This is a genomic window from Paenibacillus sp. VCA1 (assembly GCF_031583795.1).
GTDB lineage: Bacteria > Bacillota > Bacilli > Paenibacillales > Paenibacillaceae > Paenibacillus_AQ > Paenibacillus_AQ albilobatus.
Map to the genome: position 1 here is coordinate 461,372 of NZ_JAVLSX010000003.1, position 115,343 is coordinate 576,714.

The 115,343-nt window shown below is 49.1% G+C and carries 96 protein-coding genes, 1 tRNA gene and 2 pseudogenes (2 of these 99 running past the window's edge); 20 read left to right on the forward strand and 79 right to left on the reverse strand.

Features of this window, described 5'->3' with window-relative positions; all coding sequences use genetic code 11:
* A protein-coding gene (locus tag RJP21_RS08640) for an alpha/beta hydrolase (RefSeq protein ID WP_310858930.1) crosses the window boundary here: on the forward strand, positions 1–152 show its final stretch. The gene continues 742 nt to the left of window position 1, outside the view; the window shows 152 of its 894 coding nt (coding positions 743–894); its start codon lies off the left edge, out of view; it ends in the stop codon at positions 150–152.
* A 267-nt stretch (positions 153–419) separates the two neighbouring features.
* Here RJP21_RS08640 and RJP21_RS08645 read toward each other — a convergent pair whose 3' ends face one another.
* Positions 420–1,439, reverse strand: coding sequence for a DUF3231 family protein (locus RJP21_RS08645; protein ID WP_310858931.1), 1,020 nt, complete (start codon positions 1,437–1,439; stop codon positions 420–422).
* Between the two features lie 365 nt (positions 1,440–1,804).
* Here RJP21_RS08645 and RJP21_RS08650 point away from each other — a divergent pair, with 365 nt between their 5' ends.
* Both RJP21_RS08650 and RJP21_RS08655 read left to right on the forward strand, forming a co-directional pair.
* A complete protein-coding gene (locus RJP21_RS08650) occupies positions 1,805–2,623 on the forward strand; it encodes a helix-turn-helix transcriptional regulator (protein ID WP_310858932.1) in 819 nt (272 codons plus the stop codon).
* Positions 2,624–2,725: 102 nt separating this feature from the next.
* Positions 2,726–3,679, forward strand: coding sequence for an aldo/keto reductase (locus RJP21_RS08655; protein ID WP_310859009.1), 954 nt, complete (start codon positions 2,726–2,728; stop codon positions 3,677–3,679).
* A 155-nt stretch (positions 3,680–3,834) separates the two neighbouring features.
* Here RJP21_RS08655 and RJP21_RS08660 read toward each other — a convergent pair whose 3' ends face one another.
* Positions 3,835–4,446 (reverse strand): TetR/AcrR family transcriptional regulator, encoded by a 612-nt coding sequence (locus RJP21_RS08660; protein ID WP_310858933.1) that lies wholly within the window; start codon positions 4,444–4,446, stop codon positions 3,835–3,837.
* A 150-nt stretch (positions 4,447–4,596) separates the two neighbouring features.
* Between RJP21_RS08660 and RJP21_RS08665 the strand changes: the two genes are divergently transcribed.
* Positions 4,597–5,889 carry an FAD-dependent oxidoreductase gene (locus RJP21_RS08665; RefSeq protein ID WP_310858934.1) on the forward strand — a complete coding sequence of 431 codons (1,293 nt, stop codon included), beginning with the start codon at positions 4,597–4,599 and terminating at the stop codon, positions 5,887–5,889.
* Positions 5,890–6,103: 214 nt separating this feature from the next.
* Here the strand turns inward: RJP21_RS08665 and RJP21_RS08670 are convergent, their stop codons facing one another.
* Both RJP21_RS08670 and RJP21_RS08675 read right to left on the reverse strand, forming a co-directional pair.
* On the reverse strand, positions 6,104–8,230 hold the full coding sequence (locus RJP21_RS08670) for a bifunctional metallophosphatase/5'-nucleotidase (RefSeq protein WP_310858935.1): 2,127 nt from the start codon (positions 8,228–8,230) through the stop codon (positions 6,104–6,106).
* Between the two features lie 271 nt (positions 8,231–8,501).
* Positions 8,502–9,527, reverse strand: coding sequence for a 2,3-butanediol dehydrogenase (locus RJP21_RS08675; RefSeq protein ID WP_310858936.1), 1,026 nt, complete (start codon positions 9,525–9,527; stop codon positions 8,502–8,504).
* Positions 9,528–9,706: 179 nt separating this feature from the next.
* Here RJP21_RS08675 and RJP21_RS08680 point away from each other — a divergent pair, with 179 nt between their 5' ends.
* Positions 9,707–10,261: a TetR/AcrR family transcriptional regulator gene (locus RJP21_RS08680; protein ID WP_310858937.1), complete on the forward strand. Its 555-nt coding sequence runs from the start codon at positions 9,707–9,709 to the stop codon at positions 10,259–10,261.
* 421 nt (positions 10,262–10,682) lie between these two features.
* On the opposite strand, the gene RJP21_RS08685 is transcribed toward RJP21_RS08680, so the two are convergent.
* From RJP21_RS08685 to RJP21_RS08700, 4 genes are all read right to left on the reverse strand, one after another.
* On the reverse strand, positions 10,683–11,717 hold the full coding sequence (locus tag RJP21_RS08685; protein ID WP_310858938.1) for a zinc-binding alcohol dehydrogenase family protein: 1,035 nt from the start codon (positions 11,715–11,717) through the stop codon (positions 10,683–10,685).
* Between the two features lie 58 nt (positions 11,718–11,775).
* Positions 11,776–12,486 (reverse strand): SDR family oxidoreductase, encoded by a 711-nt coding sequence (locus RJP21_RS08690; protein ID WP_310858939.1) that lies wholly within the window; start codon positions 12,484–12,486, stop codon positions 11,776–11,778.
* A 157-nt stretch (positions 12,487–12,643) separates the two neighbouring features.
* Positions 12,644–13,222 (reverse strand): TetR/AcrR family transcriptional regulator, encoded by a 579-nt coding sequence (locus RJP21_RS08695; RefSeq protein WP_310858940.1) that lies wholly within the window; start codon positions 13,220–13,222, stop codon positions 12,644–12,646.
* Positions 13,223–13,683: 461 nt separating this feature from the next.
* A complete protein-coding gene (locus RJP21_RS08700) occupies positions 13,684–14,274 on the reverse strand; it encodes a TetR/AcrR family transcriptional regulator (RefSeq protein ID WP_310858941.1) in 591 nt (196 codons plus the stop codon).
* A gap of 227 nt (positions 14,275–14,501) precedes the next feature.
* Here RJP21_RS08700 and RJP21_RS31255 point away from each other — a divergent pair.
* A pseudogene (locus RJP21_RS31255) lies at positions 14,502–14,654 on the forward strand (nitroreductase family protein); the annotation flags it as partial.
* 39 nt (positions 14,655–14,693) lie between these two features.
* On the forward strand, positions 14,694–15,866 hold the full coding sequence (locus tag RJP21_RS08710) for an MFS transporter (RefSeq protein WP_310858942.1): 1,173 nt from the start codon (positions 14,694–14,696) through the stop codon (positions 15,864–15,866).
* A gap of 169 nt (positions 15,867–16,035) precedes the next feature.
* On the opposite strand, the gene RJP21_RS08715 is transcribed toward RJP21_RS08710, so the two are convergent.
* From RJP21_RS08715 to RJP21_RS08755, 9 genes and pseudogenes are all read right to left on the reverse strand, one after another.
* Complete coding sequence (locus RJP21_RS08715) at positions 16,036–17,229, reverse strand: winged helix-turn-helix domain-containing protein (RefSeq protein ID WP_310858943.1); 1,194 nt, start codon at positions 17,227–17,229, stop codon at positions 16,036–16,038.
* Positions 17,230–17,427: 198 nt separating this feature from the next.
* Positions 17,428–17,896, reverse strand: a pseudogene (locus RJP21_RS08720) (DinB family protein).
* Positions 17,897–18,501: 605 nt separating this feature from the next.
* Positions 18,502–18,792, reverse strand: coding sequence for a hypothetical protein (locus tag RJP21_RS08725; RefSeq protein WP_310858945.1), 291 nt, complete (start codon positions 18,790–18,792; stop codon positions 18,502–18,504).
* A gap of 94 nt (positions 18,793–18,886) precedes the next feature.
* Positions 18,887–19,498, reverse strand: coding sequence for a hypothetical protein (locus tag RJP21_RS08730; RefSeq protein WP_310858946.1), 612 nt, complete (start codon positions 19,496–19,498; stop codon positions 18,887–18,889).
* Positions 19,485–20,297: a hypothetical protein gene (locus RJP21_RS08735; RefSeq protein ID WP_310858947.1), complete on the reverse strand. Its 813-nt coding sequence runs from the start codon at positions 20,295–20,297 to the stop codon at positions 19,485–19,487. Before RJP21_RS08735 ends, RJP21_RS08730 begins: the two co-directional genes overlap by 14 nt.
* A gap of 492 nt (positions 20,298–20,789) precedes the next feature.
* Entirely contained in the window at positions 20,790–21,227 is a 438-nt protein-coding gene (locus RJP21_RS08740) for a hypothetical protein (RefSeq protein ID WP_310858948.1), read from the reverse strand.
* Between the two features lie 980 nt (positions 21,228–22,207).
* The gene (locus RJP21_RS08745) at positions 22,208–23,107 is read right to left on the reverse strand and encodes an SDR family oxidoreductase (protein WP_310858949.1); all 900 of its coding nucleotides are present in this window, start codon (positions 23,105–23,107) and stop codon (positions 22,208–22,210) included.
* Between the two features lie 153 nt (positions 23,108–23,260).
* Positions 23,261–24,214: an AraC family transcriptional regulator gene (locus RJP21_RS08750; RefSeq protein ID WP_310858950.1), complete on the reverse strand. Its 954-nt coding sequence runs from the start codon at positions 24,212–24,214 to the stop codon at positions 23,261–23,263.
* Positions 24,215–24,325: 111 nt separating this feature from the next.
* Positions 24,326–25,126: an SDR family NAD(P)-dependent oxidoreductase gene (locus RJP21_RS08755; RefSeq protein WP_310858951.1), complete on the reverse strand. Its 801-nt coding sequence runs from the start codon at positions 25,124–25,126 to the stop codon at positions 24,326–24,328.
* 82 nt (positions 25,127–25,208) lie between these two features.
* Between RJP21_RS08755 and RJP21_RS08760 the strand changes: the two genes are divergently transcribed.
* Positions 25,209–25,493 (forward strand): helix-turn-helix domain-containing protein, encoded by a 285-nt coding sequence (locus RJP21_RS08760; RefSeq protein WP_310858952.1) that lies wholly within the window; start codon positions 25,209–25,211, stop codon positions 25,491–25,493.
* Between the two features lie 99 nt (positions 25,494–25,592).
* On the opposite strand, the gene RJP21_RS08765 is transcribed toward RJP21_RS08760, so the two are convergent.
* Entirely contained in the window at positions 25,593–26,450 is an 858-nt protein-coding gene (locus RJP21_RS08765; protein WP_310858953.1) for an SDR family oxidoreductase, read from the reverse strand.
* Between the two features lie 187 nt (positions 26,451–26,637).
* Between RJP21_RS08765 and RJP21_RS08770 the strand changes: the two genes are divergently transcribed.
* The gene (locus RJP21_RS08770; RefSeq protein WP_310858954.1) at positions 26,638–27,231 is read left to right on the forward strand and encodes a TetR/AcrR family transcriptional regulator; all 594 of its coding nucleotides are present in this window, start codon (positions 26,638–26,640) and stop codon (positions 27,229–27,231) included.
* Positions 27,232–27,622: 391 nt separating this feature from the next.
* Here the strand turns inward: RJP21_RS08770 and RJP21_RS08775 are convergent, their stop codons facing one another.
* The 6 genes from RJP21_RS08775 to RJP21_RS08800 all read right to left on the reverse strand — a co-directional run bounded on the left by RJP21_RS08775 (position 27,623) and on the right by RJP21_RS08800 (position 32,202).
* Positions 27,623–27,913 carry a YfzA family protein gene (locus tag RJP21_RS08775; protein WP_310858955.1) on the reverse strand — a complete coding sequence of 97 codons (291 nt, stop codon included), beginning with the start codon at positions 27,911–27,913 and terminating at the stop codon, positions 27,623–27,625.
* Positions 27,914–28,152: 239 nt separating this feature from the next.
* Complete coding sequence (locus RJP21_RS08780) at positions 28,153–28,614, reverse strand: DinB family protein (RefSeq protein ID WP_310859011.1); 462 nt, start codon at positions 28,612–28,614, stop codon at positions 28,153–28,155.
* A gap of 685 nt (positions 28,615–29,299) precedes the next feature.
* The gene (locus RJP21_RS08785) at positions 29,300–29,614 is read right to left on the reverse strand and encodes a hypothetical protein (protein ID WP_310858956.1); all 315 of its coding nucleotides are present in this window, start codon (positions 29,612–29,614) and stop codon (positions 29,300–29,302) included.
* 352 nt (positions 29,615–29,966) lie between these two features.
* Entirely contained in the window at positions 29,967–30,446 is a 480-nt protein-coding gene (gene rlmH, locus RJP21_RS08790; RefSeq protein ID WP_160043024.1) for a 23S rRNA (pseudouridine(1915)-N(3))-methyltransferase RlmH, read from the reverse strand.
* Between the two features lie 129 nt (positions 30,447–30,575).
* On the reverse strand, positions 30,576–30,743 hold the full coding sequence (locus RJP21_RS08795; protein ID WP_160043025.1) for a CxxH/CxxC protein: 168 nt from the start codon (positions 30,741–30,743) through the stop codon (positions 30,576–30,578).
* A 214-nt stretch (positions 30,744–30,957) separates the two neighbouring features.
* Positions 30,958–32,202: a S1C family serine protease gene (locus RJP21_RS08800; RefSeq protein ID WP_310858957.1), complete on the reverse strand. Its 1,245-nt coding sequence runs from the start codon at positions 32,200–32,202 to the stop codon at positions 30,958–30,960.
* Between the two features lie 747 nt (positions 32,203–32,949).
* Here RJP21_RS08800 and RJP21_RS08805 point away from each other — a divergent pair.
* Positions 32,950–33,159 (forward strand): hypothetical protein, encoded by a 210-nt coding sequence (locus RJP21_RS08805; RefSeq protein ID WP_201452173.1) that lies wholly within the window; start codon positions 32,950–32,952, stop codon positions 33,157–33,159.
* On the opposite strand, the gene RJP21_RS08810 is transcribed toward RJP21_RS08805, so the two are convergent.
* The 38 genes from RJP21_RS08810 to rpsF all read right to left on the reverse strand — a co-directional run bounded on the left by RJP21_RS08810 (position 33,128) and on the right by rpsF (position 85,744).
* Positions 33,128–33,934: an MBL fold metallo-hydrolase gene (locus tag RJP21_RS08810; RefSeq protein ID WP_160043027.1), complete on the reverse strand. Its 807-nt coding sequence runs from the start codon at positions 33,932–33,934 to the stop codon at positions 33,128–33,130. The two genes, RJP21_RS08805 and RJP21_RS08810, sit on opposite strands and share 32 nt — an antisense overlap.
* A gap of 5 nt (positions 33,935–33,939) precedes the next feature.
* A complete protein-coding gene (gene yycI, locus RJP21_RS08815) occupies positions 33,940–34,737 on the reverse strand; it encodes a two-component system regulatory protein YycI (RefSeq protein WP_160043028.1) in 798 nt (265 codons plus the stop codon).
* A 142-nt stretch (positions 34,738–34,879) separates the two neighbouring features.
* Entirely contained in the window at positions 34,880–36,157 is a 1,278-nt protein-coding gene (locus RJP21_RS08820; RefSeq protein WP_310858958.1) for a YycH family regulatory protein, read from the reverse strand.
* Positions 36,154–37,983 (reverse strand): cell wall metabolism sensor histidine kinase WalK, encoded by a 1,830-nt coding sequence (walK, locus tag RJP21_RS08825; protein WP_310858959.1) that lies wholly within the window; start codon positions 37,981–37,983, stop codon positions 36,154–36,156. Before walK ends, RJP21_RS08820 begins: the two co-directional genes overlap by 4 nt.
* Positions 37,984–38,715 carry a response regulator YycF gene (gene yycF, locus RJP21_RS08830; RefSeq protein ID WP_160043031.1) on the reverse strand — a complete coding sequence of 244 codons (732 nt, stop codon included), beginning with the start codon at positions 38,713–38,715 and terminating at the stop codon, positions 37,984–37,986.
* A gap of 217 nt (positions 38,716–38,932) precedes the next feature.
* Positions 38,933–40,483 (reverse strand): peptidoglycan DD-metalloendopeptidase family protein, encoded by a 1,551-nt coding sequence (locus RJP21_RS08835; protein WP_310858960.1) that lies wholly within the window; start codon positions 40,481–40,483, stop codon positions 38,933–38,935.
* Between the two features lie 227 nt (positions 40,484–40,710).
* Entirely contained in the window at positions 40,711–41,367 is a 657-nt protein-coding gene (locus RJP21_RS08840; protein ID WP_310858961.1) for a hypothetical protein, read from the reverse strand.
* 288 nt (positions 41,368–41,655) lie between these two features.
* Positions 41,656–42,939 carry an adenylosuccinate synthase gene (locus RJP21_RS08845; RefSeq protein ID WP_160043034.1) on the reverse strand — a complete coding sequence of 428 codons (1,284 nt, stop codon included), beginning with the start codon at positions 42,937–42,939 and terminating at the stop codon, positions 41,656–41,658.
* Positions 42,940–43,222: 283 nt separating this feature from the next.
* The gene (dnaB, locus tag RJP21_RS08850; RefSeq protein WP_310858962.1) at positions 43,223–44,584 is read right to left on the reverse strand and encodes a replicative DNA helicase; all 1,362 of its coding nucleotides are present in this window, start codon (positions 44,582–44,584) and stop codon (positions 43,223–43,225) included.
* A 1-nt stretch (position 44,585) separates the two neighbouring features.
* On the reverse strand, positions 44,586–45,029 hold the full coding sequence (rplI, locus tag RJP21_RS08855; RefSeq protein ID WP_160043036.1) for a 50S ribosomal protein L9: 444 nt from the start codon (positions 45,027–45,029) through the stop codon (positions 44,586–44,588).
* Positions 45,026–47,041 (reverse strand): DHH family phosphoesterase, encoded by a 2,016-nt coding sequence (locus tag RJP21_RS08860; protein ID WP_310858963.1) that lies wholly within the window; start codon positions 47,039–47,041, stop codon positions 45,026–45,028. The genes rplI and RJP21_RS08860 overlap by 4 nt, the downstream gene beginning before the upstream one ends.
* 10 nt (positions 47,042–47,051) lie before the next feature.
* The gene (locus RJP21_RS08865) at positions 47,052–47,963 is read right to left on the reverse strand and encodes a DUF2232 domain-containing protein (protein ID WP_310859012.1); all 912 of its coding nucleotides are present in this window, start codon (positions 47,961–47,963) and stop codon (positions 47,052–47,054) included.
* Positions 47,964–47,974: 11 nt separating this feature from the next.
* The gene (locus tag RJP21_RS08870) at positions 47,975–48,277 is read right to left on the reverse strand and encodes a MazG-like family protein (protein WP_160043039.1); all 303 of its coding nucleotides are present in this window, start codon (positions 48,275–48,277) and stop codon (positions 47,975–47,977) included.
* Between the two features lie 327 nt (positions 48,278–48,604).
* Complete coding sequence (locus tag RJP21_RS08875) at positions 48,605–49,030, reverse strand: CBS domain-containing protein (protein WP_310858964.1); 426 nt, start codon at positions 49,028–49,030, stop codon at positions 48,605–48,607.
* Positions 49,031–49,213: 183 nt separating this feature from the next.
* On the reverse strand, positions 49,214–50,221 hold the full coding sequence (locus tag RJP21_RS08880) for an LCP family protein (protein WP_310858965.1): 1,008 nt from the start codon (positions 50,219–50,221) through the stop codon (positions 49,214–49,216).
* A gap of 474 nt (positions 50,222–50,695) precedes the next feature.
* Positions 50,696–51,703: an ABC transporter ATP-binding protein gene (locus RJP21_RS08885; RefSeq protein ID WP_160043042.1), complete on the reverse strand. Its 1,008-nt coding sequence runs from the start codon at positions 51,701–51,703 to the stop codon at positions 50,696–50,698.
* Positions 51,696–52,715 carry an ABC transporter ATP-binding protein gene (locus RJP21_RS08890; RefSeq protein WP_310858966.1) on the reverse strand — a complete coding sequence of 340 codons (1,020 nt, stop codon included), beginning with the start codon at positions 52,713–52,715 and terminating at the stop codon, positions 51,696–51,698. Before RJP21_RS08890 ends, RJP21_RS08885 begins: the two co-directional genes overlap by 8 nt.
* The gene (locus tag RJP21_RS08895) at positions 52,682–53,668 is read right to left on the reverse strand and encodes an ABC transporter permease (RefSeq protein ID WP_373309253.1); all 987 of its coding nucleotides are present in this window, start codon (positions 53,666–53,668) and stop codon (positions 52,682–52,684) included. The genes RJP21_RS08890 and RJP21_RS08895 overlap by 34 nt, the downstream gene beginning before the upstream one ends.
* Positions 53,668–54,636: an ABC transporter permease gene (locus RJP21_RS08900; RefSeq protein WP_160043044.1), complete on the reverse strand. Its 969-nt coding sequence runs from the start codon at positions 54,634–54,636 to the stop codon at positions 53,668–53,670. The genes RJP21_RS08895 and RJP21_RS08900 overlap by 1 nt, the downstream gene beginning before the upstream one ends.
* A gap of 120 nt (positions 54,637–54,756) precedes the next feature.
* A complete protein-coding gene (locus RJP21_RS08905) occupies positions 54,757–56,496 on the reverse strand; it encodes a peptide-binding protein (RefSeq protein WP_310858967.1) in 1,740 nt (579 codons plus the stop codon).
* 934 nt (positions 56,497–57,430) lie between these two features.
* The gene (locus tag RJP21_RS08910) at positions 57,431–58,396 is read right to left on the reverse strand and encodes an ABC transporter ATP-binding protein (protein ID WP_310858968.1); all 966 of its coding nucleotides are present in this window, start codon (positions 58,394–58,396) and stop codon (positions 57,431–57,433) included.
* Positions 58,397–58,399: 3 nt separating this feature from the next.
* On the reverse strand, positions 58,400–59,383 hold the full coding sequence (locus tag RJP21_RS08915) for an ABC transporter ATP-binding protein (protein ID WP_310858969.1): 984 nt from the start codon (positions 59,381–59,383) through the stop codon (positions 58,400–58,402).
* Positions 59,384–59,394: 11 nt separating this feature from the next.
* Positions 59,395–60,246, reverse strand: coding sequence for an oligopeptide ABC transporter permease (opp4C, locus tag RJP21_RS08920; protein ID WP_310859013.1), 852 nt, complete (start codon positions 60,244–60,246; stop codon positions 59,395–59,397).
* A gap of 88 nt (positions 60,247–60,334) precedes the next feature.
* Complete coding sequence (locus RJP21_RS08925) at positions 60,335–61,297, reverse strand: ABC transporter permease (RefSeq protein ID WP_310858970.1); 963 nt, start codon at positions 61,295–61,297, stop codon at positions 60,335–60,337.
* A 79-nt stretch (positions 61,298–61,376) separates the two neighbouring features.
* Positions 61,377–63,143 carry an ABC transporter substrate-binding protein gene (locus RJP21_RS08930; RefSeq protein WP_310859014.1) on the reverse strand — a complete coding sequence of 589 codons (1,767 nt, stop codon included), beginning with the start codon at positions 63,141–63,143 and terminating at the stop codon, positions 61,377–61,379.
* A gap of 592 nt (positions 63,144–63,735) precedes the next feature.
* Entirely contained in the window at positions 63,736–66,480 is a 2,745-nt protein-coding gene (locus tag RJP21_RS08935; protein WP_310858971.1) for an alpha-mannosidase, read from the reverse strand.
* Positions 66,481–67,020: 540 nt separating this feature from the next.
* Complete coding sequence (locus RJP21_RS08940; RefSeq protein WP_310858972.1) at positions 67,021–70,149, reverse strand: beta-galactosidase; 3,129 nt, start codon at positions 70,147–70,149, stop codon at positions 67,021–67,023.
* Positions 70,146–71,465, reverse strand: a complete 1,320-nt coding sequence (locus tag RJP21_RS08945) for a glycoside hydrolase family 125 protein (RefSeq protein ID WP_160043051.1) — start codon at positions 71,463–71,465, stop codon at positions 70,146–70,148. The genes RJP21_RS08940 and RJP21_RS08945 overlap by 4 nt, the downstream gene beginning before the upstream one ends.
* Before the next feature lie 250 nt (positions 71,466–71,715).
* Complete coding sequence (locus tag RJP21_RS08950) at positions 71,716–74,808, reverse strand: alpha-mannosidase (protein WP_310859015.1); 3,093 nt, start codon at positions 74,806–74,808, stop codon at positions 71,716–71,718.
* The gene (locus tag RJP21_RS08955) at positions 74,808–77,111 is read right to left on the reverse strand and encodes a glycoside hydrolase family 3 N-terminal domain-containing protein (protein ID WP_310858973.1); all 2,304 of its coding nucleotides are present in this window, start codon (positions 77,109–77,111) and stop codon (positions 74,808–74,810) included. Before RJP21_RS08955 ends, RJP21_RS08950 begins: the two co-directional genes overlap by 1 nt.
* 33 nt (positions 77,112–77,144) lie before the next feature.
* Positions 77,145–78,062: a carbohydrate ABC transporter permease gene (locus RJP21_RS08960; protein ID WP_310858974.1), complete on the reverse strand. Its 918-nt coding sequence runs from the start codon at positions 78,060–78,062 to the stop codon at positions 77,145–77,147.
* Between the two features lie 24 nt (positions 78,063–78,086).
* Entirely contained in the window at positions 78,087–79,016 is a 930-nt protein-coding gene (locus tag RJP21_RS08965; RefSeq protein ID WP_310858975.1) for an ABC transporter permease, read from the reverse strand.
* Between the two features lie 83 nt (positions 79,017–79,099).
* On the reverse strand, positions 79,100–80,590 hold the full coding sequence (locus tag RJP21_RS08970) for an ABC transporter substrate-binding protein (protein WP_310858976.1): 1,491 nt from the start codon (positions 80,588–80,590) through the stop codon (positions 79,100–79,102).
* Positions 80,591–80,943: 353 nt separating this feature from the next.
* Entirely contained in the window at positions 80,944–82,467 is a 1,524-nt protein-coding gene (locus RJP21_RS08975; protein ID WP_310858977.1) for a response regulator transcription factor, read from the reverse strand.
* A complete protein-coding gene (locus tag RJP21_RS08980; protein WP_310858978.1) occupies positions 82,460–84,295 on the reverse strand; it encodes a sensor histidine kinase in 1,836 nt (611 codons plus the stop codon). Before RJP21_RS08980 ends, RJP21_RS08975 begins: the two co-directional genes overlap by 8 nt.
* A 340-nt stretch (positions 84,296–84,635) precedes the next feature.
* The gene (gene rpsR / locus RJP21_RS08985; RefSeq protein ID WP_036710728.1) at positions 84,636–84,908 is read right to left on the reverse strand and encodes a 30S ribosomal protein S18; all 273 of its coding nucleotides are present in this window, start codon (positions 84,906–84,908) and stop codon (positions 84,636–84,638) included.
* A gap of 21 nt (positions 84,909–84,929) precedes the next feature.
* Positions 84,930–85,409, reverse strand: a complete 480-nt coding sequence (gene ssb, locus RJP21_RS08990; protein ID WP_160043059.1) for a single-stranded DNA-binding protein — start codon at positions 85,407–85,409, stop codon at positions 84,930–84,932.
* Between the two features lie 50 nt (positions 85,410–85,459).
* Positions 85,460–85,744, reverse strand: coding sequence for a 30S ribosomal protein S6 (rpsF, locus tag RJP21_RS08995; RefSeq protein ID WP_160043060.1), 285 nt, complete (start codon positions 85,742–85,744; stop codon positions 85,460–85,462).
* Between the two features lie 205 nt (positions 85,745–85,949).
* Between rpsF and RJP21_RS09000 the strand changes: the two genes are divergently transcribed.
* On the forward strand, positions 85,950–86,144 hold the full coding sequence (locus RJP21_RS09000) for a YjzC family protein (protein WP_160043061.1): 195 nt from the start codon (positions 85,950–85,952) through the stop codon (positions 86,142–86,144).
* Between the two features lie 399 nt (positions 86,145–86,543).
* On the opposite strand, the gene RJP21_RS09005 is transcribed toward RJP21_RS09000, so the two are convergent.
* The 4 genes from RJP21_RS09005 to RJP21_RS09020 form a co-directional block, all read right to left on the reverse strand.
* Positions 86,544–86,634: transfer RNA gene (locus RJP21_RS09005), tRNA-Ser, on the reverse strand.
* 59 nt (positions 86,635–86,693) lie between these two features.
* Complete coding sequence (locus tag RJP21_RS09010) at positions 86,694–86,921, reverse strand: DUF951 domain-containing protein (RefSeq protein ID WP_310858979.1); 228 nt, start codon at positions 86,919–86,921, stop codon at positions 86,694–86,696.
* A 16-nt stretch (positions 86,922–86,937) separates the two neighbouring features.
* Entirely contained in the window at positions 86,938–87,846 is a 909-nt protein-coding gene (locus RJP21_RS09015) for a mechanosensitive ion channel family protein (protein ID WP_397386195.1), read from the reverse strand.
* Between the two features lie 12 nt (positions 87,847–87,858).
* Positions 87,859–88,113 (reverse strand): putative Se/S carrier protein, encoded by a 255-nt coding sequence (locus RJP21_RS09020; RefSeq protein WP_160043064.1) that lies wholly within the window; start codon positions 88,111–88,113, stop codon positions 87,859–87,861.
* A gap of 113 nt (positions 88,114–88,226) precedes the next feature.
* Here RJP21_RS09020 and yyaC point away from each other — a divergent pair, with 113 nt between their 5' ends.
* Positions 88,227–88,832: a spore protease YyaC gene (gene yyaC / locus RJP21_RS09025; RefSeq protein ID WP_310858980.1), complete on the forward strand. Its 606-nt coding sequence runs from the start codon at positions 88,227–88,229 to the stop codon at positions 88,830–88,832.
* On the opposite strand, the gene RJP21_RS09030 is transcribed toward yyaC, so the two are convergent.
* From RJP21_RS09030 to rpmH, 12 genes are all read right to left on the reverse strand, one after another.
* Positions 88,813–89,307, reverse strand: coding sequence for a DUF4446 family protein (locus RJP21_RS09030; protein WP_160043101.1), 495 nt, complete (start codon positions 89,305–89,307; stop codon positions 88,813–88,815). The genes yyaC and RJP21_RS09030 overlap by 20 nt on opposite strands.
* Positions 89,308–89,399: 92 nt before the next feature.
* Positions 89,400–90,557, reverse strand: a complete 1,158-nt coding sequence (locus tag RJP21_RS09035) for an aminotransferase class V-fold PLP-dependent enzyme (RefSeq protein WP_310859017.1) — start codon at positions 90,555–90,557, stop codon at positions 89,400–89,402.
* A gap of 530 nt (positions 90,558–91,087) precedes the next feature.
* A complete protein-coding gene (locus tag RJP21_RS09040) occupies positions 91,088–91,927 on the reverse strand; it encodes a ParB/RepB/Spo0J family partition protein (RefSeq protein WP_310858981.1) in 840 nt (279 codons plus the stop codon).
* The gene (locus RJP21_RS09045; protein WP_160043068.1) at positions 91,920–92,681 is read right to left on the reverse strand and encodes a ParA family protein; all 762 of its coding nucleotides are present in this window, start codon (positions 92,679–92,681) and stop codon (positions 91,920–91,922) included. The genes RJP21_RS09040 and RJP21_RS09045 overlap by 8 nt, the downstream gene beginning before the upstream one ends.
* A 661-nt stretch (positions 92,682–93,342) precedes the next feature.
* The gene (gene noc / locus RJP21_RS09050) at positions 93,343–94,158 is read right to left on the reverse strand and encodes a nucleoid occlusion protein (protein WP_160043069.1); all 816 of its coding nucleotides are present in this window, start codon (positions 94,156–94,158) and stop codon (positions 93,343–93,345) included.
* Between the two features lie 1,491 nt (positions 94,159–95,649).
* Complete coding sequence (rsmG, locus tag RJP21_RS09055; protein WP_310858982.1) at positions 95,650–96,369, reverse strand: 16S rRNA (guanine(527)-N(7))-methyltransferase RsmG; 720 nt, start codon at positions 96,367–96,369, stop codon at positions 95,650–95,652.
* A gap of 2 nt (positions 96,370–96,371) precedes the next feature.
* Positions 96,372–98,258 carry a tRNA uridine-5-carboxymethylaminomethyl(34) synthesis enzyme MnmG gene (mnmG, locus tag RJP21_RS09060; protein ID WP_310858983.1) on the reverse strand — a complete coding sequence of 629 codons (1,887 nt, stop codon included), beginning with the start codon at positions 98,256–98,258 and terminating at the stop codon, positions 96,372–96,374.
* A gap of 68 nt (positions 98,259–98,326) precedes the next feature.
* The gene (gene mnmE / locus RJP21_RS09065; protein WP_160043102.1) at positions 98,327–99,703 is read right to left on the reverse strand and encodes a tRNA uridine-5-carboxymethylaminomethyl(34) synthesis GTPase MnmE; all 1,377 of its coding nucleotides are present in this window, start codon (positions 99,701–99,703) and stop codon (positions 98,327–98,329) included.
* 308 nt (positions 99,704–100,011) lie between these two features.
* Positions 100,012–100,734, reverse strand: a complete 723-nt coding sequence (gene jag / locus RJP21_RS09070) for an RNA-binding cell elongation regulator Jag/EloR (protein ID WP_310858984.1) — start codon at positions 100,732–100,734, stop codon at positions 100,012–100,014.
* Positions 100,731–101,633, reverse strand: coding sequence for a YidC/Oxa1 family membrane protein insertase (locus tag RJP21_RS09075; RefSeq protein WP_160043073.1), 903 nt, complete (start codon positions 101,631–101,633; stop codon positions 100,731–100,733). The genes jag and RJP21_RS09075 overlap by 4 nt, the downstream gene beginning before the upstream one ends.
* Before the next feature lie 73 nt (positions 101,634–101,706).
* A complete protein-coding gene (gene rnpA, locus RJP21_RS09080; RefSeq protein ID WP_160043074.1) occupies positions 101,707–102,057 on the reverse strand; it encodes a ribonuclease P protein component in 351 nt (116 codons plus the stop codon).
* Between the two features lie 697 nt (positions 102,058–102,754).
* Positions 102,755–102,889, reverse strand: a complete 135-nt coding sequence (gene rpmH / locus RJP21_RS09085) for a 50S ribosomal protein L34 (protein ID WP_068778604.1) — start codon at positions 102,887–102,889, stop codon at positions 102,755–102,757.
* Between the two features lie 726 nt (positions 102,890–103,615).
* On the opposite strand from rpmH, the gene dnaA reads away from it, so the two are divergent.
* The 6 genes from dnaA (at position 103,616) to gyrB (ending at position 110,106) form a co-directional block, all read left to right on the forward strand.
* Positions 103,616–104,962, forward strand: a complete 1,347-nt coding sequence (gene dnaA / locus RJP21_RS09090; RefSeq protein ID WP_310858985.1) for a chromosomal replication initiator protein DnaA — start codon at positions 103,616–103,618, stop codon at positions 104,960–104,962.
* 201 nt (positions 104,963–105,163) lie between these two features.
* Positions 105,164–106,306, forward strand: coding sequence for a DNA polymerase III subunit beta (gene dnaN / locus RJP21_RS09095; RefSeq protein WP_310858986.1), 1,143 nt, complete (start codon positions 105,164–105,166; stop codon positions 106,304–106,306).
* A gap of 38 nt (positions 106,307–106,344) precedes the next feature.
* Positions 106,345–106,563, forward strand: a complete 219-nt coding sequence (gene yaaA / locus RJP21_RS09100; RefSeq protein ID WP_310858987.1) for a S4 domain-containing protein YaaA — start codon at positions 106,345–106,347, stop codon at positions 106,561–106,563.
* Between the two features lie 66 nt (positions 106,564–106,629).
* Complete coding sequence (gene recF, locus RJP21_RS09105; protein WP_310858988.1) at positions 106,630–107,742, forward strand: DNA replication/repair protein RecF; 1,113 nt, start codon at positions 106,630–106,632, stop codon at positions 107,740–107,742.
* Between the two features lie 12 nt (positions 107,743–107,754).
* Entirely contained in the window at positions 107,755–108,006 is a 252-nt protein-coding gene (gene remB, locus RJP21_RS09110; protein WP_160043079.1) for an extracellular matrix regulator RemB, read from the forward strand.
* A 186-nt stretch (positions 108,007–108,192) separates the two neighbouring features.
* Positions 108,193–110,106: a DNA topoisomerase (ATP-hydrolyzing) subunit B gene (gene gyrB, locus RJP21_RS09115; RefSeq protein WP_310858989.1), complete on the forward strand. Its 1,914-nt coding sequence runs from the start codon at positions 108,193–108,195 to the stop codon at positions 110,104–110,106.
* A gap of 51 nt (positions 110,107–110,157) precedes the next feature.
* Here gyrB and RJP21_RS09120 read toward each other — a convergent pair whose 3' ends face one another.
* The gene (locus RJP21_RS09120) at positions 110,158–110,985 is read right to left on the reverse strand and encodes a YheC/YheD family protein (protein ID WP_310858990.1); all 828 of its coding nucleotides are present in this window, start codon (positions 110,983–110,985) and stop codon (positions 110,158–110,160) included.
* 464 nt (positions 110,986–111,449) lie between these two features.
* On the opposite strand from RJP21_RS09120, the gene gyrA reads away from it, so the two are divergent.
* Both gyrA and RJP21_RS09130 read left to right on the forward strand, forming a co-directional pair.
* Entirely contained in the window at positions 111,450–114,008 is a 2,559-nt protein-coding gene (gene gyrA, locus RJP21_RS09125) for a DNA gyrase subunit A (RefSeq protein WP_310858991.1), read from the forward strand.
* Positions 114,009–114,268: 260 nt separating this feature from the next.
* Positions 114,269–115,343, forward strand: partial view of an HD-GYP domain-containing protein gene (locus RJP21_RS09130; RefSeq protein ID WP_310858992.1) — the 5' portion only. Its footprint extends 29 nt past the window's final position; 1,075 of the gene's 1,104 nt are visible here — the first part of the coding sequence; it begins with the start codon at positions 114,269–114,271; its stop codon lies beyond the right edge, outside the window.

Consider the following 115,343-nt stretch of genomic DNA (forward strand, 5'->3'; position numbering starts at 1 on the left):
TGGCCGACCGTGCACGGGCAGCAGGCGTGGATGTCATCCTTGACGTTACCGCCGACGTCCCGCATGTTTTCCAGGCGTTCACAGGAATTCTCGATGAAGCCGATCAAGCCCTGGACCGTGCTGCGCTCTTTATCACACAGCATCTCAGATGAGCATTGGCTCGATAGTACAATCCTAACGAATACGAGAGTTGAAAATGAATAATAGGAGAGCCCTCTGAACATGAAGGCTCTCCTATTTATAGTTATAACTATCGTTCTTCGTTTGTTCAGTGAGAAAATGCGCTCACGGCAAGCAAATCCCAAGACATATAGAAATTCAAACTGCTCACCCTATAAAATATCGCACCGAAGATGGCAACTCCGAATGCCCCTCCCAATTGCCGGGCCACTTGCTACCCGATGAGCGTGAGTTGAAACCTACTCGAGCAGTTTTTTTCGATTGGTCGTAAGAGGCGGTTGTTCGATCCATTTCTGTTTCACCATAACATCAAATATATCTTTTCCGTACGACATCACCTGAGCAATGATTTTGGTGTAGTGACCAGTGAGATCATCTCTCATCGAGAGAGCGAGAGCATGTGAAATCAAGATGATGTCCACGGAGTTCAATACATTGATCATCGAAAAGATCAGCTTATCCGAAAATGGAGAAACCGTCGAATCCGTAACTTCCATGCTTACCGGTACCGTTCCGAGCAAATCCTCCTGCATTAACAAGTTGTTAAAAAGCTCGATTTGTTGTTCGCTAATTTTTTTGCCTCTAATAATTAAATCCTTTAATTTCTTATCTTCTATTACCTGTGCAAATCCCAGCAAGATAATAACCGAGAAGTAGTTTCGCTCAATATTGAAAAATATTTCAGATAATTCAATCGCATTGAGCGGTCGCTTCCCACCAAAGATCCCGTCCAGGAAGGAGGTTTTCTCGATGTACTCAATTTTGTGGGGGTAGTTCATTTTCGGCGGGCGATCATAAATTCCCTTCTCCAACATCATTCGCACCGCTTTCCCGAACATCTCGGTTGAAGTATGTATGCATTCGTTGAAAAAATCCAACACATCCAGTCGAACGTTATTGGTGGCGGTAAAAGCGAAATTAATCATACCTAAACGATTCATCATGTAGATAAAGCTAAGGGTAAACGTATCGTGAAAAAGCGCGGGAGCCGCTAAATTCACGTCACCTTCTGAAAGCCCTGCGGGAACCGGAAAATTTTCCGAAACAAAAAAACTTTTGATCTTTTCTAGTCGCCCTTTCGAGACGTTCAATGCTTCTTGGGCCAGAGGAAGAATTTGCCCGTCTTGAAGATGATGCAGCAAGTAGGTGAGGAAACAAACAGTCAGGCTTTCTTGAATATATACACCCCAAAGTCCCCCGATTTCCGTGCAGCTTAATTCGATATTTGTTGGTTTTACTTGAGGTTTCTGAAATGACATGTAAGTCCCTCCTTGAGCTCCTCATTTTAGGATTAGTTTGTTAATTTGTTTCCTTTTTATTCACCGAGATCGGCATGATTGCCGATAAGGAACCTGCTGCGCGACTTGGATTATTTGGGGGCTGTAAAACAAAGAAGTAAATGCAGCTTGTTTCATGAGCACGAAATCCTTGCCGCATAAACAACCTACCTGTTAAGAAATTTGCCGTTACTTATGGTATGGTTCAGCGTATCATAAGCGGCGCGAAAGTTAATAGCCAAGTGAAATGTTAACGATTATGTTAAAATTGCTATTGTAATCTAAAGCGATTCTTCTGTTATCGAATGAATGGCTCAAATACCAAATATTCAGGTGGTGACCGATCTATGACTGTTACTAGCAGCAAAGCAAAAGCGATGGGGGTGTTTCTCAAATCACGCCGAGAACGACTATCGCCGGAGAATGCGGGCCTGAAGTTTACAAACGGGCAACGGAAAACGCCTGGACTGCGGCGCGAGGAAGTTGCTGTACTAGCAGGCGTAAGCGTCACCTACTATACATGGCTGGAACAAGGACGGGATTTGACCCCTTCCAGAGATGTGATCGACAGCATCGCCAAAGCGCTCCGCTTATCCCCTGCAGAAAAAAGTCATTTATACCAGTTATGGAACCCTCATGCAGCCGAGACGCCTCTTGCAGCCCCAACTGACGTGGATCCGCAGATGCAGAAGATTATCGATCAGCTCGCGTATCCCTCTCATATCACCAATGAGAGGACCGAAGTGCTCGCTTGGAACAAGGCAGCCCAGGAGACGTTCTTCGACTTTGCCTCCATTCCTGTCCAGGAGCGTTATTTTATCCGTTTGTTGTTCGAAGATACGGAAATGCGACGTCGCATTGTGAATATAGAAGAATTCTCGAGGTATTCGGTAGGCGTATTCCGAACTTACTACGATCAACACCGGGATGATCCTTGGTTTGAGAAGACAGTAGAGCATCTTATTCAGAGCAGCTCCGAATTCAAACGAATGTGGAAACAGTACGATGTTCAACTCAAAAAAGTAAAACGGGTCACTATACAGTCCCCCGTTGTCCATCAATCTGTCCATTATGATATTCAGTCATTAGTCAATCTAACGGATCGACCGGATATCCACATTTGCATTTACTCACCCGTTACAGATGATTCAACTGCAGACTGTTAATTTTTTTACTAGTAAAAACGTTGTGTGGTTGCCTCGGGTAAGAATCAATTAGGATAGACCTATGCTAAATTGATCCTAAACCAGAAATGAGGGAACCTTATGCTGCAACAACGAAAACTAGGGAACGAAGGACTTGAAGTGTCGGCTATCGGTCTCGGAACGATGATGATGCCTGAGAACGATGAATCCGTGCGAACAATTCAGGGTGCATTAGATATGGGCGTTACGATGTTCGATACGGCCGACCTTTACGGTTCGGAATACCTGCTCGGACGTTTCGGTGAAAATGAGAAGCTTGTCGGACGTGCCCTTAAAGGACGGCGTGATAAGGCCATTATTGCAACCAAATTCGGCATCACGCACGGACAAGGACCGAAAGGAGATCCCGCCTACATTAAAAAATCCGTTGATGCCAGCCTCTACAGCCTGGGATTGGATTACATTGATCTCTATTACCAGCATCGACCCGATCCCAATATTCCCATCGAAGAAACGGTCGGCACGATGGCTGACCTCGTGAAGCAAGGGAAGATTCGATACATTGGATTGTCGGAGGCGCCAGCCGAACTGATCCGCAGAGCTCATGCGGTTCATCCAGTTACCGCAGTCGAAACCGAATACTCCCTTTGGAGTAGAGAAGTAGAGGATGAAGTCCTCCCTGTTTTAAAGGAACTGCACATCGGTCTAGTCCCCTACAGCCCGCTTGGTCGCGGCTTCCTGACTGGCCAGATTAAGAAATTCGAGGATTTGCCGGAAGACGACTATCGACGCTATTACCCACGGTTTCAAGGTGAGAATTTCACCAAGAACGTTGAGGTTGTCTCTTTAATCGAGAGAATGGCTGCCCAAAAAGGCTGCACCCCCGCCCAATTGAGTCTAGCCTGGCTCCTGGCGCGAGGCGAGCAGATCGTTCCCATTCCAGGAACGAAACGATTGGAACGTGTGCAAGAAAACCTCGGTGCGCTGCAAGTGAAGCTGACAGCCGACGATCTGGCTGAGATTGAACGCATATCCCCCAAAGGCGTGGCCGCAGGCAGCCGCTTTGGATCCTTTTAATACAGTACCCGACCCTTTTCTATTAAATTCGTGACTTTGGCCGTACGGTGAAAACTCCGTACGGCCTAATTTCGCCGTCACTTATGGTATGGTTTCCCGTAACATCTATAGAGCGAAATCAAAAGGCACCCATCGGGTGCCTTCTCTGCGCATTTTCACTGTTTAGAAAAATATAAAATTGCCGGCAACACCACATGATCAACAATCTCTTCCAATTTTTGATGCGACACCAATCCATTTTCAATCATAAACGTATATCGAATTTGCTCAAAAAGAATGAGTTTGGTCGCTTTGGGTGGGAATTTTGTGATTTCTCCCCGTTGTACGGCCCGTTGAAGAACGTAATCCATAATCTTAATATTGGAACCCGTTGCTTCGGCCAACATCTGGCCTGTCCGTTCTCGCTCCTGCTGGTTAATCATCTCGGAAAACAGCATTTTAAACAATTTAAACGGTCCATTGTTGGACTCCAAAATAAAATGCTGACCAACATATACTAAATTATCACGGAGACTGCCCCTGTCAAAGTCCAGACTCTTGAATACCCCTTCCGATTGTTGCATCCGTTGTTGGACAGCTGCAAACACTAAATCAAACGGGGTATCCCAATAACGATAAACCACCGAACGACTGGTATTCGCCTCACGGGCAATACGCGCAAAATTAATCGCACCGTACCCTTCCGTCTCCAGCAGACGATACGTTGCTGCGTAAATATCATTTTGTAATTGGTCGCCGCGGCGGCGGCTTTTATTTGATTCAGTCATCACTCTTCCTCTCCTTGTACGTTCATTATACATCAAACTGTATCTTAAATGAATAAGATCCACATATGTATCTAATTGACTTTTTAAGATACATTGATGTATCCTAATTACAAAATAAGATGCACATATGTATTTAAAGGAGAGGTAAAAATGAAAGCTATTGTTTTAGGAGCATCACACGGAGGTTTTGAAGCGGTTGAAGCGTTACGATTGATGTGTCCGGAAGCGAACGTTCAATGGTATGACAAAGGAGACTTCTCCTCCATTCCGGCCAAGGATCTTGAAACCATTCAACAACAAGGAGTATCCATCTTCGGCAACACTGAAATAACTAAAGTAGAACCTGGCAAACACCAAGTGGAAATATTCAATCATGTGACAGGGGAAACACGAAAGGAGGGTTATGACAAATTAATTTTAAGTCCTGGTGCAAAGCCATTTATTCTTCCTGTCCCTGGACATCATTTAAAAAACATCGGTACGATGAGCAGTCGACAAGATCTATTCAATATGAGAAAACATGCTGCAGATCCAGATATTAATAACGTTGTTATTGTTGGCGCAGGATACATTGGGACTGGAGCAGCTTCATTATTCGCCGAATCAGGGAAAAAAGTTACGTTAATGGACATTAACGATCGTCCTTTAAGCTCCTATTTAGATAAAGAATTTACGGATGTACTTGAAAAAGAAATGAAAGATCGCGATGTCGAATTGGCACTGGGCAACTCGATCATCGAATTTGTCGGTGATGAAAATCATAGAGTAATCAAGGTCGTAACTAAAAAAGGCACCTATTCAGCTGACCTCGTCATCTTGTCTGCCGGCAATCGTCCCAACACGGAATGGTTGCAAGGCGCAGTGGAATTATTGCCGGATGGCAGAATTAAAACAGATGAATACATGCGTACAAGTGATCCCGATATTTTCGCCATTGGGGATGCAACAACGGTTTGGTACAATCCCGGTAAAATGCGGATGAATGTTTCATTAGGAACCAACGCTCGTCGTCAAGCACATTATGCGGTAAAAAACTTATACGAAGCAATTTATCCGCTTCCCGGTGTACAAGGCTCTTCAGGTACGCATATTTTCGATTATTATTTCGCTACAACTGGTTTGAATGATAAAACGGCAAAAAAGCTTGGCATTGAAATAAAATCCGTTTATTTGGAACAAGAGACTGCCCTGTTTTCTCCGGAAACGACCGTTATGTTCAAGCTGGTCTACGATCCAACAACTTTAGAGATTTTAGGGGGACAAATCATGTCTAAAGTTGATTTGACTGCTAATATCAATACGGTCTCCCTTGCGATTCAAACCGGATGCACATTAGAACAATTGGCCTATGCCGACTTCTTCTTTCAGCCAGGATTAAACACACCATGGAACGTAATGAATACAGCAGGATTAAAAGCATTACTACAAGAGAATTTAATGTAACGGACTATCACTTCGTATCAACGGGGATGTAGAAAGGGCTTTTCCTGCGTCAGCTTCCTTGTTTTCATTCGATCTGGTCTGCGTATGAGGAGCGTACTTTCGTTTCACCTGCAACACAGATTAGTTATAGTCATGTAGGCATGAAAAAACACATCCTAATTGGGGATATAGGATGTGTTTTCCTGTCGCAATATAAGGTTTGAATAAATTCTAATTATGAGGCTTTTGCTGCGATAGCCTTTTGAATTAAAGCTTTTGCATCGTTATTGGAAAGTCCTTGTTTAGGTTGAAGCAAATTTTTCTCTGCTGCACTTAGAATACCTTTATCAATCAGTTTTGCCATAGATTTAATCGCATAGGCAGAAACGGTTTTGCCATCTTCGAAGCCTGCAATGATCGTAGCAGCGTTTTTATCAGAAATTGGATTGTTCAACAATTTGGCAAGAATTGTAGCCGCTTCTTCACGAGTGATATCCCGATCAGGATTGAAGTTGCCGCCGTAGCCCTGAATGAATCCGGCATGAGCAGCTTCAGCGATTGCATCTGCATATGCAGCGTCAGCAGCAACATCCCTAAATGCAGGTGCTGTCGCTACTTCGTTTAGTTTCAACATGTCTACTAGAGTACTTACAAATTCAGCGCGAGAAATGAATTCTGTGGTTACTGGCGTCTCTGGTTGTTGTTCTGTAGATGCAGCTATGTTGGTAATACGTCCTTCTTTTTTAGCTTGAATAGCGCCACCTTTAAAGGTATCTACGATGTACTGGTAGAATACATCCAGATCGATCGGACCTGCTAAGGATGATTTAGCATCCACTAGCACTTTATAGTTATCTCCACCTGCTGCCATAAAGTTGTTAACTACAGCCGTATATGTTTTTCCAGGATCAATGGGTGTGCCATCTTCAAGAGTCAGACTAGTCACACGTTCTGCAACTGGCTTATTGAAATCTGCCGTATACTTCAAGCCAGAGACTTGTAGTGTTTTGGTGTTTGGTGTACCGTCCGCGTTTGTACCCCATTGTTGCTGCAACAAGGTTTGAATTTGTTTACCAGTCAGCTCTAGCTTCACTAAAGTATTGCCAAAAGGTTGGATTTTAGCAAGATCAGCAAAGGTCACATCACCTTGCGGCAGATCCGCGCGAATACCGCCTGGATTCATAAATGCAAAGTCAGCTTCGCCTGCTTTATCACCAAAGTCTGCCTGACGCATTGCATCTGCAATGAGGTTTCCAAGAGGCGCTTCGTTATTATAAGCATCTGTACGAGTGACAGAACCATCAGTAGAACCTACGGGCTTCGTTAGCTCAGGATGCTTGTCTAATGATTTTTTAATAATAGCTAAAGATTCAGGGTCTTCTTTTACACCCTCTTGAAAGGTCGTTGTAACTGTAGCTGATTTTTCGGTTACATCCCCCGTAGCAGGGTCAATCATCAACTTAATATCTTCAAATGCCGTACCATAAGAATAAGCTTGAACGATCAATTTTCCATTCACTTCACCATTAGCTAAAGCATGATTGTCACCTGCAACGATAACGTCAACAGGGGAATCTGCTGGTAACGCTTTGGCTAAATCAGCCGCTTCTCCAGTTGTTACGCCTTCTTTGGTTGTTGCTGGATCATGTGCCAGGACGACGATCGTTTCTACACCTTGATCTTGCAATTCTTTTGCATATTTATTAACGGCTGCAACTTCTTCTTCTGCGCTTAAGAAACGCACGCCTGCTGTACCCGTTGGGGATACTTTAGAAGGGGTAGCTTTCGTCACTAATCCGATAAATCCGATTTTGACTCCGCCCACTTCTTTAATCACATATGGCTTAATCAATGGTTTGCCCGTGGAGGTTTCAATGACGTTTGCATTTACATAGTCAAATTTTGCTCCGGCATGGGTTACCTTGCCTTCTTTTGGATCAAGGCCGCCAAAGATTTGTGCTTTTAATGCAGCGATTCCTTGGTCGAATTCATGATTGCCCAAAGAACCTACATCGAATCCCATCATATTCATCCATTCCATCGTAGGCTCATCACGATCCAGAGATGAGATTGGAGCGGATGCACCAACGGAGTCTCCGTTATGGAAGAGTAGGGAGTTTTTATATTTGGCTTGAGCTTCTTTCAAATATGTTGCTAGAATTGGAGCAGTTCCTGCCTTTTTATCACCAACCATCGATGTGGTATCTAACTGACCGTGCAGGTCATTGATACCGATCAAGTGTACTTCGACATCCTTGCCTGCAGCAGAGACAGAGCCTACCGCGCCAAATAGTTGGGAAAGCAATAGAGCAGTAGTAGCCACACGAATGGTGCTTTTACCCAGAACTTTTTTCCATGACATGAGTTACAAAACCCCTCTCCAATTTCTGTTCTGAAATACTTTAACATAAATCAAATCATGAAAATCGTAAAGTATATAAAATCTATGTAAAAAATTTGGAGGATGGGTAGAGAAGACGATATTCTCTAGAGGAGGGGGTTGTCCCACGCAATCCAATTTTTCGCCGTTACTTGCGGTATGCTTCCCCGTAACATCTATAGAGCGAAATTAAAAAGGCACCCGAATGGGTGCCGCATGGGTGCCTTTTCTTAGACTGAGCACAATTCATTTATTAATATGCGCCACTTAATCTAACTAGAATTTTTGCTTGAGATTGATCATGAATTAACGCTTCAAAACCTTGTTCAGCGATATTCTCGAGATCAATTTTTCTTGTAATAATTGATTGTGCGGGTAAGCTTCCATTAGCAAGTAATTCAATGACCTCATTGTAAGTTTCATTACTGTATCCCACAGATCCCATTACTTTTACGCCGGTAAAAAGTAGAGAAGAAGGAACGCTAAATTGGATATTTTGAGTGAAGAAGCTGACAACCATCATAGTGCCACGGATTTTGGTTGATTGAATGGCTTGATTAAATACTGACTCAACACCTGCAGCTTCAAATGTAACATCCGCCCCGTTTGGGAATAATTTGCGAATTTCCTCAACGGGGTTCACATCTTTAGCATTGAAGATATGGGTCGCACCCAATTCAGTTGCTTTGTCGAGTCGGCCTTCTAATAAATCGACAACAACGATATTAGAAGCGCCTGCAGCTTTGGCGCCTAGAACAGCAAATAGCCCGATAGGACCTGCTCCATAGACAACGACAGTATCTCCTTCTTTTACTTCTGCATCCTTAACGGATTGGAAGGATACAGCTGCTGGTTCTACCATGGCTGCTATATCTAGTGGTAAATTATCCGGAATTTTAAAAATTGTTTTTTGTGGAAGTATCGCGTATTCAGCAAACCCTCCGTCGATTTTGGCACCAACCGCATCTAAATTGATGAAACGTTCTGTCTCGGCATTTGAAGGATCTTGAAGCATCGTTGGATAGATACATACTCTGTCACCTTCTTTAAATTTCGTAACATTAGAACCAACCTCTATAATTTCACCAGAAAATTCGTGTCCGAGTACTGTATTGGGATTCATTGGTACTGAACTCGGATGCAAGTATGCGTGCAGATCAGAACCACAAATACCAGCCCATGCCACTTTAACCTTGACATCATCGGGTTGTATTTCTTTAACCTTTCTTTCCTCAATACGAATTTCTCTCTCATTACCATGCCAAACGGCAGCTCTCATAAGAAATACCTCCTCGAAGAATAATCAAATTAATGAATTTTGTAGACAACATAGTGTCTATAAACTACTATATTCCTTGAATTCGTTCCAATCAATCAGCAATAATAATAGTAATGTCGTTTAGTAGACACAAATGAAATCAGTGTCTGAAAAACCAAATTTATGAGGGAGATCCGAGAATGAATAAACCAATTGATCCACGTGTTACCCGCACACGGCGGTTACTAATGGATGCCTTAACTGAACTTATCGTGGAGGAGGGGGTTGATGCCATTACCATTCGTGACATCGTTCGGAAAGCGGAGGTTAACCGATCCACGTTCTACCTCCATTTTCGCGACAAACAGGATATATTAGACCAAATGCAAGATGATATCTTGAATGAGCTGGCTCAAACCTTAAAATTCCCAACATACTATGAGGAAGCACTGCATGATTATAAAAGCTCCAAGAAGCCAATCCAATCGCATGTAACCATGTTCGAACATATTCAGAAGCACGCTTCTTTTTATCGGACTATGTTAACTGAAGGGGAATTTCGTGAACGTATGACGCAAGTTATCAGAACAGAGGCACTTCAATATAAGCATAATTTCTGGGATGCAGCCTTTGCGTCACACGGAGTGGTTGGGATCATTCTTTACTGGTTGGAGAACGGCATGAAGGAATCCATCTTAGAAATGAGTTTATGGCTCACGCGAGTATCTTTGTTCCCGTTGGGAAAATTCGATTGATATTGAGGAATGAGCGGATGGGTCTATTGCAACCTTCCCATTTTGCAAACCCACCGATTCATCGAATATACAGGTTGGCCGGGTCGAGAGGGTGATGTAGGATGAGAAATACCGCGCTTTAACGTTCCAGCAAACTATAAAAAGGTAAAGGTTGCAGGAAGCTGAAGCGTGGGGAAGAGACCTTGACGGCACGGATGACGGTAGCGGCAAGGGATGACGCTAGGTGCAATACGTCGCCACGACCGTACGGTTCAGCTTAACGGGGCTATCGGCGAATTTCAGGGCTGCAGGTGTATTTTCAACTAAGCGTGACGGAGAAATGGAAAAAGGTGACGCCTTTTAAATCACTCTCGCCACCTTGCTTGTTATTTCTATAAAATTGAGGTCATTATTGCTTTTTTCCGTTGAATAAGATGGGATGTTATTCTTCAAATCCTTCCAAAACGATTTTGCCGAGCATGCTGCCTGACAAACTCTTGCGAAATGCTTCCTTCATGTTATCCGGATTCATGGGCGTCAAACGCTCTTTTAATGTTGTCCGTATTTTCCCCGCATCCACCAAATGAGACACCTCATTCAGCAACCGATGCTGCTCGATCATATCATCCGTCTGAAACATCGAACGAGTGAACATCAGTTCCCAAACCAATGTCACGCTTTTTGCAAAGAAAGCTTCAAGATTAACCGGCTGTTCGAACGGCAGGATCGAGCAGACTTTTCCTTGCGGCAAAATCACTTTCTTTATCTCGTTCAAATGCTGATCCGGACTATTTAATACAAAAATATACTTCACGCCATGCAGGCCAAGCTCCTTTAGTTGAGGTTCAAACGGTTGACGATGATCGATGACATGATCGGCGCCGTTTTCCTTGGTCCATGCAATGGATTCGGGACGCGAGGCTGTGGCGATGACCTGAAGTCCGGCAAGCTTGGCTAATTGAGTAGCGATCGATCCGACGCCACCCGCGGCCCCGATAATCAAAATACTTTTACCCTCATTATCCGATGGATTCTTGGATATTCCCAAGCGGTCATAAATAGCTTCCCACGCCGTAATCGTTGTTAACGGCAGCGCAGCCGCCTCTGCGTAATCGAGACTTTGCGGTTTTGTGCCGACGATTCGTTCATCGACCAGGTGAAACTCGCTGAACCCGCCTGGGCGAATGTTGCTGCCAGCATAATACACTTCATCGCCAACCTTGAATAGGCGGCATTCCGGTCCCGTTTCCACCACTACGCCAGCTACGTCCCGACCTGGTATTGTTAGCGAAGGATCATCGGGTTTTTTTGCCATGTGCGACCGCCAATCCGTTGGATTGACAGACACCGCCCTCACTTCGACGAGCAGATCCCTCCCTGACGCTTTTGGTCTCTCCACTTCCACCTCCTCAAACGGGGGTACCCCTTCCTCAGGTTTATAGTATCCAATGGCTCTCATCATCTTTTGGTTTGGCATCGTTTTTCCATCCTTTCATCGCTAGTTCTGTTACATTTACCGTTCGTCTTAGCCCTTGTTACCATGGAAGCTTATCGTCCATATAGAAAAATCCGCCCGTCGGACCGTCCTTAGGCAAGGTAGCTAATCGAACCGCTGTTTTCGCTCCCTCTTCCGCCGACAGTTCCGCGTTTTCTCCGCCCATTTGCGTTCTGACCAGGCCAGGATGCGCTGCGTTTATTTTTACGTTCGTATCCTTCCACTTTTGCGCCCAATAGGCGGTCAGCATGTTCAGAGCGGCTTTGGAAGCAGAGTATGCCGGTGCAGCCAATTTCTGCACTTGTTCATTCGTTCCCATGAATCCGATGGACCCTGAAGCGCTGCTTTGGTTTACGATTCTTCCTGCATCACTTTTGAGCAGCAGGGGTAGCAATGCTTCTGTGATAAAAAATGGCGCGAAGGTGTTTACTTCGAATGAATCCCGTAAAAAATCGCCGTCATAGCCCTGAGCTCCCACCATAATTCCCGCATTATTCACCAGAATATCCAATCGGCCGTACTCATTGTTAATGAAGTCCACCAATTCTGAAATGTGATTGGCATTTGTAACTTCCAGTTGCACACCAATGGCTTGAATACCTTCTTTTTGCAGCTTGCTTGCTGCCTCATCTGCATTTGTTTTCGTGCGTGCGCCCATCAATACCGTTATCCCTTGCTGACCAAGTTGTCTGGCAACCTCGAAACCGATCCCTTTATTTGCTCCTGTTACAAGCGCGACCTTGATTGACATAAACTTCTTCCTCCTTGGTTATATGATTCCATCCGCATTTTGAGAACGATCATTCTAAAATAAGCATAAATCATGACCGCAAGTGAGAGAAATAGCTTTAGGGAGAAGGGGCTTTGATTTGAGAATGATCATTCTAATTCAATGAAAAAAAATTCGCTCATCCTTCTAAAAATTTTATCGATGTATTGGCTATTCGGCGAAGTTTTTCTTTGGCAACCGAGGTCCTTGCCATGACCCTTAAACCGACCCATACATTGTGCAGGTATTCCGCCAATTCTTCGGCATCGCAATCGGTGGCGAATTCACCGTCCCGCTGCCCCCAAAGGATGATTTCCTTGAGTTGTTGTTCTGCCACTGTAAACATCTTCGTGAACTTCGAATCGACCTCGGCATCGCGCGCGGCCAATTCCACTGCTGAATTTACCATGAAACAGCCAGAAGGCGAGTCATCTTGCCCATCGATCATGAAATTAAAGATAAACTGAAGCGCTTCTTTTGCAGTCTTGGAACGTTTAACTCCAGCTGCAAGCGCGGCGTTGATTTTCTGGCCAAAACGGTCCATCGCTTTCAGAAACAACGAATGTTTGTCGCCAAACGTGTCATATAAGCTTCTCCGATGGATTCCCATGCACTCGACCAGATCGGTCATGGATGTCTTCTCGTAGCCTTGTTCCCAAAAGAGCCTCATCGCTTTATCCAATACCGCATTCTCATCAAATTCCTTGCTTCTTGCCATTCCCTTTCCCTCCCGTATTCAATTTAACATATTGAGAACGATCGGTAAAGAATTACTTGATTAAAGCAGCCAAGCCCTGCCATACTCAACCAAATTCAGAACATACTCCTTAATGCCGTTCCATTTCCCCAAAAAAATTGGCCGTTACTTATGGTACGGTTCAGCTTAACGTAGCTATCGGCGATCTGTACGAGAACCAGCAAAAGGTCGCGTGATTGCACCGCAGCTCTGCTGGATGCCGTACTTCGAAAAACAAGCTCATTGATGCGATGCATATTACTCGCATTTTGAGTGAGTTTAAGAAGTGACGGAACATGTATGAACTCCGATTTCATGGTGAAACCGGCGTTGGCTGTCTACGACGGGGCAAAGTTGATGTATCCCTTGCATTGCGGAGATCCGATGCCGTTCGAACTCTTAATACCATTTCACTTTACAGGGCAGAGCAATAGCGAAAGGACCTATCCCAGCAGTTCTTTGGCTCCGTTCATCACTAAGGGCAAAGACTGTTTAACGAATGATTCCGCACTTATTAGACGCCCTTCCTTGTTCCAAACGTAAGCTGCCCCATACATCCCCCAACTTAACATGATAGAAGCTGTATTTATTAAGAATTGCGAGTTTGGAGTCGACAGCATCTTGTCTTTGTCTATAAAGGAAAGAAGTATCGTTTGAATTTTTTCCTTTATTTGAATTTCGAATACAGGTACAAGCGATGTATTTCTTCTTTTACAGATCGTGCTTAAACCCCCGTGAAATTCGCATAGCCCCAGAAAAATACTCTGAATCGTTTCTTCATTCAATACTTCGTGACCGCTTATTCTACGATTCATGATTGTCATAAATGATTCCATCAGTCTGGCCTCAAGCATTTCGAATTTATCTACAAAGTGCGCATAAAAAGTCGCTCTGTTAACAGTCGCTCGCTCTGCAATATCCCTAACGGTTATCGATTCAAAGTCTTTTTCTTGAATCAATGAAGCAAAAGCGTCTTGAAGGAGTCGCCGTGTACGTACCACACGAGGATCAGCTTCATTCTTTTTCATTGGCATGGTTAAGATCTCCCCAGTAAAACGACATTATAGAAATGGTGTTGTCTATACAACGGTTTATGGTTATTGATGATTGCTTGCCATTCGGTTGTTATTATAACATACAAATGCAACAAATGTTGTTCAAGCAACTAATGTTGCATTAGAACAAAACGATAAATGCCTTTTTAAAAAAAAGGAGGAGAGAACCATGTCGGTTTCACAACCGTAGCAAATGAGAGCACCAACTGTTGTTTGATATTATTCGAGAACGCCGGTCGGTTCGTAGCTATGATCCGAGATCAAGATTTTGCTGGAGGAATTGACCGAAACATTGCGGCAAGCCCACGCTGGCTCCTTCAGCCGCTAACATACAGCCGTGGCGGTTTCTCGTTATCGACAAAAATATAATTATTAAAACCACATCAGGAGTGTGAATTATGAAGAGCACATGGAAAGTTTACGTTCTAGTCTTGATCAGCTTTTTAGTAGGAACATCTAATTATGTCATTTCCGGGATCTTGGACCGGATCGCAGAGACATTAGGAACAAGCGTTGCGGCAGCGGGCCAGCTCATTACGGTCTATTCCCTGGCCTATGCGATCGGCACGCCTATTCTAATGGCGCTGACGGCTAAAATGGACCGGCGTAAGCTCCTCCTTTATTCGCTGGGCCTCTTTATTGCTGCAAATCTGCTGACATTTATATTGTCCGGCTTTGGTTTCTTCATTGCGGCGAGAATCATTACGGCGTTAGGCGCCGGGGTGGTTACTGTTAACGCGCTCAGCATCGCCGCCAAAATCGCTCCGCCAGGCAAGCAGGCCAGCGCCATCGCCAACGTTACCATGGGCTTAACCGCATCGCTCATCATCGGCGTCCCGCTCGGCCGAATGGTAGCCTCGGCTTTTGGCTGGAAAGCTGTATTTCTGGCCATCGCAATTGTCGGGGTCATCGCCATGTTTGTCATTGCTGCAGTTTTTCCACGTATCCAAGGCGACAAGCCTGTTCCTTTGATCAAGCAATTAGCTTTGTTAAAAAAACCTCAAGTTTTGGTTGCATTGGCGATTACTTTTTTCTGGTTAGGAGGATATTCTCTCGCTTATACCTACATCTCCCCTTTTCTGCTAGAGGTCACTCATTTAAATGAATCATTGATTAGCGCAGCCCTGCTCGTATTCGGCATTGCTAGCTTGATTGGGTCGAAAGTCGGCGGCTACAGCGCGGATAAACGTGGCATTATATTCACGCTCGTTTCAGGGATGGTGCTTCACGTCATTTCGTTGATTTTGCTATCCTTCGTTGGACAGTCGGTCATTGCCGTATTCGCCATTTTGATCCTCTGGTCTTTTGCAGCCTGGTCATCCGCTCCGGCGCAGCAATTCAACCTGGTTTCGCTCGTTCCTGAATCCTCGGGCGTCATGCTGAGCTTGAACAGTTCCATGATGCAGCTTGCCATGGCTGTCGGCGCAGGAATCGGCGGGCTGATCGTTAACCGTGTTTCTCTTGCATCCATTACTTGGTTCGCGATACTCGGCGTACTCATCGCCATCGTTGCCGCGTTTGTATTGTCCAGCATGGCATCACGGCATTCGGCGGTGCAGTCAGCGGATTAAGAGTATGCTAAACAGCGAATATTTGATTTAGGACACTGCTCACTAAGTTGAGCAGACCGCAAACGAACTAAAAGAACTCTCCAGACATGGAGAGTTTCTTACGTTTTATCCATGTGATTGCAGGCGGTGTCAGCCACCCCTCTGGAAGTTCCTGCGCGAAGGGTAAATATCAGTTCAAATACTCTGCCGAAATCGTTTCACATCCGTTGAATAACGCAAATTTTTGGAAACAACTGTTCAAGGCTGTTCGCAATTGCGTTGTTTGCTTCACACCGTTCTCGTACCAGATGTTTTTAACAACGAGAGTTCCAGTTTTTCGCTCCACGATGATCTCGGCTCGTCCAATAAAGCTCTCTCCATATAATAGAGGTAGCACATAATAGCCAAATTTTCGTTTGATTGCAGGCGTGTAAATCTCCCAGATGTAATCGAAGCCAAACAATTCGTTGATAAGTTTTCTGTCCCATATCAAATTGTCCAGCGGGGCAATCAGCTCGCAGCGAAATTCCGGCTCCGGATTTTGCAGGACGGCTTCAATAAGCGGCAAGTCCTCCGCCCGGCAGTACAGCGTATCCTTCATTTGTTCCACGGCAACGGCAACTATACGAGCTTCGTGTAATAGCTGACGAAAAACCTCGTTGCGCTGTGCTGCTTTTAACCCCCATATATTCAGCCATGCATCTGACGCACGATTCCATAAGAGGCCAACTGAGCCGATTCGACGCAGTACCCGCCACTTATGATGTTCAAGCTCATCCTCCAGCGGCTCTGATGCATTCAGCAGGTTTGGTTGTATGTACTTCTTGGCTATATCGTAGTATTTACGCGTTCCTTTTTTATGATGGATAATCAACTCACCCGTCGAATACATCTGTTCCAGCACCGATCGGGATGAATTGTTTCCACCGCTCCAGTGGATGGCCGATCGCCATGAGAAATCTCCATCCAATTTTAAATCATCCGAACTTACTGCACCGTGATTTTGGATATGAGTCCGTACTTGCGCTGTCAACGCTTCCATTTCGGGATAGCATTCGGCGTGTTGCCTGGCGGCTTGCCTGTATCGCTCAAAATACGGCCAGTCCTCGACAGGGATAATAGCCAGGTTCTTGTCAGGATAATCGACAAGGCTTCTATCCTCATACAGCAACTCGGCAAGCATTCCCTTGGTGAATCCCTTGATTCGTGACTGTAGCACCAATTCGGCGTTTTTCCCGCAAACATCGATGGGGTCGTATTGAATGCAGCTGACCTGCCGAACGAAGTCCAGAACGCCCTGCTTCCCACTAAATTTATATTCGCCCAAGAGTCCATGCTTCAACAACAGAAATTGCCGTGCCTGGCGGTTTGTTAATTGGATCATGTTCGCACCTACCTCTAGTTCAGTACAGTATAAAAACGAAGGCGTGAAGGTGAATTGTTTCACGTACGCTGAGGGTGATTCTTGTAATTTTTATTGGCTAGCCAGGTCTTATGCAATCCCGAACTCAACTCAAACCAACCAATCAGCCGCTAAAATCTCTAACCTTAAGGAGATACTACCAAGGAAAGGATTTATTCATTATTGCATTTCTTTTGTTGAACCCATCACAGGCGGTACTGGTAAGCCCGCTTGACGTAATAGCACCATCATTTGGCCGCAGTGATGTGTTTGGTGGTCAATTAAGAAACGTAATACTGCGCCTTTTGTTGTAAGACTCGCAATGCCTGTTTCCGTTAGCAGGTCCTCATCGGATAGCTTGGCTGCCTCTTCCTTGACCGCCTCTGCTGCTTTTGCGTAAGCTGCTACAATTTCTCCTGCTGTCGCTGGAACAGGTTCATCTTGACCAATCATTGGTACAGTTAAACCCGCTAAATGACTAAAATAACCTGTTGTTTCTGTTAAATGCCAGCCTAACAACCCCAGTGTACTATGCCCCTCCAAGATACTTTGTCCTAATTTGTCATCTGTTACGGCTTGTAATACTTGCAATGTCCTTTTCGCAGCCACTGCCCATTCCTTAAAAAAAATCATCCACCTGTCGATACATCCAACTCCTCCTCTTTCATTCACGTCTCTTTTATCATACAAAGTAATTGCTCAAAAGAAAAGAAAGATGCGAACATTTGTTCCCGCTTCAAAAATTCATATAAATAACATCTAGCATGATAATTTCGCCCTACTTGTGGTACGGTTCAGCTTAACGGGTCTATTGGCGAAAAATGCTAAAGGAGCTGATTGCGACAGCTCCTTTTACGTCATTACTTATATGAGTAAGTTATAAGTTAATTGCTGTAGCACGTGAACAGGCCATCAAAGCGGCTATTCTGGAGTTCGTCCCAGGGGAGCAGCATGATGCTGTGATTTAGGCGTATGGAATTTGGAATTTGTGATGCTAGAGTATTACGAATCCATCGGCCTTGGTGATACGTTTGCGCAGCTTGTAGCAAAAGAGGCATTGGAAGATCATACGTGACATAGACTGTCACACGCAAAATGGACAGGTCGTTTCTAAACAGGGGCCAAATGCTCCTACAGCGCTCATTCTTCTCCCCCGAGCGTATCGTCCATGAACTCCCATAAAGCTAGATTCTCCCCACATAGGAGATTCTCTATAAATGAGTTTACACATAATTACTGACAGCCCCATAATACCTATTTACTATAAGACTCAATTACTTTATCAATATTTAATGTTCTTTTTGTATCATCTTGAGAAGTTATACTTTTTACAGTAGTATTTAAACGATTTAAAAGCTCAAGGAAATATTTGTCATCCTCATTTATTTGATTTTCATCAAGGTCCGGGAACAAAGTTTTATCCAATTGATAATTTAAACTTGCTTCAGCAAATAAATTGCGCGTTTCATTCCCACTATCTTTATCCTCACCCTCTAGATTTAGTTCAATAAAAAAAACTCTACTCCAATTATCTTCTGTTGACACTCCAAACTTCCCAGTAATGCTGACTGAAATCTTCTCAGTTTGTGGGCGGAATTCAAATAAGTTATATACAATTTTTTTAATAGTGAATCGCATATTATACCTCGATTCTAATATCCTCAATATTTTTAACATTGAAATAGTTTTCTTTTTGAAAATTATTTTTGGCATCACCAAATGATTCTACTTCTATTTGAATAACTTCATCACTATATATATTCTCTTCTCTGATAGCGAAAGAAGCATACACTTTTGCCTCTGATTCAATAAACCGTAACGCTTTTTTTACGTTAATTTTATTAGGTAATGTATTATCAAATCGGACACCAATTTTAGGTATTTTACTTTCAACTTCGGAAACATTATGCACTTCTTTTTTAGGAAATGTTTTATTTCCGACTTTACCCATTCTATACATATTACCACTTGAAAGAGCATCTCTTATATCCATTTGTCCTTCAAGTAGCATTTTTATTTTTGGAACTGTCGAATTGACAATTAACACTTCAACTACATCTGCTTTAGTACCATTGCGCAAAAGTGCAGTTCTATTTTGTAAAGTATATGCTAAATAATATTGATTTAATACATTTAAAACAAACAATAATGGTTCACTAATATCAAGTAGAGTTCGACAGCTATATGTATTTAAAATTTCTATATTACTCATATTACTAAAGATATTCTCAACTTTCTTATCTATGTTCACTTTCTATTACCTCCTTGTTAAAGGGATAAAGCGAAAAATCTCTAACTATCATCCCTAAGTCTCTTCCATCCAGTTTCCACAAATTGAAATGATAATACAAAGGGTTATCACTGTGTTCATGTTCATCTCTTTCAAAAAGGCCAATCTCAATATCAATATTACCTACAAAATAGTGTTCCATACTTTCAACAAATTTTAGATTTAATTTATATTTTACTTCGTTCACTTTTTTCTCTATTTCATCGGGATCCACACATTCATTATACTCATCATTTTTATAGAATTTGAAAAATGAGATAGAATGATGCGCCCTTAAGTCATAATTAATAATTACTTCTTCATCTTGTTTTTCAGCAAATTGTAGGTTTAAGGATTCTATAAAGGTTTCTGGTAGAATTTTCTTTATTCTATGATCAATTCTTCTTCTTTTATTTCCACATGTTATATTTTTAATTTCTCTCTCAATATGTGACGGAAGAAAATACAATGGGAGCATTTCTTGCATGCTTTTATAATCTATTTTTTCTGCTGGGGCCTCCATTGTGGCGACCATTTCTAAAGCTTGGTCTAAGTCTTCCATCTCCAATTCATCATTTGATATTTGAGGTGTTGATTGTCTATTTAAGTTTAATTTAGGGTTGAGGAAACGTACTAAATTCTTTAAATGCAGGTATCTAAACTCACAATAAGTATTATCATTAACATTTATTTGTATCTTTTCAAAGTCAGTTTTCAATAACACTAAATTATCATCTATGAGTTCGCAATTTTTTTTATAGAATTGTTCCAGACTATCCAACGTTTCTCCTCCCTAATGATTTTCAAGAATCTTTGATTTGAGTATTGCCATGGGTCAATAATAACACATTTATTCTGAAAGTTACTTTTAAATTAGACTAAAAATAGAAACAGGTTTATAAAACCATTCCTTCAAGACCCTATCAACCGTATTTATGATAAGACTCAGTTTAACGGGTCTAGCACGAAAAATCCACCGCCGCAACCCCAAAAAATCTCATCATCACTTTTGACACTATTTCACTGATTAATTTAATCATCTCCCTCAGCAGCCGCCACATGCTGGTACAGCAAGGCTCATACACCCAAAGTTTGGATTGAACCAAGCGGCTACAAATGACCGTGAGAAAAGATGATTATCGTAAGTCTTCGCCTTCATTGATTTTACCAGGTTATTCATTAAGAATATCACTGACACACAGGTATATATTCCCCGTTTGAGAAGCGTGTCTTTTCTTTCTTGTAATTAATGAAACAAAATCTATTCTATTTTCTAATACCGCCAGTAATCAAGATCCGATGCGTTCACAGCATTATTTTGCCACTTTGCTTCAAACAAATAGTCAGTTCCATCTAGTGAAAATGCCCCATCAATCTGCTCTCCGATATTTCTAAATGATGCCTTTGGGTCCAGGTCAAATAGTTCAAATATATCGTAAAGAACCTTTTCTAGTTCAAACCCACTACTATGATGTTCCTTTGATGTGATCAGTTTAGAATACCGATCCTTTATATCATCAAGGCGAGAAATAACCGCTTGACTTTTTCTGATTTTTTCATGATTTTCTAATCTCTTCTTCCGAATTTCTTCTTCTCTCTTCCTCTGATCATGGTCTTCAATCATTCTTTTGAGTTCGATTACTGACGCTCTTGCACGTTCTGCTTTTCTTTTTCCGTCATCTAGTTGCTCAAGATGACGAAAGTTCTCCATCTGTGATACCTCATATAGTAACCTTCTTATATCACCTAGATACTTCTCTTGGTTAGAAGCTAACTCATCGATAATATCTGAAACAATTTGTCGCTTATAGTTATCTCAATTCACACCATAAATGATCTCTTTACTGTTAACACAAGAAATTAAAAAACTCTTCAGATCACTATTGTATCAATATATAGTGCACAAAGCCTCTTTTATTTGAATAGCAACTGCTGAAATTCTGATAGCCATAGTAATCTCACTCCTTTGATTTGCGAATATTTCTGATAACAAAAGTATCCCAATGATGCATGAATATTCCGTTCTTGCCCTGTTACCAAAGCCATATATTATCTTCATCATACCACACCATGGAAAATAGTGGACAATTTTCTAGGCAACGTAAACTAAAACCTCTAAAACTCAAGGTCTCAGAGGCAATAAATTCCTTTATATCACTTGCTACTCAACATTCCTCCATCGTGCTCAACACCCCGATTTTTCGCCTTACTTATGATACGGTTCAGCTTAACGGGTCTATCGGCGAAAAATCTACTGCGGCGCATAATTACCAACCTTTTACCAATCCCAAGAACTATGATTAAGCCTTATTCCGGGTTCTTCAAGTTGACAATAGCGATGAATTGATCCTTCCGATTCGTTTTATCTTTCTGGCAAGCTAGTGTCGCAAATCCTTCTTACGAATCAGAACAAGGCAAAGCACGGCGCCAATTGCAAGAATTGCTATGCTCCATTCCCGCCAGACCTTTGCTGCCTGCAATCGGTCCTGCCGACCCGATCGCTTGGATGACTTGCTCCTTCGCCGATTCGGCTAGCTGATTGCTCTGCAAGGACTGGACTCTTCCCGAGACGAGTGATGTACAAAACTTCGTAAAAAATTCCGCTAGTTAACGCATTTACTGGGATAACCGACTAACAAATAAGACGACACCTTTGTTCTTGCCCGGTGTCGTCTTAAGTTCACTACGGTTTTAGTTGTTAAAATATTGACCCTGTTCAAGATCCGCGATAAGACCAAGGTGTACAGGTTCCCACCCTACGCGCTTTCGTGTCAGCTCGTTTAATGTTGTGTTATCGATCGAAGCAGCCGCCCCAACGAAACCGAAATGAGTATCTGCCTCTTCGCGGGAAATGCTAACCACCGGCAGATTCAAATGGCGACCGATGACGTTCGCGATATCAAGAAGCTTAACCCCCTCTTCACCGACCCCGTGGAGTCGCGATCCCGCGGGTGCGGATTCAAGCGCCAATCGGAACAGCCGTGCTGCATCGAGTCGATGTATCGCCGGCCATCGGTTAGAGCCTTCGCCTACATAGGCCGAGACTCCTTTCTCACGAGCAACGGCGATGAGCAGCGAGACGAAACCGGCCATCGTATCGCCGTGAACGGAAGGTGCGAGACGGATGACCGATGATCGCACTCCCCGTTCAGCCAGCGCAATAGCCGCGTTCTCTGCTGCGCCCCGGGGCACGGAGTCCACCAACACATCATCCTCTGTCCCAGCTTGCCCTTGCGGGAGAACGAATGAGAGCATCATGGTTCCAGAGGTACCCACGAATGGTTTACCGGTGCCCTCAAGCACTGCCCCCATCGCCTCAACGGCTCGCAGATCTGTCTCTACAGCACCAGCATAATCGGAGAAATCATGTCCGAAGGCTAGATGAATGACGCCATCCGCAGCCCTGACACCCTCTTGCAGACTGTCGAGATCGTCGAGAGAGCCTCGATGCACACTGGCTCCTGCAGCCTTCAACGCTGCAGCCGACTTGTCCGAACGGGCGAGGCCGATGACCTGATGTCCGGCTGTAAGGAGTTCGTGGACTACTGCACTTCCAATAAAGCCTGTCGCTCCTGTAACAAAAACTCGCAAAATAAAGCCCTCCTTCAAAAGGTAATAGACTCATTATAGAACGCCAAACATCTTTAAGATTGCCTATTCCGCGCCACTTATTGTCGGATTCACCGGATGTGAACAATAAAACCCAGCAAGCTACACGATCACGATTTGGTCATTACGTACGGATTATTCCTTAAATTGAACTTGTTGACGGATGCGAGCGATGTCTCTGCCAGGCGGATTACCAAAAAAGCGGCTATAATCCCGACTAAACTGAGAATCACTCACGTACCCAACTAAACGACTGGCTGTGACCGCATCTATCTGGCCTGATAACATCAAACGCTTCGCTTCCTGAAGGCGCAACGTTTTTTGAAATTGCAATGGGCTCATAGCCGTAACTGCCTTGAAATGCTCACGAAAAGTAGACACACTCATATGGGCCAGTCTGGCCAATTCTTCAACCTTTACCGTCTGAGCAAAATTGTCACGCATCCATGCTATGGCCTTTGCCACACGCTGCACCCCCGAGTCAGCAAAGCCCATCTCCGCCACGTAAACCCCGATGGGACTACGCAGCAGTCGGATCAAAAGCTCCTCTATCACGAGTGGGGCGATCCATTCCGAATCGCCGGGGTTTTGCAGACAATTCACCAGTCTCGTCATCGTGCCGACAAATTCCGGGTCGGCATCAACTCCGTAACCCGCACTTCGCCGCTGAATGGGCGGCAGACCATGAGGGAACATTCTGGCTGCCAGCTCGGAGATTCTTTGCGGTTCGAGAGCCAAGCTGGCTGTAAGATACGGTTTGGAAGGACTAGCTTGCATGATTTGTACGGTGATGGGAAGCGCAACAGGGACCATGAATATACGCGGTTTGCTGGACGTATAGACCTCCTCCCCGACGGTGAACGAGATCGTCCCTTGCGCCACGATACCGAATGATGGCGTATAGAATGTTTTTAAATCCGTCCCCGTTGATGAGAAGCGACCCAGTCTCAAGCCGGGAATGGGCTGAACAAAGATCCCATCATGCGGAGTGTGGGATTGGATAAGACGAGCTAATCGGGCTGTTTCAGCTTCAAGCATTGGCTTATCGCTTGATTCCGCTTGCATCGAATGCCAGTTTGATATATCCATACGATTATGCATCCTCCTATAATTTCGCCGTCACTTATGATACGGTACACCGCGCTGTCTGTAACGGCAAGTTTTAGGGCCATCCTTTGCGGGATGGCCCTTTTAAACTAACTATAAATGCCTTTTGGGCTTTGACATGCGTTCCATGATCAAGGCTACCCTGCGCCTGCTAAAAAATCGGATCATTTGAGCCATAAGGTAGTTGTTACGGCCATCGATGATGTAGCTGCGTCCCTGGTCGATTCCGCGAAATCCGGCCTGTACAACCTTCTCCGGGGTCGAGAGCTTTTGACCCGCTCCCATATCCTCGCTGCCGACCGCATCGAAAAAACCCGTCTCAGTTGCACCCGGGCACAGTGCAAGCACGCGAACGCCTCGCCCACGCGTTTCTGCCCATAGCGCCTCAGAGAAGGACAATACAAATGCTTTGGTAGCCCCGTATACTGTAGAATAAGCACAAGGCATGAACGCGGCCATCGAAGCCACGTTAACGATGACTCCGTCCTCTCGCCTCAGCATATCAGGCAGCAACCGATGCGTAAGATCGACTAACGCAGCCGTGTTCAGCATAATCTCTTCCTGCTCGCGCTCCGGGTCTATTTCCTCGAAACGGCCATAAGTGCCAACGCCTGCGTTGTTGATGAGAATATCGACCGATAAGCCCAGTTCGGATATTTGTTCGGCCAGTTGACGAGGGGCATTCGCTTGGGACAAATCGCAAGCCATTGCATAAGCCTGCACCCCGTACTGGCGGTTGATTTCCCCCGCCATTGCATCCAGTTTGTCCTTGGAGCGCGCCGCCAGAACGACGTGACAGCCTCGTGCCGCCAGTTCTTTGGCATACGCTTTCCCGATTCCTGATGAAGCACCGGTGACTACAGCCAGCTTGTTTCGATATGCATACTTGTTCAAGATACAAAACCTCCTATCGATAGCACTGCTCTGATGTAAATTATCTTAATCGTACCGTCGATAGGAGGAGGTTAACCACATCATGTTTACACTATTAGCAAGACTAACAGCCTCGGTTATGGTTCTCTTTTGTGGTAACGGACACTTGACAGAGATGATAATAATCGTGTATGAAGTGATTTTGGTCCATTTGGTTCATCGCGATATATATCTTCCATATGAGCAAATAGAGGTTCTTGCCCATATAAGCGTGACTTACTATACCTGGCTGGAACAAGGCAAGGAGGTGAATCCTTCGCCGGAAGTGCTGCTAAGTATCAGCAAAGCGCTTCAGCTTGACGAGGATGAGCCGATCTGGCCAATGTAGACGCGGCGAGTGTCGTTACAGTGCCGAATAACGGAGGGCCGGATGCGGGAGTTTTTACACGAATAAACCGGAAACAGCATTCACACATTCACAGCGCGTCTATTGAGGCAAAGACTCTTTTAAAAAGTCTCTTAGCGTCACCGGAGGTCGCCCGATCAGGTCAGCTAAAGCGTTACTCGTTTGCGCGAAGTCCCCGTTACGGCTGGCACGGAATAAACCCAAGGTGATTGCAATGCGCACTTCCGGAAAACCTTGGGCAGTCAGATACGCCCGATATTCTTCGTCAGTGACGACCTTTCGATAGATAGGCCGACCGACAATATCCGATACCATCGCAGCAACCCCTTCCATGTCAATCGCTTCAGAGGCCGTAAGATTCGGAGATGGACCATCCCAGTTCTTCTCGGTTAAGATCATTGCAGTAGCTTGGGCCAAATCCGAGTGCGTTGTCCAGGAAATCGGACCGTCCTCGGGAACAATCAACTCGCCCGTTTTGACGGCGTCGCCTATTAATCCAACCAATGAGGAGGCGTAAAAACCGTTGCGAAGAGACGTATGGCGCATACCCGACTCTTTAAGCACATCCTCTGTCGCTGCATGGTGAACCATAGGCGGAAAATACGACGTCGAAGAAGAACCCATATGACTCGTGTACAGCACCCGGGTGGCGCCAGATTTCTTTGCTGCGTCAATCGCGGTTTGGTGCTGACGGATCCCCGCATCTCCCAAAATACCCGTTGAAACAAGGAGAACCTGCGACGCGTCTTCAAAAGCATTCAGCAAGCTCTCCGCGTTAGCGAAATCGCCATGACGAACACGCACGCCGCGCTCCTTTAAATCCTGCGCCTGGCTCACATCCCGAACACTGACACCAATCTGCTCAGCCGGGATGCGTTTAAGCAGTTGCTCGACCACGCCCCTGCCTAACTTTCCATTCGCTCCAGTAACAATAAGCATGTTATCTCACTCTTCCCCTTCTGTAAAAAATTTGCTTACGATACGATTTTGTGTAACCATATATCGCATAACCAAAAGATAAAGGGTTGGAGCCCGGTCAACAACCAGCAAAAGGCCGGTTTCGTTGCGTTCCCGACACAATCACAGTTTTGTTTGTTTTTGAAATCCGAAGAAAAGGTGGTTTAGCATGCCGGTAAATCCCAGCGACCCCCGGGTAAAGAGAACCCGCCAATTGTTTATACAAGCCTTTAACGATCTGCTCGACGCAAAGAAAAACCTCTATTCCATTTCTGTTCATGACATTGCGAATCGAGCGGCCGTCAACCGCGCAACTTTCTATGCCCATTTTGAAGACAAATTCGCTTTTCTTGCTTATTGGATGACGGAGAAGTTTCAGCTCATTCTCAAAAAAAGACTGCCGGATGATGCTGCCTTCAGTCCGGACAATCTATATATCCTTGTTCAGACCGTCTTTCAATTTCTAATACGATTTCGACAGTACCTCACGCCGGGAGACAAGCAATTTGAGCCGCTGCTGGAGAACGCCATGCAAAAGGAATTGTATCGTCTTCTGCTCCGATGGTTAAAATCGGGGCCTAAACAGAGCGGCCCGCAAGAAAAGCTGGAAGCTACGGCTCTTGTGGTCAGTTGGGGCATATTCGGGTCGGCCCTGCAGTGGAGCAGGGAGATTCAAGCCCGCACGCTGGAGTCTATGGTGGAAGAGGTTATCGAGGTTGTAACGGATAATGTAGGCGCTTTTTGGGAGCAAGCATCCGAATGAACTTGAACGTGAATGACCGCAATCTCCTGCGATCTGCGTAGTCACACCTAGAAAGCCTAATCCGTTTAAGCACCTTCCGGAAAAAAATTGCCGTTATTTATGATACGGCTCAGCTTAACGGAGCTATCGGCGAAAAATTCGTCTCTGCATGTTATTATCAACTTTCTTTGTCTCATTAAGACCTCATAGTATGCACTAAGACCGCCTAATTAATCGGCGGTCTGATTGTGGATGGTTCAACTATCGTTTCCCGTTAGCTTAATAACATTTTTTCAGTTATGTACATGCTTCGGATAATTCTGTTAAACCACTTGGATGCCTAATGATTATTACAAGCACAAATCAGCAATTGATTTTCGTTTTCCTAGAGGTGAGAGGATGATTCTTAAACTTAGCGAGAAAAGATCTTTTTAATCACACTTATTATACCAGGAACAAGAAAAAAGATACCAAAAAAGACAGTGAGTAAATTATATTGGGGTGTTTCATAGAAATTAAACCATTCAGTGAAAATAGAAGTGTTAAGAATCCTTCCGAATATTGTTCCATCAGTATCTCTATAATTAAGTATCCATCCTGTTGCTTCAGATGAAATGAAGAATATTTGTGACAATAAAAATACACCAATAGAAGATACCCAATATCTTTTCAGAATTGGTACAGCATTTTGTTTCCTAACCAAAGTAATCCCATCCTTATTATGTACTATTTTCTGTATATTATAGAGTTTAATACGGATATTTAGGAATTAAGTTCCAAAATTAATATTGTTAAATTGTAAAAATTAAACTTATACTGTAAACCAACAGATACTTTTATTCTACTAATCTGCCCGTTAGCTTAATGAAGCTACCGATCAGCGCCGGCAGGTTAGTCTTGGTCGTTTATTCAACTATCATTTCCCGATAGCGTAATAACCCTCTAATGTTTTCCACTGGAGTGAAGTTCACGTCCTATCACATTAGCAGACACTGGATCAAATCCTAATTCTCTAATCCAAACTGATAATTGACCAATGTGATGTATCTCATGAGCAATAACATGTCTCATTATTTCCCCAAATGTAAAATCGTCTAGAATGTTTTCTTCCAATTCATTAGACCAATTGTTTACAAACACCTCAACTTCAGCCCGGCAACTATAGGATAATCTCTCAATTGCATCTAGGTTATTGTAGTCTTCAAACTTAAAATGGGATCCGGGTAATTGTTGAAGCGCAAGCAATATCCATGCCTGTTCCACATCAACTATATGAAAAAGTGTTCGTAAAATACTGCCCATCCCACCTGCACGTTCCTTTATTAATTCTTCCTCTGGTATTCTCTTCAATAATTGAAACCATTCATCACGGACTTGCCAATTGTACCGAAAAAGTAATTGCATAAACCTCCCCATTAAATAAGCCACCTTTTTATTATTTCTTCACTGATTCTGCGTTTCTGCCACGCTATCCTGCCCGTTAGCTTAATAAAATGAACAGGTACCGTTTCACGTTAGAACCAACTTTTTGACGCTATTTAAGTAGCAAGACTCGTACCTAAGTGTACCACGCGGCGGCATTCAGAGCTTCTTCAAAGCGAACTTGAGTTTTTGCAATCCTTTCGCCCCCAAGTTAAAGCTTACCGAACTACTGCCAAAAACCACAGGAGCGGGAGTAATCGAGCAATTCTTTCATAGCCCCTTCCAAATCATACACCGGAGTCAGGTTTGTAATTAAATCCGTTCCTCTCTTATGCTTTACTCGAATCCAAACTTGGACAATATGGAGGAATGGGCGAATGGAATGGGAAGAATTACGGAGACGCTTCGATAAGCTTTTTGTTAATCAGGTTACCGATGATGTGTCAACCGAGCAATTGATTGACTCTTATCAAGGAGGGTTGGTCCATCTGTATGATCGTTGGATTAGCGGAAACACGGAAGTCTCCTTGCAGGGTGATTCCGTGTGGTCAGGGAGTATCCAGAGCAAGTATAATAGCACTCGTCCTGAATGAATCCATTTAAAACAAAACCACCAGTAGCCGGAAATGGCTTTGGTGGTTTTCTCAGTTATGTCTATGTAATCTGCTTACGTATTACTTCTGCGACAGAGTTCATCTAAAACGTCTTTAAGTTCATTCAAGAAACTTGTACTAAAAACCTCTGTAATTCCCTCTTTTCTAAATAATTTCAGAAGAGCTGACTCGCTGAGATCAAGCGGTCTAGGTACAAAACGAATTTTGCCGTCATCGGACTTCTTGTAATATGCGAATCGAATCTCTTCATTCCCGGTGGACTTTACCTCAATTTTTTCAATTGCATATATCTCGTCATGCTCATTATCATCACTTACCTGTTTCCACAAAACACAGTAATCAGTGATTTTTATCTGCTCACCACTCATGCCTCTCCCCCTAACCGAGTTCACATAGAAACTACCGCTTCGAATCAATAGCAGTGAAAATATCCCGATTTATCTTCGAGATCATTTCAATCTCCTCTGTACTCCTGCTGCTTATCATGGGCATATGTTCATCAATGGCCTTTCGATGAGCCTTAGCATCATCAGCAGCCTCAAGCTCATCTCGAAACAATTCCATTGGCGACACTTGCAGGGCTGTAACCATCTTCTCAAGCGTTTCTAAGGAAATATTTCGTTCCCCACGTAACTATAATGAAGCGAGGAAGCCTCTGCTAGCTGCTCCTGAGTCCATACAAATCCATGCCCCGCAAGGAATTCCGCAAAAAACTTGCCCTTATTTGTGGTATGGTTCCCCCCGATTAATCTTCACCGCGCGATAAATCTGCTCCACCAGCACCAGGCGCATGAGCTGGTGCGGCAGCGTCATGCGCCCGAAGCTCAAGCGCTGCTGGGCGCGGCGCAGCACCTGATCGGAGAGCCCGTGGCTCCCTCCGATCACGAACACGACATGGCTCGTCCCGTAGGTGCCGAGCCGGTCGAGTTCGGCGGCCAGCTCCTCCGAGCTCCAGAGCTGGCCGCCGATGGCGAGCGCGATCACGTGCGCGCTCTCCTTCACCTGCGCGAGGATGCGTTCGCCCTCGCGTTCCTTCACGATGGACACCTCCGCTTCGCTCAAGGTGTCCGGCGCTTTTTCGTCCGCGACCTCGATCACTTGAAATTTGATGTACGGGGTCAGCCGCTTGGCGTATTCCTGGATGCCCTGCACCAAATACTTTTCCTTCAATTTGCCGACGCCGATCACTTGAATCAACATAATATTTCCTCCATCCGTTTCACGTGGGTTATGTATTTATTATGGCAGGCCCCGCCTGCTTTCATTTCATGAAGCTAAACGTGCAAAAAGGAGCGTGCTTCCACGCTCCTTTTACCTTTTTCCCTTATGTCAGACCACCAGAAACTCTCCCGCCTGCTTGCAGTGCGCGCATTGCACCGGCGGGTCCCAGTCGGAAAACTCCGTTTCTTTCAAGTCCACGATGTCTGGAGCATCCTCGTATTCGTCCACGAACATGTCGATGGCAAGCTCCAAATGTTCTTTGCATACTACGTACATATCGAAAGCATCCCTTCCAGCGCTACACAAGGTTGTGATCATGCCTTGGTTTTGACGAAACGATAACCCTTTTCGGGGCCATTGGCACATTCGTTTATCCCAAGACTTTCTCCCATTATACCATGTCCAAGCTTTAGCGGGGGACTCAATCGTCCCGAGGGGCAGCCTTAGGTTGTTATCCCGCCGCCCCCCTTTATGTTCTCTCCGAAATCGTTTATTGATCCGGCTTCTCCGCCAGCTTGACGTTTGCGGTTTGTTCTTTGCCGTCCCGGTAGAACGTAACCTTCACGGTATCGCCGATTTTGACCTTGTCGTACAGAAACTTTTTCATTTCCAGCGTCGTCGGAATCGGCGTATCGTTGAATTTCACGATCACGTCGTTGAGCTGAAGTCCGGCCTCCTGCGCGGGCCCGATTGCATCCAACACCACGACCCCGTCTTTGACGTCGCTTGGCAGCTTCAGCTCTTTAAGCTGGTCATCGTCCAAAGGCGCAAACGAGTTATTCAAATCCATCGAATAAATGCCGATATACGGACGGGCGATCTTCCCGTGCGTCATGAGCTCGTCGACCGTTTTCATCACCTGGTCCGCCGGAATGGCAAAACCCAGTCCCTCGACCCCGGTATCGGCGATTTTCATCGTGTTGATCCCGATCACTTTTCCGTTCAAATCGACCAATGCTCCGCCGCTATTGCCCTCGTTAATGGCCGCGTCGGTCTGGATAACCTCCTGCTCCCAGTCGTATACGCCGTCCTGGTTCAGCGAAACCGGCACGATGCGGTTCGTGTAGCTCACAATACCGGAGGTCAACGTATCGCCGAGCCCCAGCGGATTGCCGATGGCCAGCACCGTTTCTCCGAGCCGCAGCTTCCCGGAATCGCCCATTTCGGCCACTTCGCCGATGTTTTTGCCGTCTACGGAAAGCACCGCGATATCATTTACTTTATCGGCGCCGACAAGCTTCGCTTTTTTCATTTCGCCATTAACCGTCACCGCTTCGAGCTCCTGCGCGCCTTCAATGACGTGGTTGTTCGTTATGATAAAAGCCTGCCCTTTGTCTTTTTTAAAAATGACGCCTGATCCCAAGGCCGACTCTTCCAGACTTTTATCCTTCTTCCCGTCCTTGTAATTCACGATGCTCACGACGGTAGGCCGCACTTTGGCTGCAGCCTGCACCAGTCTTTCGTAGGGATCGGCGGAGCTGTCCACCTGTTTGGAATTCAGGGCGGCAACCACATGCGGCGCCTTGCCGGAGGCAGGCAAACCCGTGATCATGCTGAACAGCAGCACAGCCACGAACGCACTGATAACCGAACTGATCGTCGCGATCTGAAGCGTGGACAGCCCGCGGCTGCGCCTGGATCTCGGCCAATTGCTCCGTGTCTTGCGAATACGTCCGAATACACGTCTGCGTTTCGTCACTTTGGTAGAATAAAAATCATCTTGAAACAGCCCCATGAGATCCTCTCCCCTTCGTTATCAAGCACCTAAATTCCGTTTCTGCCGCCTTTCCTTTATACCCATATAGGTATGTAATCCAACCGACGTTCTATACCTCAAGATTACCTTTTCGGCGCCGTTTTTTCTGTAGTGCAAAAGTCTCCATTCGCATGATGATGTCGAGCGAAGGTCCTACAAATGAAAACAGGCCGTTTTAAGCCAATATTTGTCTCGGGATACAAGGCTGCATGTTCTTGAAAGTTAGGCTCCCATATATCTTAAACTAACCGATGGCTGCAAAGGTTGCGTTTCGTCTTCCCTTTATTTTTCTATCACCACAAAAAAGCCCCCTCAAGCACAAATGCCCGAAATTTTTGCGGCAAAGATCGGCCATCGTAAAACGTTTTCTTCAAAAATAGGAATATTTCCGGCTGTCGACTACTAGAATAAAAGAGAAAAACATCCTGCCTGCCTACCTAAGCATACCTGATGATCATGGCAATTCTGCGGCAAAACGGCCTCACCCTTTTACCAAAATACGGATGGAACCTTGGCGCCGTCAGCCCAGTTGCTGCAAGGCATTTCACGTTTTTCCGGTACTGACCATTGTACCATATCGAGGCCTGCGGGCCTATTTGAAATCGAAAACGAACGCTGGTGTTTTGTGGAATCAATCTTCTTGTTTTTGGAAAAACTAGCAATAAAGATTGAAAAGCGGCATTCTGAACGAATCATGTTCAAAACGAAATAAGGAGGAGAAATAAAATGATAGAGCGGTTTCCGTCCGGTATGGACTATGTGCAGTTGATGGCCAAGCTTGGAGATTTGAAAGACGAGCATTACCGCAATACCCTTGCCTTAAGCACGATCATCGAGCTGCTTGTCGACAAGGGCATTCTCACCCGCGATGAGGTGGAGAAAAAAGCGGCGGAGCTCGACCAGTTTATGGTTCGCTCACCTTATCCCACGGTGTAGGACGGTCATAATACGTATCGCATAATTTAAATTCGCTGTCTTTGTAAAAACAGCCCCGTTCCTCCATGCTGTCGCGCACGGTCATTTTGGCCAGATCCATCATGTTATGGTCGCGGCTGAGATGGGCCAGGTAAGTCCGCTTCAGGTCGCCGGTCAGCAGCTCGCTGAGCGCTTCGCCGGCATCCACGTTGGACAAGTGCCCCATGTCGCCCAATATGCGGCGTTTAATATTCCAAGGGTACCGGCCCATCCGCAGCATCTCGATATCATGGTTCGACTCCAGCACGAGCACGTTCGAATCGCTGATCGCCTGCTTCACCTTATCGCTCATGTAGCCGAGGTCGGTCGCCACGCTCAATTTTTCATCTCCGTCGTAAAAGCAGTATCCTACCGGCTCGGCCGCATCATGCGAAATGCCGAACGATTCCACCCGCAGCGAGCCGAAGTCCCGGACCTCCCCGGTACCCAGCACGACCCGGTTTTCCTCCGCGATTTTGCCGATGGACTTCTCCATCGCCTCCCACGTCTTCTCGTTCGCATAGATCGGCAGATCGTATTTGCGCGCCACGGCGCCAAGGCCTTTGATATGGTCGGAATGCTCGTGGGTGACTAAAATCCCGTCGATTTCCTCCCCCGTGACGTCCCGCTCCTGCAAAAGCTCGTCAATCCGTTTGGCGCTTAGGCCCGCGTCGATCATCAGCGTCGTTTCTTCGTTTCTGACGACCGTCGCGTTCCCCGTCGAACCGCTGGACAGCACTGTAAAAGATATCCCCATTCCCGTTACTCCTTTTCTTTCTCCGTTTTCGGACTGGTTACCGTGACATCTCCGCTGATGCCCTGAACGTAATACATTTCCCCGTTTTCCAATGTGAACCGCCACGACGGGGCGGCTACCTGACTTTCCGAATTGTAGACTTGCCCGTAATACCCAAGCTGAATGTCCTTGATCGCCGATCCCGCCGGGATATGCCGCTCGACCAGCGTTTTCAACGCGTTGCTTGCCGGCATCATTTTTTGCTGCTCTTCGTCGTCCGCCGCGGTAATCTCGATCGGCGACTGGCGGTAGGATATGATCCGCTGCTCGCTGTAATACAGCTCCAGCTGATCGTTAAACAGCGGCCATTTGCGGTCCACAAGCGCATGCATGACGAACCGCCCGGCGGCGCCGGCCTCTTTGACGCGTTCCAGCTCGCTTTTGGTCATGTATTCGCTGGCCTGGGCGTCATACTGGTAGTTTGCAATGTCCGGGATCGAAGGTTTCAACGCATTGACCAAATCCCGTTCCTTAAAAATCAGCTGGCTTTCGATATGCCCCTCCAGCGTCACCCGCCGCCCGACGCTTTCCCCGTTTGCGTATTGATACGTAATCTTCGGCAGCTGCGGCGTCATGCTTGGAATTTGGCATAACAGCTGGATCGATTTTTCCTTCATTACCTTTTGCGTGCTCTCCGACAAGGAGGCGAAATCCAGACTGGTGTCGGCCTGCTCGCGCATGTCGATCCACAGCTGGTATCCGAGCACCAGGTTCAACAGCAAAAAAGCGTATATCAGCACGTTTTTGGCACGTCCCCAATCCATCGTTTCGCCTCCTTGGTCGTTATGGAGCTTTCTTCGCATTTCAAATCGCAAAGCCCGTCTTCTACGTTAAAGCTAAAGCTGCCGATTGTCCGGCCAGGTGTCCGTCCGCAGCGAATTCGATAGCACGGCCATGATGCGCGAGCTATCGGATCGTCCGGATCTGCCCGTTTGCCAGCTTGACCGCCCAGACCGGGGTCAGCTTCAGCTTGCCCGCATCCAGCTTCGGCAAATAAGCAGGGTACAGGTCCTCAACCGGCGAATCCTTGCCGATCGCAAGCAGCATCGCCTTCAGGTTGTTCCCGGCGGGGAGCTTCCGCACCTGCTTCGATTGCCCCGGCTTCATATAAATGAGCGAACGCTCATAAGCGGACACGTTGCCCTGCTGCAGGTCCAGCTTCATTCTGCCATAATGGAAGTTCAGCGTATCCAAAACCGGAAAAGAACCGTAATACTGCTGGAACATAACCTGATTCTGTCCCGCTCCGGTGCTGGACAAGTCCAGGCGGTATTCACCGTTCCAGCCGCCGTGCTCGTTGACGAAGTCTACAGCCGCCAAAATATCCTTGCTGTCGCTGCTCTCCCCGGACGGAGGGGCGGCCGGATCGGTATAACTCATCCATTTCTGCTCCTGGCGCACCTGAAGGCTGCGTTTCGAGTCGGTGTAAATTTCCGAGCCGTCCTTTTCCTGAATGTACCGGGTGATACCCGGGTCGAAAAACAGGCTTTGCTGCATCTGCGCTACCGTGTACGAGCCGATTTCGAGGGTCGCCTCCACGATGTCGACCGGTTTTTCCGGCACGTAATAAGCGCCGCCGTCCTGCATCGCGTAAGGAATCCAGCTCTTGCCGAAGTCCACGTGCTGCTGTACGTCCTGCACGGTCAAGTCGACCTTGGCCGCCTCGTACATCACGTCGCCTTGCGTGCTGAAAAACAGCGCATGCGTTTTCGAGTCGCTAGGCGTGTTGTAGATCCAGATCCGGTTGATGCGTTCCGCCTGAAACAAAGCATCCGGCTGGATCTGCATCACGCGCTCCAGCAGCGATACCGGGATTCCCGTACCAAACGTCAGCTCAATGCCGGGGTTTTCGCTCCGGACCTTGTTCCAGTCGATGTTGTCCACCGATTCCCGCTGGAAATTTTCGAAGCTGCGTCCCTTGAGGCGCGTGTAAATCAATTTATAAAACGTCGAGTTCGGATAAAATACGGTGTGTTTGCCATCCCCCATATGAATCAGCATCTTATCCGGGTACACCAGGTTCTCGACCCGCTGCTGCGGGCCCATATTATCCGTCTTGATATAGGTATTGGTCGCTTTGGCCGCCGAGTCGCTCCCCGGGAGACGGTATATGAGGTAATAACTCTGCACCAGGCTGCACGCGACGAGAAGAAGCAGCAGGAGCGATTTCATCCGTTCCTTCATGATGCCACCCCCTCGTCGTCTTCCGCGAGCGGCAGCGTAAACGTCACTTTCGTGCCCTGACCGAACTCCGATTGAATCGATATGGTACCGCCGTGCGCCATGACGATCTCCCTCGCAATCGACAGTCCAAGCCCGGTGCCGCCCATGCTGCGCGAGCGGGCTTTGTCCACCCGGTAGAAGCGTTCGAAGATCCGGTCCAGGTCCTTCTTCGGAATCCCGATTCCCGTATCCTGAACGGTGATGGCCAGCATGCCGCCAGCCGCTTCCATGGCGCCCATCGCAATGCTGCCGCCGGGCTGCGTATATTTAAGCGCATTGGACACCAAGTTATCGAGCACCTGATCGATTTGGTCGCGGTCGCAAAGCGCTTTGGGAAGCCCGGCCGCCACTTTCACTTCGGACCCGATGTCCTTTTGCTGCATTTGGAAAGAAAACCGGTCGGCCACATCCTCCAGCATCTCCATCACATCCGTCGGCTGTTTGCGCATCAGCGCTTCTTTGCTGTCCAGTCTGGACAGATGGAGCAAATCGGTCACGAGCCGGATCATCCGGCCGGTTTCATTCTGGATAACGCCCACGAACCGCGAAGCGAGCGGCGGGTCGTCAAGCGCGCCGTCATCGAGCGCTTCGGTGTAGCTTTTGATCGTCGTCAGCGGCGTCCGCAGCTCATGCGAGACGTTTGCGACGAATTCGCGGCGCGACGCCTCGAGCTTTTCCTGTTCGGTAACGTCCTGAAGCACGGCGATCGTTCCCGTAATGCCCACCTCCCGGCGGTGGATCGGCGTAAAGGTCACCCGGATCATATAGGAGCGGTCCGCCTCCTGGCTCATTTGCAGCAGCATCGTCACGTATGTTCCTTCCGTGAACATTTGCGTCTGTTCTTCGCTTAGCCCAAGCACCTCGGCGATGGCGGAACCGGATACCTCTTCTTCATCCACGTTCAAAATCGCCGCCGCGCGGCGGTTCATCAAAATGATGCGACCCGCTTCATCCGTCGCGATCACGCCGTCGCTCATGTTGGTCAAAATGGAGGCCAGCTTCTCCTTCTCCTCCTCGTTGACGAGCAGCGCTTCCCGAAGGCGGGTCGTCATATAGTTAAAAGCTTCGCTCAGCTGCCCGATTTCGTCGTTGCCGAAGACGGGCATTTTCAGATCGAATTTGCCTTCGGCGACCGCGGTCGCATGCCTTGTCATTTCCTTGATCGGATGCGTGATGGTATGCGCCAGAATGACCCCGAGCACCGCCGTGAGCCCCAGCGCCAGCAGGATGCCCGAAATGAAGATGTTGTTGACCCGCCCCATCGTCGTATACAGCTCCTTCATCGAAGCGACGATATACACCGCCCCGATGATTTTGCCCTTGTTGAACACCGGCTTGGCCACGACCTTCTTCCGGACGTTATCCTCGTCGATGACGTATTCCTCGTTGTCTTTGCTGCCTTGAAGGGCACGGCTGACCACGGTTTGGGTGTTTTTGCGGCCGATGATGTCCATATGCGACTGATTGGACGTAATCAATACCTTGCCGCTTGCATCCAACACCTGAATTTCCGCCCCGTCCATATTAAAGAGGTTCGTCACGATCGGCCCCAGGGTTTCAACGGAATTGTTTTCCCCCGTATCGGCGGCGCTCTCCAGTTTCTCCGCAGCCAGCACAGACAAGAGCTCCGCTCTCTCCTGCAAATCTTGGGTGAAATTCCGGGTCAGCGAGTTTTTCATGGCGCTCACGAAATATACGCCGATCAACTGCATGGCGATCAAAATGAGCAGCACATAAATAATGATCAGCTTCGCCTGAATGGTGCGGAAAAAGGAGGTCCACTTCATTTACAGGCCTCCGTTTTTGGGACTGCGCATCATGTAGCCGAGGCCCCGGCGCGTCAAAATATACTCCGGTCTGCTCGGATTTTCCTCGATTTTTTCCCGCAGCCTTCGAATCGTGACATCCACCGTCCGGACATCCCCGAAATATTCAAAGCCCCACACCGCCTGCAGCAGATGCTCTCTCGTCATCACTTTCCCGGCGTTTTTCACCAGATAATACACCAGCTCGTATTCCCGGTGCGTCAAATCCAGCGCCTCGCCGTCTTTATATACCAAATACATGTCCGTATCTATAAAAAGGTCAAACAGCTGAATCCCCTGCTTCGTTTCCAGCGCCGCCACGGCTGCCGTTTCGGTCCCCGGCGTCTTCGTCTGGCGCCGCATTTGCGCCTTCACCCGGGCCAGCAGCTCGCGCGTGCTGAACGGCTTCGTGACGTAATCGTCCGCCCCAAGCTCGAGTCCCAGCACCTTGTCGATTTCGCCGTCCTTTGCCGTCAGCATGATGATCGGCATGTGAAGCCCTTGCGCGCGCACCTCGCGGCAGACGTCCATCCCGTCCTTGCCCGGCAGCATCAAATCAAGCAGCATCAGGTCGGGTTGGGTGGTCAAGGCCATTTCAACCGCGCTGACGCCGTCAAAGGTGCAAATGACCTCATATCCCTCTTTTTCCAAATTAAATTTCAAAATATCGGCAATGGGCTGTTCGTCATCCACTACCAAAATGGTTCCCTGCATCCGCCTTTCACCCCGTTCGTCAGTGCTTGTACAGTCCTTTTCCCATTTTACCATACCTGGCTTCGCGCCACATCCTGTTCATCGCCGGGAACATCCCCAAAATCTTGATGGAAGCGAAAAGGCACCGCCTCCGTAAGAGACAGTGCCGATCCCGTATAAATTCAGATTTGCGATGAATGTGCATGATGATTGCAAAATTGCATGATTCTGCTGCCGATTAATTCAAATATTTCATCGGGTTTTGAATGGAGCCGTTTTTATGGATTTCAAAATGCAAATGGGTGCCGGTCGAATGGCCGGTGCTGCCCATGATGCCGATTGCGTCCCCTTGGTCCACGCGCGCCCCGGCATGCGTCGAAATGCTTCTCAGATGCCCGTACAGCGTTTCATATCCGTTGCCGTGGCTGATGATGATCGCATTGCCGTAACCGCTGATCTGCCCGGTAAACGTGACGGTGCCGTCGTCGGCCGCTTTGATGGTCCGGTTGCCCGACACGATGTCGATGCCTTTATGCATCCGCCCCCAGCGCGTACCGTAAGAGCTGGAGATGTTGGCGCCGCTGACCGGCCAGGCGAAACGTCCCGAACCCTTCCCGGGAACCTTCGTTCCTTGAAGCACGACTTCCGTGAGCGAAGGCTTGATGACCGTCTGTCCGACCCACTGCTCATCCACGACTTTGCCGTTTTGCTTCGTCACGACGTAGTTCATGACTTTGAGCCCTTCCTGGCCGGGACGGACGACCTTGCTTTTGCCTGCCGGAAGGTCTTTGGACTTGCGGATTTCGATGTCCGGCGCCGTTGCCACCTGTTCGGATACCTTTTCCACCGTCGTGACGGTCAAAGGCGGCTTCGGCACGGTCAGCTTCAGCTGATCGCCGATCTGCATGTATTTTTCCTTCACCTGAGGGTTGTTCGCAAAAATCTCCTTTTGGGTTACGTGAAACTCTTTGGCGATCGAGCTGATCGTGTCGCCTTCCTGAACCGTATAAACGAGCGGAGCTTCCTGGCCCGTCGTCAGCATCTTGGCTGCTTCCTCCGCAGTCAGTATTTTATTCGGATCGGTCTGCACGGGGGCCGAAGTCACCTTCTCCTCGATCCGTACCGATTTGACCGCCGGTTGGGCGGCGGTTTTCTGTGGCAGCGCCTTTCCGCTTGCGGCCAGCTTTTTCGCCGTTGCCCCGCCAGCGCCCGAAGCCGCCGTTTGCGGCGCAAATTTCAGCTTGACCCGTTCCAACGCGGCATTCACCGTTGCCTGGTCTTTTACGATACCGACCACTTTGCCGTTTACCTTCAGCTCCACGCCTTCCGCATAAGCTTTCAGTTTCCCGCTCAGCTTGTCCATCGTTTCCCGGGTGTTCGGTTCGGCCTTAAAGCCTTTCTCCAGCTTCGTCGTAATTCCCTCGGTATGCAGCTTCATCGCCACATCCGGATATTTATTCTGATATTCCTGCCGTTTCTGGCTGTATAGTTGTTCGAGCCGTGCCGGATCGTCAATCGTTCCGATTTCTTCTCCATGTATGTAGACATGATAGTAAGGGACCGTTTGGGCATCGACGTACTGGTTTCCGGCAAACACAAGGCCGGCTATGACAACCGCCGCTCCTGCCGTTCCCGCGATCCACTTTCGGGCAGCGCTCCACCGCTGCCGCTTCGGCTCTGCAGGGCTAGAATGGTCTATGTCTTGTTCTGCGTGCCCGGAAGCCTGCACCGTCGATGTAGCCTCTACCTGCGTCTCTTCCGCGTGGCGAAAATCTTTAGAACCTTTCATTGTACTCTCCCTTATGCTTTGCGTATCGGTGGCCTAATCGATGTTTATCGACAAAAAGGTTAAAATTTTGACACCTTTTTACACCCTCGTATACTTTAACATAAGCTCCGTTAACAATTCAACTTTACGCAATTAGCAAAAAAACCCGCTGGATAGCGGGCTTGCGGGATATGTTATTCTCCGGGAAAGAAAAAGTGGGTAACAAAAAAACAACCTTTTTAACCGGATTACGGTTCCAACATCCGTTTCAGGGAATCGTACTCCTCCGCGCTTAAATATCGGGTGATCGACGCTTCAATCGTTTTTAGCTCGTCTTCGGACAATCCGTCCTCCATCGCGCTGGAAATTTTTTGAAGTTCCGCCGGGGGCAGCTTCGTGATTAGCATGTTGAAGATTTGTTCCTTCTCGCTGCCGGTAAGCTCCCGTTTCGTTTGAGCGGCATCCGTACTGCCCGCCTGCCCTTCTGCAGGTGTCGACGCGCTGCCCGTCCCCGAATCCCCGGATACGCCTCCCCCCATGACGGGGAATGCATGGTCGGGCGCCTCTCGGTTTTCCGCGGCGCCGCTGCCGGATGAATCCGTGCCGCTGCCGGATCCCGATGAAGAATCACTGGCGTCGGAAGATGCTTTGGAATCCGTTTCTTCCGGCGTCTTGGCCGCTTTCTCCTGCTCCGCTTCCTTATCCTCGCTGTTTCCGCTCTTAAAGCCGAACAAACCTTTCACCATGCTTCCAAAACCAAAGGACTGGCCCTCCAGCGTAATGTTAAAACTGGACAGCAGCGATTGCACGTAGCTGTTTACGATCAGTCCGGTCGTCATAATGGTCAGGCCGCTGATCAAAAGCACCGTCAGCACCGTTTTGAGCAGCCACCGCGTCAATTTCATGTAGGTCTTCCTCCTTTTATGCACCTTCCTAGGATGATTGCAGGTATAGAAAGATAAACATCAATCTATGACGAAAAATTTGCAAAATCCTGTTACTAGAAGTATTGACGGGTTACCGCTGCTTTTAATCCATTCGGGCAAGAAAAAAGCCCGCTTACCGGGGTTTTCCGGCAAGCGGGCTTATCTGACAGAGGCGGCAGGGAAAAGGCGGCGGTACAGAATCGGTCCTTACAAGCGACAACGATCGGAAGAACGATCCGGTACCGCGGCGCACTGCTCGCCGCTCAATTAATAGATTGGCAGAACTTGATTCGTCTGGCTGCGGTTGCGTCCCACGGAGAAAATGGCGATCGGGATGCCTGTCAGCTCGGATACGCGATTGACGTAATTGCGTGTCGTTTCCGGCAGATCCTCGAGCGTTTTCGCCTCGGAGATGTCTTCGTGCCAGCCCGGCATTTCTTCGTATACCGCCTCGCATTCCGCAAGCATTTTCAGGCTTGCAGGGTAATGCGTGATGATTTCGCCGCGGTATTTGTATCCGGTGCAGATTTTAACGGTATCGAGCCCCGTCAATACGTCCAGGGAGTTCAAAGACAAGCCGGTCAAACCGCTGACGCGGCGGGCATGGCGCACCACGACGCTGTCGAACCAGCCGACCCGGCGCGGGCGTCCGGTGACGGTGCCGTATTCATGTCCTTTTTCGCGGATGAAATCGCCGATTTCATTGTTCAGTTCCGTCGGGAACGGGCCGTCGCCTACACGGGTTGTATAGGATTTGGCTACCCCGATGACTTGGTTGATGCGCGAAGGACCTACGCCGGAGCCGATGCAGACGCCGCCGGCCGATGGGTTCGAAGAAGTAACATACGGATATGTCCCTTGGTCGATATCGAGCATGACGCCTTGCGCGCCTTCGAACAGCACTTTGCGGTTTTCGTCGATCGCATCGTTCAGCACGACCGATGTGTCGGTCACGTATTTGCGGATGAATTCCGCATATTCCAGATACTGCTTCAGCACTTCTTCCACGTCAAGCGGTTCCCCGCCGTAAACCTGCTGAATGATTTGGTTTTTCTCCTTCATCAGATGACGCAGCTTCGTCTCGAATTCCTCAGCGTCCATCAAATCGGCGATCCGGATGCCGTTGCGCGCCGCTTTATCCATATAGCAAGGGCCGATCCCTTTGCGTGTCGTTCCGATCTTGTTCGGGCCTTTACGGTCCTCTTCCAATCCGTCCAATACCAGATGGTACGGCATAATGACATGCGCGCGGTCGCTAATGACCAGATTATCGGTCGTAAAACCGTTATCGTGAATGTAATTGATCTCTTCAATAAGTGCAGCCGGATTAATAACCATCCCGTTTCCGATGACGCAGATCTTGTCGGAATAAAATACGCCGGATGGAATCAAGCTCAGCTTATATTTTTTACCGTCAATCAGAATGGTATGTCCGGCATTGTTGCCGCCCTGATACCGGGCTACTACATCGGCGCTTTCCGCGAGAAAGTCCGTGATTTTGCCTTTGCCTTCGTCTCCCCATTGTGTTCCCACAACGACTACTGTTGACATTTTCATTCCCCCGCTTGGTGCAAAAAGCGCACCTCATTTTAATAATTCCTATGAATTTTGCACGAAAAATGGAATCTCTATGCATATTCTTAAGTAAGTTTAACTGCACAAGGCAGCATTATCAGTGTAACAGTCCCCATTTTTAAAGTCAAATAAAAAGCGAACAATCGCTCATAGGTATGAGCGATTGTTCGGAAATGGAAATATATTTATCGATAAGTTCGGGAGATTGCATGCGGCCCGTGTTCCAGATATAGGAGCTTTGGTTTCTATGCCACCAGCGCTACATGGCGAATGGCTCCGCATGGTTCCGCTCGTAATTGACGAATTTGTTGAAGTTTTTCATAAAGACCAGCTCCACCGTGCCGACGGGGCCGTTACGCTGCTTGGCGATAATGATCTCGATAATGTTCTTCTTTTCCGTTTCCTGATTGTAGTAATCGTCACGGTAAAGGAAAGCAACGATATCGGCATCCTGTTCGATCGAACCGGATTCCCGAAGGTCGGACATCATCGGACGTTTATCCTGGCGCTGCTCGACGCCCCGGCTCAGCTGGGACAAGGCGATGACCGGCACCATCAGCTCACGGGCGATTTGCTTCAGGGTACGGGAAATTTCCGATACCTCCTGCTGCCGGTTTTCGCCGGGTTTGCCGCGTCCTTGAATAAGCTGCAGGTAATCGATGACGATCATGCCGAGGCCTTTTTCCTTCTTCAGCCGGCGGCATTTCGAGCGAATGTCGGCTACCGTAATGCCGGGTGTATCGTCGATATAAATTTCGGCCTCGGCAAGCGAGGCGATCCCCATCGTCAGCTTGGCCCAATCCTCGTCGGTTTTGAAATCGCCCGTACGCATCAGGTTGGCATCCAGGTTCGCCTCGGCGCAAATCATACGGTTGACCAGCTGCGGTGCGGACATCTCCAGGCTGAAAATCGCTACGGTTTCTTTGGCCCGTACAGCAACGTTCTGGGCGATGTTCAGGGCAAACGCCGTTTTCCCGACGGAAGGACGGGCCGCCACGATGATAAGGTCTGACCTCTGGAAACCGTTCGTCATTCTGTCCAAATCGACAAAGCCGGTCGGAATGCCGGTTGTGCTGCCGCCTTGCTGATTCAGAACCTCCACGCGGTCGAACACTTCCATCAGCACGTCGCGGATCGCAACAAAGCCGCTGCCTGTCCGACGGTTGGAAATTTCGAGAATCCGGCGCTCCGCGTCGCTGAGCATGCCGGAAACGTCTTCGCCGCCGCTGTAGCCTTCGCTGACGATTTGCGTCGCGGTCCGGATCAAGCGGCGCAGCATCGATTTCTCTTCGATAATCTGCGCATAATACTCCACGTTGGCCGCCGTCGGTACGGCATGGGCAAGCTTGGCCAAATAGCTGACGCCGCCCACATCCTCCAGCTGCCCCTTATCCTGGAGCCGTGAAGTCAGTGTAACCAAATCGATTGGCTGATTCTCTTCTCCGAGCTGGATCATCGCTTCATAAATCAGCTGATGTGACGCGTCGTAGAAATCCTCCGGCTGCACCCGCTCCATCGCGGTGATCATCGCTTCGCTCTGCAGCAGAATGGCCCCTAGAACCGCCTGCTCCGCCTCCAGATTCTGCGGGGGAACCCGGTCGAAAAAGAGCTCTCCGCCCATCTTATTCCTCCGTAACCTGAACCTTCAGCGTCACTTTCACTTCAGGGTGCAGCTTGACGGTCATCTGCGTAACGCCCAGGTGGCGGATCGGTTCTTCGAGTTCGATTTTCCGTTTATCGATTTTAATGCCTTGGGCGGCAAGCGCCTCGGCGATTTGCTTGCTCGTAATGGCGCCGAACAGGCGGCCGCCTTCGCCGGCTTTGGCTTTCAGCTGCACCGTCATCTCTTCGAGCTTTTTGCCAAGCTCCTGCGCATCGATTTTTTCCTGCTCCTTGCGTCTTTGCTCGGCTGCATTTTGGTTTTCGAGCGTCTTCATATTGCCATCCGTCGCCAGGCGCGCCAATCCGCGCGGCAGCAGGAAATTGCTTGCGTATCCCTCGGATACTTCCTTGATTTGACCTTTTTTACCTTGACCTTTTACGTCTTGCAGAAAAATGACTTTCATTCGAACAACCCCTCTTTCTCCTCGATTTGCGAAAGAACCTCAAGCAGCTTCTGTTCGGCTTCCTCCACGGTACCCTTCAGTTGGACGGCTGCATTCGTCAAATGGCCGCCGCCGCCAAGCCTTTCCATGACGACCTGGACGTTCATCCGGCCCAGCGAACGCGCGCTGATGCTGATCAAGCCGTCAGGCCGTTCGCTGATGACGAACGATGCAACCACGTCCGTCATATTAAGCAGCGTATCGGCCGCCTGGGCGATGAGCAATTGCGGAATGACGGTCCCGGGTTCGGTCACCGCAAGAGCGATATGATCATATACCATTTTAGCATGCTTGATGACTTCTGACTTTGCCAGATATTCCTGTAAATCTTGTTTCAGCATCCGCTGAATCTGAATCGTGTCCGCACCGCTGCGGCGCAGGAACCCTGCCGCCTCGAACGTACGCGATCCGGTATGAAGCGCAAAATGCTTCGTGTCCACCGTAATGCCGGCGAGCAGCATCGTCGCCTCCATCGGGGTGAGCTGGACTTTCTCGTGAATGTACTGAAGCAGCTCGGTCACGAGCTCCGACGCCGACGAAGCGTACGGTTCCATGTACACCAGCACCGCATCGTTGATGAACTCCTCGCCGCGGCGGTGATGGTCGACGACGACGACCCGGCTCGCATTCTGCACGAGCTTCGGCTCCATCGTCATGGAAGCTTTATGGGTATCCACGATGACGAGCAAGCTATGCGGTCCCAGCAGGGCGAGCGCCTGCTCCGGCGAAATGAAACGCTCGAACAGTTTCTCGTCCTTTTGAACCTGATCCATCATCCGGTCGATGGACGGGTTTCTTCCCGGCAGCACGATGTACGCCTCGACATTGTACATTTGGGCCGCCTTGAGCACGCCGATGGAAGCGCCGATGACGTCCATATCCGGCATTTTGTGGCCCATGATAAGGACCTTGTCGCTTTCCTGCATCAAATCGCGCAGCGCATGGGCGATGACCCGGGCCCGTACCCGGGTGCGCTTCTCAACGGCATTCGATTTGCCGCCATAGAAGGACAGACGCTGCCCCGCTTTGACCGCCGCCTGGTCGCCGCCGCGTCCCAGCGCCATGTCCAGCGAGGACTGCGCCAGCTCCCCAAGCTCGGTGATGCTTTCCGAGCCGAAGCCCAGCCCGATGGAAAGCGTCATCGGCACCTTCAACTCGGCGGTCATTTCCCTTACTTCGTCCAAAATGACAAAGCGGCTTTTTTCCAGCTCCTGCAGCGACTGGTAATTAAGCATCATCAAATACCGGTCCGATGACAGCCGCCGCAAGTACACGCCGTATTGTCTCGCCCATTCCGTAATCTCCGCGGTGACCTTCGCAATCAATGTGGTCCGCTGCTGATCATCCATCCCTTGTGCGGCTTCATCGAGATTATCCATCATAATGATGCCGAGCGCCAGTTTTTCGGCTTCGTATTTTTCACGCAAAGCCACCATTTCGGTGATGTCGTACAAATAAATCAGGCGCTCTTCCAAGTTCAGCATCAGATGGAAATGGGACTCCCCGATTTTGATTTCGGTGTGGATCTGCTTCGACCCGTCTTTGCCGCTTTCCCGGTGCCCGTCTTTATGCCCTTCCTTTTTTTCGTTTAACACGGATGTGAGCGACGGGAACAGTTCCTGGAGCGACATGCCGACAAGCGTTTTTTGGCCGAATATTTTGCATACGTAGCGGTTATTCCATTCGACCGCCTTGTCCTCGCCGTAAAGCACGATCCCAAACGGCAAGGCGCTGATCGCTTCGCCTTCCACCCTTTTGACGCGGAAGGACAAGCCGTTGATATATTCCAACAGGTTTTTTCTATAACGCATTTCCGCTTTCAGCAACAGGTAGCATAACGCCGCCACAAGTATGAGGCTTATGATTCCAAGCGGCCAATTGTACCGGGTCACGATAATGACCAAAAGCAGCATCAGCATAAACGCCCAGACGGTATAATAGCCGTGCCAGCGCTGTTGTAGAAATTTAGGCATGACTCCCACCCTAACGTTTTGATTTAGTCATAAATTGACGCAGCGGAAATGCCAAATCCAAAATCCCGATAATCCGCATCGGCGGAAAGAGAAGGATCGGAATCGTCATGAGAAGCGGCACGATCGGATGCCATTTTCTCGAATGCCCGAGATAATAGAAAAAACCGATGGCTTGGATCATGAAACAAATATGAAGCAGCGGCACCAGATTCGCTGAAATCATCGTCAGAAACGGACTGTCCCCACGGCGGGCGAATACTTCAATGATGACTCCGATCAAATAATACCAGATCAAGGACCGCGGCAGCATCCATTCCCGCGCAGGCTTCAGCTTGGGAACATGGAATGCCGTGCTTTCAATGATCGGACGCGCCAGCGAATGCGTAATGACAGCCATCATAAAGGAGCTGACGATCATGGCAAACGGAATCATTTGCATCGTCGCATTGCTCAACATCTGCATCTGCTCGGGGGTCCACGTCATGTCGTTGACGAGCGGATTGTTCCCGCCGACATCTTTCAGCGGGGACATCGTCATTTTTACAATGTCATGCACGTAGCTGGATAAATCGAAATTCAAAAAAACGGTGCCGATCAGCAGCAATACCAGCATTTCGGCCAAAATCGTCCCGGCCCCGCTCATCAACGTTCGCAGCGCGGGCATTTTTTTCTTGTAAGCCCACCCCATGACAAGCGCCGGAATGACGAAATAGACGGCGAGAAGCAAATTTACCGGATGAATGATAAAAGCGATCAGCCAAACCGGAAGTACATGAAGCAGAAATGATCTAGTACTTAACGTTGCAAAAAGAATCGTGGCGGGCAAGATGAGGAAAAACACCGTCACGATCGATAAAGGAGAAAGCAAGGAAAGCAGCAGAAGCAAATAAACGACGCTCCATACTACCGATGTCCAGCGCATTTTCAATGTCTTCACCTCTTACGCATATGTTCTTCGAGCGCGGAAATATCCTGATACCAGTCCTCTAGCTGGTGGCCTTCCTGTTTGTGTTTCTTTAATTTATCGATCAACAAATCATCCAGGTCCTTGTAAGACATACCTAGCCTGCGGGCCAATATGTAAGAGCTCATAATCAAACTTGCGAGACTGTCGCCAACCCGGGTTGTGCTGCCTTCCCACAATGCCTTGAACAGCCTCGATACATGGTCCACTACTTCGGTTTTCAGCCATTCGATCACCTTGGCGCGTTTGGCTACATCCAAATCCTTAGGCATATTCTGAAGCTCACACTCCCTGAAAAAGCTTTATTCTCCATTATAGCATAAAAGAGTACCGCTCACGAAAAACGGTTCCCCAGCCTCTTGCTGCCAGGAAACTGCGTCAAACAACCAGGTTACGCCTTCTGATATTATTGGAAAAACGTCTATCGTCGTACTTCCCTAACCTTCTGATATTGTCAAAAAGACCTGCTCAATCGTCTTCCTGAAAAGCAGGTCTTTTTATAATTCTATGCCTTTTGGCTCTTAGGTAATCGCAGCTTTTGCAAAATTCAAATTTGAAGCCGGCCATAAAACACAATCATAATGCCCTAAAAACAGAACTTATACCGAATTGATCGATTCTTTGGACACAAATCGTTCGCAATATTCGATGATCTGGCTTCTGCGGACGATCCCGATAAAACGGTTCATGTCGTCCACGACCGGCACGAAATTTTGCACTTTGGCCAGATTGATCAAATCTTCCATGTTGGCGTCGATCGACACCGGCTTATTGTTCATTTTGAGCGGCACGTCCTTCAGCAAAAACTTGGACGCATTCTCGAAATTGATTTTTCCGCCCGAGTTTTTCATATGCCATAGCAGGTCGCCTTCGGTTACCGTCCCTGCGTAGATTCCGTCCTTACCCAGGATCGGCACCGCCGTGTACCTGTGGTATTCCATTTTTTCGAGCGTCTGCCTCAGCGTCGAGTCCGTCGTCACGGTCACGACTTCCTGTTTAGGCAGCAGAAAAAAAGCGATGTTCATGTCGGTTATCCTCCTCTATCCTTCTTCCGGCTCCCCTCGTCTTCATACGGTTTTAACCCTGCGATTGTTTCAGGAGGACACAAAATCAGCAGCCGCACCTGTGGCTGCCGATCTTATAAACAGTGGGTAAAAGTCCGTCTGCCGCGTCTTATTTTGCGAGAGATCGCCGCGAAGCGGTGGTTCTCATTTTGCTGCGTCTTCTTCCGTATCATTCGGCAGCATCAGCTGATCGGTAGGCGTGTCGGGATTCTCCCAGTTGTCAATGAGCGCCTTCGCTTTCTCCACGTCTTTCCGAATCGGCTTGTCGTAATAAATCCCGTCGATTTTCATGCCTTCGCCCATAATCGTATAGCTGGTAATCTGGGCCTCCGAACCGGTCAAAATCTGTTTGGCCAGATCGATAATGAACTTGGGCTGCATATCCGTTTGGAAGTTGTCGCCCATAATGTCGAGCAGCTCGGGAATTTTGGAGATCTGATTGAGATGCAGCATCCGGTTCGCCACCGCATCCAAAAACACCTGCTGGCGCTTCGTACGGTTAAAATCGCTGTCCTCCCGGTAGCGCACGTAATTCAAAGCTTCCTCGCCGTCATAAATGGGCTTGTTGGCCTTAACGGTGAATTTCTCATGATCGCGGCCTTTGTTCACGATATCCTTCTGAATCGGCAGCTCAACCCCGCCAAGCGCGTTGACGGCATCCTTTAATCCTTGGAAATTGATCGTAGCGTAATAGTCCACATCGTGATTGAGGAACGCCTCGACGGTATCCTTCGACATCTGCTGTCCGCCGAATGCGTAGGCATGCGTGATCTTATCCTTTTTCCCCTTGCCGATAATCTCCGTGTAGGTATCCCTTGGAATGGAAATCAGCAGCACTTTGGAGTCTTTTGGACGCACAACGGCATATATCAGCGTATCGGAACGCGCAGGTTCGTCTTTACGCTGGTCGGAGCCAAGGAGCAAAACCGAAAAAGGCTTGTTCTGATAAACCACCGGTTCGGCGGGTTTGGTCGGCCCATTGTCTTTGGACTCCAGCGGCTGATACGCTTTTTGAAGCGAGCTCTCCACCCGTTTCGAAAGAAACATGTCAAATGCCATAACCGCCAGCTGCTTGCGGAAAACGTAAGAGCTTCCTGCAATCAGAAGAACGATTACGGCGATGGATATATATATTTTTGTTCTCTTTTTCATTCAATGATTCCTTCTTCGATTAGAATAAAAGCGCTAACTCAAGCAAAAACGGGAGCCTTTCGCCTCCTTTCCTTATATAAACGGATCCCTGTTTCTTGACGCGTTTAATCAAAAGAAAATCCGTTTAGGCAAAGATAAACGACATTATCATTGTAAACGGTATTTTTATAAAAAGAAACCGCCGAACGGTGCCGATTCATGAAAAAAAGGTTCCTTTGCCGTTAAAAATGTACAGTTTTGCCGCGATCATCCGCTCACATGAGAAAAAGGCCGCCGGATCGCTTCGGCAACCTTTTGCCTGAGATAAATCTCTACTTATATAATATGAGGTTGTCTTTCCTCTATCATAAAAACAGCCCTGCACCGGTTACCACCGGCACAAGGCTGCGTGCGAACATTTCGTTTTTTAACTCGACGCTCAGGAGGACCCCAATCCTTCCTTAAAGAATGTCTTGTCAGACATTGCGCGTTTGATTACCGATTTAAACTGCTGAGGTCGGAGCCGCCTTCGACGCCGATTGGGAAGTGGCACGCCACCTCGCGGCCCGGCTTCACTTCTTGAAGTTTCGGTTCTACCTGGCTGCATTTTTCCTGCGCAAACGGGCAGCGGGTATGGAAACGGCAGCCTGACGGCGGGTTAGCCGGCGAAGGCACGTCGCCCTGCAGCACGATCCGGCTGCGTTTTTTCGTTGGCGACGGCTTTGGAATGGCCGACAGCAACGCAGCCGTGTACGGATGCAAAGGCTCGGCGTACAAGCTTTCCGTTTCGCCGACTTCAACCATTTTACCTAAATACATGACGCCGACGCGGTCGGAAATGTGGCGAACGACGTTCAAGCCGTGCGCGATAAACAGGAAGGTTAGTCCCATTTCCTTCTGCAGCTTCATAAGCAGGTTGATCACCTGCGATTGCACCGACACGTCGAGGGCGGATACCGCTTCGTCCGCAACGATAAATTTCGGCTTGAGCGCGATGGCCCGGGCAATCCCGATCCGCTGGCGCTGACCGCCGGAAAATTCATGCGGGTAACGGTTGCGGCGGGTTGGATCCAGACCGACCATTTCCATCAGTTCCACGACGCGCGCATCGATTTCTTTGGCGGACATTTTCGTATGAATCTTCAATGGTTCGCCGATGACGTCCTTGACGAGGAAACGTGGATTCAGCGATCCGAACGGATCCTGGAAAATAATCTGCATTTCTTCGCGCATTTTGTTCAGCTCGCGGTTGCTCAATGCATGAACGTCCCGGCCGTTGATTTTCACGGAGCCTTCGGTCGCGCTTTGCAAGCGTAGAATAACCCGTCCGAGCGTCGATTTGCCGCAGCCGGATTCGCCTACGAGACCGAAAGTTTCGCCTTCGCGGATCGTAAGCGATACGTCATCCACCGCCTTGACGTTGCCGACGACGCGATTCAACAGCCCTTTATGGATCGGGAAATATTTTTTGACGTTGTTGACTTCCACCAAATTTTTAGCCATGGATGTTTTCCCCTTTCCCGGCTACGGCTGCTTTGCCCTTTTCTTCGAACAGCCAGCATTTTGCGTAATGCTCGTCACCGACTTGGATGTCTCCAGGCTCGACTTGGCGGCATTTGTCCATAACATGCGGACAGCGCGGATTAAAGCGGCAGCCTTGCGGAAGGTTGCCCAGCGCCGGAATCGTACCTTTGATCGTGTACAATTCGCCGCCGCGCGTGCCTTCGAATCCCGGAATGGATTGCAAGAGGCCAACCGTATACGGATGGGACGGATTCGAGAAGATTTCTTCGACCGTTCCCTGCTCTACGATCGCACCTGCATACATGACCGCGATATGGTCGGCCATTTCGGCCGCCACGCCCATATCGTGAGTGATGAGCAGAATCGAAGTGCCGAGTTTTTCTTTCAAATCTTGCAGCAAATCCAAAATTTGCGCCTGTACCGTTACGTCGAGCGCGGTCGTCGGTTCGTCGGCGATCAGAAGCTCCGGTTTGGAAGCCAAGGCGATCGCGATGACGACGCGCTGACACATCCCGCCGGAGAGCTGGTTCGGATACTGCTTGGCACGGATTTCCGGCGAAGGAATGCCGACCATTCTCAGCAGCTCGATGGCTTCTTTCCAAGCTTCATCCTTGGATTTATTTTGGTGAAGGCGCAGGCTTTCGGCGATTTGTTCGCCGACGGTTAACACCGGATTCAGCGCCGACATCGGATCCTGGAATATCATCGAGATTTTGTTCCCGCGGATATTTCTCAGTTCCTCTTGCTTTTTCTTTGCCAGGTCTTCGCCCTTAAAATTGATGCTGCCTTCAAGGATGACGCCGTTGGCATAATCGATCAAACGCATAATCGACATCGAGGTGACGCTTTTGCCGCTGCCGGACTCGCCGACGAGACAAAGCGTCTTCCCTTTTTCGATCGTCAAAGAGATGCGGTCCGTTGCTTTGACTAAACCTTTTTCCGTTAAAAAGCCTGTGGTCAGATTCCGGACTTCGAGAAGTTTTTCCGCCATTTTGCTAACCTCCTCCGGGATTTTTTCTGTCTTGGATCAAGGGCGTCACGGATCCCGTCTCCAATGAAGTTAACGGCCAGCACGACAATCAGGATACACAGACCCGGATACACCGCCAGCATCGGATTGATCAGCATGAATTCCTGCGAATTGCTCAGCATAATCCCCCAGCTTGTTTGCGGCATTTGGATGCCGAGGCCCAAATATGACAAACCGGATTCGGACAAGATGGCACCGCCGACCATCAGCGTGGCGTTAACGATAATCGGGAAGCTTGCATTGCGCAGCAAATGCCGGAAAATGATGCCCCAACTGGAAACCCCGGTGGCTCTGGCCGCTTCGACATACTGCATTTCGCGCAGCTGCAGGAATTGTCCCCGCACGAGGCGGGCAACCCCGGTCCAGCTTGTCAGCGCCAATATTAATATGAGGTAAAGCATTTTCGTTCCGAAAATAGCCATAACCAAGATGTTGATGAACAAACCCGGCAGCGAGATCATGACGTCGATCAGACGCATGAAAATCGTGTCGACCCAACCGCCGAAATAACCGGAAATCGCGCCGATGAGCGAGCCCAGAAATACAGCGATAACAGCTACGGAAAAACCAACCATAAGCGAGATGCGGCTGCTGTATACGAGACGGGAAAAAATATCCCGGCCCAGCTCGTCCGTTCCAAGCAAATGTTTGCCCGATCCCGGCTTCAAGTTGGAGTTCATCATGTCGACTTTCGCCGGATCAAACGGGGCGACATGTTTTGCAAAAATGGCAACAAGGACAAAAATCAGCAAGACGACAAGACCGGTCATTGCATATGGGTTATGCGAAAATTTTTGCCACACGAGCTTCCACGGCCCTGGGGGTCTTTTAGCGGGAGGAAGCGGTGCGTTTTCCGGTGCCATTGGGTCTGCCGGCTGTACGTTCGGAGCGGTTGCGGCATTCATGTCGCTCATTAAGCTTTTCCTCCTTTGCGTCCGATTTGAACTCGTGGGTCTACCAATTTATAAAGAATATCAGCTATCAGGTTGCCAAGCACAACCGCCACGGCGGTAATCATCGTAATGGCCATCAGCACCGAATATTCGCGGGACCTTGCCATATCGACGAACAAACGCCCCATCCCCGGCCAGTTAAATACGTTTTCCGTGAGGGCGGCCCCCGCGACGAGGTTTGCCAGGTCCATACCTAATACTGTAATGATCGGAATTAGTGCATTGCGGAGCGCATGACGGAAAATAACTTTACGTTCAGGAACACCCTTCGCGCGAGCGGTACGGATATAATCCTGCTCCAATACCTCCAGCATGCTTGAACGGGAGTATTTGACATAACCGGCCAAATTGACGAGAACCAGCACGGTTGAAGGCAAAATCAAGTGCATAAACAGGTTGCCGATATTCCCTTGCTTATCCATCGAGTACATATCCGAGAGCGGCAACCAATCCAATTTCAGTGAGAAAAACTCCTGCAAAATGATACCGAACCAGAAGGTTGGCATCGCAAAGCCGATATAAGTGACGAAGTTGGCCGTCTGGTCAGACAAGCCGTATTCGCGGGTACTGTTATAAATCCCCCAAGGAATGGCGATGATCAAACTTAAAACCCAGGAAAAAGACATCAATACAAGCGTGTTTTTTACTGCAGGCCAAATCACGTCGCCAACAGGAACATTGTTTTTAAACGTATATCCCATATCGCCTTTTAACATGTTTTTTAGCCAAATAACGTATTGCGTAGGCACTGGTTTGTCCAGACCCAGATTATGCTTTTGAATCGCTGCGGTCTCAGGCGAAAGTCCTGGTGAAATCATCATTTGGGTTGGACCGCCCGGTGCAGCATGCATCAAGCCAAATGCAGCCACCGAAACCAAAAACAATACCAATATGGATTGCAGCAAGCGGCGGATGAGATATTCAGTCATAATTGATCCTCCTAAAATTAAACGTACGCGACACCGCAACCATCCGAAAACGCAAAAAAGGGCGAGGGGAAGAAGTCTCCCCCTCTAGCACGTTTGCGCCCCTAAATTGTGATGCATTTATTATTTTGCGTCGTCGATCCACCAGTTGATTGCGTGGAAGAAGTAGCCGTAAGCAAGCGTTGCTTCTGGTTTGTCTTCTTCTGCAAATTTAATCTTCTTGGACATTGCTGTTGGTGCACCATATTGGTACATAAAGATGTAAGGCAGGTCAGTCGACAGGATTTTCGCAGCTTCTTTGTAGACTTCAACACGTTTCGCTTGGTCTACAGTCGAAGTACCCTGCTGCCATAGCTTGTCAAGTTCTGGGTTGTTGTACCATACGTTGTTTTGGCCGGTTGGCGGCGTGAACTTGGAACCGAAGATCGTTTCTTGGTCCGGATCCGGATTGTTCAAGGACCAGCCGATCAGAACGGCTTCGAATTTACCAGGGTTCAGGTTTTGGTCAACCCATGCAGAGAAGTCGAGCGCTTTAGGCTTCACTTCAATGCCTACGTCTGCCAGGTTTTGTTGGATTACCGTTGCTACGCCTTCACGACGGCTGTTGCCGGCGTTGTATTGCAGTTCGAAGGAGAAGCGATGTCCGTCTTTCTCGAGAATGCCGTCTTTGCCAGGCTTCCATCCGTCTTCTGCAAGCAATTGTTTTGCTTTTTCAGGATTGTAGTCATAGTGGGTAGCGGCTTCTTTCGGATCTGCCCAAGAACCTGGAAGGAACGGAGCGTCCATGACGGAACCGATGCCTTTCAGAACGTTGTCGATCATGCCTTGACGGTTGAGGGCGTATGCGATCGCTTGTCTTGTTTTAGGGCTGGACCAAGGAACATACTTATCCTTGAAGTTGTCGGCTTTGTGGTTCAGGCCGATGTATTCGTATTGAGGACCCGGAGTCGGATCGACAGTCAGGTTGTCTTTGCTTTTCAGAACTTCCAGCTGAGTTACAGGAACGCCGTTCGCCAGGTCGATGTCGCCTTTGATGAGGGCTTGAACTTCCGTGTTTTGGTCAGCATAGATTTTGTATACGACTTTTTGGATATGAGGTTTAGGACCCCAATAATCCGGATTGGCTTCAAACGTCAAATATTCTTTTTGCTTCCACTCCGTCCATTTCCAAGGGCCGCTTGTAACGGTTTTGGCAGGATCGGTACCGTATACGTACTTTTGCAATTCTTCCGGTTTAACGTCCTTCAGAACGTGTTGTGGAACGATTTCGGTCGCCACTACGTATTGGAATGGAGCATAAACTTCTTTCAACGTGATTTTGACGGTTTTGTCGTCAACCTTTTCGATTTTCGACACTTTGTCGAAACCGGTGATGCCAGGGGAACCCGCTTTAGGGTTGCGGACGGTTTCGAACGTAAACACGACGTCGTCTGCCGTGATTGGCTGTCCGTCGCTCCACTTCGCGTTGTCTTTCAATTTGATCGTGTATTCCAGGCCGTTTTCGGAAATCGTCATTGGCTCTGCAGCCAGGGACCAAGGCTCAGCAGCTACTTTACCGGTGCGGTCGATGTCAAACAATTTCGCGAACAAGAATTGCTCAGCGTCACCCGAAGCCGTGTCCTGCACGTAGATCGGGTTCACGCTTACGATGTCGGATGTGCTTCCGAAAGTCAGCGTGCCGCCGTCTTTAGGTTCACCAGTCGCCGGTTCTTCTTTTTTGTCACCTTCGCTCTTCGTCGGCTCTTCTTTTTTCGGCTCGTCTTTAGGCGTTTCTGCAGTTTTGGAATCGCCGCAGCCTACGAACAGAGCACTGACAACAGACAATGATACCAATAAGGACAACCATTTTTTCTTACTTGCCATACTTTATCCTCCCCTTTGAAAATAAAATGATGGATACCAGCATTTGCTGCATGGAACATCCCAAAGACCTGGCTAATAGTTCAAACGAAGCTTGTCCGTCTGGCTATTAGGGACTTTTACACCTGTGTTGAATTCGTTCTACTGCCCCGAATTACGCCTAGACATTTCCCCCTCTAGTGTTAAGCGAAAGTAAAGACCAGGGTGACGGCAACAGGTGAAGCAATATATTAAAAAATTAATATATCCAAATGTTAGGAGATTACGGCGCCGAATCCTTCGCCCGAAAAAACGCTGAAAATGTGAACAACTCGGACAAAATTACAGATACCTAATAACGCAATAAAGCATTAATGCTGTAAATGACCATCGGTCAATTGAAAACGGCAAAAAGGATGTCGATTCGCGCTGGGTAAAACTTCCTACATAAATTTAATGTAATGATACGTGTAAATTAAACTCACGTCAACATTTTTTTAGGCACATTGAATTAATTTTTTTAATGACGCAAAACAAGCGGTATAAAGGTTTTCTCGTGAAAATTGAACCCATTTCTTTTCGAATTTTAATGTTAAAGAGCAGAGGATGCCTGAGTAAGAAATGGTATATTCGGAAGTGACAAAAAAATTGAATTCGCTTACAACGATTGGACAGCATCCCGCCTGTCAGGTTACCTAACATGAGGAATATCCAATATAATACGATCAAATTTACTGGAAAGAGATACATCTGTCAATGGCAGGATTATCCTTTAATTCATGTAAATGTAATCATTTACATTCGGTTATTTTCTTGGAGTTTACAAAGTTTAATAAACGCTACCCTAATCTATTTTACATGAATGGCCATTTTCCTCCTTTTTCCTAGAAATACCTAAAAAAATACCGGGCCTTTTCTTGTGAGGAAAAGACTCGGTACGCCGGATTAAGACGTCGTATCAAGCAAAATGGCATGCAACAAAATGATTCGGCTCGGCTTCGCGGAAAACCGGGTTTTCCTTTTTGCAAATATCGGAAGCCATAGGGCATCTTGTATGGAATTTGCATCCCGAGGGCGGATTGGCCGGGCTTGGGATGTCGCCTTGCAGAACGATCCGCTCCCGTCTCAGCGTCGGATCCGGAATCGGAATTGCTGACAGCAAGGCTTTCGTATACGGGTGCAAAGGATTGGCAAACAATGCTTTTTTGTCCGCCATTTCAACCATGGAGCCCAAATACATGACGCCGATCCGGTCGCATAAATGCTCGACGACGCTCAGGTCATGGGAGATGAACAGATATGTCAGCTGGCGCTCCTTCTGCAAATCGCTGAGGAGATTGATGATCTGTGCCTGAATGGAGACATCCAAGGCGGATACGGGCTCGTCTGCGACGATAAAATCGGGATTCAGGATCAGGGCCCGTGCAATCCCGATCCGCTGCCTTTGCCCGCCCGAGAATTCGTGGGGAAAACGGTCGTAATGATAGCTTGCCAGACCGCAGATTTCCAGCGTTTCGACGACCTTCTCCTTCAGCTTTTTTCTGTCGATCAGTCCGTGCTCAAGCAGCGCCTCCCCGATGGCTTCCCCGACCTTGATCCGGGGATTAAGCGAGCTGAACGGGTCCTGGAATACGATTTGCAGCTCCGGACGCAGCTCCCGCAGCTTGTTTTTGGGCAGCCCGAACAGGTCCTGGCCTTTAAATTTGATCTCGCCCGCCGTTTTTTCATGCAATCGGAGAATCGTTCGGCCAATGGTGCTTTTCCCGCATCCGGATTCGCCCACCAGCCCGAAAGACTCGCCGCGTTGGATATCGAACGAAACGTCGTCGACCGCTTTGACGTGCCCTACGGTGCGCTGGAAAACGCCCCCGGTGATCGGAAAATATTTTTTCAAGTTTCGGACTTCAATCAGCGGTTCACCCATCGCTTACCCTCTCCCCTCTTCCTCATAGAGCCAGCATGCCGTTTTGTGGCCCGATTCATGGGCGCGGAGAGGCGGCTCCTTCACTTTGCAGATATCCATGCAAAACTGGCAGCGGTCATGGAAGTGGCAGTTGTTTCCGAGTTCGATCGGATTGGGAACCTGCCCCGGAATCGTATACAGCCGTTCCTGCGATTGGTTGATCACTGGTTTTGCCTTCATAAGCCCTCGGGTGTACGGATGTTTCGGGTTCTTAAACAACTCGATGACCGGCGCCTCTTCAATGACTTTCCCCGCGTACATCACCACGACGAAATCGGCCATTTCCGCAACGACGCCTAGATCATGGGTGATCAGCATAATGGACGTATTCAGTTTTTTCTTGATATCCCGCATCAGATCGAGAATTTGAGCCTGGATCGTCACATCCAGCGCCGTCGTCGGCTCGTCCGCGATCAGCAGCTTCGGATCACAGCTAAGGGCGATGGCGATCATGATCCGCTGGCGCATGCCCCCGCTGAGCTCATGCGGATAAGCATGGAAAATATCCTCCGCCCTTGGGATCCCGACCAGATTAATCAGCTCGATCGCCCGTTTCTTCGCCGCCTTGCGGTCCAGCATGAGATGGAGCATCAGCGGTTCGGTAATCTGCTCGCCGATGGTTAGAACCGGGTTCAAGGACGACATCGGCTCCTGAAATATGATTGAGATTTCATTGCCGCGGATTCTTCTCATTTCGTTATTGTTCATTTTCAGCAGATCTTTGCCTTCAAAAACGATTTCCCCGCCGACAATGTTCCCCGGAGGGGATTCGACGAGCCGCATAAGCGACATGGCCGTTACGCTTTTGCCGCAGCCGGATTCGCCGACGACGCATAACGTCTCCCCCTCCCGAATCGTAAAACTGACATCATCGACTGCCTTGACGACACCTGCGGAAGTCCGGAAATGAGTTTGTAAGTTTCGAAATTCAACCAGATTTTTCGCCATATTCGAATCCCCTATTTTTTTGTTTTCGGATCTAAGGCATCCCTTAACCCGTCGCCAATCAAGTTAATCGCTACGACCGTAATGAGAATACACATGCCCGGAGGAATCCAAAGCCACGGTCTTTTTCTAAAAACAATCATATCATTCGCTGCTGAGGCCATATTTCCCCATGAAGGTGTCGGAGGAACAACACCAAGCCCGAGATAGCTCAGCGCTGATTCATATAAAATAGCACCGGCCACTCCGAGTGTCGCAGATACGATGATAATAGGGATGGTATTGGGCAGTAGATGCCGGAAAATTTTGCGTCTGTCCCGAATTCCGAGCGCTTCCACGGCTTGCATATATTCCATCTCGCGTAGTGCAAGGATTTGCCCCCGAACCAAACGGGATAAGCCGGTCCAACCCAGAGCGCCGATGATCAGCATCAGAAAATAGATCCGGTATTTCGGGTCGACTTTTAAATCGGATAATACAGCACCCAGAATAATCAAGAGCGGAATGGTCGGCATAGCCATAAAAATGTCGGCAATCCGCATAATGATCGTATCGGTGGCTTTTCGATAAAAACCTGCCAGTGCGCCTAAAGTTGCGCCAATAATGACCGTGATAGACGTAGAAACGATCCCTACCAGAAGCGAAATTCTGCCGGCGAGCAACATCCGCAGTAACACGTCGCGCCCGAGAGAGTCGGTACCCAGCCAATGTTCGCTGCTTGGCGGTTTGTTTTTCATTTTTATGTCATATTCTAACAATTTATACGGCGACAACAGCGGGCCTATGATACAGAGCAAAACCATAAACAACAATATAAAAAAACCGATAAGCGCTAATTTATTCCTGGTAAAACGGTGCAGCGCCATTTTCCACGGAGAAGCCGCAGCTTTTTGTCCCGTATTGGCCGCATGTTCCGCCTTGGTTACATTGATAACGGACACGAGATCCCCCTCCTTACTTCAAACGAATTCTCGGATCTGCAATGCCGTACAGCACATCCGACAGCAGATTGCCAAGCAGCGTCAGCATCGCGCCAAATATCGTAAAGCCAAGCATAAACGGATAATCTCGCATATTGATCGATTCAAGGTAAACTTGACCGACCCCCGGCCATATAAATATCTTCTCCATAATGATTGCTCCCCCAAAAAGCGCAGGAAGTTCAAAACCTAAAAGTGTTATCGCAGGCAGCATCGCATTCCGTAATGCATGTTTGAAGATTACGACCCGCTCATGAAGCCCTTTCGCCCGTGCCGTACGGATATAGTCCATATGGATAACTTCAAGCATGCTTGTTCTGAAATAACGGGTTAAGCCGCCGGTGCTAAGCATCGTCAAAACAATGATGGGCAAAATGGCATGACTAAGCACGTCCTTGATATAAGCCCAACCTTCGGCATTCAGCCCTGCGGTTGTCATGCCGCCGACAGGGACCAGATTCAATTGCAAAGCAAGAACCTTGATCAGCATCAGCCCTAAAAAAAACGACGGAAGCGACATGAATAAAAAGATGAGCAGTGTTACGATTTTATCAAAAAGCGAGTATTGATATTTAGCCGAAAATACGCCTGCGAATATCGCAATAATCCAGCTTAGCACAAATGTGAAAAAAGCGATGATGAATGAATTCCATACATAGCTGTTGATCACCTTGGTCACAGGTTCCTTATGTACAAGCGAGTCGCCCATGTTGCCTTTGATCATGTTGCCCGCCCATGTAAAGTATCTCTTCACCACCGGCTGATCCAGCCCGTAAATGTGTCGGAGCTGCTCGGCCTTCTCCCGGGTCATCGTCGGGCTGTCCTGCGCAGTGATATAATCACCGGGCACAACTGCAGAGATCGCGAAAATAATAATCGATATCCCGATCAATGTCGGGATCATCTGCAGAAGTCTGCGGATAATGTATTGTTTCATACAAATTCCTCCTGGCTTCATAAGCGGACATGCTCAGCCCCCGAACTTCTCCGGGAGCTGAGCACCTAAATTTGATCGATTATTGCGGAATTTCCACGTTATACAATCCATAAGAGAAATCTTTGTAAGGAGCCAGGTCAAAGCCTTTCACCCGTGCATTTATTGGCCACATATCTCTTCTTTGGTACATAAAGATGCATGGTAGGTCATTATTGATCTCTTGATACATCTCTTTGTATAATTCCTTACGTTTATTTAGATCGAGTTCCTTTCTCGCCTTTTCCATCAAGTCGTCAACCTTTTTATTGGAGTAACCTGATTTATTCTGAGCACCGTTCGTGATATAAATCGTAGTATCCGGATCTGCCGTTAGTCCCCATGCGGCAAAGAACATATCGTAATTGCCCTTATCCTTTTTATCCATAACGGCATTAAAATCGAGCGTTTCGGAAACCAGATCAATGCCAAGCTCTTTATAGTTCTGGGCCATAATCGGTAAAAGTGCGTTTACAACAGTATTATCGGCCGTCGCGGAGAAATTGATTTTGAGCTTCTCTCCGTCTTTCTCACGGATTCCGCTCGAGCCAACCTTCCAGCCAGCTTCATCGAGCAACTGTTTTGCCTTATCCATGTTGAATTCATAGGGGTTAATATTTTCATTCGTATAGGCCCAAGATACTTTGGACTGCGGAATATTGATGACATCTGCATATTTTCCATATACGCCTTCAACGACTTCTTTACGATTCAGGCCATAGGTGAGCGCTTGACGCACCTTCACATCCTGGAATCTCTTCTGTTTGAGGTTGAACGCGATATATCCATACCCGTTTGTAGGGTAAATATTGATATCAAGGAACCCGTAGGACTTCAGTTCCTCTACGTTATCCTCACTTACCGTGATCATATCCATGTCGGTTTCGCCTGATTGCAGCATCGCCATATTGGTTTCACTCGTTGTGGTTTTGAACACAACATTTTTAACTTTCGGAGCGCCTTTGAAGTAGTCCGGATTGGCTGTCAAATCCACCTCTTGGCCTGCAGCATACTTGGTCAGCACATATTGGCCGCTCCCAATCGGCTTCGTGTTTAAGGCTTTGATCGATTCAAGATTGCCCTGTTTATAGCCCTTGCCATAATAAGATTCCGGTACCATCCAAACTGTGCCAAGGTTGTCTTTCGTCACGGCCTGAGGCTCCAATACAGTCACTTCAACGGTATTATCGTCAATGACTTTAAGCCCTGAAATTTCCTTGGCCTTGCCGTCGTGGTATTCCTGCGCCCCTTTAATTTTTGTGCTCATCATGTCGGATGGGCCGTCATATGCTCCATCACACAATACCTTTATGGCAAAAACGTAATCTTTAACGGTCATCGGCGTGCCGTCGCTATATTTAATGCCTGGCTTCAAGTGGAACGTGTATACTAAACCGTCATCGGACACATCAACCTTTTCAGCCAGCGAGTTTCCATATGTCCCGTCTTTTTGAACCTCCGTAAAACTGTCGAACAATGCTTTGAGTACATACTGGTCATAGGCCGTCTCCCCATAAAACGGGTTAAATATTCCTTTCGGCGCGCTCATGCCCACAATCAACGTATCCTTACGATTCATTGCTGCCGCCGGGCTGGAAGCTGGATCACTCGCCGGGAAGATGCCGTCGCTTTGATCGTTTGCCGCATCATCCTTTTTGGTGTCGTCGGCTTTTGCGGTATCGTCTGTCTTTGCTGTATCGTCAGTCTTTTTCGAGTCGTCGGTTTTATTTTGGTCTCCTTGCTCCGTTGGCGCAGGGTCCGCAGCTTTCTTATCGCCGCCTCCACATCCAGCCAAGAGTCCGCCAAACATCGTAAGCGTCAATAGAAATATCGAAAGCTTTCTCTTCAAAATAAAATCCCCCTTAAATTTAATAAAACTCCAAAAATGCGGATACTACAAACGAAACGCGCAATCACTCCTTCTCGGGATTTGAGTTCATTCTTCGACTGTAAGCGCTTCATTTTTGCAATAAAGCTTTAATGCATCAAATGACCAACGGTCAATTGCAGCCGGCAAGAATGGAAGGATTGAATTACTATGGGTAATTTTCCCTTGTAAATTTAATGTAAATGATACGTGCAAATCCATACTCAGTCAACAACTTTTTTAGTCGGTGTAAGCTATTTTTTTGAACGAAAATAAATCCTTATACAACGGGGTTTTCTACAAAATATAGAGGTTGTTTTTTGTCATTTTTTTAACGTTCAAGTCGAAAGGAATGCAACATTGAAAATACGGGTTTTGGAGGAGGAAAAGCAGAGATGAGCCAAATATCATCTGCTAAATTTGAATTTAGGATGGAAATTATTGTGCAGCCGGCAAAATGCGCTCTGACGAATCATGTTGGAAAAAGCAATAAAGAGGACCGCGGATGATCCGCGGCCCTCTTTCCCCGTCCATATTAACGTTTGATACCAATGGATACGATCTCGCATGGTCCTGCGACAAGCTCGGCATGATCGGATACCGCGGCCAACTTATCGCCGGTTTCCTCTTCGAGGATCGTCGTCTTGTAAGCCGAAGCAGCGCCTTGCGCAAGCTCGAGCTGCAGATTCGCTGCTTCGCGTTTCATGTTGTACCAGCGCAGGATATCGTCTCCGGTCTGCTCGCTGACCTTCCAAGCCGAAAATGCCAAGCCGTTGTCCGCTTCCCATGCGTATGGCGCATGGACGGCGGTGATGCTGCCTTCATGCAGCCCGGTCTGTGCGGCCGTCCAAGGAATCTGGAACTGATACGCTTCCCGGTACGCTCCTGATTCGATGCCGTCACCGTTATGAGGGATGACTTCGAGGTGGACGGTATGCTCGCCGAGGCATTGTGCTTCAGGCGTAGGGAAATGCCCCCAGTCGCCAAGCTCGCCGACGGAACGAAGCAGCGTTACGGCGATCGTGTTCCGTCCGTCGCGCAGAACCTCGTATTCGTTCAGCCCGCGGTTTGCGACCGTCAAGCCGGCGCCCGCGCCGCTGACGTCGACAAATGCCTGCTGGTGCTGCGTATTGCTTGGGTTCTGCCATTCCTTCGCAGGTTCGACATCGCGAACGGCTACTTCGAACATTGAGTCGACTTGGTACTTGGAAGCCTCGATATCGGTAGGCATGAGCATGCGAACGCGATGGTCCTTCGCCTGGTTGTTGAAGCTGGCTTCGATTTGAACGCCTTGTCCTTCCCGCTCCAGGCTAACGAGCGTGCGGATTTTCATCGGAACGGTTTCTTTGACGCGCTGCGCTTTGCGCACAGGGTAATAAATCAGCTCGACCTGTTCCTGGTCCAGAAGTTTCTCGGCGGACGCCGGGATTTCCCAGTCATGCACGATTTCGAGCACGGCGCGGTAAGGCGTGTCTTCCACGACGCGGATGGAAGCCGTCAGATCTTTTGTCGTCAGCGCTTCTTCCCCTTCCGGCTGCTTGTACATGTACTCATTGCCGATATCGCCGGTGTCCTCGAAAATCATCAGGTCTTTGAACACGCGTCCCGTGCGCTTGTCGGTAACCGTCAGGCTGCCGTTAGCCGCTGCTTCGACGCGCAGGGTGCCGTTTTCGATCGTAGTTCCATCCTTCACCAGCGAATCCTTTTGCACCTGCAGCCCTTTTGCCGCTTCTCCGGCCACAAGCGCGTATGCCTTCAGGCCAAGTGCAGGGATTTGGTCTGCCTCAAACGTAATGCGGACGGCGCGGGCCATGTAGGGCTGACGGAACTTATCGTCCGGCAGGTCGTAACCGAAACGGAGGCCAAGATCCTCGAGGCTGAATGCCGCCGGGTTGCCGTTTGCGTCCACGACAGCGCGCAGGCCAAGATCAAAGTCCTTCATTTGGCTTCTCATGTCTTCGAACGAGTGACCTTCGCGGAAGTATACGCGTTTCACTTCCAGATCGACGGACACGGTGCCGCTGCGTCTCCAGCCGGTCGTATTAAACACGACAAACGGAACCGTCTCTTCCCCATAGCTGCCGAATACGGACGTATTGACCGCATCGGCTACCGCCTGCTTGCTCTCGTCGATGATCGATTCGGCGACGTCGCGGCTTTTCGCAAAGCGGGTCACCATTTCGCGATGGACCTCGTCCACGCTGCAACCGCAGATGCTGTCATGCGGATGGTTTTGCATCAATGTTTTCCATGCGTAAGTCAAAAGGTCATGCGGGTATTCCTGGCCTGCCAGACGCGCGTATGTGGCCAGCGGCTCCGCTACTTTTTCCAAAATCGTCTGCCCAAGCTGGTTCATCTGCTTCAAATAAACGCGCGAGGAGGCGGTGTTGACAAGCGTTCCCCAGCCGTCGGTGCGCTGGCTGCGAAGCTCGCCGCGAACGACGGAAAGCTCGCCTTCCTTCGCTTTTTTCACGGCTTCAAGGTATTTAGGGAAATTGGAGTGTACAAACTCCGTATCCGGGTATAGCTTCCGGGCTGTCTCCATCGCCTGCGCAAGATCCGTCTGGATCGGCTGGTGGTCGCAGCCGTTCATGTACAGAAGCTCAGGCGTCGAAGCGTATTTCTCGGCGTCGGCCAGCTTTCTGTCCCAGAATTCTTTGGCTTCCTCCGGATCAACCGGAACTTCGTTGCCGTTGCTGTACCAGTTGGCGAACAGGATGCCCAGCACCCGGGAGCCGTCCGGTCCTTCCCAGATCAGCTCGGAGAACGAAGATTCATAATCCGAATCGGCTACCGTATTGTTGAAGCCCGTCGGCTTCACGCCGCGGCCGAACACCGCATTGTCGATGCCGGACTGGCGCATCAGCTGCGGCGTTTGCCCTACCAGGCCGAAGGTGTCCGGGAAATATCCGATTTTGGAAATTTGACCGTAACGCGCGGCGTCCTTATGGCCGACCTGCATGTTGCGGATGTTCGCTTCGCCGCTCGTCAGGAACGCATCCTGCAGAATATACCACGGGCCGATGAAAATACGGCCTTCGCGGATGTATTTTTCCAGGCGTTCCTTTTGCTCCGGACGAACCTGCAGGTAGTCTTCCAGAATGATCGTTTGGCCGTCCAGATAAAAGCTTTTGTATTCCGTGTCGTTTTCCAGCGTATCCATCAGCACGTCCATGAGGCGGATCAGGCGCATGTGGTGTTTTTCATACGGCAAATACCATTCACGGTCCCAGTGGGTATGAGAAATGATATGCGCGGTTCGTTTTGGCTGTGAAGTCATAAAAGTCAATCCCCTTTTCTGTAAGTCCGGGCCTGCCGATTTCGGCGGCCAACCGGTCGAGGAATCCCCGTAGTGAGATTATATGCTTGCCCAATATACGTTTCGTTTGCTACTGATGCTTGCATTTTCGGCTTCTTTCGGACCAAGCGGAAGTCTTCCGATTGTCCATTCCACACGAACAATGACAGGTTATGCTCTATATCACAAATCTGGGAATGATCCCCTTTTTTATTCGAATAAAAATGATTTCATCGTCTTACCACGCCACATATTATACTTAAATATACCTTCATCGTATATAGAAACCTGCGATTTTTCGCAAAATGTTCTTCTTGGATACGTCCATCCCCCAGGCGGCATTTCATAAGGACACGCTGGGTTCCAGCTTTAAGCCGTTAAAACGGGATGAAGAACAACTGTCCGCCATATGCGGACAGTTGTTTCATCTTTGAAAGCCTCGCCGGCCGCCGCAAAAAGCTCAATTCATCTTCATCCGCCAGCTTAAGAGCGAGGCATTCTTATCCCAAAGCGTTTCTAAGCTTAGACGCCTTCCACACGGATTTCCACTTCGTCGGGACGGTACACCGCCGTAATGCGGCCTTCACTGTCCGTGGCAAACAACACGCTCCGGTCGCTTTCCAGCGTAAAGCCGTAAGCTGCTCCGGTACGCGGATCCTGAACCTTGACGGAAGCATCCCAGCCGAACTCGGAGACGAACACGTACAGGTTCCCTTCCTTAAAGCTTAATTTCCGTCCGTATACCCCCGGAAGCTCGCCGCCGGCGATCCATTGCATGTCCTGCCCTACGCCTGCCGCTTCCGCTGCATAACGGTACAGCTCGATGATCGGCTCGTCGCGGCCGTTCAGCTCCAGCGGAAGGCTGCTCCAGATAAGGCGTCCCTTGCCGAGCGGCATGTCCACGACATGGTCCATAGAGCCTGTTGCATCCGTCGCAGCAGGGCTCTCCTTGACGACCTCCGCGATCCGCCGGTGACCGAAGGAAACAGCCATCGGACGGCCGCCCAGGCCCAGCATTTCCTCCCTGCGGACATTGGCCAGCTTGCGCTTGCCAAGAACTTCATCCATGCGGTCGCTAGGCTTCCAATAAGCATCAAGCCCGAGCGGTCCCGTCACGAGGAGCGTTGCGCCCGATTCCTTCACGAGGGCGATCAATTCTTCCAGAGCGCCGCTATCCATATTATGCGGGCTTGGCACCATGATCAGCTTCGGCGTTTGCCGCCGCAGCGCGTCCAGATGATATTCGGATGCCCCCCTGAACGGAATTTTGAGATCATAGGACATCAGTCGCGTCAGGCGAGTCGTCGATTGGAACGCCAAAGCCCGGTTGGAAAAATCATTCGAATACGGGAAGACGACGGCGATATCTTCAAGCTCGCGGTCCGTGAACAAGTCACGCGTTTCCGCAATGAACCGGCCAAAATCATAAGAGACGTCGGCCTCCGGCTTTTCCGTGCCGTCTGCCCGCAGGGCGCCGATATGCGACTCGTTTGCGTTGTCCATATAAAAATTCGTGTTCCAGATCCAGTGAATCGCTCCGGCCCCTCCCGTCGAGAAGGCGTACGCGTATTTGCGCTCCAAAATGTTGCGCAGCTCCGCTTCGGAGCGTTTGGCGCGTCCGTCCGGCGTCTCTACGTACATGATGCCGGTCTCCTGAATCAGGTTCGGCTTGTCGGGCGTTTTGGCGAAAATGCCGTCCCAAACCAAATAATCGTTCAGCCACCAGGAGTGCACGGTCGTATAATCAACGGCCTTTTCATAGAAAAACGGAGAAGGCCGCTGAGCGCCGAGCGCCTCGTCCTGACCGACCGTCACGAGGTGGTTCGGGCACAGTTCTTTGATGGTGCCTACAAGCTGCTCTGCCCAAACGTTGTGCATATCCATCGAGAAGAGGCAGTAATCCAGCCATCTTGTCCCTTTTTTCGCCTTGTGCATGTCCTGTACGTCGAAGTTGATGTCTTCCGCTTCGGGAATGACCACCGACTCGAAATCGGGGAGCTGGTCCGGCGACATGTTCCATGCCTCCTGAAGGCTTCTTATATCGCCGTGACGCTGTTTCAGCCACTTCACGTACGCCTGGCGCTCGAACGGATCCCTTGCGGAACGAGGTCCTTCCGAGAAGATGCGCGGCGGGTCGAACATCGAAGGTTCGTTGATCAAGTCCCAATCCACATGTGTCGTTGCCGTATGGCGGCTGACGATGCTGCGGATGAATCTCTTCTGAGCCTCCACGCTTTGCGGATCCAGATAAGGATTGACTCCTTCCCACGTTTCCGGCGTGAAGGAGAAAAACGTGAAGGTGACCTGCAACCCGTGGCGTTTGGCGGTCAGGAAGAATGCGTCGATCGCGCGCAGAACTTCCTCCGACACATGGCCGTCGACCTGCATGATATTCCGGTACGCCGTCCATACGCCGGTACGGATCCAGTTGATGCCCGCTTTGGCCATTTGGGCCATATCCCGCTCCCAAACGTCTACGTTCGGCAGGAACAGAAATTTCCGGGCCACGTCGGAGGTCATGTACGTCATACCCACGACAGGCAAAGGCCGTCCGTCCTTGACGAAATAGTCCCGGCTGCGGGTAATCGGCGTGCCCTCGGCAAGCAGAAGATCATCGCGGCCCCAGAAGCCTTGGCGCAATATCCGCACCTCGCCGTCGGGTCCTTCCGCGCGGCAGACGATTCGGTATAGACCGCTTTGAACGTCAAGCGGAACCGGAATGCGAACAAAATTTTGCTCTTTGCTCACTTGGGCTTCGAATTGGTGGTTCCAAACTTCGCCGCCGTCACTCTCATGACGGACCTCCAGCGCAAAGCTCCATGTTTCGGGAGCATGGGCCCGCTCATCACCGCGCTGCAAAATTTGCGTCTGGAGCGTCAGCACGGCATGTTCGCCCGATTCATAGGAAGCATAATTCGGCTTCAGCGACAGCTCAGTGACCCCTTTGGCGCAAAACTGCGCCCATGCCAATAACCGATCTGCGCCGCCATTGTCCCAGAATGCCGCCTTCAGCGGCAGGAAAACAAACATCCAGCGCGAGCCGGCAAAGGTGACGCGGGAGTTTTCCCACAGCACGACCGGCGCGGCGATTTCGCGTCCTTCGGCGCTGATCCCTTTAAGCATCGGATAAATCTGCGTGCTCATCGGGCCTGCGGATCCCATCTGGTGGGGCAGGTCGCTGCTTTTGGTCGTATGCGGCACGAGGTTCCATACATCGTCCAATTCGAAAAGCCCTTCCTGTCCTGCAAGTAGCGGAATGCTGTCGGAAGGCGCAAGCGAGGCGACCTTCGCCGCATCCACCCGCAGGGCTTCATGAATGTACAGCTCCTGATGGTACGCCGTCTGTTCCGTTTCGGGAACCCAAGACCCGTTTTCCAAAGAAACCGGACGTTTAAACGGCGCCCCTCCCGCACTGATCAAACTTCCCCCTCGATGAAGGAAAGCCGATATTTCCGTCCACGCGGATTTCGGGAAATAAGGGGCGTGCAAATTGACGAAACAGCCGTTTTCAAGCCCGCGCAGGGCATCGGCAAGCTCGCCCGCACCGACGACTTTTACGCCGTCCGCCTTTCCGAATACCCCGGCCTGCGGAATAAAGCCGGCCGTCGGGAATTCGGAATCGCACAAGATGATGACACGGTTTTGGCTCATAGCAATCCTTCCTTCATCGCTTTATAAACCAACTGCGAGAACAGGCTGTTCGACCAAGCGAACCATTTCCGCGTGAAAACGGTCGGGTCGTCGGCATGGAAACCTTCATGCATAAAGCCCGTGTCCGCATCGGTTGCTTCCAGCATCGCGATCATTTCCAGTTTTTCTTCGGCCGTTTGCGCCGTCAATCCCTGCATGGACAAAGCCATGTGCCAGATATAATCTTCCGGCGTGTGCGGGCTGCCGATGCCTTTGGCCGCTTTACCTTCGAAATAGAACGGGTTTTCCTTGCTGAGCGCAAACCGTCTCGTGTTTTGATAAATCGGATCGTCGGCCGTCGTATAGCCCAGGTAAGGAATGGACATCAGTCCCGGCGTGCCCGCGTCATCCATCAGGCAGTAGTTGCCAAAACCGTCGGTTTCATAGGCGTAAATCGGCCCAAATTCCGGATGGCGGTAAATACCGTACAGCTGAATGCCGTGATTGACTTCGATTTCAAGCTCCTTGAGCTCTTCAAGAAGATCCATGTCGCGGAATACCCACTCGGCAAACTCCTGCATTTGGCGCAGGGCGACCACCGCGAACATATTGCCCGGAATGTTGTAATGGAAGTCGCAGGCATCGTCGCTGGAGCGGAATCCGGACCAGATCATGCCCGTGTAATTCACCGGCATCCCCAGTCCGTTATTGCGCAGCGAATCGGTCAAAATGCCGTTGTTCCGGGTAAACCGATAAGGCGACAGCTCGAAATGGCGCTGCTCGGTTTTGAATACGTCGACGATCTTACGCAACGCCGCTTTAAAGTTGGCATCGAAAATATCGGTAAGCTCCGTCTCTTTCCAATACAGGTAGGCCAGACGGATCACGAAGCAAAGGGAATCGATTTCAAATTTGCGTTCCCATACCCACGGCGACATCTCGGTCTTGTCGGTGGTATTCCAATGCCAGTCGTTCGCCGATTCGTTGAAGGCGTTGGCATAAGGGTCGATTTGAACGTAGTGAATGTGGCGTTTGATCAACCCACCGATGATGCGCTGCAGATCGGCGTCATTTTTGGCAAACGGCACGTAATGAATCACTTGCTCGACGGAATCCCGCAGCCAGGAGGCCGGAATGTCGCCCGTGATGACGAAGGTCGTTCCATCGTCCATCAGTTTCGTGGTCGTTTCCAGCGTATTCGGAAAACAGTTTTTGAACAGCTGAAGCAGCTTGGGCCGATGGGCCAGCTTTTCTTCGGCTTCTTGGATTACGTCTTGAATAGCCTGCGGCAGCTCAAGCTTAGGCATCGGTATTTTCGGAAGTCTGAATTGTTCCAATTGAAGAACGCTCCTTTATAGCTTTATAAATGAATCAATTTCATAATGGATTAAATATCCGATAATATATCGTCTTGATTAAAGCTACTAACGGTATGAAATTGATTCAAATGAAAATGAAATAGTAAGCATATTGTTTTATCGTAAATGAATCAAGTCGTAAGACCGGCATTCCCGCGATGAAGCTATGCAAGCACCTGCATATCCTATACGGGAACCCGGCACTGAAAAACGCTATACATCCTGTCGGTTACCGGAGGAGTACGGTTTTAATCTCAAACGGAGCAAAAGACAAGGTCAGGCGATCTTCCTTTCGTTCCAGCTTCTGAGCGGGCTCTTCCAGCGCATTCGAAAGGTAGGCTTCCTCGAAAGCATAAGGCCATTGCAATTCGACCTGCTCCCGTCCGCCGGAAGATTCATAGAACCGCAGGATAACGCCTGCGCCGTCTTCGGCCGGTTTCACCGTATCCAGCACGACATGGCGGCTATCAAGGGAGATGAGCGACTGCGCGGCAGCGCGTGTTCCCTGCTTGCCTGCTTGCAGCGGCAGCACAGGCATCTCTTGGTTCAATTCCGCTGCATGGCGGACCGTATGGGCGTTTCTCCAGTCGCCGCTGTGCGGAAGCAGCGAATACGTAAAGTCGTGCTCGCCAAGATCGGCGGTTGCATCCGGCCATTTCGGCGCACGGAGCAGGGACAAACGGATCGTGCTGCCCTGAACGTCATAGCCGTATTTGCAGTCGTTCAGCAGGCTGACCCCGTATCCATGCTCGGATACGTCCACGAAGCGGTGACCGCATACCTCGTATTGCGCCTGTTCCCAGCTGGTGTTGCGGTGCGTCGCCCGTTCCAGCGATCCGAACGGAATTTCATAGGTCGCCTTTTCCGTCACCACGTCGATCGGAAAACCTACTTTCAGCAGCTTGTGCGCTTCATGCCAGCTGACATGCGTTTGAAAGTCGATCCGTGGATCATGATGATAAAAAATGACGTCCTGCGTGATTTCGGATTGGCCGATCCGCCAACGGAAGCGGAGCACGTCCTTGGTACGTCCCGACAAAACCAACCGTTTCTCAAGCAGTTCAGCTTCCCCGGCCGGCTGCTGCTCGTACCGGGTATCGATATCCCATGCATCCCATAACGTCGGACGGTCATGGAAAAAGTGGAACCGGTTCGCGCTTTCGCCCGATTTGACGATCTCCCGTCCGGATTTTTTGTCGAACAGCCTGATGATTTCGCCGCTTTCATTAAAACGGGCAATGTAATAAGATGTTTCCCATGTATCTCCGAACGTGGCCGCGTCTTCCGTTTTTTGAGAGGATGACGTGTCCGTTGCGTCCTTCAGCCATATCGTCTTATAGCCAAATGCGGGAATTTCCGGAACATGGACGGATACGCCGTGCTCGACCCGATCGGTTTCGAGCCTTGTACCGTATTCGTCATAAGCCTCCCATGCTCCCTGCTGCGTTTCAATGCGGATCGTGGCGCTTCGGCTCCAGCCCAAGCTGTTGAACACGGCATACGGGCTTCCATCCTGCCCGGTCGTGTCGATCGCCGCAGCGATTGCCTGAACACCCTCCTGCAGCCCCGACTTCCCTTTATTGAAAATTTCTCCGTATTCTTTATCGGAGGTTTCGTACGTTTCCGTAATGGCAGAGCCCGGAATAATATCGTGGAACTGGTTCAACAGTATGAGCTTCCAGCCTTCATGAAGCTGCTGCAGCGCGGCTTCCCGCTTCGATGCGGCCATGTCCGGCTGCCCCAACGAATTCCATATTTCCGCTTCCCGGTATAACGCTTCCGCTTTTCGGTTGTTTCGTTTGTTGCGGGCATGGGTCGTATAGGTTCCCCGATGAAGTTCGAGGTACAAGTCGCCACGCCACGTCGGCAGCACGGGATTCGCTTCGGCAATGCCCTCAAAAAACCGCGCCGCGGTGCTGTAGCGGCTTGCCGGTTGCCCAACCATCAGTTCGGAGCGGTCGATATATTCCAGCATTTCGCGGGTCACGCCGCCTCCGCCGTCTCCGTGTCCGTAGAGCAGCATCTGCTCGTTATGCCTGGATTTTTCCCGGTAAGACTGCCAATGATCGTGGATATCCTTCGGCAGCGTATGTTCATTGACGCCATGGTTGAGGTAAGACAAAATCGGCGTTCCGTCGATGCCCACCCAATGGAACAAATCATACGGAAACAGGTTGGTGTCATTCCAGCCCAGCTTGGTCGTCATGAAATAGTCCACTTTTCCGTGCTTTAAAATTTGCGGCAGCGAGGCGCAATACCCAAACGTATCGGGAAGCCATTCGATATTCGACGTCTTGCCGAATTCCTCCTGATAAAAGCGTTGTCCATATAACATTTGGCGGATCAGGGATTCGCCGCTCGGCAGATTCAGGTCGGGCTCGACCCACATGCCCCCGACGAGTTCCCAACGCCCTTCCGCTACGCGCGCCTTCACCCGCTCGAACAGCTCAGGATCGTTGTCCTTCAAAAAGGCGAACAGAAGCGGTTGGCTTTGCGCATACCGATACTCCGGATATTCTTCCATCAGCCTGTCGACGGTCGAAAACGTCCGACTGGCCTTTCGCACCGTTTCCCGCACGGGCCACAGCCAGGCAATATCGATGTGCGACTGGCCGATCATATGCTCCAGTCCTTCGGCGTTTCCGCCGATGTCCCGGACTTCCCGTCTTAACTCGGTTTCGATGTCGGCAATCCCGCTGCCTTTGCGGATCGCAGCCGCATCCAGGTTCACGTATCGGTCCATGGCCCGGTACAACGCTTCCATCAGCCTCACTCGCCGGAAGTCCTCCTGCGGCAGCAGCGCGGTGGAATCCCGAACGATCGTAACGGTATACATCAAACTTTGTACCGCCCGATTCGGTTTGACGAGTTGGCTTGTAATCGAAGTGATCGGGGGCTGGATCACAGCCTGTTGGTTCAGCGGGTCCACGGGCTCCGGCACCGGATCAAAAAGCTCAATCTCCAGCTCCGGGGATTCACCGATGACGCGCGGATCCAGCGTAACGTACGTATGGTTCCGGTCCAGCCCTTGATAGGATGCTCCGTTGACGCGGAGCAATCCTTCTCCGCCCGACTTGAACACAAGGCCAAATGGCTCTTGCGTCCATTCGGCCGGTAGTTGCAGCTTGGTTTTAAAAAAGTAGGTCGTCCCCTGCTTGCTCGGAAACGAGTTCAATCCCTGCCCTTCCGGATAAGGGGCCGAATTCTCGTATTCGCCTGGCAGCTTATAATAAGAACGAGTAATTTCCCAGTGACGGTACTCCATTTGCTCGAGCCACTGGTTTTCCGACAGTTCGCGGATAAAACGTCTGATCCGTTCCATCATCCATCCTCCCGTACAGTCAAAGACGTACTCAGCGTATCGTTCACGTTCCTTCCGATGTGGACTTGGAACAGGCCCGGCTCAACAACGGGTTCCATATCCCGCCCAATGTACTGCAGTTGCTCTTTTCCTATTTCAAAAGAAACCGTTTTGGTTTCTCCCGGCGCAAGCTCAACCTTGGCGAACCCTTTCAGTTCCATCAGCGGCCGGCTGGCTTGGCTGACGACATCCGAGATGTAAAGCTGAACAACCTCGGCTCCGGCCATGCTGCCGGTGTTGGTCACATCCACCGATACGACCGCCGATTCGTTCACTCCAATGGAATCCTTGGTCATTTTCAGGTGATCATAACCGAAGGTCGTGTAGCTGAGTCCGTATCCGAACGGATACCGTGCTTTCGAGTCTTCCTCCAAATACCGCTTGCCGCGCGACCGTTTGCCGTTGTAATAGACCGGAAGCTGTCCGACATGCTTCGGAACGGACACGGTCAGCCGGCCGGACGGATTGACGTCACCGAATAAAATCCCTGCGACCGCATGTCCCCCTTCCTGTCCGGGGTACCATGCTTCCAAAATGGCGTCGGCATGCTCGTCGATCCACGGCTCGGCGATCGGGCGCCCGTTAATGTAAACAACGATGAAGCGTTTGCCGAGCTTATGGATCTCCTGCATCAGCTCAAGCTGCACGCCGGCAAGGCCAAGCGTCATGCGATCGATCCCTTCGCCGCAATCCATGTCGTTCCATGAGTTGTCCGAAACCTTCGAAGCCCCCGTTCTCAGGTCGATGGTCCCTTCTCCAAAATCGCGGGCGCTGGAACCGCCTACCACCATCACGACGGTATCCGCTTGCTTCGCGCAAGCCAGCGCGTATTCAAAGCCCTCCCGGTCATCGCCTTTAATACGGCATCCCGGGGCGTAGAGCACGCGCTCAGACTCTTTCGCTAGCCTTGCCCGGATTCCCTTCAAAACCGTCGCCACTTTTTCCGGCGGCTGCGGCGACGTGTAATCGCCCAGCTGGTTATATCCGGCGTCGGCGTTTGGTCCGATGACCGCAATTTTGCCGCTGCGATCATCCAGCGGCAGCGCTCCGTTTTCGTTTTTAAGCAGTACGATGCCTTCCTCGGCAAGCTTGCGCGCCAAACCCAGATGCTCTTCGCTGCCGATAACGCGCTCGGCCCGCTCGGGATCGACGTAAGGATTGTCGAACAAACCAAGCTTGAACTTCAGGGTCAGCACCCGAAGCACCGCGCGGTCCAATACTTCGACGTTCAGCCGGCCTTGATGAAGAGCCTCAAGCAAGTAACGCCCAAACATTTCGCCGGACATTTCCATGTCGATGCCCGCTTCAATCGCCTGAACGGATGCGTCCAGGCCATCCTCCGCCACATCATGCCCCGCAGCCAGCATGTCGATCGCCCCGCAATCGGTGATGACCAGGCCGTCGAATCCCCATTGCTTCCGCAGCACTTCTTCCAGCAGCTCGGTATTGACCGTGCATGGCACGCCGTCAATCTCGTTGTAGGCGGGCATGATCGACGCCGCACCGGCTTCGACGGCCTTTTTGAACGGATACAGGTCGACTTCCAGCAGCTCGCGCCAGCCCATATGCACCGGACCGGCGTTGCGTCCGCCCTCGGAGCTTCCGTATCCGGCAAAATGCTTCAACGTCGCCGCTACGCTGCCGTCGCTGTCCAGACGTTCCCCTTGAAGCCCCTGAACCGCCGCGGCGGCAAACTCGCCGATCAGGTACGGGTCTTCGGAGAAACATTCCTCGGTTCGTCCCCAACGCGGATCACGCACGACGTCAAGCACCGGAGAATAAGTCACCGCTCCCCCTTGGGCGCGGGTTTCCGCTGCTACCGCGTGGCACATGTCGCGGTACAGTTCCACGTTCCATGTGCTGCCTAGCAGCAGCGGCACCGGGAATACCGTGTTATCGATCGCCATATGCCCGTGTGAGCATTCCTCCCCGATCAGGATCGGAATGCCGAGACGCGAATGTTCCATGGCGTATCGCTGGATTTGATTGACGGCTTCAGCCCCTTCTTTGGCCGACAGGCCGTTTTCCAATGTGACGCCGGTCCACGGATCGGCGCGCAAAACCCCGTAGAGGGAACCTACGCCGCCGTTTTTCACCTGCTCTTTGAACGATTCCGTCAATGTCACGGCGCCGTCTTTATATTCATAGGTTTGCCAGCCGAACGGTTGCACCAGCTGGCCCACCTTTTCTTCCAAAGTCATCAGGCCTAGTAAATGCTCGGCCCTTTTCTCAGCCGATTTCGTCGTGTCCTTATAAAGCAACATCTCCACTCTCCCTATCCGCTTATAGTGATGTTGTTATTCTTTTACGGCACCTACGGTCAAGCCTTGAACAAAGTAACGCTGGAAGAACGGGTATGCAAAAATAATCGGCAATGTGGCCAGAACGACCATCGCCATCCGGGACGTATCCTGCGGAATCGACTGCAGCGCCGCCATGCTGAGCGAAGTATTCGCCGAGTTTTGCTGAATGAACTGAATGCTGGATTCGATCCGCATGAGCATGGATTGCAGCGGCACCAAATTCGGATTGTCGATGTACAACAGGGCATTAAACCAGTCGTTCCAGTAGCCGAGCGTGCTGAACAAACCGATCGTTGCCAAACCAGGCAGGGACAAAGGCAGCACGATGCGCAAGAAGATGTAGAAATCGCCCGCACCGTCGATCCGTCCCGACTCGATAATCGCCTCAGGAACGCTGGTGCTGTAAAACGTCCGGAGAATCATGATATAAAAGGCATTCATAGCAAGCGGCAAAATAAGTGCCCATAAACTATCTTTCAGGCCAAGCAGCTGCGATACGACCATGTAAGTAGGAATCATACCGCCGTTGAACAGCATGGTCAAAATAGCAAATATGGAGAAAAATCTACGATAGCGGAAGCTTTTCCGCGAAATCGCGTAAGCGTATAGCGAAATCAAGATCAAGCTGACGATCGTACCTACCACGGTCACAAGGATCGTTACCCCGTAGGAACGGAGCAGCGTATCCCCGCTTTGAAATACGAACCGGTAGGCTTCCAAGCTCCATTTGGCCGGGAACAGTCGGTAGCCGTCCGTCGCCAACGTTTTTTCATCCGTTAAAGAGATGATGACGACGAACAAAAATGGAAAGACGCATATGAAGGCAAACAACCCCGCGATGATGTTGAGAACGACGTTCCAACCAGGGGACACATGATGAAAATCCCGTTTTTTTCTGACGACCTTCGCCATAATCTGACACTCCTTTCAAATCTTTTAGAACAGGGCGCTGTCTTTGTCAATTTTACGCACGACAAAGTTGGATACGATGACAAGAACAAAACCGACGACCGATTGGTAAAGCCCTGCAGCCGTACTCATGCCGATTTCCCCTGTCGTTTTCAGACCGCGGTATACGTAAGTGTCGATTACGTTCGTCACCGAGTAAAGCGTACCGGAGTCTCTCGGAACTTGATAGAACAGACCGAAGTCGGCATAGAAAATGCGGCCCACCGCAAGCAGCGTCATAATGATGATGATCGGCGAAAGCATCGGAATCGTGATATTGCGGATTTGCTGCCATTTGCTGGCGCCGTCGATCATGGCCGCTTCGTAAAGGGATTTATCGATGCCCATAATCGAAGCCAGATACACGACGCTGTTGTAACCGACCGACTTCCACAAACTGACGAAGATCAATATAATAGGCCAGTATTTAGGATCCGAATACCATTGAACGGGCTCTGCGCCAAACCAGCCTAGAATCTGGTTCAGCATGCCGCGGTCCATGCTCAGGAAGCTGAACGCAAAATAGCCGACGATGACCCAGGACAGAAAATACGGGAGGAACATGCCGGTTTGATATATTTTGGCCATCGTTTTGCCGACGAGCTCGGACAGCAAAACGGCCATCGCAACGGAAAGCACGAGTCCTATAAAAATAAATGCGATGTTGTACAATAACGTATTGCGCGTAATGGTGTAAGCATCGCTTGTGCTGAACAGGAACTTGAAGTTGTCCCAGCCTACCCATTTGCTGTTGAAGATGCTGGCCCAAAAGCCGTCGCGGCTAAAACGGTATTGCTTAAAAGCGACGATCGTACCCACAAGCGGCAGATAGGAAAAGAAGAAAAACCATATCGCACCGGGCAGCACCATAAACAGCATGACTTTGTTCTTTAAGAGGTTTTTAAAAAATGCAGCCATCGTGTTCCCTCCTGAATGTTGAAAAATGAAAAAGGATCGGGCGATATGATCACCCGCCCGATCCCAAAAATGTCGTTCAATTGTTACTTGTTATTTGCGGCTCTCCACTCGTCGAGCTGTTTTTGGGCTTCGGCAATGACTTTGTCAAGACCGGCTTGCTTGAAGGCAGCGATTGCTTTCGGCAGGTAGGTTTCAGGGTCTACGGTACCGGTCATCAGGGATGCCCAGAATTGTTCTTTCACGTTTTGAACGGCAGCCATTTCGGTTGCGACTTTCGTGCTGTCGAAGTTAAAGCTCAGGATTGGAGAATTTTTACCCGATGCGTTGAACTTCTTGAATTGATCCCATTTGTCGTCCGGATCATTCGGATTCAGGTACAGCAGCATGTTGTTGCCCAAAGAGTAAGACGGCATGTCGTAGTTTTTGGATTCCGGAAGGTTTTCCATATGCTTGTCGTCAACCTTCTTGTAGTGAACGCCTTCGATACCGGAGTCGACCATGTTGCGAAGCACAGGATCCGTATTCAGCAGGTTCAGGAATTCCATCGCTTTTTCAGGATGTTCGGAGTTGGCCGAAATCGCCATGATCGAACCTTGTACGGAAGTGTTCGTAATGATCGGATCGCTTGCCGGCGTCGAAACGACAGGATATCCGTAGCTTGCAGACCAGCTATTGTCGGCCAGCGGCTGAGTTTGCGCGCGGTCCATGAACCAGTTGCCGGAAGTCATCAGATCGTTCGTGGAACCCGTCGTTGCAGCTTCAGGCGCTACATAACCGGCTTGATAGTATTTGTGCATCGTTGTCAGCGCTTGCTTCATTTCAGGCGTTTCAAGGATGTCGACGATTTTGTAATCCGTCGTGTCCAGCTTCACCGCCATCGGCAGGTTCTGAATAACGTAATCATAAGGAACGTAAGGCACAAACTGTTTGTCCATCGCGAATGGCGTCACGCCAGGCTCTTTTTCCTTGATCGTTTTCAGAAGCGGCTCGATGCTTTCCAGCGATCTTACGTTCGTCGTGTCGATCTTGTATTTGTCTAACAGATTTTTGTTAAAGCGCCATACCTCTTGTTGAGGAAGCTCTTTGTTGGCAGGAATGCCGTAGTTGTGGCCGTCGACCTTGGAGCCTTCCAGGAAAGCAGGGTCGATCGTTTCCTTGATGCCTTTTCCGTATTTTTCAAGCAGGTCGTCAAGTTCCATGAACGCGCCTTTTCTTGCGTTTTGAACATAATCGAATCCGCCTGCCGACGTGAACATGATGTCCATTGGCTCGCCGGATGCTACGTTAACCTGCATCTTTTGCGCGTAATCGCCCCAATCGACCATTTTCATCGTAACGGTTGCGTTGATTTTTTCTTTGGTATATTTGCTGACTTCCGCCATGACCTTGTCCACGTCTTTTTGCGGTGTTCCGATGGTGTACCAGATCAGGTTGACCGGTTTGTCAGAACCTTTTCCTCCGGAACTGGAATCGCTTTCGGCGCTGTTACTTCCTCCCCCACAGGCACTGAGGACAAGCGTCAAGGCCGTCAACATGGCCAGTGCGAACGAGAAGCTTTTTTTACCCTTGCTCATGATATATCCTCCCTTTTGAATGCTTCGCGCATCTCTTCCCGACCCGACCTCGGGCGGGCGCCAGATTCTTTTCTCTTTATAAGCGCTCTGGCTTGTCTGTACTAACTAAGTTAACCTTACCGGATGAAAGCAGTTTCAAAAAGAAGATAAACTTAATAAATCAGGGTACAAATTAAAGAAAAGATTCGATTTTTGCATGATTTTGTCAAATTATCTGAAACCGCTTTTAATTCCCGCTTCGCCGCAGATGATAACGCTCTTAATTTCCCTGAAAACAAACAAAAATACTCTGAATGCAAGCGGACCCGAATATTGATGCAAAGTCCATTTTCATCCAGAGTATGCAGTCTTGGTTACCCCAAGCTTTTATAATCCGTCGGGGAGATCCCGACATATTTCCTGAATTGTTTGTAGAAGTACCCCGTTTCCCAATAACCTACGTTTCTAGCGATTTCGTGCACCTTCAAGTTCGTGTTTTTCAGCTGTTCCTTTGCTTTTTCGATCCGGTATTTATTGATATATTCCGCAAACGATTCCCCGGTTTCCTTATGGAAAAGCTGCCCCAAATAGACCGGATGGATATGGTATTGCGCGCCAAGCGTCTTCAGCGAAAGTTCATCGGCATAATGATTGTGAATATAGCTGAGCACCTGGCTGACCACCGGATTTTTAACATCCTGCAGCAGCGACGACACCGTCGCTTCGGCGACCGATTGAAGTGAAGCGACCAGATCGTCGAATGTTCCGCTGTTTCGGACGTTTGTCAGCCCTATTTTGAAAATATCCGACTCGTCCGTATGTTTGATCTGTTCCAGTTCCATCTTGAACCGGATGACCAGCTCCAAACCTGCGTTGCGAAGGTCTTCCGGCCGAACGCCCTCCATCCCCTGCATTTTCAAAAAATCTTCTTTGATTTTCCGCTCCAAACCTTCAAGATCTCTGGCCAAAATAAGCTTGCCGTAATCCTCCCAATGGATCGATAACCCGCGATCGCCGCCTTCGCTGCTTCCTTCAAGATTTCCGTAATCCAAGATGATCCGGTCAGGATACACCATAAAATACTCCAAGGTTTTTTTTGCCTGCTTATAGCTGAGCGAAGCTTCCTCCGGAAGCCGGACCACGCTGCCGATCCCGATTTGGACAGGGACGTTCAATTGCGCAAGTTCTTCCGAAACACGTTCCAGCAATCTCGTAAAGCTCTTTTTCCCTTCGGTCCAATGCTGCATGCCGCCGATCCAAACCAGGTCGCCATCCACATCGCGGAAAGACGTGATTCCTTCCGATTTGCTTAACTCTTCGTCGATTCGGTTCAAATCCTCGGTCGTTTCCCCTTTGGCCCGAATGACGGCGGCAATCAAATACGGTTGTTCAAAATCAAGCCCCAGCAAATCGGCCCGTTCCCGAAATTCGGCTTCGCCGATTTGTCCCGTCAGCCACCGGTAAAGCGTATTGTCCTTTAAAATCTGCTTATCAAAGGCGCCGTACAGTTCACTCGATTTCATGCTGTTCATTTTTTCCACCGTATTGCGCAGCGTGGACTCCAGCTCCTCCACGTTGATCGGCTTCAGCAGGTAATTTTCGATCCCCAGCTTCATACCCTCTTTTAGATAGTCGAATTCATTAAAGCCGCTGAGTATGATGACCTTGAGCTCTTGGTGGAGTTTTCTCGCTTCAGCGATCAGGCTGAGGCCACCCATCACCGGCATGGAAATATCGGTAATCAGCAAGTCTGCCGGGATCGATGCCAGCGCCTCGAGCGCCTGCCGCCCGTTCTCCGCGTGCCCGACGATTTCCAGCCCAAACGACGCCCAGTCCAAAATATCGTACAATCCTTCTATGATAAACGGTTCGTCATCCACAATAAATACTTTATACATGTTCAGCATCCGTTCCTTCCCGGCTCGGATAACGTACGGTAATGACCGTACCTTCACCCGGCCGACTTTCAATCTCGATTCCGTAGTCAGGTCCGTACAGAAAACGCAGGCGGCTGTGAACGCTCCGGAGTCCAAACATTTTGCCGCTTTCCTCCGGATTCTCCAGCTCCTCCCGAATTTCATTCAAACGTGCCGGCTCGATTCCTTTTCCGTTGTCGCTTACTTTGGCGATCAGCATATCGCCTTCTTCCCTGATCTCGATCGACAAGCGGTTATCGTACCTCTCCGTTCGTATGCCATGAATGATATAGTTTTCTATGATGGGTTGGAGCGAAAGCTTCATGACCGATTTATCGGCGAGCTTCGCATCGTAGGCAATCGTATAATCAAACTTGTCCTTATACCGTATTCTAAACAGCTCAAGATACAGCCTGCAGGTTTCCAGCTCGTCTTTAAGCGTGTAATTTCTTTTTTGCTGCACAAGGCTTTTGAACAGAACGGACAAGCTGTAGATCATCTCCCCAACGTCTTTCGCTCCCTGGGAAATCGCTCTCATCCGGATAACCTCCAGCGTGTTGTACAGAAAATGGGGGTTGATGCGCGCCTGAAGCGCGACAAGCTCCGTCTGTTTCTGTTTAATTTCCGCCTTATACACCCGTTCGATGTACGCATTCAGCTCATCCAGCATATCGTTGAAGCTTCGCGAGATTTGCCCCAGCTCGTCCTCGCGCGGATCGTCGATTCTGGCGGCGAAATCGCCGTTTTTCACTTTTCGCGTAAATTTGATAATCCGGTTGGTCCGATTGGCAAAATTGATAATGAACAACGCCGGAAATAGAACAGCAAACAAAATACAAATCGCGCTGATCGTAATGATCGTTTGCCGAACGCCCGAATAGCTGGATTCGATTTCATTTTTCGGAACGGCGCCGATGACCACATATCCTCCTTCGGTGGATATCAGCTTGTTTATATACATGCTTTCCCCGCTTTTGGTCTGCCCTGCGTGTGGATCATCAAAAAGCGAATCCGTGATATCCACGTATGGATAGGTCTTGCCGTAGTATTTTCCCTCCGAATCAAATAATACGCTTCCCGATGAAGAAAGAACGACGATGCTTCCTTTGTAGCTGTTTTTATAGGTTTCAAGCGCATTCAAAATGCCGTTCGAGTCGAGATACACCAAAAACTGGCCGGCATTTTTCAACTGCTTGTTATTGATGGACACTCTGATCGCGTACAACTCCTTATCCCATTGATCGGCCGCTTTACGCACCCAAACATTCGGAGCCGTAATGCCTTTCGTATCCATGGCCATAACCTCGGGAATATAGGAATTGGCGTAATTGGTGGAGAGCTGCTTAAACTGCTTGTTTGATTTAAAAATAGACAGATATTGATGTTCAGACCCGTACAGCATAATGTTCCGGATATCGCCGTTTTCATCCATAATATTTTGAAAATATTGAAGCGCGTCCGTTGAATAACCGTTTGTTTGAACATTATACTGGTCCATGCGGTGCTGTACGTATTCAGCATAAGGATTTTCCATTAAAAAAGAGATGTTGGAGAACAAAGTTTCATTCCGATACATATCCCTTGCGATATTCTCTACCGCATTTTGCCGATTGTCGATGTACCTGCTCACGCTTTCCATGGCCGCTTTTTGATTATCCAGTTCTTTATTTACGATCGACTGCGACAATGAGGAAATCATCAAGTATGACAATATAACAATCGTCATAATGGCGATGAAAGTGAAGATCAAAAGAATCTTCATGAACATATTGTTTTTAAAATAATTTCTGTATATTCTTCCGATTCCCATGAAGGTTCCCTCCTGCCGCTAGTCCATCAGAACATACGCTGATCATTTTCTATTATATCATAGGCAGGGTCGAACGCCTTCTTCTACGTCCACGGTCCGGTGCCTGTACATTTTAGGGGATCATGGATCTTTGTGTGTACGTGTTTGCAGATCCCGATCTTGAAATCTTTATGTAAAATGGTCATTGCCCGGGAAATTTATAAATTTACACGATTTTCCAATGGCAGCAGCTTTAGAATAACCCTTTCGTAGATCGTTACGCGGCTTTGAAAGGCGGTTAAAAAACAAAAGACCAGTATCCTGGTAAATCCAGAATACTGGTCTTCTATGCCTAACGGAATTATTCCGTTGTGTATGGCAGCAAAGCGATTTGACGGGAGCGTTTGATTGCAATCGTCAGCATGCGTTGGTATTTTGCACTCGTGCCGGTTACACGGCGAGGCAAAATTTTTCCGCGTTCGCTAATAAATTTCTTAAGCAGATCGGTGTCTTTATAATCAATGTGAGTAATTTTGTTCACAGTGAAGTAGCACACTTTACGACGTTTGTTACGGCCGCCGCGGCGAGCCGGTCTTTTATCGTTGTCTCCGCCTTCTCTTTGTTTAAAAGCCATGCTGTTCAGTCCTTTCCGTAATTAAAATGGCAAATCATCATCCGAAATATCGATCGGTTTTCCGTCATCGAAAAAAGGATCTTGATTGGAATTGTTCCGGGAGTAATTGTTATTCCCGCGGTTTCCGCCTCCAGAAGAGGAATCCTCACGCGGTCCTTGACCGCCGCCGCTGCCGCCTTCACGGCTCGATTCCAGGAAACGTACGTTATCGGCAATGACTTCAGTGACGTATACGCGTCTACCTTCGTTATTCTCGTAATTCCGCACCTGGATGCGACCTTCAACGGCCGTCAAACGGCCTTTGCGCAAGTAATTTGCACAGGTCTCAGCAAGCTGTCTCCAAGTCACCACTGGAATAAAATCCGCTTCCCGTTCTCCGCCTTGCGACGTAAACGGTCTGTCTACAGCCAGTGTGAACTGCGTTACAGCAACCCCTGCAGGCGTGTAGCGAAGCTCAGGATCCTTGGTCAAACGGCCAATTAAAATTACACGGTTCAACAATCGATTCCCCTCCTTCGAACGAATGGATCACTTTAGCCGAAGCTCGGAACTTAGGCAACGTCAAGAGTGATGAGATAACGAATAACTTCGTCAGAAATTTTCATGATACGCTCAAGTTCTGCTACAACATCTGGAGTTGCAGTAAAGTTAACCAGAACGAAAGTACCATCACGGAATTTCTTGATCTCATACGCAAGACGGCGTTTGCCCATCACTTCATGCTTCGTGATTTCCCCACCGTTGGAGATGATGCCTTGGAATTTTTCGACTGCAGCTTGAACGGCTTCTTGTTCAATGTCCGGACGAATAATGTACATCACTTCATATTTGCGCATATTTTTCACCTCCTTATGGACTTCGGCCCCTGATCGCGTCAGGAGCAAGGAACGAGTCTAAACTCGCACCATATTAATATATCAAAACGCCCGCCCGAATGCAAGCCATGCTTGAATTGGCAAAAATAACGGCGCACATGATTCCTTCCGATGTGCAAACACTACAGAAGCAGTCCATTTTCATTTCGATAAGGAGGGTTATGCCATGGGTGAAAAAACCGAATTCGAACCCGGCGACAAGGCGCCGAACCCCGGGGTATACATGGAGGTCGGGGAAGTCAGCTTCCATACCGAAATCCAAAACCCGAAAATGATCACTATGGAGCGCGGCGAAACGTTCCCGGAAACGACAAACAAGGACCGGAAGTGGAAAAAGAAAACGAAAGCAAAGGTCCACTAAATTTTTTCGCAGATCATGCATAACCTGACGCTAAAATGCAGATGATACAATTAGACGGTTACGAGAGAGGTGTGGTTCCGTTGGGCCTGAGCTGCGTAACAAATCACTGGAAGTCTGAAACAGCATAACTAAAAGAAGCGAGGGGACGTGCCAAAGACATTTTGTCTGGAGCAATGGAAATTGCTCCGCGGCTTTATCCGAAGTTTCAATGACGTTTTGTTGTAGAACGAATTCCAAAATCCATTGAGTAGCCGTCTGCCAAACAGGAGGACCTTCGGGTTCTCCTTTGGTTTTTATTCAGAAATTTGCCCGACAACGTAAAAAACCTTCGGCGATGACGGAGCCAAAGGTTTTGTCCAATTACGTTAATCTATGAAGTATGTTTGATGAAAAAGGGAATGGCGGAAAGAGAGGGATTCGAACCCTCGCACGCCTTGCGACGCCTAACTGATTTCGAGTCAGCCCCCTTAGACCTCTTGGGTACCTTTCCGCAGCAAGACTTATTTTATCACAAGACAACAAAATATGCAATAGCTGATTTACAAATGGTTACTTTTCGTTTGATTCCGCATTTTTCTCGCTTACATCTTTGGATCGAAGCACTTTTTTCATGTTTTTCTCAAACTTGGCACGGGGAATCAAGACGCTGTGCTGACATCCGACGCACTTGATTCGAATGTCCATTCCCATACGGATGATTTCCATTTCGTTGCTGCCGCATGGGTGGTTTTTTTTCATTTGCACAATATCGCCGAGTTGAAATACTTTCCGTTCCATCCTTTATTCCTCCCCTTTATTCTTCCGAAGCCGCCATTTCGTTTAGCGCTTGCTGCTGTCGTTCTTCAGCCTCCAAAGCCTGTTTGATATGCTCCAAAATGTCGCGTTCCACTTCCGCTCTCGTATTCGGCTCGCACCGCGCCACAATGCGAATCACGTACTCGCTGGTGTTCATCGACTGAATGCCGAGAACGTCGGGCACCGCAATGAGATTCGGGTTTTCCTCCTGCACGCCTGTCAGCGATTGCTTAATCAAGCCGACGGTATCCTCCAACGACCGTTCGTTTTTCACCGGCAAATCGACCATTGCGAGCGCATTGGACAAGGAAAAGTTCGTCACGCTCGTTATCATCCCGTTAGGTAAAATATGCGTCTCTCCATTCATGCTTACGATTCGCGTGGAGCGCAGCCCGATCACTTCAACCGTCCCTTTGTAGGTCCCCGTCTGGATGACGTCCCCTACGGCAAACTGATCCTCCAATATGATAAAAAATCCCGTAATGACATCCTTCACCAAGCTTTGGGCGCCAAAACCGATGGCCAGACCCAGCACACCCGCGCCTGCCAGCAGCGGACCAAGCTTGAAATTGAATTCCGACAGGATCAGCAGCACCATGACAAAATTACACGTGACAGCCGTTATGTTTTTCAAAAGCTCGCCAACCGTGGCAAACCTGCGGGGATTGACATTGATCCGGCTCTGCTGGTGCCGTTCCAGCGACCGGTCGATGATTTTGGAAACGACTCGGATGGCGATCCGGGTCACGATAAATAAGACGATGATACGGATGCCGGCAAACAAAACATTTGTCCACATATCCACATTTGTAATCCACGCCAAAAACTTGTCGCTAAACTTCAAAGCTTTATTCACAGCCCCTTCCACTTCGCCTTCGGTGGTTTCAAGCCATTGTGGATGAATCATCCGGTCTACCCCCTATCTCTCGATGCTTATATATCTATCATGATTGTCCTTGTAGTAGATTCCTCTGATCTCCACCTGCTCCTGCACAATGATTTGCTGTACGGAAGCCAGCTCCTCTTTCGGAAATTGGATCGATAACGCGCATCCCGCCGTAATCGTCTTCGGCGTAGGGCATAAATCGATTTCAATATCGGCATACTCCAACAGCATTTCCGCCCGCAGCGCCTGCTGCGTCGAATCGAAAGCCATTAACATCCATGACTCCATTGCAAGATTGCCCGCCTTTTCGTTCTAATAAATTGCTTGTCCTTAGGAAGTATAAAAATGCGTCCCCATCCATATACTAGATACTACCAATCGCATTGTGAAAGGAAGATTCTATGACACAGCTGTCCAAGCCTTCACAAAACCAGCAGCTTTCAAGCTTAAAAATACCACATACCGACCCTGAAATCCATTCCGCTATCATCCATCGCCTTTTGTTTTATTTATCCCAAGCCGAAGAACGGCAGCCTGTCGTCGTCGTATGTATCGGCACCGACCGTTCTACCGGCGACTGCCTTGGCCCTTTGGTGGGGACTGCACTAGCTCGCTACAACAGTCCCTGGTTTCATCTGTTCGGCACGTTGGACGAGCCTGTTCACGCCGTCAATTTGCAGGAAACGCTTTCGACCATCCATGGCTTGTATGACCGCCCTTTCATCATCGGCATCGATGCTTGTCTCGGACAATCCTCAAGTGTTGGCTGCATCCAGGTCGCAAGCGGCCCTCTGAAACCCGGCGCAGGCGTACATAAAGAATTACCGCCGGTTGGCGATATCCATTTGACGGGTATCGTTAATGTCGGCGGCTTCATGGAATATTTTGTGCTGCAAAACACGCGTTTAAGTTTGGTCGTACGTTTATCGGAAATTATTGCGTCCAGCCTACATTCGGCGATCCAGGAATGGAAGTCCCGCTCCGCCCTTATTGCGAAGCTAGATTGATTGCCTCCACTTCTTCCGGGGACAATGCATACGATGACTCGCCGGCCGCAAGCGGTTTGGCATATACATAGGAGCTGTCACGGCTGTATAGGGCTGAAATGACAACTCCATTTTTCTTTTCATCCACAATCGCAATCGAAAAGCTTAAGTCGCTGCCTTGGCCGCTAAACGCATTGTAACGTTTAATACCGACCTTTCCTTTGGTCTGCTGCAGTTTGTTTAGAACGGTTTCCAGCGTCTTGCGCTGCTGCTCCTGTTCATCCTCAATCGAATCCATCTGCACTTTCAGGTCGATGAGCAGCGTTTCCAAATTGTCCACGCCGCTGCCCGCCATCATCAAATCGTATTTCCGGCGCATTTTTCGGAGCTTCGCCCCTTGTGTCAACACCATTACGAGCAGGATCAAAATGAGGAGTGCGCCTCCGCCGATAAACCACTGCAGCTGCTCCAAGATTAAACTATTCAAGTCCGACATTGCTGTTTTCATTCCTTTTCCTCATTCTTGATCACTTTCGTTTTTCCCTTATTTTTTTCAAACCGTCCTTATACCTATCCTTCTTGTGAATTCTACGAAAGTTTGCTGCAAATTTCCCTCACGGCATCAATTACCGCGTCCGCTTCCTCGTGCGTGTTGTTCGCCCCGACGCTGATCCGAACCGCACCCGTCTGCAGTGTGTCAACAGCCTCGTGCGCCAACGGCGTGCAGTGCATGCCGGCCCGCACAGCGATCCCGTATTCCCGGTCCAGCTTAAAGGCGATTTCGCTGGAATCTCTTTCCGTTGAAACGAACGACACAATTCCGGTTCTCGGCTGTCCCGCTTCCGGACCCAAAATCCGAATTTCGGCAATGCTCTGAAGCCCTTCCATGATCCGTTGGGTCAACTCCCACTCATGCTCATAGATCCGCCGCGGGGTGAGCTTCAGCACCTGATCGACGCCGGCCTTCAGTCCGGCAATGCCAGGCGTGTTCGGCGTACCCGCTTCGTAGCGATCCGGACGAATCGTCGGCTGCTCCTTCTCCTCCGATTGGCTTCCGGTCCCTCCATGCAAAAGAGGCTCCAATTCAACCGTGGGGGATATGTACAACCCTCCCGTTCCCTGAGGTCCAAGCAACCCCTTATGCCCGGGAAATGCCAGTAAATCGATGTTCATTGCCGAGACGTCGATCTCCAAACAACCGGCGCTTTGCGCAGCATCAACCAAAAATACGGCCCCATAGCGGCGGGCAAGCTCCCCGATTTCGGCGATCGGCAACAGGCTGCCAAGCAGATTGGAGCTGTGCGTGCTGACGACCAGTTTGGGCCGTTGTTCCAATGCAGCTTTCAGCTTTGCCATATCCAGCTGTCCTTGGCCGTTAACCGGAATATAGTCCACCTGCACGCCCGCCACCCGTTTCAAGTATTCCAGCGGCCGCCTTACGGAATTATGTTCGACCATCGTAGCCACGACCCGGTCTCCGGGCTGCAGCAATCCTTTTATCGCCAAATTCAACGCTTCGGTTGTATTATACGTAAATATGATGTCATTTTGGTTACGAACCTGAAACAGTTGGGATAATACCTTTCTCCCTTCAAACAAAACCCTACTCGCTTTTACCGCCATTTGATGGCTTCCGCGCCCCGGATTGGCCGCCGCTTCCTCCATCGCCTTTTGCATCGCTTGCAGCACTTCCGGAGGTTTCGGCCAGGAAGTGGCTGCATGGTCCAAATAGATGAACGGTTTCATGATTGCATCCATCTCCCTTATCTTTTTCATACAGTGCTGCCCGCCTAACGTATTGCAGATCGATTAAATCGAGCAAATTGCTCTTGAGATCATAGAGCCGTATGCAACTTTAAAACTTGCCCTACGTTTCTATCGTCCCAAGAAAAATCCCTACCCGTATCATTCATAGAACAAAGACACTATGAGCAACCGCCTATCCCTTTGCCCCGCAAGCGTTACTCCGAGGAAGCATCCAAATTTACCCATTGGGAGGGCCTTGATTGAAAATATATCCGCTGCGTTCAGGACTCTTGAAAAATGGTATCTGCTCGACTTTTCCTCACCATGTGTTTCTCCAAAACGCGATGTGGCGTTATATGATGGAGACCTACCACATGAATCGATCCTTTCAAATCCAACAACAGAAGAATTCCTATTCAAGTAACGCTTCAGTTAACGCTTTTCGATAACTAAAAAGAGAATGACACATCCCCTTCCCCATTCAGGAATAAAGCCGGACATGTCATTTTGGCGCACTCACAGGTTCACTTTTATTGCAAAAGCTCCAGCAGCCGTTCCAAATCCTGCTTGCTGTAATAATTCAACTCGATTTTTCCTTTGTCTTTATTTTGCTTAATTTTAACCGTCGTCCGGAATCTTTCGCGCAGCGTTTCCTCCAAGCTGTCGATATAAGGGTCGCGTTTTTTTACCTTCACCTTATTTTTGTCTGCCGCTTTGCGATCCAAATTTTTTACGGCCTCTTCCAGATCGCGGACGCTCCATTCATTGGCCACGCATTGCTTCGCCAGCTGTTTGATCAGCTCCGGATCTTTCAATCCGACAATGGCACGGGCATGTCCCATCGATAATGTTCCACGTGAAACATAATCTTTGACTTCCTCAGGAAGCGAAAGCAAACGCAAGAAATTGGCAATATGGGATCTCGATTTACCGACCTTCAAAGACAGCTCCTCTTGCGTTAAGGAATATTGATCCATCAACCCTTGATAGGCTACCGCTACCTCCATCGCATTCAAGTTTTCACGTTGGAGATTCTCGATCAATGCAATCTCCATGACCTGTTGATCGCTGAACGTCCGCACCACCGCAGGGATCGTTGCCTTTCCGCATATTTGCGAGGCACGATACCGCCGTTCGCCGGCAATAATTTCATACCCTTTCAAAACGCTGCGAACGATGATCGGTTGAATGACGCCATGCTGACGAATGGACTCCGCTAATTCCTGAATCGATTCTTCATTGAAGTCTTTGCGAGGCTGATACGGGTTCGCACGCAGTTGGCTGAGCGGTATCTCCACAATTTTGTCGTCATCGTTGATCGAAAGCGAAGGAATAAGGGCATCGAGTCCTTTGCCCAATCGTTTACTCATAAGAAATCACTTCCTTTGCCAACTCTAAATATACTTCAGCACCTTTGGAACGGGGATCATACGTCATAATGGATTGGCCATGGGAAGGAGCTTCGCTGAGCCGGACATTCCGCGGAATGATCGTTTGGTATACCTTCTCCTGAAAGTACTTTTTCACTTCCTCGATGACCTGAATGCCAAGATTGGTCCGGGCGTCCAGCATCGTCAGCAGCACACCTTCGATCTGCAGCGACGTATTCAAATGTTTTTGGACCAAGCGAACGGAGTTTAACAACTGGCTTAATCCTTCGAGCGCGTAATATTCACATTGGATCGGAATGATAACAGAATCAGCGGCCGTTAGTGAATTGATCGTCAAAATGCCTAATGAAGGAGGGCAATCGATCAGAATATAATCATAATCAGCCTTGACCAAATGCAGTGATTTCTTTAGGCGAAGTTCTCTCGAAATGGTGGGAACCAATTCAATCTCCGCGCCCGCCAGTTGAATGGTAGCCGGGATGATATGCAATCCTTCAACCTGTGTCTCAAGAATGGCTTCCCTGGGATGAACTTCATTAATGATGACGTCATAGATGCAGTTGGCTACATCGGCTTTGTTCACGCCAACGCCACTCGTTGTATTGCCTTGCGGATCAATGTCTACAAGCAGCACTCTTTTACCGAGCGAAGCCAAGCCTGCTCCGAGATTGACGGAGGTTGTTGTTTTTCCGACCCCGCCCTTTTGATTTGCTATGGCAATGATTTTGGACACTCAATTTCACCTCATTGTGTATGAAAACTCTTCTTGTAGGTCACGGGATTGTGTTACACAGCAAAACAATCGGCTGCATACTTCCTGAAAAAGCGCGGCATTCGGAACCTCTTCTCCTTCAGGTACAAGCTGAAACGGCTTCGCCCTGCACGAGTGCATTTCTTTCTTGCAACATGGAAATCCTGAACCTGAATCATAAATTTTTCATCTATTCCACTTCAATGGGTATGGATGTAAAAGTGCTTTATGGATGCTGTATGAGCATGTTCCATGATTCTGTATCCGTTACATCCCTTCGGGAGGCCCTGAGCTGATCATGCGATGTTCTTCCCCAATCGGACTGGCCATACAGCAAAAATGCAAACCGCCTCTATACAGAAGCCGTTTGCTCCATCACCGGACCGACCCCCGGAAAGCAAAATCAATCTATTTTCTATTCATCTTATAAACCGTTCAATCCAAATGAAGCCTAAGAGTGGTTATCCCCCATTAAAACGTCATTTACGGATTGTTTCCTCATAAAAAGATGCGAATCCTATTGCCACGTTAGCCAAACAAGGGCTTGGACGAACACCATCGCGGTACTTGCACCCGGCCTAAAAGCTGGATCATTACTCCAAAAAAGCGGCCTGACAAGCCGCCTAATGCCACTTCCGCCCTATTAGCGTTTTGGAATCTGAATCACGATTTCGTAATGGTCTTCGTGGTCGTTTTCCGTCGTTTTGATCGCCAATCCGGAATCGGTAACCATATCGATCGACTGGCGGATCGTATTTAACGCAAGCCGTACGTCTTTCGTAAACGAGATGCGTTTGGATTTTTTGACTTTCGAAGCTTCTTTATAAAAAGCCACCCGGGCTTCCGTTTGTTTTACGTTCAGTTCCTTGGAAATGATCTCGGACAGAAGCTTCAGCTGCAGTTCCTCCGTATCCAGGGACAGCAGCGCACGGGCATGCCGTTCAGAAATTTTGCGCTCCATAAGCGCTACCTTGACTTCTTCCGGCAAATGAAGCAACCGGATTTTGTTGGCGATGGTAGACTGGCTTTTGCCTAAACGCTGCGCCAAACTTTCCTGCGTCAATTGATGAATATCGATCAGCTTCTGGTACGCTACCGCCTCTTCGATTGCGGTCAGCCCTTCGCGCTGAAGGTTCTCGATAAGTGCAATCGACGCGGCTTGAGAGTCATTGAATTCGCGGATAATCGCAGGGATCGTTTCCATCCCGAGTTTCGTTACAGCACGCCAACGCCGTTCACCGGCTATGATCTCATATTTGGAATTACGGATACGAACAACAATCGGCTGAATGACGCCATGCGTTTTGATGGTTTGGCACAACTCATCGATTTTCTCGTCATCAAAAATCGTCCGGGGCTGGTATGGACTGCTGACAATCTCCCCGACCGGAATTTGTTTCACTTCATCACTGTTGTTTCGCTCCGTCAAACCAAACAATTTAGAAAATTGTTCTTTCATTCCGTAGATTACCACCTAATTTCGTAATAGCACTTTGGCAAAGCGCTTCGTCAACATGACTACAACAAACGAACCTGGTTTATTTTCCAACCATTCGGTCCATGTCGACCTACCTTCCGACAAAGGGACGGTTTACCGCATAATCCTTCATACGAAATCGAGAGGGCGCACGGAAAAGAGCATGCGTTATGTACAACCCGTCCTCCTCCGCTCGATTCGCAGCATTCGAATTGACGTCTTGGGCAGAATTTAATAAATATAGGCCCCGAATCTCTCATGAACCGAAACCGTCTTAAGAATTTGCGCATTCTCGAGCGAATTATCGGGGTGTATGCATGCAACCTGTCCCCATTCGCTTGGAACGCCTATAACTCTCTCTATTCTACCACTTTTTTTCATATAATCCTATTCTCCAAAGTCCCCTTTTTTTCCTGCCGGACAGTTATTTTTTAAGGGAGAATGCTGTCAATGAATGGATAAAAACCAGGAGTTTTCATCCAAAGCAACCCATTATTTTTCATTCGTTCGTCCGTTTATGACATATGTTTAGCCGTCATTTTGATGGTTGTTTATGGAATGTGTTTCTACCTCATTCGGGTCTGTAAATCCAACCAGTAATCAGAGCCGATCAATTCATGACAAGCCCCTTCATTCTTTCAGCACGATTGAACGGTATTACTCGATGAATGGTAAATTGGATATGCCTTGATCATCCATCCAACGTTATCATTCAGACTCTAAATGTTGATCTTCCTGACAAGGTCGTTTCTATTGTTCACCACACGCCCTAACTTGGCATATCCCAGCGCAATCATGTCCTTTTAAGAAGGTTTATCATCCCATTCTATCTAAACCCAGTCCCACCAAACCGCCCGCTTCAACCCTCTTCACCCAAAACGCTAACATATACAGAGGTCAACTCCAGTAACCTTCAGCATCTTTTGATTCTAACAGCTTCATGATATTCCTTTTTACTCACTGCCCAATACAAAACAATCGACCGAAAAAGATAACTGCCTTCCTTATTTTCCATAACTAAAATCAGATAATGCGGCTTTGTTAAAAAGCGCGTCCGTTGGAGGATACAAAAGAATGCGACTACCATATAAGCAGGGTTTAAAGATCTTGCCTTGAGTATGAAAAAGCCACGGATGCCAATCCCCCTTCCTCGGTATATTTCCCATCATGATTCTTAAATGACTACAAAGGGAGACCCAAGAAAACAGTTGTAGCAACATCTCTCACAACAGACAGGCAACACACCATTCAGTATGTAGGAAAATGAATGTTTTCGTGAAATAAGGACGCTATGTATAAAAAACTCATTCTGTCCGAACTCCTTAACAATGGATCCGTTTGCCTTGAATCTCGCCCAATAGGCCGAACATGAGTGGTCAGAAAAACCACCTTCCGTAGACATAAAAAAGAGGAATGTTTCACGTGAAACACTCCTCAAAAAAAACATATATTTTATACCGGCGTTATTTCCGTTTATAAAGGGGTCTTTAAAGCTGTCCCCGCTTTGCGCGGATACTTCCCCGGCGTCCCTGCCGTTTTGTCGATGATGACAATATGGCGCTCGGACTCTTCAATCGGAAGCGTAAAACGCTCTACGCGCCGCAGCTTGCCTTTTAACTCCTTAAGGCTGCGGGAGGCTTCCTTAATCTCCTCATCCGGGCTGCTTCCCTTCATCGCTGCGAATACGCCGCCAACCTTGGCATAAGGCAGGCAGAATTCATTCAGTACGGTAAGTTTGGCGACCGCTCTGGCTGTCACGAGATCGTAATGATCCCGATGTTCCGGCTTGCGTGCCCAATCCTCCGCCCTTCCGTGCAAAAGCAGAACTTGTTCCAGGCCCGTTTGCTCCACGACATGTTTCAAAAAATTAATCCGTTTGTTCAGCGAATCGATAATCGTCAACTGCAGATGCGGAAAACAGATTTTCAGCGGTATGCCCGGAAAGCCGGCTCCGGAGCCAATGTCCGCCATCGTTCGAATCTCGTTCATATCGATATAAAAAGCAAGCGAAATCGAATCGTAAAAATGCTTCGTATACACCTGTTCCCGTTCCGTTATGCCGGTCAAGTTCATTTTTTCATTCCACTCAACAAGCTCTTTATAGTAGGTTTCAAATTGATCCAATTGGGCCGGCGTTACCTTGATCCCCTTTTCTTGCAGACGTAACGCAAAAGCTTCTTGTATTTGATCCATAGTTAACCTCTTGCAGCCGTTACCCGGTTGTAGTGCTCCAGATAAACTAACAGGATGGAAATGTCCGCAGGCGTAACCCCGGAGATGCGGGAAGCCTGGCCGATGGACAACGGACGGATGCTGGACAGCTTTTGACGCGCTTCGATGGCGATGCCTTCGATTTCGTTGTAATCGATCGTCTCCGGAATCTTCTTCTTATCCATCTTTTTCAAACGTTCCACATGAATCAGCTGCTTTTCGATATATCCGGCATATTTGATTTGAATCTCCACTTGCTCTTTCATTTCTTCGGTCAGTTCAAACGGAGACGGCGAAATTTCTTCGATATCGTCATGGCTGACTTCCGGACGGCGCAAAATCGTCAGCAAATTGCTTCCATCCTGGATCGGCGCCGATCCTACCCGTTCGAGCATCGCATTTACATGCGAAGGCCCGACCTTGGTCGATTTCAAACGTTCGATTTCTTGTTCTACCTTTTGCTTTTTGTCCAGGAATTTGGCATATCTTTCATCGGAAATGAGGCCAATTTCATGTCCAAGCGGCGTCAAGCGGAGATCCGCGTTGTCATGACGCAGCAGCAGGCGGTATTCCGCACGCGACGTCAGCAGACGGTAAGGTTCATTCGTGCCTTTCGTAACCAGATCGTCAATCAGCACGCCGATATATCCTTGCGAACGGTCCAAAATGACAGGCTCCTTGCCTTGCACGCGGCGTGCCGCGTTAATGCCCGCCATGATTCCTTGCCCCGCGGCTTCTTCGTAACCGGAAGTACCATTGATTTGTCCGGCCGTAAACAGTCCGGGAATCAGCTTGGTTTCCAGGGAAGGCCATAGTTGGGTCGGAACCACCGCGTCGTATTCGATCGCATAACCGTTGCGCATCATTTCCACTTTTTCCAATCCCGGGATCGAACGCAGCATCGCGAGCTGAACATCCTCCGGCATACTGGTGGACAGTCCTTGGACATAATATTCGGAGGTGTTTTTGCCTTCCGGTTCAAGGAAAATCTGATGTTTCGGTTTGTCGCTGAAACGAACGATTTTGTCTTCGATGGATGGGCAATAACGCGGACCCGTTCCTTCGATAATGCCGGAGAACATTGGTGCCCGGTGCAGGTTGGCATTAATGATTTCATGCGTTTGGGCCGACGTATACGTCAACCAGCAAGGAAGCTGCTCATTGTCGGAGCTTTCGGTTTCATAAGAGAAAAACTTCGGCTTTTCGTCTCCGGGCTGAATTTCGGTCTTGGAAAAATCGATCGTCGATTTATGCACGCGCGGAGGCGTTCCCGTCTTGAAGCGAACGAGCTTAAAGCCCAACTCGCGCAGATTTTCGGCCAATTTGATCGATGGCTGCTGGTTGTTTGGACCGCTTTCGTACGTCATTTCGCCCATGATGACTTTACCGCGCAGGTAGGTGCCAGTCGTCAAAACCACCGATTTGGCACGGTATGCGGTACCGGTCTTTGTAATGACGCCAACGCATACGCCGTCTTCAACGATCAGCTCTTCGACCATGCCCTGGCGCATCGTCAAGTTCGGCTCTTTCTCCATCGTTTCTTTCATCGTATGCTGATACAGGAATTTGTCCGCTTGAGCACGCAGCGCGTGAACGGCCGGTCCTTTCCCCGTATTCAGCATGCGCATTTGAATATAAGTTTTATCAATGTTGCGTCCCATTTCGCCGCCGAGCGCGTCGATTTCACGAACGACATGGCCTTTGGCCGGGCCGCCGATCGACGGGTTGCACGGCATAAAAGCAACCATGTCCAGGTTGATCGTGATCATCAGCGTGCTGGATCCCATGCGGGCCGCGGCAAGAGCCGCTTCGCAGCCGGCATGGCCGGCGCCGATGACGATGACATCAAAATTGCCGCCATCAAAACTCATGTTAAAAACCTCCTTTTATTTTTGAACTTTAAAATTTGATATATTTCCAGGACGGATGCCATCCATCCTTATTTGCCTAAGCAGAATTGCGAAAAAATCTGATCCAACAGCGATTCCGACGCCGTATCCCCGATTATTTCGCCCAGCTGCTCCCATGCGAGCCGGACATCGATCTGGATCATGTCGATCGGGATAAGCTGTTCGGCTGCGTCATAGGCATCCTGGAGCGATTTATGCGCTTTTTTCAACAAAGCGATATGGCGCACGTTGCTGACATACGTCAAATCCCCGGTTTCGATGCTGCCGCTGAAAAAGAGCTGCGAAATCGCCGCTTCCAGCGCATCGACGCCTTCTTGGGCTTTTACGGACATCGGCACAATCAAATCCTCCGAATAATAACGCAAAAGAATGTCTTTATCGAGCTGTTGAGGTAAGTCCATTTTATTCATAATGACGATGGATTGTCTACCGCGGATTTGTTCCATTAATTCCAGTTCGTCTTCATGCAGCGGCTCGCTTGCATTCAGAACCAGCAAAATCAGGTCGGCCTCGGTTACCGCATGTTTGGACCGTTCCACCCCGATCCGTTCGACGACGTCCATCGTTTCGCGGATCCCGGCCGTATCCAGCAGCTTGAGCGGAATGTTGTTGATCGTAACGAATTCCTCAATGACGTCCCGCGTCGTTCCCGGTATATCCGTCACGATGGCGCGGTTCGTATGGGCCAAGGTATTCAGGAGCGAGGATTTCCCCACATTCGGGCGTCCGACGATGGCCGTCGTAATCCCTTCGCGCAAAATTTTGCCCTGTTCGGCCGTCTTCAGCAGCTTCGTGATGCCCTGCATCACTTCCGTGCTTTTTTCTTTGATGAATTCGGCTGTTAAAGACTCCACGTCATGTTCCGGATAATCGATGTTCACTTCGATATGGGCCAGCGTTTCCACCAGCGTATGACGCAGCTTCTTGATTTGATCCGAAAGCTGTCCCTCCACCTGTTTCAAGGCGACGGAGAATGCCCGGTCCGATTTCGAACGGATGAGGTCGATAACCGCCTCCGCCTGCGACAGGTCGATCCGGCCATTGAGGAAGGCGCGTTTCGTGAACTCGCCCGGCTCGGCCAGACGGATGTCCTGCTGGAGCAGCAAATCCATGACCCTTTTAACGGAAATGACGCCTCCGTGCGTGCTGATCTCCACAACATCCTCTGTAGTAAAAGAACGCGGAGCCCGCATGACCGTCACAAGCACCTCTTCGATCCGTTCGTCCCGTTCCGGATCCACGATATGTCCGTAATGCACGGTATGGCTTTCCGCCTCCGTCAACTTCGTTTTGCTGCGAAAAATGTTCCCCACTTCCGCAATGGAGTCGGGGCCGCTCACGCGGATCACGGCGATGCCCGCTTCTCCTACGGCCGTCGAAATGGCCGCGATTGTATCGCTTAACACGTTACTCACCTCTTCCTTCCTCTTCCTCATTCTGGTCGCTTTCTTTACTTCTACTCTACCCGGATTAGGAAAAATAAAGACTCGCGGATAGGCTCTTATCTCAGGATTTTGCAAAATTCGATTCCGGCCGCTCCCTGGTCCAATATATAGATGAACGAAACCGTTTCGCTCCATACATTGCTATTGGAACTTTGGATTTTTACAACATCCTCATCTACGAAAAAAGCAATGACTTCATCAGCTGCAACAGCTGAATAAAGTCATTGCACATCATCTACGTCATAGGACAATCTATAAGTCCCCGGGCGTCAAAAATCCCGTTGCTTTAATGTGATGACGATACGCCGATTCGGCTCTTCCCCTTTGCTGAATGTCTTCACCTGCGGATGATCCTGCAGTTTGGAGTGGATCACCTTCCGCTCCTGCGGAGACATCGGTTCGAGGACAACTTCCTTGCCGGAGCGGATGACGCGGCCCGCAAGCCGGTCCGCCAGCTCCTCCAGCGTTTTTTTGCGCCGTTCGCGGAAATTCTCGGCATCCAGCACGATGCGGATGTAACTTCCGGAATAGCGGTTGGCCACGATGTTGGCCAGGTATTGCAGGGCGTCGAGGGTTTGCCCCCTTCTGCCGATCACAAGGCCCAAATCAGGACCGAAAATATGAAGCGTCGTGACATCTTTCGCATGCTGCACGTCGACGGTGACGTCCAGACCCATGCTTTTGCCGACATCTTTAATGAATCGTACGGCTTCTTCATAAGGATCATGTTCTTCAACTTGCTCTGCAGCCTCCGGCTCAGCCGGGTCTAATGGCAAGGATGTTGCCGTCTCGACTGGAATGGTTTCGGGTTCCGGCTCGGGCAGCAGCGTCAGCTCCACCTTCGCTTCCTTGACACCAATCAGTCCCAGGAATCCTTTTGACGGCTGCGTTACGATATTGACCGATACCCGGTCCTGGCTTACCCCGAGCTGGGCCAGCCCTTGTCTTACAGCTTCTTCAACGGTTTTTCCTGATACGACGACTTTGCTCATTTAGACTTTTTGGCCCCCTTTTTGCCTTTTCCCGCATTTCCTTTGTTGCCTTGGCTTTTGTTATTGCCGCCCTTGGCAGGGTTTCCGCCTTTGGCGTTGCCGCTGCCGGCAGAGGATACGGCCGCCACGGTGGCACCCGGTCTTTTGCGGTACAGGAAGTAGTTCTGCACGATCGTATACAGGTTACTGAAGAACCAGTACAGAGGAAGTGCGGACGGGAACTGATAGGACATGAAGAAAATCAGCACCGGATACACGAACATCATGAACTGCATAGCCCCTTGCTGCGGGGTCGGGTTCATCCGCATCATCATCCACGTTTGCAGGAACGTCGTCGCCGCGGCCAGAATAGGCAAAATGAATGTATGGTCCGGCTTTCCGAGCTGAAGCCACATGAATGAGTGTCCATACAAATCCTTATTATGAATAATCGAGTTATAGAGAGCGATAAATACGGGCATTTGCACGATCAGCGGCAAACATCCCGCCATCGGATTAACCTTATTTTCCTGGAACAAGCGCATCGTTTCCTGCTGCTGCTTTTCCGGATTATCTTTGTACTTCTCTTTGATTTTGGCAAGCTCAGGCTGAATCGCCTGCATCGCTTTCGAGCTTCGGACCTGCTTGATCGACAGCGGCAAAATGATCGTCCGCACGATGATCACCATCACAAGGACGGCCAGTCCATATTCGCCGTTAAACCAATGAGCAAACGTATCGAGCGCATACGAGAAATAATAAACGACGTTTCTCTGCCAGAAACTGCCGCTGTTTCTCATATCTTCGGTCGTATACTGTACCGAACTGGAACTGCACGCCGATAACACCATGACTGCTAGCAGCAATACTGCCGTGAGGAGGATCCATTTCCTGCCTCGTCTCGTCTTGAATAGCGACACTTCATAACCCCTCTCTGGACACTTCCGTTCAACGTAAATCATACCATAAACAATTGGACAAAGAAACCAGCTTTCACCGGGCCGGCGGCCGCAGCAGCGACGCTTTTCTCAGCACGTGAAGCACGCTTTTTTCCAAATCCTTGTACGACATATCCAAGGCGCCCTTCCGCACAATAAACACAAGATCCACGTGCTCGATCAGCTTGTCCTCATGATGACGAACGATTTCTTTCACGAGCCGGCGCATCCGGTTGCGGACAACGGCATTGCCCACCTTTTTGCTGACGGAAATTCCTACGCGAAATTTCTCTACCTCTTTTTTGCGGAACCAGTACACGACAAACTGGTGGTTCGCAAAAGACTTTCCATGTCGATATACGCGACTAAAGTCCGCGCGGTTTCGTAAACGTAAACTTTTATGCAACCCGATCCCCTGCCTGCTTCTGCCGCCCGGTATGCTCAGGCGATCATTTCTTGATAATAAGCATGAAGAAAATTAAGAAAGCGAGGGCCGCGTTCAGCGGAAGCCTATTCCCCCGATCAACCGATCCCTTAGCTCCGCTGAAAACCTATTCCATCCTCTTAAAGCATCCTTTTCGATTCTTATCATCATTTCTTTCGATCCAGGATTCATCCAATCCTTTTATGCGGAAAAACGAAGCCTGTCTCAGCATACGGCTCCGCTCCCCGAAACTATAAGAAAAGCGTCTATCCGACGTACTTTCACATAAGGTAGGACAGCGATTAACGGAAGTTTTTCTTGCGATAAAGGCAAGTGAAGGCTCGAAAATTTATACTTTCTTATATTTTCAAAAAATTTTGCTTCATATAATAGTAGAAAAAAACCAACCACTACCTCCGGCACCGACGAAACGCTTTCAGTAAAGTTTTAGTGACGATTCGCCGGCCTTAACAAGATCCCTTTGCCCTTCAATAAAGAAAACGCATCTATCATTATTGGCATTCCGTCATCCTGATAAACCAGTTCTGCGGGAAAATCTCTTCTCCCTCTTTTTGAGGCGTTTCGCGGTCGGCCTCCTGCGCCGAATGACGGTTTCAGCCTCGAAAGTCCATCCGATTGAAGAAAAAAAGACCACCGCGGTGGTCTTTATGCACGAAATTTACGCACTCAATACTTTTCTGCCCTTCTGGCGACGAGCTGCCAGCACTTTACGGCCGTTTTTCGTGCTCATTCTTTTCCGGAAGCCATGTACCTTTTTGCGTTTGCTTACATTTGGTTTAAATGTAGGTCTCATGTATTGCGCACCCCCTTACAGGATTTAAAATAACCTTTATGGTTAATTCATTTTCATTCACACAGAAAATGCCTTTATACATTTAACCATGTCAAGGCCCAAAAGTCAACCTGAACCCTTCTCCTATTTATATCGAAGTTCCGTCCGTAAACCCGGCCCCGTTCTCCATATTGATCAGGCCTCCCTCTTTTATTTGTTTTTTTCCTTGGAATCGCGTTACAGCAAAAACAGGTCTTGAGTAGAAGTCCTTGTTTTCCACAGACGGTATTCGCCATCGCTCGAAAAAATCCACAGACCCCATTTATCCACTTGTTCACAAAAACCGCCGCGGATTTCCCTTTTCCGGCACAACCTGTGCACAACTGATTTTCCGTTTTTAGGAATGCTGTCGAAACTTAAACAATTTATAAACAATATATAGTGTTGTGAATAGGATTTATACACAACTTATTGAATTTGTGGATAAAATGGACGCATACATTGATAAAAAGGGATTCTTTTGCTATGATTATATTACTTTTGGTTGTGAATATCTGTTTCCACCCATAATATTATCAACAAGCTGTGGATAAACTTGTGAACAATTTTAATTTATCCACTTTTTTTATTTTTTTCAAAAGGTGAAACATGGGGATAAAATACTTCACGTTTCATTTTTTTTCGACAATTCCACTCAAGTAGCGGAGGCCAAGGCCGCATTTGGAAGATTTAAAGGAGTGACAGTTAGTGGACAGCCATACTTCCGAATTATGGCAGCAAATCCTATCTATTATTCATACCAAACTCAGCAAGCCGAGCTTCGACACCTGGTTTAAAGCAACGAAAGCGATCCAAATGAATGACCACTCCATTGTCATTTCCGCGCCTACGACTTTTGCTGTTGAATGGTTGGAAAGCCGCTATACCAAGCTCGTCAGCTCGACGATCTACGAAGTGCTTGGCAAACAAGTTGACGTGAGATTCGTCATTGAAGAAAACAAGCCTGCGGAGGTCGTTCCCCAACAACCCGCTCCAATGCCTCAGGTGGCCCAAGAAGAAGCATTCACCCATATGCTGAATCCGAAATACACCTTTGATACGTTCGTCATTGGATCCGGGAACCGGTTTGCCCATGCGGCATCGCTCGCCGTCGCCGAGGCGCCGGCCAAAGCATACAACCCTTTGTTTCTATATGGAGGGGTCGGGCTGGGAAAAACGCACTTGATGCATGCGATAGGCCATTACATTCTGGAACATAACCCTGCTAGCCGCGTCGTGTATATTTCCTCCGAGAAATTTACGAATGAATTCATCAACTCCATCCGCGACAACCGGGCGGAAAGCTTTCGCAACAAATACCGCAACGTGGACATTCTGCTGATTGACGACATTCAATTCCTGGCTGGGAAGGAATCGACTCAGGAGGAATTTTTCCATACATTCAACGCGCTGCATGAGGAACAGAAGCAAATCATCATTTCCAGTGACCGGCCGCCCAAAGAAATTCCGACGCTGGAAGACCGGCTCCGTTCCCGTTTCGAATGGGGACTGATCACCGATATTCAGCCGCCGGATTTGGAAACGCGGATCGCCATTCTACGCAAAAAAGCGAAGGCCGAAAACCTCGACATCCCGAACGAAGCGATGATGTACATCGCCAACCAGATCGACACGAACATCCGGGAGCTCGAAGGCGCCCTCATTCGGGTCGTCGCCTATTCGTCGCTGACCAATCAGGACGTCACCACGCATCTTGCTGCCGAAGCGCTGAAGGACATCATTCCTTCCAGCCGTCCGAAAATGATCACCATTCAGGACATTCAGCAGAAAGTCGGGGAATACTACAATTTGAAGCTCGAAGACTTCAAGGCGCGCAAACGGACGAAAGCCGTCGCCTTCCCGAGGCAAATTGCAATGTATCTCTCGCGCGAGCTGACGGATTTTTCCCTGCCCAAAATCGGGGAAGCTTTCGGAGGCCGGGACCACACCACGGTGATCCACGCGCACGAAAAAATATCCCAGTCGCTGAAAACCGACCAGGATCTCTATAAAGTGATCAACAACATTACAGAAAAAATCAAAAACCCGACCTGAACAAGTTCAAAGCCTATGCACAATCTATACACATGTGGATAGGCTTAATTTATTGAGGTTTTGAGGGCTTATCCACATATTCAGCGTCCCTACTGCTATTACTATGTTTTAAATATAAAAAATATAACCATAAAAGCTGCGCAAAAGAGGAAGAAGCAATTGAATCCTCTGCCAGCCGAAATTCCTGCTAGGAGTGAAAAGATGAAGATCAGCATCCTTAAAAACGTCCTTAACGAATCCATTCAGCATGTATCCAAGGCGATTTCGAGCCGTACGACGATTCCGATCCTCGGAGGCATCAAGCTGGACGTAACGCATCAAGGCGTAACGCTAACGGCAAGCGATACCGACATTTCCATTCAATCCTTTATTCCCGCCGAAGACGCCGACCGGACGATCGTGCAGGTGGAGAAAACCGGCAGCGTCGTTTTGCCGGCCAAGTTTTTCGTAGAAATCATTAAAAAGCTGCCTTCCCAGGAAATTCAAATGGAGGTCAAAGAGCATTTCCAAACCTTCATTTCTTCCGGTTCCACGGAAATTCAAATGGTCGGGCTGGATCCCGAGGAATTTCCCGTGTTGCCTGATATCGAAGGCAACCAGACGGTTTCCCTTCCGGGAGCTCTGCTGAAAAACATGATCCGCCAAACGGTATTTGCGATTTCTACGCAGGAAACCACCCCGATTTTGACCGGTGTCCTGTGGAATCTGGACCAAAACGATTTGAAATTCACGGCGACGGACCGTCACCGCCTTGCCACGCGTTCGGCCCATCTGGACGGAGCGGATGACGTGAAGTTCAGCAATGTCGTCATTGCCGGCAAAACGCTGAACGAACTGAGCAAAATCATACCCGACCAAAACACACTGATCGACATCGTCGTGGCCGACAACCAGGTGCTGTTCAAGCTGGATCGCGTCCTGTTCTATTCCCGTATTCTGGATGGCATTTACCCGGATACTACTAGAATTATTCCGACAACCTACAAAACAGAACTCATTTTGGACACAAAAAAATTGAGCGAATCGATCGACCGCGCTTATTTGTTGTCCCGTGAGGAAAAAACGAATATCGTCCGGCTGCAGACGATGGAAAACGGCGGCATTGAAATTTCCTCGAGCTCCTCTGAACTCGGTAAAGTGCGTGAGGAACTGGACGTTATCGATTTCAAAGGAGAGCCGCTGCGCATTTCCTTTAACTCCAAATATATGCTTGATGTGTTGAAGATCGTGGAAAGCGAGCAGCTGATGATTGCCTTCACCGGCATGATGAGCCCGATCATTCTGAAACCGATGGATGACAGCCAAAGCTCGTACGTCATTTTGCCTTACCGGACGACGAACTAATCCGGCAGCCGAAGTTATCAACAGGAAGGGCGTTTGCGATGAAGGAAATATTTATCCACAGTGAATATATCAAGCTCGATCAATTTTTAAAGCTGGCCGACTGCATATCCACAGGCGGAATGGCGAAGGCGTTGCTTGCGGAAGGCCAAGTGTCGGTGAACGGAGAGCCTGAGGAACGCCGGGGCCGCAAGCTGTATCCCGGGGATCGGGTGAAAGTGGTGGATTGCGGCGAGTTTACCGTATCCAGGGAGTCCTGATATACTCCTCATGGAGCCGCGCTTTTGGTGCGGGTCGATCAGGCGGGAAATGAGGAGGAAGCGCACGTGTTTGTAAAAAGCATCAGCCTGCAGCATTACCGCAATTACGAAGAGCTACAATTGGATTCCTTCAGCGACGTCAATCTGCTGATCGGACAAAACGCTCAAGGGAAAACCAATTTGGTTGAAGCGATTTTTGTTTTGGCCTTAACGAAAAGCCACCGGACCCCAAGAGACCGCGAGCTGATCTCCTTCCAGGAAAAAAGCGCGCATGTCTCCGCGGTGGTGGAAAAGAAATACGGGCAGCTGACGCTCGATCTCAATTTATCCCCGCAGGGGAAAAAAGCGAAAATCAACGGCCTCGAGCAGCGCAAACTTAGCGATTTCATCGGATCGCTGAACGTCGTGATGTTTGCGCCCGAGGATCTGGAAATCGTAAAGGGAACGCCTGGCGTACGCCGGCGTTTTCTTGACATGGAGATCGGGCAGGTCCAGCCCGGATATTTGTATCATTTGCAGCAATACCAGAAGGTGCTGAACCAGCGCAACAATTTGCTCAAGCAAATGTGGGGCAACGACAAACCGCAGCAGGGGCTGTTGGAGGTTTGGGATCAGCAGCTTGCCGATCATGGTGTTAAAATCATCAAAAAGAGGAAACAATTTATCGTAAAGCTGCAGAAATGGGCCGAGTCCATTCACCACGGCATTACGAACGGCAGCGAAGACCTGAAGCTCGTTTATCTTCCGTCGTTCGGCGACGAGGCGGAGGAAGATGAAGCTTATCTTTTCGAACAATTTATGTTAAAATTATCACAACTGAAGGATCAGGAGCTTCGGCGCGGGATGACGCTTGCCGGACCCCATCGGGACGATGTGGCCTTTTATATCAACGGCAAGGAAGTGCAAACCTATGGATCCCAGGGGCAGCAGCGGACTACGGCATTGTCGCTTAAATTGGCGGAAATTGAACTGATCCATGAGGAGATCGGGGAGTACCCGGTCCTGCTTTTGGATGACGTGCTGTCCGAACTGGATCCATACCGCCAAACGCAGCTCATTGAAACCTTTCAGACCAAAGTGCAAACCTTTATTACGGCGACGGGGATCGAGAGCCTGAATACCGATAAACTGAAAAAGGCCAGCGTTTTTCACGTCCATAGCGGACAGATTGGCTCTTAAGGAGTTGGGATTATGTATATTCACCTGGGCGGCGAAAGAATTATCCGCTCCGCGGAACTGGTCGCCATTTTTGACGTTTCGATCGAGAAATCCTCAAAAATATCGAAGCAGTTCGTCAGCCACGCCTGCCAGCACAAAAACGTGGAATATATCGGAGAAGAGGAACCGAAATCGATCGTGATCACGAAAAGCACAGTTTATTATTCCCCGATTTCGTCGTCGACACTCAAAAAACGGGCGAAGGTTTTCGTGGCCAACGCTTAATTATATATAACCCCGATCGAACTCTCTGAAGCCGGCAGCCGGCCAATGTAAAGAGAGTTTTTGCTGCGATGAACGCAGTTTAACGTTAATATTTGATTTATGCAGAATTCCTGATAGGAGATTCCCTTGAAACGCAGTTATACCCCGAAGCAGCAGATTTAGAATTTATAGAAGTAGGTGACAGGCATGTCTATGAATCAACCGCAATATGATGAGAATTCGATTCAGGTTCTGGAGGGTCTGGAAGCCGTCCGCAAACGTCCTGGTATGTATATCGGATCCACAAGCGCCAAAGGCCTTCACCATTTGGTATGGGAAGTCGTGGACAACAGTATCGACGAAGCCATGGCGGGCATATGCGATCATATCGAGGTCGTCGTTCACAAGGATAACAGTGTTACCGTTGTCGATAACGGGCGGGGGATTCCGGTTGGCGAACATCCCAAGATGAAAAAATCCACGCTTGAAGTCGTCATGACCGTTCTGCACGCAGGCGGTAAATTCGGCGGCGGCGGATACAAGGTGTCGGGCGGTCTGCACGGCGTGGGTGTGTCCGTCGTTAACGCGCTGTCGTCCAAGGTGGTCGTGCAGGTTAGACTTGACGGCCATATCTACCAGCAGGAGTACCATCGCGGCGTTCCGCAGTACGACATTAAAATTGTCGGCGAGACCGACGAGCACGGTACGACAGTGACGTTCCTGCCGGATCCGGAAATTTTCACCGAGACGACCGAATACGACTACAATACGCTGCTCACCCGGATCAGAGAGCTGGCTTTCCTGAATAAAGGCATTGCCTTGACGCTGACGGACGAACGTACGGGGGCTTCCAACTACTTCAAATACGAAGGCGGAATCATCGAATACGTCAAATATTTGAACGAGAAAAAGGAACCGCTGCATGAGCAGCCGATTTACGTCGAAGGCTCGCGCGACATGATTCAGGTCGAAATCGCGCTGCAGTACAACGACAGCTATACGGAGAATATTTATTCTTTTGCCAATAACATCAACACGCATGAAGGCGGAACGCATGAATCCGGCTTTAAGAGCGCACTGACGCGGATTATTAACGACTACGCCAAAAAGAACGGCATGATCAAAGACAGCAACGGCAACCTGACCGGCGATGACGTCCGCGAGGGACTGACGGCCATCATTTCCGTCAAAATTCCGGAGCCGCAGTTTGAAGGCCAGACGAAAACGAAACTGGGCAACAGCGAAGTGCGCGGCATCGTGGAGTCGCTCTTTTCCGAGAAGCTGCAGGAGTTTTTAGGCGAAAATCCGGCCGTATCCAAGCGGATTCTCGAAAAAGCGCTCCAAGCGTCCCGCGCACGCGAAGCCGCGCGTAAAGCCCGCGAGCTGACCCGCCGCAAGAGCGCTCTGGAGATCAGCGCGCTGCCGGGCAAACTCGCCGACTGTTCTTCAAAGGACGCCTCGATCTGCGAGCTTTACATCGTCGAAGGCGACTCTGCGGGCGGATCGGCGAAGCAAGGCCGCGACCGGCACTTCCAGGCGATTTTGCCGATTCGCGGTAAAATTTTGAACGTAGAAAAGGCCAGACTCGACCGCATCCTGTCCAACATGGAAATTCGCGCGATGGTAACCGCCATGGGCACAGGGATCGGCGATGAGGACTTTGACATCTCCAAAGCGCGTTACCACAAGCTCATTATCATGACCGATGCCGACGTCGACGGCGCGCATATCCGCACGCTGCTGCTGACGTTCTTTTACCGGTACATGCGGCAGCTGGTGGAAGCGGGATACGTGTATATCGCTCAGCCGCCGCTTTTCAAAATCGAACGCAACAAAACGGTTCGTTACGCCAATTCCGAGAAAGAACGGGACGAAATCATCGCTTCGTTCGGGGAAGGCGCGAAATACAACATTCAGCGCTATAAAGGTCTAGGCGAGATGAACCCTGAGCAGCTTTGGGAAACGACGATGGATCCGGACAGCCGGACCATGCTTCAGGTGACGATTGAAGATGCGATGCAGGCGGATATTTTGTTCGATACCTTAATGGGGGACAATGTTGAACCTCGCCGCGACTTCATTCATGAGCATGCCAAGCATGTTAAAAATTTGGATATTTAAGCACGACAAAGAAGGAGTCTTCGCGGCTCCTTCTCTTTTTTTAACCGATCATCAAGCTTTCTTTTTTCTTTTGCTTTCTTTTCGGGGAGCGGAAATCCGCCCGTAGGCAATCGCATACCGCTCGATCCGCTGATAAATGCTTTTATCCTTGAAAAACTTTTTGAAGGGAAATATGGCGGGAAGGGTGTTGACCTCCAAAATCCATGGATACAGATTGGTGTCGATGGCCACGTCCAAACCGATTTCTTTTAATTTTGGATATTCCTTTTGCAGCTGTTTGGCCGTTTCCTCCCCCAAGGCGTTAAGTTGCTTTTCAAGCAAGTTGATTTCGCGTTGCGATGCGTGGGGAGCCAGCAGCTCATCCAACATTTTCACCGTTCCGCCGCCGTGGTAATTTGTGATGATTTTGTTTTTTCCCGCGACGCGGCCGACAATTCCTGTAGTTTCCCATTTCCGTTTGGGGGTCTTCTGCGTCAAAACTCTAAGATCAAAGGAACGGTCATTGTATTTTAGCTTGTGGATGCCCCTTTGGATCAGATATACCTTTTTTCCGATATGGTTCCGAATGGCGCGGTGAAGGTCCGCTGTTGAAGTAAATTCTTCAATGGTTGTTCCCGATTTCAAAACGTATCGTTCTTGGAGAACGGCTTGGTCGCTTTCGTTAAAATCAAATGTTGCGGTTATTCGCTCTGCGCACATAACGCCGTTACCGAATGTCCCGATATCAGGTTTGATGTAAACCATCGTGTGCTCTTTCAGCATTTCGATAAGCGCGTCCTGCGAGTATTTCATGGTGAGGGGGATATTGGCTGCGATCTGCTTATTGCGCAGAAGCACCAATGTTTTGGCCCATTTGCTTGAAACACGCTGTATGGACAAGTCATCGCATCCTTTCCGTGAAGATGTGGCGGAAGCCGTTAGCGCAACGTAAGGCGAATTGTAAAATGCTTCATGGAATGCGTAAAACATAGGACAAGGGAGCAAATGAATGGTATAATATGAAGATATGGATAATTGAATTCTGAGTCCAGGAAACTCCTTTTGCCTATCAGTATATGTCACGGGCAGGAAGAGGGTAGGGCGAATCCCTAAAATGGAGCAAGATGGGCGGCGGTCTGCGGAGAAAAGGCCAAACGTTTAATTGTGCTCTTTTTGTGAAAGTAATATAATAAAGATTAGTGGTTTTTATCTATTTTGGTACGAAGCGGTACTGCTTTCCCCGGTTGCCGGCGGATTGCGGCTAGCCGTTTTATGCCCGTATGGAACTAAGATTCGTTGATTCTATAGTTGATTCTATATAGTCCGCATGCTTGTTTTGTTGAGGGAAATGGAGGAGGTCCACCATGGCGGAAGAAAAAAATCCCCAGATTAAGGAGCGGGACATTGGTGTCGAAATGCGCGAGTCCTTTATGGACTATGCGATGAGCATCATTGTGAGCCGGGCTTTGCCGGATGTGCGCGATGGACTCAAGCCGGTACATCGTCGCGTGCTTTATGCGATGTCGGAGCTTGGTTTGTCGCCGGATAAGCCGTTTAAAAAATCGGCGAGAATCGTCGGCGAGGTCATCGGTAAGTATCACCCGCACGGTGACGCGCCCGCTTACGAGACGATGGTCCGTATGGCGCAGGATTTTTCGATGCGTTATATGCTTGTCGAAGGGCATGGCAACTTTGGCTCCATCGATGGTGACGCTCCGGCCGCGATGCGTTATACCGAAGCGCGCCTTTCGAAGATTGCTCAAGAGATGCTGCGCGATATCAATAAGGAGACCATCGATTTTACGGAAAACTATGACGGCGAAGAGCTGGAGCCGGTCGTGCTTCCTGCGCGGTATCCGAACCTTCTGGTTAACGGCGTTTCGGGTATTGCCGTCGGGATGGCGACGAATATCCCGCCGCATAATCTCGGAGAGGTTATTGACGGGGTATTGGCCCTGATCCAAAATCCTGACATTTCTTCGCTGGAATTGATGGAATATATTAAAGGGCCGGATTTCCCGACCGCCGGTTATGTGTTGGGACGCCACGGCATTCGCCAGGCCTACGAAACCGGACGCGGCTCCGTGACGATGCGCGCCAAAGCCGAGATCGAAGAAAATAACGGCAAGGCGCGGATTATCGTGACCGAGCTTCCATACCAGGTCAATAAGGCGCGTTTGGTTGAAAAAATCGCCGAGCTGGTGCGCGAAAAAAGACTGGACGGCATTACCGACCTGCGGGACGAATCGGACCGTAACGGTATGCGGATCGTTGTCGAGCTGCGCCGTGACGTGAACCCGAGCGTGATGCTGAACAATTTGTACAAACACACGGCGATGCAGTCTACGTTCGGCATCAACATGCTGGCGATCGTGAAAAACGAACCGAAGGTTTTGAGTCTCAGAGATGTGCTGAGCTACTACCTGGAGCACCAGATCGAGGTCATTCGCCGGCGGACGGAATACGATTTGAAAAAAGCCGAAGCCCGCGCCCATATTCTCGAAGGTTTGCGTATCGCTTTGGACCATTTGGACGAAGTCATTTCGATTATCCGTTCCTCGCAAACGACCGACATCGCTCGCGAACGTTTGATCGAGCGCTTCGGGCTCAGCAACGAGCAGACGCAAGCGATTCTGGAAATGCGCTTGCAGCGCCTGACCGGACTGGAACGCGAGAAAATCGAAAACGAATACCGGGAACTGATGGTCAAAATCGCTGAATACAAGGAAATTTTGGCCAATGAGCATCTGGTACTGGAAATCATCAGCAACGAGCTGCTCGAAATCAAGGAAAATTATGCGGATGAGCGCCGCACTGAAATTACCATCGGCGAAGAAAGCATTTTGGACGAAGACCTGATTCCTCGCGAGGAAGTGGTCATCACCATTACGCATACAGGCTACGTCAAACGCCTGCCGGCCAACACGTACCGCAGCCAAAAACGCGGCGGACGCGGGGTTGTGGGGATGGATACGAAGGACGAAGACTTCGTCGAGCATCTGTTTGTGACCAACTCCCACAATTACCTGATGTTCTTTACCGACCGGGGCAAGGTTTACCGGCTTAAAGCATACGAGATTCCGGAGCTCAGCCGCACGGCTCGGGGCACGGCGATCATCAACCTGATCCAAATCGAGCAGGGCGAGACGATCAACGCCGTCATTCCGGTAGAAGAATTCGAAAACGACAAATACCTGTTCTTCGTCACCCGAAGCGGGATTGTGAAAAAGACGCCGCTGGAAGATTACGTGAACATCCGCAAAGGCGGTCTAATCGCAATCAACCTACGTGAAGATGATTCCCTGATCGAAGTCAAATTAACCGACGGCCAGCAGGAAGTTATTATGGCTACGGCTCAGGGCATGTCGATCCGGTTCTCGGAAAACGACGTTCGCTCCATGGGCCGCAGCGCGACCGGCGTCAAAGGGATTACGCTTGACGAAGACGACCAGGTCATCGGCATGGACGTCGTTGACAAAGACTTGGATACGTTGATCGTCACCGCGAAAGGTTACGGCAAACGGACGCCTCTGAGCGATTACCGTTCGCAGACCCGGGGCGGCAAAGGGATCAAGACGCTGAACGTTACCGAAAAAAATGGCCCGGTCGTAGGGCTTAAGGTCGTCAGACCGGATGAGGACCTGATGATCATTACTTCGAGCGGTACGCTGATCCGTACAAGCATTGAGGGAATTTCCATCATGGGCCGCTACACGCAAGGCGTTAAGCTGATCAACATTCGCGACGAAGATACCGTGGCCACGGTATGCCGGGTTGATAAAAGCGAGGAGCCGGAAGAAGGAGAAGAAGGGGAAGAGACGAATATAGAAGGCCTGACCCCTCCATCTGAACCGGATTCGTCGGCAACTGCAGCAGATCAAGTGACGGAATCGGATATGGATGATTCCTCCGATGAAGCGTAACGGATAAAACGAAAGAGCATGCTTTTGAGAGATCGAAAGCGGTGCTCTTTTTTTCATTTTTAAAGGTGACACACACCCATATGTTAGGGGATAACAAGCGTCCGGCTTCGAGATCAAGCAATTTCCCTACTATTTGCACCGGAATAGGCGTGTTGGAGTTTTGCGAAATGCTAATTTAGATTGTGCAGCACTACGGTACGTAATATAATGGAGTAAATTACCATGTTTTTTAGATGGAAGTTAGCGAGGGAATCATCGTTATGGCCAGCATATCTATTTCGGAATTGAAACCTGGTATCAAGCTAGTAAAAGATGTACATACTCCGCTTGGCGGATTGCTGATGCGCAAAGGCACGGTCTTGCTTCCGCGTGACTTGGATATTTTGCGTGCTTTTATGATCCAGCATGTCGAGGTAGATATAGGCGAAGCGGAGCTCAAGAATGTCACCAAGGCCATCTCGAGCGCAAACCCGGCAAATGCAAGCGATGAGAAACCGGCCGATACGGCGGTGTTAACGAAAACGGCTCCATTTCATGAAGAGTATGAAAAACTGATCTCGCTGATGAAAAGCGCGCATCAGTCCGTCATCGCCTCAGAATTGCCGATCTACGAGCTGCGGAATCAACTGGAAGCGGCTATCTTACATATCAAAGACTACAACCCGTTAACATTCGTGCCAAGATCAATGAATGAGTATGATTATATTTTCCATAACGGTGTGCTGTGTGCGTTTTCTTCGTATTTGCTTGCCAAATGGAGCGGGATGCAGCAGAAAGATTGGATGCAGGCGGCGTTCGCCGGGTTATTTCACGACATTGGGAATGCCAAGGTCGATCCGGCGATATTATATAAACCTAACGCTCTGACCGCCGCCGAGGCGGAAGAAATGCGTAGGCATACGGCATACGGGTATCAAATTCTCAAAAACGTCAGAGCGGTCAATGAAGGCGTCAGACTTGCGGCTCTTCAACATCACGAAAAAATCGACGGGTCCGGGTATCCGCTGCGCTTGGATGGCGGCAAGATCCATATCTATGCCAAAATGGTCGCCATTACGGACATTTTTCATGCAATGACGCTTAACCGGATTTATCGCAAGGCGCAGTCTCCATATTTGGTGCTTGAGCAGATTCACTCTGAAGCTTTCGGCAAGCTGGATCCTACACTGGTACGGATCTTCATCCAAAAGGCGACGGAGTTCCATAATGGGACCATCGTTCGCCTCAGCAATGGTCAGGTCGGCGAAATCGTGTTTACGGATCAGAATCATCCGACGCGCCCGATGGTTTCGGTCGGCGGGGAGATCATCAATCTGGTGCAGAAACGGCAGCTCT

Coding starts and splice junctions, on each gene's coding strand:
- RJP21_RS08645 (WP_310858931.1), bottom strand. CDS start 1,439: ATGTCATTTCAGAAACCTCAAGTAAAACCAACAAATATCGAATTAAGC.
- RJP21_RS08650 (WP_310858932.1), top strand. CDS start 1,805: ATGACTGTTACTAGCAGCAAAGCAAAAGCGATGGGGGTGTTTCTCAAA.
- RJP21_RS08660 (WP_310858933.1), bottom strand. CDS start 4,446: ATGACTGAATCAAATAAAAGCCGCCGCCGCGGCGACCAATTACAAAAT.
- RJP21_RS08665 (WP_310858934.1), top strand. CDS start 4,597: ATGAAAGCTATTGTTTTAGGAGCATCACACGGAGGTTTTGAAGCGGTT.
- RJP21_RS08670 (WP_310858935.1), bottom strand. CDS start 8,230: ATGTCATGGAAAAAAGTTCTGGGTAAAAGCACCATTCGTGTGGCTACT.
- RJP21_RS08675 (WP_310858936.1), bottom strand. CDS start 9,527: ATGAGAGCTGCCGTTTGGCATGGTAATGAGAGAGAAATTCGTATTGAG.
- RJP21_RS08680 (WP_310858937.1), top strand. CDS start 9,707: ATGAATAAACCAATTGATCCACGTGTTACCCGCACACGGCGGTTACTA.
- RJP21_RS08685 (WP_310858938.1), bottom strand. CDS start 11,717: ATGCCAAACCAAAAGATGATGAGAGCCATTGGATACTATAAACCTGAG.
- RJP21_RS08690 (WP_310858939.1), bottom strand. CDS start 12,486: ATGTCAATCAAGGTCGCGCTTGTAACAGGAGCAAATAAAGGGATCGGT.
- RJP21_RS08695 (WP_310858940.1), bottom strand. CDS start 13,222: ATGGCAAGAAGCAAGGAATTTGATGAGAATGCGGTATTGGATAAAGCG.
- RJP21_RS08700 (WP_310858941.1), bottom strand. CDS start 14,274: ATGCCAATGAAAAAGAATGAAGCTGATCCTCGTGTGGTACGTACACGG.
- RJP21_RS08710 (WP_310858942.1), top strand. CDS start 14,694: ATGAAGAGCACATGGAAAGTTTACGTTCTAGTCTTGATCAGCTTTTTA.
- RJP21_RS08715 (WP_310858943.1), bottom strand. CDS start 17,229: ATGATCCAATTAACAAACCGCCAGGCACGGCAATTTCTGTTGTTGAAG.
- RJP21_RS08740 (WP_310858948.1), bottom strand. CDS start 21,227: ATGGAGAACTTTCGTCATCTTGAGCAACTAGATGACGGAAAAAGAAAA.
- RJP21_RS08750 (WP_310858950.1), bottom strand. CDS start 24,214: ATGGATATATCAAACTGGCATTCGATGCAAGCGGAATCAAGCGATAAG.
- RJP21_RS08760 (WP_310858952.1), top strand. CDS start 25,209: ATGTTTACACTATTAGCAAGACTAACAGCCTCGGTTATGGTTCTCTTT.
- RJP21_RS08765 (WP_310858953.1), bottom strand. CDS start 26,450: ATGCTTATTGTTACTGGAGCGAATGGAAAGTTAGGCAGGGGCGTGGTC.
- RJP21_RS08770 (WP_310858954.1), top strand. CDS start 26,638: ATGCCGGTAAATCCCAGCGACCCCCGGGTAAAGAGAACCCGCCAATTG.
- RJP21_RS08780 (WP_310859011.1), bottom strand. CDS start 28,614: ATGCAATTACTTTTTCGGTACAATTGGCAAGTCCGTGATGAATGGTTT.
- RJP21_RS08785 (WP_310858956.1), bottom strand. CDS start 29,614: ATGAGTGGTGAGCAGATAAAAATCACTGATTACTGTGTTTTGTGGAAA.
- rlmH (WP_160043024.1), bottom strand. CDS start 30,446: ATGTTGATTCAAGTGATCGGCGTCGGCAAATTGAAGGAAAAGTATTTG.
- RJP21_RS08795 (WP_160043025.1), bottom strand. CDS start 30,743: ATGTACGTAGTATGCAAAGAACATTTGGAGCTTGCCATCGACATGTTC.
- RJP21_RS08800 (WP_310858957.1), bottom strand. CDS start 32,202: ATGGGGCTGTTTCAAGATGATTTTTATTCTACCAAAGTGACGAAACGC.
- RJP21_RS08805 (WP_201452173.1), top strand. CDS start 32,950: ATGATAGAGCGGTTTCCGTCCGGTATGGACTATGTGCAGTTGATGGCC.
- RJP21_RS08810 (WP_160043027.1), bottom strand. CDS start 33,934: ATGGGGATATCTTTTACAGTGCTGTCCAGCGGTTCGACGGGGAACGCG.
- yycI (WP_160043028.1), bottom strand. CDS start 34,737: ATGGATTGGGGACGTGCCAAAAACGTGCTGATATACGCTTTTTTGCTG.
- RJP21_RS08820 (WP_310858958.1), bottom strand. CDS start 36,157: ATGAAGGAACGGATGAAATCGCTCCTGCTGCTTCTTCTCGTCGCGTGC.
- walK (WP_310858959.1), bottom strand. CDS start 37,983: ATGAAGTGGACCTCCTTTTTCCGCACCATTCAGGCGAAGCTGATCATT.
- yycF (WP_160043031.1), bottom strand. CDS start 38,715: ATGCAGGGAACCATTTTGGTAGTGGATGACGAACAGCCCATTGCCGAT.
- RJP21_RS08835 (WP_310858960.1), bottom strand. CDS start 40,483: ATGAAAGGTTCTAAAGATTTTCGCCACGCGGAAGAGACGCAGGTAGAG.
- RJP21_RS08840 (WP_310858961.1), bottom strand. CDS start 41,367: ATGAAATTGACGCGGTGGCTGCTCAAAACGGTGCTGACGGTGCTTTTG.
- RJP21_RS08845 (WP_160043034.1), bottom strand. CDS start 42,939: ATGTCAACAGTAGTCGTTGTGGGAACACAATGGGGAGACGAAGGCAAA.
- dnaB (WP_310858962.1), bottom strand. CDS start 44,584: ATGGGCGGAGAGCTCTTTTTCGACCGGGTTCCCCCGCAGAATCTGGAG.
- rplI (WP_160043036.1), bottom strand. CDS start 45,029: ATGAAAGTCATTTTTCTGCAAGACGTAAAAGGTCAAGGTAAAAAAGGT.
- RJP21_RS08860 (WP_310858963.1), bottom strand. CDS start 47,041: ATGCCTAAATTTCTACAACAGCGCTGGCACGGCTATTATACCGTCTGG.
- RJP21_RS08865 (WP_310859012.1), bottom strand. CDS start 47,963: ATGCGCTGGACATCGGTAGTATGGAGCGTCGTTTATTTGCTTCTGCTG.
- RJP21_RS08870 (WP_160043039.1), bottom strand. CDS start 48,277: ATGCCTAAGGATTTGGATGTAGCCAAACGCGCCAAGGTGATCGAATGG.
- RJP21_RS08875 (WP_310858964.1), bottom strand. CDS start 49,030: ATGAACATCGCTTTTTTTCTGCTGCCTAAACAGGAAGTCGTGACCGTG.
- RJP21_RS08880 (WP_310858965.1), bottom strand. CDS start 50,221: ATGAAAAAGAGAACAAAAATATATATATCCATCGCCGTAATCGTTCTT.
- RJP21_RS08885 (WP_160043042.1), bottom strand. CDS start 51,703: ATGGCTAAAAATTTGGTGGAAGTCAACAACGTCAAAAAATATTTCCCG.
- RJP21_RS08890 (WP_310858966.1), bottom strand. CDS start 52,715: ATGGCGGAAAAACTTCTCGAAGTCCGGAATCTGACCACAGGCTTTTTA.
- RJP21_RS08895 (WP_373309253.1), bottom strand. CDS start 53,668: ATGAGCGACATGAATGCCGCAACCGCTCCGAACGTACAGCCGGCAGAC.
- RJP21_RS08900 (WP_160043044.1), bottom strand. CDS start 54,636: ATGACTGAATATCTCATCCGCCGCTTGCTGCAATCCATATTGGTATTG.
- RJP21_RS08905 (WP_310858967.1), bottom strand. CDS start 56,496: ATGGCAAGTAAGAAAAAATGGTTGTCCTTATTGGTATCATTGTCTGTT.
- RJP21_RS08910 (WP_310858968.1), bottom strand. CDS start 58,396: ATGGGTGAACCGCTGATTGAAGTCCGAAACTTGAAAAAATATTTTCCG.
- RJP21_RS08915 (WP_310858969.1), bottom strand. CDS start 59,383: ATGGCGAAAAATCTGGTTGAATTTCGAAACTTACAAACTCATTTCCGG.
- opp4C (WP_310859013.1), bottom strand. CDS start 60,246: ATGGCGCTGCACCGTTTTACCAGGAATAAATTAGCGCTTATCGGTTTT.
- RJP21_RS08925 (WP_310858970.1), bottom strand. CDS start 61,297: ATGAAACAATACATTATCCGCAGACTTCTGCAGATGATCCCGACATTG.
- RJP21_RS08930 (WP_310859014.1), bottom strand. CDS start 63,143: ATGTTTGGCGGACTCTTGGCTGGATGTGGAGGCGGCGATAAGAAAGCT.
- RJP21_RS08935 (WP_310858971.1), bottom strand. CDS start 66,480: ATGACTTCACAGCCAAAACGAACCGCGCATATCATTTCTCATACCCAC.
- RJP21_RS08940 (WP_310858972.1), bottom strand. CDS start 70,149: ATGAGCCAAAACCGTGTCATCATCTTGTGCGATTCCGAATTCCCGACG.
- RJP21_RS08950 (WP_310859015.1), bottom strand. CDS start 74,808: ATGGAACGGATCAGACGTTTTATCCGCGAACTGTCGGAAAACCAGTGG.
- RJP21_RS08955 (WP_310858973.1), bottom strand. CDS start 77,111: ATGTTGCTTTATAAGGACACGACGAAATCGGCTGAGAAAAGGGCCGAG.
- RJP21_RS08960 (WP_310858974.1), bottom strand. CDS start 78,062: ATGGCGAAGGTCGTCAGAAAAAAACGGGATTTTCATCATGTGTCCCCT.
- RJP21_RS08965 (WP_310858975.1), bottom strand. CDS start 79,016: ATGGCTGCATTTTTTAAAAACCTCTTAAAGAACAAAGTCATGCTGTTT.
- RJP21_RS08970 (WP_310858976.1), bottom strand. CDS start 80,590: ATGAGCAAGGGTAAAAAAAGCTTCTCGTTCGCACTGGCCATGTTGACG.
- RJP21_RS08975 (WP_310858977.1), bottom strand. CDS start 82,467: ATGTATAAAGTATTTATTGTGGATGACGAACCGTTTATCATAGAAGGA.
- RJP21_RS08980 (WP_310858978.1), bottom strand. CDS start 84,295: ATGGGAATCGGAAGAATATACAGAAATTATTTTAAAAACAATATGTTC.
- rpsR (WP_036710728.1), bottom strand. CDS start 84,908: ATGGCTTTTAAACAAAGAGAAGGCGGAGACAACGATAAAAGACCGGCT.
- rpsF (WP_160043060.1), bottom strand. CDS start 85,744: ATGCGCAAATATGAAGTGATGTACATTATTCGTCCGGACATTGAACAA.
- RJP21_RS09000 (WP_160043061.1), top strand. CDS start 85,950: ATGGGTGAAAAAACCGAATTCGAACCCGGCGACAAGGCGCCGAACCCC.
- RJP21_RS09010 (WP_310858979.1), bottom strand. CDS start 86,921: ATGGAACGGAAAGTATTTCAACTCGGCGATATTGTGCAAATGAAAAAA.
- RJP21_RS09015 (WP_397386195.1), bottom strand. CDS start 87,846: ATGATTCATCCACAATGGCTTGAAACCACCGAAGGCGAAGTGGAAGGG.
- RJP21_RS09020 (WP_160043064.1), bottom strand. CDS start 88,113: ATGGAGTCATGGATGTTAATGGCTTTCGATTCGACGCAGCAGGCGCTG.
- yyaC (WP_310858980.1), top strand. CDS start 88,227: ATGACACAGCTGTCCAAGCCTTCACAAAACCAGCAGCTTTCAAGCTTA.
- RJP21_RS09030 (WP_160043101.1), bottom strand. CDS start 89,307: ATGTCGGACTTGAATAGTTTAATCTTGGAGCAGCTGCAGTGGTTTATC.
- RJP21_RS09035 (WP_310859017.1), bottom strand. CDS start 90,557: ATGAAACCGTTCATCTATTTGGACCATGCAGCCACTTCCTGGCCGAAA.
- RJP21_RS09040 (WP_310858981.1), bottom strand. CDS start 91,927: ATGAGTAAACGATTGGGCAAAGGACTCGATGCCCTTATTCCTTCGCTT.
- noc (WP_160043069.1), bottom strand. CDS start 94,158: ATGAAAGAACAATTTTCTAAATTGTTTGGTTTGACGGAGCGAAACAAC.
- rsmG (WP_310858982.1), bottom strand. CDS start 96,369: ATGGATCAAATACAAGAAGCTTTTGCGTTACGTCTGCAAGAAAAGGGG.
- mnmG (WP_310858983.1), bottom strand. CDS start 98,258: ATGAGTTTTGATGGCGGCAATTTTGATGTCATCGTCATCGGCGCCGGC.
- jag (WP_310858984.1), bottom strand. CDS start 100,734: ATGAGCAAAGTCGTCGTATCAGGAAAAACCGTTGAAGAAGCTGTAAGA.
- rpmH (WP_068778604.1), bottom strand. CDS start 102,889: ATGAGACCTACATTTAAACCAAATGTAAGCAAACGCAAAAAGGTACAT.
- dnaN (WP_310858986.1), top strand. CDS start 105,164: ATGAAGATCAGCATCCTTAAAAACGTCCTTAACGAATCCATTCAGCAT.
- yaaA (WP_310858987.1), top strand. CDS start 106,345: ATGAAGGAAATATTTATCCACAGTGAATATATCAAGCTCGATCAATTT.
- remB (WP_160043079.1), top strand. CDS start 107,755: ATGTATATTCACCTGGGCGGCGAAAGAATTATCCGCTCCGCGGAACTG.
- gyrB (WP_310858989.1), top strand. CDS start 108,193: ATGTCTATGAATCAACCGCAATATGATGAGAATTCGATTCAGGTTCTG.
- gyrA (WP_310858991.1), top strand. CDS start 111,450: ATGGCGGAAGAAAAAAATCCCCAGATTAAGGAGCGGGACATTGGTGTC.